Annotated in this window: 103 protein-coding genes, 1 tRNA gene, 1 other RNA gene, 1 pseudogene and 1 riboswitch (2 of these 107 only partly in view); of the genes and pseudogenes, 94 read left to right on the top strand and 12 right to left on the bottom strand. The window is 40.5% G+C overall.

Going from position 1 to position 115343, the window contains the following annotated elements:
- The 22 genes and pseudogenes from DWX65_RS03605 to gatB all read left to right on the top strand — a co-directional run.
- A protein-coding gene (locus DWX65_RS03605) for an ATP-dependent helicase (protein WP_118172809.1) crosses the window boundary here: on the top strand, positions 1–1155 show its 3' portion. The gene continues 867 nt to the left of window position 1, outside the view; 1155 of the gene's 2022 nt are visible here — the last part of the coding sequence; its start codon lies beyond the left edge, outside the window; it ends in the stop codon at positions 1153–1155.
- A 151-nt stretch (positions 1156–1306) separates the two neighbouring features.
- On the top strand, positions 1307–1612 hold the full coding sequence (locus DWX65_RS03600; RefSeq protein WP_158564692.1) for a hypothetical protein: 306 nt from the start codon (positions 1307–1309) through the stop codon (positions 1610–1612).
- A 144-nt stretch (positions 1613–1756) separates the two neighbouring features.
- Positions 1757–2818: a Fic family protein gene (locus tag DWX65_RS03595; RefSeq protein WP_118172807.1), complete on the top strand. Its 1062-nt coding sequence runs from the start codon at positions 1757–1759 to the stop codon at positions 2816–2818.
- Between the two features lie 3 nt (positions 2819–2821).
- Complete coding sequence (locus DWX65_RS03590; protein ID WP_118172806.1) at positions 2822–4324, top strand: class I SAM-dependent DNA methyltransferase; 1503 nt, start codon at positions 2822–2824, stop codon at positions 4322–4324.
- Positions 4325–4328: 4 nt separating this feature from the next.
- The gene (locus DWX65_RS03585) at positions 4329–5231 is read left to right on the top strand and encodes an AbiJ-NTD4 domain-containing protein (RefSeq protein WP_118172805.1); all 903 of its coding nucleotides are present in this window, start codon (positions 4329–4331) and stop codon (positions 5229–5231) included.
- Between the two features lie 45 nt (positions 5232–5276).
- Positions 5277–6416, top strand: coding sequence for a restriction endonuclease subunit S (locus tag DWX65_RS03580; RefSeq protein WP_118172804.1), 1140 nt, complete (start codon positions 5277–5279; stop codon positions 6414–6416).
- Between the two features lie 25 nt (positions 6417–6441).
- Positions 6442–6939: a hypothetical protein gene (locus DWX65_RS03575; RefSeq protein ID WP_118172803.1), complete on the top strand. Its 498-nt coding sequence runs from the start codon at positions 6442–6444 to the stop codon at positions 6937–6939.
- Positions 6940–7060: 121 nt separating this feature from the next.
- Positions 7061–7432, top strand: a complete 372-nt coding sequence (locus DWX65_RS03570) for a hypothetical protein (protein ID WP_199535029.1) — start codon at positions 7061–7063, stop codon at positions 7430–7432.
- A 45-nt stretch (positions 7433–7477) separates the two neighbouring features.
- Positions 7478–8446, top strand: a complete 969-nt coding sequence (xerA, locus tag DWX65_RS03565) for a site-specific tyrosine recombinase/integron integrase (protein WP_118172802.1) — start codon at positions 7478–7480, stop codon at positions 8444–8446.
- A gap of 37 nt (positions 8447–8483) precedes the next feature.
- Positions 8484–9593 carry a restriction endonuclease subunit S gene (locus DWX65_RS03560; RefSeq protein WP_118172801.1) on the top strand — a complete coding sequence of 370 codons (1110 nt, stop codon included), beginning with the start codon at positions 8484–8486 and terminating at the stop codon, positions 9591–9593.
- Between the two features lie 97 nt (positions 9594–9690).
- Positions 9691–13035, top strand: a complete 3345-nt coding sequence (locus DWX65_RS03555; RefSeq protein WP_118172800.1) for a DEAD/DEAH box helicase family protein — start codon at positions 9691–9693, stop codon at positions 13033–13035.
- 245 nt (positions 13036–13280) lie between these two features.
- On the top strand, positions 13281–13568 hold the full coding sequence (locus DWX65_RS03550) for a type II toxin-antitoxin system RelB/DinJ family antitoxin (RefSeq protein WP_118172915.1): 288 nt from the start codon (positions 13281–13283) through the stop codon (positions 13566–13568).
- Positions 13558–13872, top strand: a complete 315-nt coding sequence (locus DWX65_RS03545) for a type II toxin-antitoxin system RelE/ParE family toxin (RefSeq protein ID WP_118172799.1) — start codon at positions 13558–13560, stop codon at positions 13870–13872. The genes DWX65_RS03550 and DWX65_RS03545 overlap by 11 nt, the downstream gene beginning before the upstream one ends.
- A gap of 114 nt (positions 13873–13986) precedes the next feature.
- Positions 13987–14511 (top strand): annotated as a pseudogene (locus DWX65_RS15665) (tyrosine-type recombinase/integrase); the annotation flags it as partial.
- 104 nt (positions 14512–14615) lie between these two features.
- On the top strand, positions 14616–15995 hold the full coding sequence (locus DWX65_RS03535; RefSeq protein WP_118638829.1) for a hypothetical protein: 1380 nt from the start codon (positions 14616–14618) through the stop codon (positions 15993–15995).
- A gap of 156 nt (positions 15996–16151) precedes the next feature.
- Positions 16152–16643 carry a low molecular weight protein-tyrosine-phosphatase gene (locus tag DWX65_RS03530; RefSeq protein ID WP_118172797.1) on the top strand — a complete coding sequence of 164 codons (492 nt, stop codon included), beginning with the start codon at positions 16152–16154 and terminating at the stop codon, positions 16641–16643.
- Complete coding sequence (locus DWX65_RS03525) at positions 16644–17540, top strand: DUF3658 domain-containing protein (protein WP_118172796.1); 897 nt, start codon at positions 16644–16646, stop codon at positions 17538–17540.
- A gap of 3 nt (positions 17541–17543) precedes the next feature.
- The gene (locus DWX65_RS03520) at positions 17544–18065 is read left to right on the top strand and encodes a nitroreductase (RefSeq protein WP_118172795.1); all 522 of its coding nucleotides are present in this window, start codon (positions 17544–17546) and stop codon (positions 18063–18065) included.
- Between the two features lie 405 nt (positions 18066–18470).
- Positions 18471–20216: an aspartate--tRNA ligase gene (aspS, locus tag DWX65_RS03515; RefSeq protein ID WP_199535024.1), complete on the top strand. Its 1746-nt coding sequence runs from the start codon at positions 18471–18473 to the stop codon at positions 20214–20216.
- A gap of 12 nt (positions 20217–20228) precedes the next feature.
- Positions 20229–20525: an Asp-tRNA(Asn)/Glu-tRNA(Gln) amidotransferase subunit GatC gene (gene gatC, locus DWX65_RS15130; protein ID WP_199535023.1), complete on the top strand. Its 297-nt coding sequence runs from the start codon at positions 20229–20231 to the stop codon at positions 20523–20525.
- A 15-nt stretch (positions 20526–20540) separates the two neighbouring features.
- Complete coding sequence (gene gatA, locus DWX65_RS03510; protein WP_118172794.1) at positions 20541–22004, top strand: Asp-tRNA(Asn)/Glu-tRNA(Gln) amidotransferase subunit GatA; 1464 nt, start codon at positions 20541–20543, stop codon at positions 22002–22004.
- Between the two features lie 12 nt (positions 22005–22016).
- A complete protein-coding gene (gatB, locus tag DWX65_RS03505) occupies positions 22017–23447 on the top strand; it encodes an Asp-tRNA(Asn)/Glu-tRNA(Gln) amidotransferase subunit GatB (protein ID WP_118172793.1) in 1431 nt (476 codons plus the stop codon).
- Positions 23448–23592: 145 nt separating this feature from the next.
- Here gatB and DWX65_RS03500 read toward each other — a convergent pair whose 3' ends face one another.
- Both DWX65_RS03500 and DWX65_RS03495 read right to left on the bottom strand, forming a co-directional pair.
- Positions 23593–24360, bottom strand: coding sequence for a prolipoprotein diacylglyceryl transferase (locus tag DWX65_RS03500; RefSeq protein ID WP_118172792.1), 768 nt, complete (start codon positions 24358–24360; stop codon positions 23593–23595).
- Between the two features lie 32 nt (positions 24361–24392).
- Complete coding sequence (locus DWX65_RS03495; protein ID WP_117699110.1) at positions 24393–24638, bottom strand: hypothetical protein; 246 nt, start codon at positions 24636–24638, stop codon at positions 24393–24395.
- A 242-nt stretch (positions 24639–24880) separates the two neighbouring features.
- On the opposite strand from DWX65_RS03495, the gene clpX reads away from it, so the two are divergent.
- From clpX to DWX65_RS03475, 4 genes are all read left to right on the top strand, one after another.
- Entirely contained in the window at positions 24881–26323 is a 1443-nt protein-coding gene (gene clpX / locus DWX65_RS03490; RefSeq protein ID WP_118172791.1) for an ATP-dependent Clp protease ATP-binding subunit ClpX, read from the top strand.
- A gap of 29 nt (positions 26324–26352) precedes the next feature.
- Entirely contained in the window at positions 26353–28041 is a 1689-nt protein-coding gene (locus DWX65_RS03485; RefSeq protein WP_117698945.1) for a S8 family peptidase, read from the top strand.
- Positions 28042–28113: 72 nt separating this feature from the next.
- Positions 28114–29073, top strand: coding sequence for an L-lactate dehydrogenase (locus DWX65_RS03480; protein ID WP_117698944.1), 960 nt, complete (start codon positions 28114–28116; stop codon positions 29071–29073).
- A 72-nt stretch (positions 29074–29145) separates the two neighbouring features.
- Positions 29146–29592, top strand: coding sequence for a signal peptidase II (locus DWX65_RS03475; protein ID WP_118172790.1), 447 nt, complete (start codon positions 29146–29148; stop codon positions 29590–29592).
- 159 nt (positions 29593–29751) lie between these two features.
- On the opposite strand, the gene DWX65_RS03470 is transcribed toward DWX65_RS03475, so the two are convergent.
- Both DWX65_RS03470 and DWX65_RS03465 read right to left on the bottom strand, forming a co-directional pair.
- The gene (locus tag DWX65_RS03470; RefSeq protein WP_022242668.1) at positions 29752–29952 is read right to left on the bottom strand and encodes a cold-shock protein; all 201 of its coding nucleotides are present in this window, start codon (positions 29950–29952) and stop codon (positions 29752–29754) included.
- 77 nt (positions 29953–30029) lie between these two features.
- Positions 30030–30536 (bottom strand): DUF5721 family protein, encoded by a 507-nt coding sequence (locus DWX65_RS03465; protein ID WP_117698942.1) that lies wholly within the window; start codon positions 30534–30536, stop codon positions 30030–30032.
- 101 nt (positions 30537–30637) lie between these two features.
- Here DWX65_RS03465 and DWX65_RS03460 point away from each other — a divergent pair, with 101 nt between their 5' ends.
- The 4 genes from DWX65_RS03460 to DWX65_RS03445 all read left to right on the top strand — a co-directional run bounded on the left by DWX65_RS03460 (position 30638) and on the right by DWX65_RS03445 (position 34330).
- Positions 30638–31783: a transglutaminase domain-containing protein gene (locus tag DWX65_RS03460; protein ID WP_158564691.1), complete on the top strand. Its 1146-nt coding sequence runs from the start codon at positions 30638–30640 to the stop codon at positions 31781–31783.
- Positions 31784–31958: 175 nt separating this feature from the next.
- Positions 31959–32798: a DegV family protein gene (locus DWX65_RS03455; protein WP_118172788.1), complete on the top strand. Its 840-nt coding sequence runs from the start codon at positions 31959–31961 to the stop codon at positions 32796–32798.
- A 139-nt stretch (positions 32799–32937) separates the two neighbouring features.
- On the top strand, positions 32938–33741 hold the full coding sequence (locus tag DWX65_RS03450) for a hypothetical protein (protein ID WP_158552119.1): 804 nt from the start codon (positions 32938–32940) through the stop codon (positions 33739–33741).
- The gene (locus tag DWX65_RS03445; protein WP_118172787.1) at positions 33728–34330 is read left to right on the top strand and encodes a dipicolinate synthase subunit B; all 603 of its coding nucleotides are present in this window, start codon (positions 33728–33730) and stop codon (positions 34328–34330) included. The genes DWX65_RS03450 and DWX65_RS03445 overlap by 14 nt, the downstream gene beginning before the upstream one ends.
- Here the strand turns inward: DWX65_RS03445 and asnB are convergent.
- On the bottom strand, positions 34321–36174 hold the full coding sequence (asnB, locus tag DWX65_RS03440) for an asparagine synthase (glutamine-hydrolyzing) (RefSeq protein WP_118172786.1): 1854 nt from the start codon (positions 36172–36174) through the stop codon (positions 34321–34323). The two genes, DWX65_RS03445 and asnB, sit on opposite strands and share 10 nt — an antisense overlap.
- A gap of 258 nt (positions 36175–36432) precedes the next feature.
- On the opposite strand from asnB, the gene DWX65_RS03435 reads away from it, so the two are divergent.
- Both DWX65_RS03435 and DWX65_RS03430 read left to right on the top strand, forming a co-directional pair.
- The gene (locus DWX65_RS03435) at positions 36433–36918 is read left to right on the top strand and encodes a sigma-70 family RNA polymerase sigma factor (RefSeq protein WP_117698937.1); all 486 of its coding nucleotides are present in this window, start codon (positions 36433–36435) and stop codon (positions 36916–36918) included.
- A complete protein-coding gene (locus tag DWX65_RS03430; RefSeq protein WP_117698936.1) occupies positions 36915–37820 on the top strand; it encodes an RsiV family protein in 906 nt (301 codons plus the stop codon). Before DWX65_RS03435 ends, DWX65_RS03430 begins: the two co-directional genes overlap by 4 nt.
- Positions 37821–37930: 110 nt before the next feature.
- On the opposite strand, the gene typA is transcribed toward DWX65_RS03430, so the two are convergent.
- Positions 37931–39760 (bottom strand): translational GTPase TypA, encoded by a 1830-nt coding sequence (gene typA / locus DWX65_RS03425; protein WP_117698935.1) that lies wholly within the window; start codon positions 39758–39760, stop codon positions 37931–37933.
- Between the two features lie 388 nt (positions 39761–40148).
- On the opposite strand from typA, the gene DWX65_RS03420 reads away from it, so the two are divergent.
- From DWX65_RS03420 to dapB, 4 genes are all read left to right on the top strand, one after another.
- Positions 40149–40775: a single-stranded DNA-binding protein gene (locus DWX65_RS03420; protein ID WP_022242678.1), complete on the top strand. Its 627-nt coding sequence runs from the start codon at positions 40149–40151 to the stop codon at positions 40773–40775.
- Between the two features lie 127 nt (positions 40776–40902).
- On the top strand, positions 40903–41388 hold the full coding sequence (locus tag DWX65_RS03415) for a cob(I)yrinic acid a,c-diamide adenosyltransferase (protein WP_118172785.1): 486 nt from the start codon (positions 40903–40905) through the stop codon (positions 41386–41388).
- A 78-nt stretch (positions 41389–41466) separates the two neighbouring features.
- Positions 41467–41645: riboswitch (Lysine riboswitch) on the top strand.
- 130 nt (positions 41646–41775) lie between these two features.
- On the top strand, positions 41776–42666 hold the full coding sequence (dapA, locus tag DWX65_RS03410) for a 4-hydroxy-tetrahydrodipicolinate synthase (protein ID WP_118172784.1): 891 nt from the start codon (positions 41776–41778) through the stop codon (positions 42664–42666).
- Between the two features lie 19 nt (positions 42667–42685).
- A complete protein-coding gene (dapB, locus tag DWX65_RS03405; RefSeq protein ID WP_022242681.1) occupies positions 42686–43447 on the top strand; it encodes a 4-hydroxy-tetrahydrodipicolinate reductase in 762 nt (253 codons plus the stop codon).
- Between the two features lie 96 nt (positions 43448–43543).
- On the opposite strand, the gene asnA is transcribed toward dapB, so the two are convergent.
- Both asnA and DWX65_RS03395 read right to left on the bottom strand, forming a co-directional pair.
- Positions 43544–44554 (bottom strand): aspartate--ammonia ligase, encoded by a 1011-nt coding sequence (asnA, locus tag DWX65_RS03400; RefSeq protein ID WP_117696745.1) that lies wholly within the window; start codon positions 44552–44554, stop codon positions 43544–43546.
- 63 nt (positions 44555–44617) lie between these two features.
- Positions 44618–45277, bottom strand: coding sequence for an alpha/beta fold hydrolase (locus DWX65_RS03395; RefSeq protein WP_022242683.1), 660 nt, complete (start codon positions 45275–45277; stop codon positions 44618–44620).
- Positions 45278–45377: 100 nt separating this feature from the next.
- On the opposite strand from DWX65_RS03395, the gene DWX65_RS03390 reads away from it, so the two are divergent.
- From DWX65_RS03390 to DWX65_RS03360, 7 genes are all read left to right on the top strand, one after another.
- Positions 45378–45866, top strand: a complete 489-nt coding sequence (locus DWX65_RS03390; protein ID WP_118172783.1) for a DNA-deoxyinosine glycosylase — start codon at positions 45378–45380, stop codon at positions 45864–45866.
- Between the two features lie 6 nt (positions 45867–45872).
- Positions 45873–47630 (top strand): BglG family transcription antiterminator, encoded by a 1758-nt coding sequence (locus DWX65_RS03385; protein WP_118172782.1) that lies wholly within the window; start codon positions 45873–45875, stop codon positions 47628–47630.
- Between the two features lie 112 nt (positions 47631–47742).
- Positions 47743–49143, top strand: coding sequence for a PTS transporter subunit EIIC (locus DWX65_RS03380; protein ID WP_158564690.1), 1401 nt, complete (start codon positions 47743–47745; stop codon positions 49141–49143).
- Positions 49143–49994, top strand: coding sequence for an MBL fold metallo-hydrolase (locus DWX65_RS03375; protein WP_117696761.1), 852 nt, complete (start codon positions 49143–49145; stop codon positions 49992–49994). The genes DWX65_RS03380 and DWX65_RS03375 overlap by 1 nt, the downstream gene beginning before the upstream one ends.
- Positions 49995–50005: 11 nt before the next feature.
- A complete protein-coding gene (locus tag DWX65_RS03370; RefSeq protein WP_118172781.1) occupies positions 50006–51463 on the top strand; it encodes a glycoside hydrolase family 1 protein in 1458 nt (485 codons plus the stop codon).
- 208 nt (positions 51464–51671) lie between these two features.
- Positions 51672–52151, top strand: coding sequence for an S-ribosylhomocysteine lyase (locus DWX65_RS03365; RefSeq protein ID WP_117696767.1), 480 nt, complete (start codon positions 51672–51674; stop codon positions 52149–52151).
- A 90-nt stretch (positions 52152–52241) separates the two neighbouring features.
- The gene (locus DWX65_RS03360) at positions 52242–52940 is read left to right on the top strand and encodes a 5'-methylthioadenosine/adenosylhomocysteine nucleosidase (RefSeq protein WP_117840768.1); all 699 of its coding nucleotides are present in this window, start codon (positions 52242–52244) and stop codon (positions 52938–52940) included.
- Between the two features lie 183 nt (positions 52941–53123).
- On the opposite strand, the gene DWX65_RS03355 is transcribed toward DWX65_RS03360, so the two are convergent.
- Positions 53124–53819, bottom strand: a complete 696-nt coding sequence (locus tag DWX65_RS03355; RefSeq protein WP_117696769.1) for a lytic transglycosylase domain-containing protein — start codon at positions 53817–53819, stop codon at positions 53124–53126.
- A 161-nt stretch (positions 53820–53980) separates the two neighbouring features.
- Here DWX65_RS03355 and DWX65_RS03350 point away from each other — a divergent pair, with 161 nt between their 5' ends.
- The 12 genes from DWX65_RS03350 (at position 53981) to DWX65_RS03290 (ending at position 66534) form a co-directional block, all read left to right on the top strand.
- Complete coding sequence (locus DWX65_RS03350; protein ID WP_022242692.1) at positions 53981–54697, top strand: AzlC family ABC transporter permease; 717 nt, start codon at positions 53981–53983, stop codon at positions 54695–54697.
- The gene (locus tag DWX65_RS03345; RefSeq protein ID WP_118172780.1) at positions 54687–55022 is read left to right on the top strand and encodes a branched-chain amino acid transporter permease; all 336 of its coding nucleotides are present in this window, start codon (positions 54687–54689) and stop codon (positions 55020–55022) included. Before DWX65_RS03350 ends, DWX65_RS03345 begins: the two co-directional genes overlap by 11 nt.
- Before the next feature lie 87 nt (positions 55023–55109).
- On the top strand, positions 55110–55808 hold the full coding sequence (locus DWX65_RS03340) for a response regulator transcription factor (RefSeq protein ID WP_022242694.1): 699 nt from the start codon (positions 55110–55112) through the stop codon (positions 55806–55808).
- On the top strand, positions 55805–57775 hold the full coding sequence (locus DWX65_RS03335; RefSeq protein WP_118172779.1) for a sensor histidine kinase: 1971 nt from the start codon (positions 55805–55807) through the stop codon (positions 57773–57775). The genes DWX65_RS03340 and DWX65_RS03335 overlap by 4 nt, the downstream gene beginning before the upstream one ends.
- A gap of 80 nt (positions 57776–57855) precedes the next feature.
- Entirely contained in the window at positions 57856–59136 is a 1281-nt protein-coding gene (locus tag DWX65_RS03330; RefSeq protein ID WP_117696774.1) for a diaminopimelate decarboxylase, read from the top strand.
- Positions 59137–59200: 64 nt separating this feature from the next.
- Positions 59201–59283 (top strand) — tRNA-Leu (locus DWX65_RS03325).
- Between the two features lie 199 nt (positions 59284–59482).
- Positions 59483–60853, top strand: a complete 1371-nt coding sequence (locus DWX65_RS03320) for an MATE family efflux transporter (RefSeq protein ID WP_118172778.1) — start codon at positions 59483–59485, stop codon at positions 60851–60853.
- 86 nt (positions 60854–60939) lie between these two features.
- On the top strand, positions 60940–61173 hold the full coding sequence (locus DWX65_RS03315) for a helix-turn-helix domain-containing protein (protein WP_022242419.1): 234 nt from the start codon (positions 60940–60942) through the stop codon (positions 61171–61173).
- A 19-nt stretch (positions 61174–61192) separates the two neighbouring features.
- Complete coding sequence (locus DWX65_RS03310) at positions 61193–61483, top strand: hypothetical protein (RefSeq protein WP_022242418.1); 291 nt, start codon at positions 61193–61195, stop codon at positions 61481–61483.
- A gap of 17 nt (positions 61484–61500) precedes the next feature.
- On the top strand, positions 61501–61899 hold the full coding sequence (locus tag DWX65_RS03305) for a hypothetical protein (RefSeq protein WP_022242417.1): 399 nt from the start codon (positions 61501–61503) through the stop codon (positions 61897–61899).
- Between the two features lie 704 nt (positions 61900–62603).
- Positions 62604–63305 (top strand): ABC transporter ATP-binding protein, encoded by a 702-nt coding sequence (locus DWX65_RS03295; RefSeq protein WP_117840773.1) that lies wholly within the window; start codon positions 62604–62606, stop codon positions 63303–63305.
- A gap of 37 nt (positions 63306–63342) precedes the next feature.
- On the top strand, positions 63343–66534 hold the full coding sequence (locus DWX65_RS03290; protein ID WP_117946855.1) for an ABC transporter permease: 3192 nt from the start codon (positions 63343–63345) through the stop codon (positions 66532–66534).
- Here DWX65_RS03290 and DWX65_RS03285 read toward each other — a convergent pair.
- The gene (locus DWX65_RS03285) at positions 66531–67853 is read right to left on the bottom strand and encodes a polysaccharide biosynthesis protein (protein WP_118172776.1); all 1323 of its coding nucleotides are present in this window, start codon (positions 67851–67853) and stop codon (positions 66531–66533) included. The genes DWX65_RS03290 and DWX65_RS03285 overlap by 4 nt on opposite strands.
- Positions 67854–67937: 84 nt before the next feature.
- Between DWX65_RS03285 and DWX65_RS03280 the strand changes: the two genes are divergently transcribed.
- The 7 genes from DWX65_RS03280 to DWX65_RS03250 all read left to right on the top strand — a co-directional run bounded on the left by DWX65_RS03280 (position 67938) and on the right by DWX65_RS03250 (position 77612).
- A complete protein-coding gene (locus DWX65_RS03280) occupies positions 67938–69104 on the top strand; it encodes a cysteine desulfurase family protein (RefSeq protein WP_118172775.1) in 1167 nt (388 codons plus the stop codon).
- 68 nt (positions 69105–69172) lie between these two features.
- The gene (gene mnmA / locus DWX65_RS03275) at positions 69173–70252 is read left to right on the top strand and encodes a tRNA 2-thiouridine(34) synthase MnmA (RefSeq protein ID WP_022242412.1); all 1080 of its coding nucleotides are present in this window, start codon (positions 69173–69175) and stop codon (positions 70250–70252) included.
- Positions 70253–70482: 230 nt separating this feature from the next.
- The gene (licT, locus tag DWX65_RS03270; protein ID WP_022242411.1) at positions 70483–71319 is read left to right on the top strand and encodes a BglG family transcription antiterminator LicT; all 837 of its coding nucleotides are present in this window, start codon (positions 70483–70485) and stop codon (positions 71317–71319) included.
- Between the two features lie 297 nt (positions 71320–71616).
- Positions 71617–73557 (top strand): beta-glucoside-specific PTS transporter subunit IIABC, encoded by a 1941-nt coding sequence (locus DWX65_RS03265; protein WP_118172774.1) that lies wholly within the window; start codon positions 71617–71619, stop codon positions 73555–73557.
- Between the two features lie 173 nt (positions 73558–73730).
- Complete coding sequence (locus tag DWX65_RS03260; RefSeq protein WP_022242409.1) at positions 73731–75167, top strand: glycoside hydrolase family 1 protein; 1437 nt, start codon at positions 73731–73733, stop codon at positions 75165–75167.
- Positions 75168–75186: 19 nt separating this feature from the next.
- Complete coding sequence (gene ptsP / locus DWX65_RS03255) at positions 75187–76800, top strand: phosphoenolpyruvate--protein phosphotransferase (protein ID WP_118172914.1); 1614 nt, start codon at positions 75187–75189, stop codon at positions 76798–76800.
- A complete protein-coding gene (locus DWX65_RS03250; protein ID WP_118056917.1) occupies positions 76800–77612 on the top strand; it encodes an HAD family hydrolase in 813 nt (270 codons plus the stop codon). Before ptsP ends, DWX65_RS03250 begins: the two co-directional genes overlap by 1 nt.
- A 217-nt stretch (positions 77613–77829) precedes the next feature.
- Here the strand turns inward: DWX65_RS03250 and DWX65_RS03245 are convergent, their stop codons facing one another.
- Positions 77830–78642, bottom strand: a complete 813-nt coding sequence (locus DWX65_RS03245; RefSeq protein WP_117840779.1) for a histidinol-phosphatase HisJ family protein — start codon at positions 78640–78642, stop codon at positions 77830–77832.
- An 850-nt stretch (positions 78643–79492) separates the two neighbouring features.
- Between DWX65_RS03245 and gap the strand changes: the two genes are divergently transcribed.
- From gap to DWX65_RS03115, 27 genes are all read left to right on the top strand, one after another.
- Positions 79493–80509, top strand: a complete 1017-nt coding sequence (gene gap, locus DWX65_RS03240) for a type I glyceraldehyde-3-phosphate dehydrogenase (protein WP_022242405.1) — start codon at positions 79493–79495, stop codon at positions 80507–80509.
- Between the two features lie 181 nt (positions 80510–80690).
- On the top strand, positions 80691–81902 hold the full coding sequence (locus tag DWX65_RS15310) for a phosphoglycerate kinase (protein WP_022242404.1): 1212 nt from the start codon (positions 80691–80693) through the stop codon (positions 81900–81902).
- 66 nt (positions 81903–81968) lie between these two features.
- Complete coding sequence (tpiA, locus tag DWX65_RS15305) at positions 81969–82721, top strand: triose-phosphate isomerase (RefSeq protein ID WP_118172913.1); 753 nt, start codon at positions 81969–81971, stop codon at positions 82719–82721.
- 196 nt (positions 82722–82917) lie between these two features.
- Positions 82918–83358, top strand: a complete 441-nt coding sequence (locus tag DWX65_RS03225; protein ID WP_117696912.1) for an RrF2 family transcriptional regulator — start codon at positions 82918–82920, stop codon at positions 83356–83358.
- 17 nt (positions 83359–83375) lie between these two features.
- Positions 83376–84119 (top strand): Fe-S cluster assembly ATPase SufC, encoded by a 744-nt coding sequence (gene sufC / locus DWX65_RS03220; RefSeq protein WP_117840780.1) that lies wholly within the window; start codon positions 83376–83378, stop codon positions 84117–84119.
- Positions 84120–84131: 12 nt separating this feature from the next.
- Entirely contained in the window at positions 84132–85538 is a 1407-nt protein-coding gene (gene sufB, locus DWX65_RS03215; protein WP_118056913.1) for a Fe-S cluster assembly protein SufB, read from the top strand.
- 21 nt (positions 85539–85559) lie between these two features.
- Positions 85560–86636 carry a SufB/SufD family protein gene (locus DWX65_RS03210; protein ID WP_118056912.1) on the top strand — a complete coding sequence of 359 codons (1077 nt, stop codon included), beginning with the start codon at positions 85560–85562 and terminating at the stop codon, positions 86634–86636.
- Position 86637: 1 nt separating this feature from the next.
- Positions 86638–87849 carry an aminotransferase class V-fold PLP-dependent enzyme gene (locus tag DWX65_RS03205; protein ID WP_117946744.1) on the top strand — a complete coding sequence of 404 codons (1212 nt, stop codon included), beginning with the start codon at positions 86638–86640 and terminating at the stop codon, positions 87847–87849.
- On the top strand, positions 87839–88267 hold the full coding sequence (sufU, locus tag DWX65_RS03200; protein ID WP_022242397.1) for a Fe-S cluster assembly sulfur transfer protein SufU: 429 nt from the start codon (positions 87839–87841) through the stop codon (positions 88265–88267). The genes DWX65_RS03205 and sufU overlap by 11 nt, the downstream gene beginning before the upstream one ends.
- Before the next feature lie 358 nt (positions 88268–88625).
- Positions 88626–90068, top strand: a complete 1443-nt coding sequence (locus tag DWX65_RS03195) for a CapA family protein (RefSeq protein ID WP_118056911.1) — start codon at positions 88626–88628, stop codon at positions 90066–90068.
- A gap of 40 nt (positions 90069–90108) precedes the next feature.
- Positions 90109–91650 (top strand): 2,3-bisphosphoglycerate-independent phosphoglycerate mutase, encoded by a 1542-nt coding sequence (gene gpmI, locus DWX65_RS03190; protein ID WP_117696935.1) that lies wholly within the window; start codon positions 90109–90111, stop codon positions 91648–91650.
- 379 nt (positions 91651–92029) lie between these two features.
- Positions 92030–92902, top strand: coding sequence for a phosphoribosylaminoimidazolesuccinocarboxamide synthase (locus DWX65_RS03185; RefSeq protein ID WP_117696937.1), 873 nt, complete (start codon positions 92030–92032; stop codon positions 92900–92902).
- Between the two features lie 21 nt (positions 92903–92923).
- Positions 92924–94369, top strand: coding sequence for an amidophosphoribosyltransferase (gene purF / locus DWX65_RS03180; protein WP_117840787.1), 1446 nt, complete (start codon positions 92924–92926; stop codon positions 94367–94369).
- A gap of 198 nt (positions 94370–94567) precedes the next feature.
- Complete coding sequence (gene purB / locus DWX65_RS03175) at positions 94568–96001, top strand: adenylosuccinate lyase (RefSeq protein ID WP_022242392.1); 1434 nt, start codon at positions 94568–94570, stop codon at positions 95999–96001.
- 84 nt (positions 96002–96085) lie between these two features.
- Complete coding sequence (gene eno / locus DWX65_RS03170) at positions 96086–97351, top strand: phosphopyruvate hydratase (protein ID WP_118172773.1); 1266 nt, start codon at positions 96086–96088, stop codon at positions 97349–97351.
- 126 nt (positions 97352–97477) lie between these two features.
- A complete protein-coding gene (gene secG, locus DWX65_RS03165) occupies positions 97478–97717 on the top strand; it encodes a preprotein translocase subunit SecG (RefSeq protein ID WP_117696942.1) in 240 nt (79 codons plus the stop codon).
- A gap of 197 nt (positions 97718–97914) precedes the next feature.
- Positions 97915–100080, top strand: coding sequence for a ribonuclease R (gene rnr, locus DWX65_RS03160; RefSeq protein WP_118172772.1), 2166 nt, complete (start codon positions 97915–97917; stop codon positions 100078–100080).
- Entirely contained in the window at positions 100061–100528 is a 468-nt protein-coding gene (gene smpB, locus DWX65_RS03155; protein ID WP_022242388.1) for an SsrA-binding protein SmpB, read from the top strand. Before rnr ends, smpB begins: the two co-directional genes overlap by 20 nt.
- 102 nt (positions 100529–100630) lie before the next feature.
- Positions 100631–100974, top strand: a transfer-messenger RNA (tmRNA) gene (gene ssrA / locus DWX65_RS03150).
- 177 nt (positions 100975–101151) lie between these two features.
- Positions 101152–101808, top strand: coding sequence for a hypothetical protein (locus DWX65_RS03145; protein ID WP_118172771.1), 657 nt, complete (start codon positions 101152–101154; stop codon positions 101806–101808).
- Positions 101809–101932: 124 nt separating this feature from the next.
- Positions 101933–102679 (top strand): alpha/beta hydrolase, encoded by a 747-nt coding sequence (locus DWX65_RS03140; protein ID WP_005342006.1) that lies wholly within the window; start codon positions 101933–101935, stop codon positions 102677–102679.
- A 140-nt stretch (positions 102680–102819) separates the two neighbouring features.
- Positions 102820–103344, top strand: a complete 525-nt coding sequence (locus DWX65_RS03135) for a flavodoxin family protein (protein WP_117840792.1) — start codon at positions 102820–102822, stop codon at positions 103342–103344.
- Positions 103345–103566: 222 nt separating this feature from the next.
- A complete protein-coding gene (locus DWX65_RS03130) occupies positions 103567–103977 on the top strand; it encodes an L-2-amino-thiazoline-4-carboxylic acid hydrolase (protein WP_118056898.1) in 411 nt (136 codons plus the stop codon).
- A gap of 109 nt (positions 103978–104086) precedes the next feature.
- On the top strand, positions 104087–104227 hold the full coding sequence (locus tag DWX65_RS14935) for a hypothetical protein (protein ID WP_156454685.1): 141 nt from the start codon (positions 104087–104089) through the stop codon (positions 104225–104227).
- On the top strand, positions 104224–105126 hold the full coding sequence (locus DWX65_RS03125) for a CAP domain-containing protein (RefSeq protein WP_118172770.1): 903 nt from the start codon (positions 104224–104226) through the stop codon (positions 105124–105126). Before DWX65_RS14935 ends, DWX65_RS03125 begins: the two co-directional genes overlap by 4 nt.
- A 114-nt stretch (positions 105127–105240) precedes the next feature.
- Complete coding sequence (locus tag DWX65_RS03120) at positions 105241–106566, top strand: RNA polymerase sigma factor (RefSeq protein WP_118172769.1); 1326 nt, start codon at positions 105241–105243, stop codon at positions 106564–106566.
- Between the two features lie 164 nt (positions 106567–106730).
- Positions 106731–107864 carry an LCP family protein gene (locus tag DWX65_RS03115; protein ID WP_242997791.1) on the top strand — a complete coding sequence of 378 codons (1134 nt, stop codon included), beginning with the start codon at positions 106731–106733 and terminating at the stop codon, positions 107862–107864.
- Between the two features lie 84 nt (positions 107865–107948).
- Here DWX65_RS03115 and DWX65_RS03110 read toward each other — a convergent pair whose 3' ends face one another.
- Entirely contained in the window at positions 107949–108260 is a 312-nt protein-coding gene (locus DWX65_RS03110; RefSeq protein ID WP_022242332.1) for a helix-turn-helix domain-containing protein, read from the bottom strand.
- A gap of 192 nt (positions 108261–108452) precedes the next feature.
- On the opposite strand from DWX65_RS03110, the gene DWX65_RS03105 reads away from it, so the two are divergent.
- The 5 genes from DWX65_RS03105 to nrdD form a co-directional block, all read left to right on the top strand.
- Positions 108453–108638: a hypothetical protein gene (locus DWX65_RS03105; RefSeq protein WP_147339129.1), complete on the top strand. Its 186-nt coding sequence runs from the start codon at positions 108453–108455 to the stop codon at positions 108636–108638.
- A gap of 117 nt (positions 108639–108755) precedes the next feature.
- The gene (locus tag DWX65_RS03100; protein WP_022242334.1) at positions 108756–109337 is read left to right on the top strand and encodes a hypothetical protein; all 582 of its coding nucleotides are present in this window, start codon (positions 108756–108758) and stop codon (positions 109335–109337) included.
- Positions 109338–109339: 2 nt separating this feature from the next.
- Positions 109340–111934 (top strand): hypothetical protein, encoded by a 2595-nt coding sequence (locus DWX65_RS03095; RefSeq protein WP_118172767.1) that lies wholly within the window; start codon positions 109340–109342, stop codon positions 111932–111934.
- 162 nt (positions 111935–112096) lie between these two features.
- Positions 112097–113314 carry an iron-containing alcohol dehydrogenase gene (locus DWX65_RS03090; RefSeq protein ID WP_118172766.1) on the top strand — a complete coding sequence of 406 codons (1218 nt, stop codon included), beginning with the start codon at positions 112097–112099 and terminating at the stop codon, positions 113312–113314.
- Positions 113315–113745: 431 nt separating this feature from the next.
- Positions 113746–115343 carry the 5' portion of an anaerobic ribonucleoside-triphosphate reductase gene (gene nrdD, locus DWX65_RS03085; RefSeq protein WP_117840798.1) on the top strand. It continues 565 nt past the right edge of the window, so the window shows 1598 of its 2163 coding nt (coding positions 1–1598); its start codon is at positions 113746–113748; its stop codon lies beyond the right edge, outside the window.

The raw sequence follows: 115343 nt of genomic DNA, 5'->3' as shown, positions 1-115343 counted from the left end.
CTTATTGATGAATGCCAAGATTTATCTGGGAATGAATTGGAGGTATTAAGACAGATACAAGAAAAGGGATGTTGTATACATTTAATTGGGGATTTGCATCAGAGCATTTATGATTTTAAAAGAGTAAATCCAGATATTATCGCAGAGTATATAAAAGATTTAAAAAAATATGAATTGAACAGCAATTTTAGAAGTTGCAAAGAAATAGTATCTTTTTCGGAAAAATTGATTGGCAAATCAAATAGTATTAGTGAAAACGTTGAAAGCAAATTTGGAAACCAGGCATTAGTATACGTTGAGTATAAAACGCCAGAAGAAGCTGTAGAAAAATATGCAAGTTTATTAGATAGAATGGGGTGTAAAACATATAAGAATAGGATATTGGTAAAACAAAATTCTTTGCGTAAACAATTAGAACGGTCTACTAAAAATGAGTTTGACACAAAAGAACCTCTTATTGTAGCAGTGCAGTTATGGAAAGAGAAAAATCAGAATAAGATGAGCTTAGCCTTAGAATTAGCAGGATTACAGGTTTCTAAGTGGTTTGGTGGTGGAAGAACAAAGAAAAATTACTATTGTCCGCAAGAAATAACTTCTGTTTTTGCTTGGCGTATCTATTTAATGAAAGTTTTGAATGATATTGAAAAATTGGAAATATTAATGGATTTTAACCAAACATATGGAAAATGGCATGAAAATGCAAGAAAAGAATTGAATAGAATTTTAGAAAGCCAATATGATATTATTGCAAATTATGATAAAGGAGATGCAAGAAAAATTGGAAATATAGTTAATGGGAATAATTTCAAGGTGAGTAGTGGCAATAAAGATGTGATAATCAATGACTTAGAAGGAAATTTTATTACTGACATTCCTATAATGACAATTCATGGAAGTAAGGGATGTACTTATGATACCACGTTAGTAATCTCTAGTGAGAATGCAAAAAGTGAAGGAGGACATTGGAAGTCTCATTGGATTGAAGGGAGTGGTGAGGAAAAGAGAATTGGTTATGTTGCTAGCACAAGGGCGAAATATCTTTTAGTGTGGGGAGTTCCTGAACTAAAGAAAAAAGATAGAGAACTTCTTGAAAATTATGGTTTTATATCTGTTGAAAAGGTAACATATAAGCTGGATGATCAGAAAAGTACTTAAGAGAATTCGATGGAACAGAGAACAATTACATTATCTACGATAATGATTTGATACAAAAATAAATAATATTGTAAACGGTAATAAAATTATTATAAAGAAGATATGTTTGGAAAAACGAAAATTTTGGCATAAAGACATTTGATGTGAAAATGTGACTGATAGGCTTACTGGGCGATGGATGCAGTTATTTCCACTACACGGTACTTATGATGTGATAGAAGCAGCTTTTGCAATGGCACTAGAAGATGATTTACTTCATAATAAGGCGGAATTTTCTAATGGCCTTGATTTACGGAATCGATATATTCATGATACGAATTCTCTAGATGAACAACAACAGCAGAATGACTACATTGTTTTATTAAAAATGTTCATAATTCTCGTAATCAAAATTAATGAAGAGTTTTGCCTACAGGATAAAATATCAAAGAATGGTGCTGACTTTTATGAAATATGATTACTTAGTCAAAATCAAGTTCAATTTAGTCATTTTTATACAAATGACTAAATTGAACTTGATTTTGACTAAGATTATATATATAATTCAATTAGGATATTTTTGTGAATGTGACGAAGTTGAACTTGAAATGAGGCAATTAAAATGAAACAATTCGATTATACGGAAAAATGGAAGAAATTGCTTACACCAGAAATTGTAAGTTATCTTACAACAATTCATGAGTACAAAGGTAAACAGTACTTGATTGCTGAACGTCACGCTGATGTGCTGGAAAATCTTGTTGAGATGGCAAAGATTCAAAGTACAGAGAGCTCTAATAAAATTGAAGGTATTTATACTTCTGAGGAACGTTTGAAAAAGATTGTTTTGGATAAGACAATGCCAAGGACAAGAAATGAGCGTGAGATAGCAGGATACAGGGATGTACTTAATACTATACACGAGAATTTTCAGCATATTCCGATTCGTGATACATTTATATTACAGCTTCATAGAGATTTATATAAATTTGAGAATGCTTCTAATGGAGGAAGATTCAAGACTTCTGATAATATTATTGAGGAAGAGGATGAAAAGGGTAATAAGTTTGTTAGATTCAGACCCTTACCTGCATGGGAAACTCCAGACGCAATTATAAATTTGTGTACAGCATATAATGAGGCAATTAACCAAGGCGAAGCAGACTCTCTTTTGTTAATATCGATGTTTATTATAGATTTCTTATGCATTCATCCATTTAATGATGGAAATGGAAGAATGAGTAGATTATTGACTTTATTATTGCTATATCAGAATGACTATATTGTTGGAAAATATATCAGCTTGGAAAAGCTAATAGAGCGAACAAAAGGCAGTTATTATGATGCTTTACAGGAAAGTTCGCAAGGATGGATGGAAGATGAGAACAATTACGAGCATTTTGTGAAATATATTTTGGGGATAATTACTGCGGCATATCGAGATTTTTTTGATAGAACCAAGATTGTTGAGGAAAAGAGAATACCTAAGCCAGATAGAATTGAAGAACTGATAAAGAATCACATAGGTACAATTACTAAGGCTGAGATTGTAAAAGTAGCGTCAGGAATAAGTACAACTACAGTACAGCGGACACTAACAGATTTGGTTAAGACAGGGAAGATAATAAAGATTGGAAATGGCCGCTATACAAAGTATAAGTGGAACTGGGATAAGGAGATTTAGAAAATGATTACAGGCGAATTAAAAAATAAAATAGACAGTTTATGGGAGATTTTCTGGACTGGAGGTCTAACAAATCCGTTAGATGTAATTGAGCAGATGACATATCTTATGTTCATTCACGATTTAGATGTGTCTGATAATACACATGCAAAAGAAAGTGCTCTGCTTGGTCTTCCATATGAAAGTGTATTTGCCGAGAAAGTAAAAATTGGTGAGAGGATTATTGATGGAACACAACTTAAGTGGTCTGTTTTCAGGGACTATCCGGCTGATAGAATGTATTCTGTAGTGCAGGAAATGGTATTCCCGTTTATTAAGAATCTGCATGCTAATAAAGATAGTGCCTTTTCAAAATATATGGATGATGCAATTTTTAAGCTTCCTACACCATTAATGCTTTCCAAGGTTGTAGATGCAATGGATGATTTATATACACAGATGGCAAAACTGAATGATTCAGATGCCAGAGGAGATGTATATGAGTACCTTCTTTCAAAGCTGGCTACAGCAGGGGTAAATGGTCAGTTTAGGACGCCTCGTCATATCATTAAAATGATGGTAGAACTCATGGATCCTAAAGCCGATGATGTAATCTGCGATCCGAGCTGCGGTACAGCAGGATTTCTGGTGGAAGCAGGAGAGTATCTGTGGGCTAATAAGAAAGATGAAATCTTCTATGATAAACAGAAAAAAGATCATTTTATGAATCATATGTTCCATGGTTATGATATGGATAGAACTATGCTTCGTATAGGAGCAATGAACATGATGAATCATAGAGTAGAAAGCCCATTTATTGAATACAGAGACAGTTTGTCCGATCAGAATCCAGATAAGGATAAATATTCGCTGATTCTTGCAAATCCACCTTTCAAGGGAAGCCTTGATGCAGACATTGTATCAGCAGATTTGTTAAAAGTGTGCAAAACAAAGAAAACAGAGCTTCTTTTTTTAGCATTGTTTGTTCGTATGCTTAAAGTTGGCGGTAGATGTGCCTGTATCGTTCCTGATGGAGTATTATTTGGTTCTTCCAAGGCTCATAAGGATATACGAAAAGAAATTGTGGAAAATCAGAGACTCGAAGCAGTTATCTCAATGCCTTCTGGTGTGTTCAAACCATATGCTGGAGTATCGACTGCCATTCTGATATTTACAAAGACAGAGCATGGTGGAACAGACAATGTATGGTTCTATGATATGCAGGCAGATGGATTTAGTCTGGATGACAAGCGGTCTTCAATTGCTGATAATGATATTCCGGATATTATTGAAAGATTCCGTAACCGTGATGCTGAGTTAGATAGAAAACGTACAGATAAGTCATTTATGGTGCCTAAGCAGGAAATCGTTGATAATGCGTATGACCTTAGTATTAACAAGTATAAAGAAGTGGAGTATGTACCTGTAGAGTATCCGCCTACATCTGAGATTATGGCTAATATTCGTGAGATTGAGATTGAGATTGGGAATGAGATGGAAGAGTTGGCAAGATTGTTAGGAGAATGAGATTATGGCGAAAGTAAGTAAACGAGGTGGATTTTCCGATAGAAATAAAATTAAACCGGAAAATACAGAGATTCAGTTAAAAGAGTTTGATAAGAGAACTAGAGTACAATTGCAAAATATGATTAGCCAGTTTTATAAGGAAATATATGGTGATGAATATTATGATGGAGAAAACATACAGGAATTTTTAAGATATGTTATCGGAACCATTTATTCGGAACCTGTGGATACTAGTCGGACTTATTATGAGAATGAAGTGTTTAAAATAATTAATAATACCATACAAGAGGATGATTATGATGACGTTTTGACTCTGATAGAAGCAATTATTCAGTATTGGGATTTGTATCTAAGAGATGTGAGAGGATATGACTATTATAATGCTTATGATAATAGTTATCGAAGCCGCTCTATTTATGAAATCGCCAATTCATATTTACAAAGAGAATATGTAGGATATAGATTCATAGATGAGCAACTTACACCAATAAGTGATGATTATGAGCTGGAAGCAGTAAAACAGGCATTGAATAATCCTTATTCGCCTGTATATGAGCATTTATCTAAAGCTAATAAGTTGCTTGGAGATAGAACAGCTCCTGATTATGAGAACTCTATCAAAGAAAGTATTAGTGCAGTTGAAGCGTTATGTGAAATACTTACTGGAATAACGGGGAAAGAGGCTTCATTGGGAAAGCTGTTAAAAAAATTAGAAGATAATGGTGTAGTAATTCATGCAGGAATGAAATCGGCTTTTAATATGCTCTATGGATATACATCGGATGCTAATGGAATAAGACATGCTGGCAATATTGGTGGACCATTATCAACATTTGAAGAAGCAAAATTTATGTTGGTGTCGTGTAGTGCTTTTGTGAATTATTTGATTGCAGTTAGTGCGAAATGATAGAATAGAAAGGAAGACAAATTCGGATTTGTTGGGATGATGTAGATGGCAAAATATAAACTGGGTGATGTTTGTGAGATTGTATCTGGCAGTACACCTAAAACAAATATAGAAGAATATTGGGATGGTGATATCAAGTGGATAACACCAGCAGAGATAAATGATGATACATACATCATTACGGATAGTATAAGAAAGATTACAGACTTAGGAGCTAAAAAAACAGGCTTATCTCTATTTCCAGAAGGAACAGTAATTCTTTCGTCAAGAGCTCCTATTGGGAAGGTTGCGATAGCTGGATGTGCAATGTGTTGTAATCAGGGCTTTAAGAACTTGATTTGTTCTGACAAAATATTAAATAAGTATTTGTATTGGTTCTTAAAAGGAAATACACCTTATCTTAATTCTCTTGGTAGGGGAGCGACGTTTAGGGAAATATCAAAATCTATTGTTGCACAGATAGAGATAAATGTCCCTGATATTGTGTATCAGAAAGAAGTAGTAGATATATTAGAAAAAATAAGTGAAGTAATAACTCGTAGAAAACGGGAATTATTTGCATTGGACAACCTCATCAAAGCCCGATTTGTCGAGATGTTTGGAAATTTGAAAATAACAACCACAGTAGCAAGATATATTGCAGAACTTAGGGGTGGTAAGAGTTTGGCTGGAAATGAAAAATGTAAGAATAAAGTATTGAAAACAGGTGCAGCAACATTCGGATGGTTTGATCCTGAACAGTATAAATATTTGCCAACGGATTATGAGCCACTGGCAGAACATAAGGTTGAAGCTGGCGATGTAATTATTAGTAGAATGAACACCCCGGAACTTGTGGGTGCCTGCTCGTATGTATTTGAAGCACCGGAAGATATGTATTATCCGGACAGACTTTGGAAAGTAATTGCAAAAGCAGATACCAATCCAATTTTCTTATGGCAACTGTTGTGGGATAGAGAAATCAGGCGCCAGATTAAAGAAAAATCTGGTGGAACAAGCGGTACGATGCACAATATTTCCAAATCGAAGCTATTAGAGATTAAATGCATTGATGCACCAATAGAATTACAAAATCAGTTCGCCGACTTCGTCAAACAAGTCGACAAATCAAAAGTTGCTGTGCAAAAAGCATTAGACGAAACACAAATGCTGTTTGACAGTTTGATGCAGAAATATTTTATGTAATACAAGTATTAGGAAGGTGAAGTAAATGAATATAATAAATGATTTTTTCAAAGGAGGTGGAACATACAATAAAGTTTCTTTTGCAATTGGAGTATTATCTTTGATATTTAGTGTTATCAGTTATTATTCGGCAAATAAAGCAAAGGCTAATGCATCGAATGCAGCTGACATGGCAAAGCAAGTATCAGGAAAATTAGATATACTTGAAAACCAATTAGCATATACCAATAAACTAAAAAATGAATATGAGCAGTTGCTTAAATCTGCTCAAAACTATATGGGAAATAGTAAAGATAAAATCAGTAAGTACATTTCATTACTAAATCGTATAAAAAATAGTCGAGCTTGTTTGATTAATAGAGATGAAATAGAAGAAGCAATTAGCAATTTAAATAAGTTGATGATGAAAGGTTCGATTATAAGTGGGGATGAATCGGCAATTGGTATTGCAAATGGACTAGTCGAATCTTTTATTGAATCACTGGGTTTCATAATAGTAGATGAAGATGTAAGTGAGATATAGCTTTTGCTTATTACAAATTTAGAAAATCAAAAAGTTGAAATGATAGGAGAATGCTATAAAAGAATAAGATTTATTTTTTACTTGCAGCCTAATCGAATATATTTCTTGAAAAACGAAAAATATTCGTGCTGATGTAGTGAATAAACTTGGAAAGACTAGAATTAGCAAGATTTATGAATTTTCTGATGTATATCATTGCGATAATATCGACAGCGTTAGTGATGAGTTTATTGCGGATGCAAATATTCGCATGGGAGAATTTGATAATGTGTCTGATTGTGGTTATGCATTGCCTTCATATTGGAATATAGGTAAGGTGTACAAACGCCTTATAAAAATGGTTGCAGATGATGAAAAAATTGAAATTGTTGATGCATTGATAAAAGTGTACAGTTCGTTTATCAGTTCGAAGATAGATGATTACAATAGCAGTGTTTATTATGAAAATCCAAATTACATTTTTGAATGCTATAAGGAAAATAAGATATTATAAAGAATATGGTTGTAGGATGTTGGTATCAGATGAGGAGAAACCAACATGGAAGAAAAAATTGTAACAGTATTGAATGAAATGTCAGAGTATTTATCAATTACTCAGATGAAAAAACTGCAAGAGGTTATTATTAAAACATTTGCCGAAAATGAAGCGTCAAAAGTGAATATAAAGAATGAAGACTTTTTGAATATGTTTTTATCAGCGAAGAGAATTGAAGGATGTTCAGAGAGAACGATTAATTATTATAGGGTAACAGTACTACATTTATTATCGTGTACTGAGAAAAATGTTCGAAAGATTACAACCGAGGAAATGCGGGAGTATTTATCAAATTATCAAAAGCGAAATAATTGTTCTAATGTTACGATTGATAATGTGCGTAGAAATATTTCAAGCTTCTTTTCATGGCTGGAAGAGGAAGATTATATCTTAAAAAGTCCAATGAAAAGAATACATAAAATCAAAACGAAAAAGATTGTTAAGAATACCATCTCGGATGAAGAAATTGAAAAACTGCGTGACAACTGTAAGGAAAAAAGAGATTTGGCTATGATTGATTTATTGTATTCGACCGGAATCAGGGTTGGAGAATTGGTCAATCTTAACATAGATGATATAAATTTTGAAGGTAGAGAATGTATTGTTTATGGAAAAGGTGATAAAGAGCGGCGAGTATATTTCGATGCAAAGACCAAAGTTCATTTAAAACAATATCTTGAAACTAGGCTTGATCATAATGAGGCTTTATTTGTGACTTTGGACGCCCCACATGAGAGATTAAAAATTAGCGGTGTTGAGATACGTTTACGAAACATTGGAAGAACTTTAAACCTTGAAAGAATTCATCCGCATAAGTTTCGAAGAACAATGGCAACCAGAGCAATTGATAAAGGAATGCCAATAGAACAGGTACAAAGACTGTTAGGTCATTCGCAAATAGATACTACCATGCAATATGCAATGGTGAATCAAAATAATGTTAAAACATCTCATCAAAAATATATAGCGTAATTTATAATATAAATTCGGATTTGTTGGGATGATGTAGATGGAAATGATGATGAGAGAACTTGGTGAGATTATTACTGGAAATACGCCAAGTAAAAATAATGAAGAGTTCTGGAATTCGGAAGACATATACTTTATTAAGCCAGATATTATTGCGGATGGTGAGGTAAATGAAATATGTGAAGCAAACGAGTATATTTCAGAAGAAGCAAGAAAAAAAGCGAGAATTGTTTCAAAAAATGCAATATTTATAACTTGCATTGGCAGTATTGGTAAGATTGGAATTGCTGTAGAGGGAGAATATGCGTTTAATCAACAGATAAATGTAATTATTCCAAATAAAAAAGTGCAACCAAAGTATTTGGCTTACAACTTGCTGTTTAACAAACCAAGACTAATTGCAGTAGCAAATGCACCTGTGGTACCAATAATTAACAAAAGTCAGTTTGCTAATTTCACTATAAATATAGATATGGACACTGATAGGCAGGCTGAGGTTGTAGAAGTGTTGGATAAATTAACAAATGTTATTAAATTACGTGAGCAAGAGCTACAGCTATTAGATAACCTCATAAAAGCCCGATTTGTCGAGATGTTTGGTGATCCAATTAAGAATACAAAAGGATGGGAAGTTGTTACTATTGGAGATATAGTTACAGAAGTAAGATATGGAACAAGTAAGCCTGCTGTTGAAGGTGGAAAGTATCCATATATAAGAATGAATAATCTTACTTCTGATGGACATTTGGATTTGAAAGATTTGAAATATATTGATATTCCGGATAATGAGATAGAAAAATGTGTTGTTAGAAAAGGTGATGTATTATTTAACAGGACTAATAGTATAGAACTAGTTGGAAAAACAGCAGTATTTGATTTGCCAGATGATATGGTTATTGGGGGATATATTATTCGTGTAAGACTAAATGAAAGAATATTGCCAGAAGTTCTTTCACAATATATGAATCTTGAAGCATTAAAAGATATATTGCGTTCTATGGCAAAGGGAGCTGTAAATCAAGCTAATATTAACGCACAGGAATTGCAGGATATTAAGGTTTATATACCTGACATGGGGGTGCAAACGGAATTTGTAGAAATTGTCAAACAAGTCGACAAATCAAAAGTTGCCGTGCTAAAAATATTTTAAAATTAGCACTTTAGTGATATTATATAGTAAATTAGAACAAGTAAATAAAATAATAAATATTTATAGGTCATGGAAAATTATGTTAGGGGGTAATAGTATGGTAACAAACTTTGATTATCTAAAAGCAGAACCTAAATTTTCAAGATTTGCGGATGTTGCTATTTCAGCTGAAAAAATTATTCTTATGGATCCAGAGGCAAGCATAATTAACAGTCGCCGTGCAATGGAATTTGCAATCAAGTGGATGTATTCTGTTGATTCTGAATTAGAGATGCCATATCAGGACAATTTACAAAGTTTGATGAATGCTGAAGAATATAGACAGATTGTTGGACCTGATTTGTGGAAACGTATGGATTATATTCGACGTTGTGGAAATAGTGTGGCTCATAGCAATAGAAAACTTGGAAGAGACGAGGCGATGCTTTGTCTTGAAAATCTCTTTATTTATCTTGATTATATTGCATATTGCTATTCTGATAAATATGAAGAGCATGCATTTAATAAAGCTATTATTGACTCAAGAGTTGAGAAAGCAAAAGAATCGAGAGAGGCTGTAAGTGCAACAAGAGAAAAATTAGCAAAAGAACAGGAGAAGGCTGCACAACAGGAACTGGATTTACAGAAACTAATTGCGGAAAACGCTTCATTGAAAGAAGAGTTGTCCGCTCGGAGACAGGAACAACAGCAGACATATGTTCCAAAGCCATTAGACTTATCTGAGTATAAAACAAGAAAACTTTATATCGATGCGATGCTTATGGATGCAGGCTGGAAGGAAGGTATAGACTGGATAAATGAGGTTGAACTTCCGGGAATGCCAAATAAATCAGAAATTGGTCGTGCAGATTATGTACTTTATGATGATGCTAGTCGTCCACTTGCTATTATAGAGGCAAAGCGAACTTGTGTAGATGTTTCAAAAGGAAGACAGCAGGCAAAATTATATGCAGATATTTTAGAAGAAAAGTATAAGAGAAGACCGGTGATTTTTCTGACAAATGGATTCGAGACGCATATTATTGATGGCCAGTATCCGGAAAGAAAATGTGCAGCAATATATTCAAAACGAGATTTGGAAAAGTGGTTTAATTTATTAACCATGCGGACAAGTCTTAAGCATGTGATGGTAGATAAAAAAATTGCGGGACGTTATTATCAGGAAGCGGCAATTAAAGCGGTATGTAATAGTTTTGATGAAAAAAATCGTAGAAAAGCGCTTCTTGTCATGGCAACAGGTTCGGGAAAGACAAGAACGGTAATAGCTTTATGCGATATTTTACTAAAGTCAGGATGGGTAAAAAATATTCTTTTCTTAGCGGATAGAAATTCACTTGTAACACAGGCAAAAAGAAGCTTTGTAAATATGCTTCCGAATTTGTCATGCACAAATTTAGTAGAAGAGAAAGATAATTATAATGCGCATTGCGTTTTCTCAACATATCAGACAATGATGAACTGCATTGATACGGTAAATGATAATATTGGAAAACTTTTTACCTGTGGACATTTTGATCTTGTTATATGTGACGAGGCGCATAGATCAATTTACAATAAATATAAAGATATTTTTGCGTATTTTGATGCTCCATTGGTTGGACTTACGGCAACACCTAAAGACGAAATTGATAAGAATACATATGGAGTGTTTGAATTGGAAAATGGTGTGCCTACATATGGATATGATTTGGCACAAGCGGTAAAAGATGGTTATCTAGTTGATTATATATCAGTCGAGTCAAAGCTTAAATTCATAGAGCAGGGAATAGTCTATGATGAATTGTCAGAGGAAGACAAGGAAGCCTATGAGGAAACTTTTGAGGACGAATATGGGGATATACCGGAGGCAATTGAATCATCGGCATTGAATACCTGGATATTTAATGAGGATACAATAAAGCAGGTACTGAATATTTTAATGACTGAAGGGATAAAAATTGATTATGGTCAAAGTCTTGGAAAGACTATTATTTTTGCAAAGAATCATAAACATGCAGAAAAAATATTAGAAGTATTCAATAAGGAATATCCACATCTTCCTAATTTCGCGAAAGTAATTGATAATTACATGACTTATGCACAGAGTGCGATTGATGAATTTGCAGACCCTAAAAAAATGCCTCAGATAGCAATTTCAGTGGACATGCTGGATACTGGTATTGATGTACCAGAAGTAGTGAATCTTGTGTTCTTTAAAAAGGTTATGAGTAAAGCAAAATTTTGGCAGATGATTGGGCGTGGCACAAGATTATGTCCGGGACTCATTGATGGAGAAGATAAACAGAAATTTTATATTTTTGATTTTTGTGGAAACTTTGAATTCTTTCGTATGAATAAGGGAAAGGCTTCTGCAAATATGATAGCACTTCAAGGAGCAATTTTTAATCTTAAATTTGAAATATCATATAAACTTCAGGATATTGCATTTCAAAATGAAAGATTAATAGCATATAGAAATGCTTTGGTTCAGCAGATGAGTGAAAAAGTGAAAGAATTACCGAGAGATAATTTTGCAGTCCGTCAACATTTAAAATATATTGATTTATATTCAACAGAAGCCAATTATCAGACGATTACATATGAAGATACATTGGTTGTACGTGAGGAGGTTGCGCCACTTATTTTACCGGATGGTGATGAGGTGAATGCAATTCGATTTGATGCACTTATGTATGGAATAGAACTTGCATATTTAGTAGGAAAGAAATATACAAAGGCTCGCAGTGATCTTTATAAAAAAGTAGCAGGAATTGCAAGCGTAGCAAATATTCCGGAAATTCAAGTACAAGCTGACTTTATTAATAAAATTTTAAATACGGATTATGTTGAGCAGGCAGGAATTGCTGAATTTGAAGAAATCCGAGAAAGACTTCGCAATTTGATAAAATATATTCCAAAGAATATTGTGCGTTATGACACAAATTTTGAGGATGATTTACTCTCAATAGAGTGGAAGGATTCTGAGCTGGAGAATGATGAACTGAAAAATTATAAAGCAAAAGCTGAATATTATATTAGACAACATCAAGACAATATTGCTATTGCAAAGCTTAAGACAAACCAGCCATTGACAGCAACTGATATTGAAACATTAGAAGAAATATTATGGCGAGAAGTAGGTACAAAGCAGGATTATGAGAATGAATTTGGCACAAAACCATTAGGCGAATTTGTTCGTGAAATTGTCGGACTTGACATGAATGCGGCAAAGGAAGCATTTTCAGAGTATTTAACAAATACCAGTCTTAATAGTAGACAAATTTATTTTGTAAATCAAATAGTAGAGTATATTGTTCACAATGGAATGCTGAAGGATTTTTCTGTTCTACAGGAATCACCATTTACCGACCAGGGAAGTGTAGTGGAAATATTCACTGACATATCAGTATGGTTGGGAATAAAGAAGGTTATTGATACTATAAATGCAAATGCAGTAGCGTAGAAGGGCGGTTACAGAGTGGATAAAATAATAATATATTAAAAAGGTAGTGAGTTGAAGGATGACAAATGAAGAAAAGGGAATATTAGGGGAAAATATGTTTCAAAAAAGATAAAAGAAGTAATTAGGATCCTTGGAAAAGATATTAAATTGTATGGACCGATATATGTAAAAACAATACAAATGCATTGAAATAGAAATGATTTAGCATTATAATGAAGAAAACAGATGGAAGCGAGGTGTTGAATATGGCTAGTACAATTCAGGTTAGAGTAGAAGATGAGTTAAAGAGTAAATCAGATGCACTATTTAAAGATTTGGGCACAGATACAACAACAGCAATTAGAATGTTTTTAACACAGGCTGTTGCGGCAAATGGATTTCCTTTTGAAATAAAAAGACAGGTAGAATCAAATCCATATGCACCGATGACTGAGAACGAGATGCTTGCAAAATTGAAAAAGTCCAGAGAACAGGGGGTATTCAGGGAAGCAGATTGTGTGATTTCTGATATGAGGTCAAAGTATGGATTATAAGATTGTTTTGATGAAGGATGCGGAGGAGGATCTTGATAGATTCATCACATATCTTTTGATTGAAAAGAAAAGTGAGCAGGCTGCAAGAAATTTATTAAATGATTTTGAAGCAACAAAAATAAGTCTGTCAAATGTTGCAGGGAGCCTGAAACTTTGTGATAATCTCAAACTAAGAGAATTAGGATATCGAAGAATCAATTTTTTATCGCATCGATATTTTATGCTTTATCGTATTGAAAACGATACTGTTTATGTGGACAATATTTTTCATGAATTGCAAGACTATGAAAATAAAATGAATTAAATGTTTGAATACAAAATCCTACCCATTGGGGTCGTCTCTTAATTTTGAACATGAGTTAGGAGATAGCTTGGATGGGTGGGATTTTTCTATGAGGAAAGTTATCTGTAAGAGTGATATATGTTGCAGAGAACATCGGATATGCGATATATCATAAAAACCACAAAAAGAGATGCCAGAACAAGAGTATTGCCAATCACAGAGGAGGTGGCACAGATGTTTCAGGCAATCATTGAGGACAGAAATGCACCGAAAGTAGAGAAATCCATAGACGGATATAGCGGATTCCTGTTTTATGATGATAATGGAATGCCACTTGTGGCAATGCATTGGCAATACCGATTCAATCATATGGTCGGCAGATACAATGATATCTACCGGGTGTAGATGCAAAATATCACGCCACATGTGTGACGACACACCTATTGTTCAAATATGGCAAAATCGGCAATGAATTCAAAGACGTTACAGTACTTCATGGGGCATTCGGATATATCGGTCATAATGAATTGGTACACACATATCGGATTCGATGATGCAGAGGAAGAATTGAAACGAATGGAAGAGTTTAGGAAGGTGCAGGCAGAGGTTGAGCAGAAGAAGGAAAAACCGATGTCACAGAAAATGTTCAAGGCAGTTTAATATGGAAGTGGGATGACGTTCTGGCTTAGGCCGGGGCGTTATTTTTGTGGAAAAAGTTGGTGATTGAAGTTATAATTATAAATTGGAAAGGATGTGACCTATTTATGGAAGTAAATATGATAATTCTTCCCAAGAATAATAGTGATATCAATTTGGGAATGAAAAAACAGATAAAACAGCTTTTTGAAAATTTGTTTAATAATGTAAATGATTCTTCTTTTGAGATAAATTTAGATAATAATGTGAAAATTGAATATAAGATATCTTCAAAAGAAAAAAATATGGTCTTTCTTAAATTGAGTTGTAATGAGACACCAGCTAGAGCCGCAAAATATCTTGATAGTGTAACTAATAGGCTTATTCAAGGTGAACATAGGAAAACATGGAATATTGTAATTTCATATGATGAGGTATCTCAGTTATACTGCTGTAAGTTAATGCCATTATTTGGTATATTTGAAAGACGAATACGAGAATTAGTTTATATAACAATAATCAAAATATTTGGGGTTGAGTGGTATGATAATTCTTTTAGTAAAAGTTTACAGGATGCAATGAAGGGAAAGGGAAACAAAACGAAAATGGTTGAAAGTGCTTTGAATGAGTTGACTTATGAACAACTTAAAGAGTATTTGTTTACGCCATTTTGTGGAAGAAATATTTCAGAAGTATTGGAACAAGAATTATCTGAGTCAAGCGTAGAAGACTTGTCAAAAGAAGAAATTTTAGATATTGTAAATCAATGCAGAAGCGAATCTTTATGGAATCGTTTCTTTTCGGAGTATAAACAGTTTAGGAATATTAAAGAAAAGATTGATGAGCTACAACCACATAGAAATACGGTAATGCATAATAAGAGAATGACGCAGAATGAATATGAAAAGGTAAGAAAATCACTGAAAAACATTAATAAATTATTAGTGGAAGCAATAAATGTTCTAGAGAAAGATATTTATACAGAAACAAAATTAGTAGATGTAGTATCTGCATTAGGAAATATGCTTGTTAAAGTGTTGGGTGAATCAATTCCAAGATGGATTGAAAAGATGAAACCAGCGTTATCAACCTTGGGAGAATTGGTTATTAAGTCAGCAGTTCCTAAAATTGATGTATCAAGTGTAATTCCTTCTTTGGAGATTGGAAATGCAATGAGTGCTCAGATGGAACAGATTAGAAAACAATATCAGGTTATGGGAAATATTGCAGGACAGGTGAATTTTGCAAAAAGACTTGAAAATGCAGGTAATCAAATGGCTATAGCGGCTGCAAAGCAAAGTGCAATATATAATAATTCTATGTTGTCCCAAATGGGTAATTTATCTCAAATAAGTAAAATAGCTTATACTCCGGCAATGGATGTAGCAAGAGAGTTATCTGAACGAAATCAACGATTTGCAAATTCGCTTGGTATAAACGGAATGTTAGGAGAGACGGTAGATACAGGTAAAGAAGACGATGACAAAGAAAAAGATAAAAATCCTTAGTAGTAAGAAATTCCCTTTTACTACTAACAGCTAGTAACAACTTGCTCAATTCTGCTCTGATTTACCACAATCCGTAATTTCAGAGCAAACTACACAAATCCCGGAAACCATCGCAAAACAGGGCATTCCAGGGCAAAACAAGGAGTAAACAAAACCATGATAAAAGTTCTTTTCATTTGTTTAGGCAACATCTGCCGTTCCCCCATGGCAGAATTCATCCTAAAGGACCTCGTCGCCAGACGAGGTCTCACCGACCGCTTCGAGATAGCCTCGGCTGCCACCAGCACCGAAGAAATCTGGAATGGCATTGGGAATCCGATTTACCCGCCGGCGCAGGCGGAGCTTAAGAAGCATGGAATCGGAGATACGCCGGAGACCGATTTTCGGGACAAGCGGGCGAGACAGTTGACAAAATCCGATTATGAGATTTATGATTACCTCATAGGGATGGACGAAAGCAACATCCGTGGAATCGAGCGGATAACCGGGCATCGTGGCGGCAAAATATCCATGCTGCTTTCCTTTGCCGGAGAGCAGGCAGCAATATCTGACCCATGGTACAGCGGCAGGTTCGATAAAACCTATGCGGATGTAACACGCGGATGCGAAGCATTCTTAGAATATCTCATAGAGCAGGGAGAAGTGTAGATGATAGAAATCCTATTTGGCGAGAGCGAAGGCGTAGCCATGAAGCTTGCAAAGAACTATCGGCAGCCGGATTATGAGGATGGACCAACCGCATGGCTTGGGGAAAAGCCGGACAAAGCCACCTTTGAAGACATGTTTGCAGGAGAAGCGGTTGGCGGAACTTCTGCGGAGGTCATTATACTGCCATTTATGTTGGACATTGGCAGCCTGAGGGAACCGCTGGATGGTACATACCGGAAGAAGATAATCATAGAGCAGCATGGTGTCTATTGGAATGAGGATGAGAAAGAGGAGTGGGAAGAATTAGAACAGGCAGTGGAAACCTATGTAAAAGAGCTGCAGCGGATGGAGCAGTTTGCAAAGCAGGGAGAATCTTTCCGTATCTGGTACAGCAACAAGCCTTATTCCCTGTGCGGACTCTGCCATGCAGTCAGTGTGCTGCGGAAATATGAATGCGCGATATCCGTGGTACGTCTGCCGGATTATGTAAGAGAAGAGGAAAATACGACGGTACGTTATTCTTCCTGGGGAGAAGTAGATGCCGGACAGTTTTATCGATTCCTCCCATTGGAAAAGGAACTTTCAGAGCATGAGCAGAAAGTATTTGCATCCAGATGGGACGAACTTAAAGAAGAGGATGCACCTCTTCGGGTTCTGATAAATGGCTGTCTGGTGGGCGTAAAAGAGGATTTTTATGATTTCCTGATTCGAAGAGAACTGCCGGAGGGCGAAATCATACAGGCAAGACTTATTGGAAATCTGTTGTTAAAATATCCCCTTGGAATCAGTGACAGTTGGTATATGAACCGCATCAAACATATGATTGAGACCGGAGAGATAGAAGTAGTAAAAGAGGCGGATGAAATTTTCCGCCGGAGCATCAGAAAGGAGCAGTAAGGAATGAACGAGATCATAAAAGCAATGGAGACAAGAAGAAGTATCAGAGGTTATAAGGAAGATATGGTGCCGGAAGAGCTGATTGCAGAAGTAGTGAAAGCCGGAACCTATGCGGCTACCGGAATGGGCAGGCAGTCACCGATTATACTTGTAGTTACCAATAAAGAAGTAAGAGACAGACTTTCCAAGGTAAATGCTGAGATTATGGGAACAACCGGCGATCCGTTTTATGGAGCACCGGTTGTATTGGTGGTGTTAGCAGATAAGAGCCGTCCTACCTATCTTTATGATGGAAGCCTCGTTATGGGCAATCTGATGCTGGCAGCACATTCCTTAGGCCTTGGAAGCTGCTGGATTCACCGTGCAAAAGAAACTTTTGAGCGGGAAGAAGGAAAAGCAATCTTAAAGGAACTTGGCATTGAAGGAGATTACGAAGGCATTGGAAACTGTGTCATCGGCTATGCAAAAGAACCGGCAAAAGACGCCGCTCCGAGAAAAACAGATTATGTTCATTATATAAAATAAAATTGGATAATATAAAGGACATAGTGAAAAAATAGCATCAGATTTGCAAAAAATACTTGCAAAACAAAAAAAGCAGTGCTATCATAGTCAACAACTAGGAGATATAGTTGCAAAAGCTGGGAAAGAGACTCTTACTTTTAGAGGCCGACAGGAATACAGCGTCACCGACTGAGAGCGCTGTTTGGAAGAGAAAGCAAAGGGAACACTCTGGAGCCGACTGGCTGAATTACAGTAGGTCAGTACGTAGTGCACGTTACGCACGAAGAGAGGGAAGATGAAGCATTCATTTTCCAATGCGGGTGGTACCGCGGATAAGAAGATTATTCGCCCCGGAATACGAGTCAGTATTCCGGGGTTATTTTTATACTCCGGGCTGACAATCATATCAGAAAAGGAGTAGATAAGATGAGCAACATTTACAGAGACGTAACCTTAAATCAGGTAAGCGAAAACGACATTGGAAAGACACTTCGGGTAGCAGGCTGGGTAGAAAATATCCGTGACCATGGCGGCGTATCCTTTATTGATTTAAGAGATATGTATGCAGTAATGCAGATTGTAATCCGGGATGGAAAACTGTTAGAGGGAATCCGCAAGGAGCAGGCAGTTTCCATAGAAGGTCTGATTGAAAAAAGAGATGAAGAGACCTACAATCCAAAGATTCCGACCGGAACCATTGAATTAGAGGCAAAGAGCGTAGATATTTTGGGAGAGGTTTATACACAGCTTCCATTTGAAGTAATGACCAGTAAGGAAGTCCGCGAGGATGTCCGGTTGAAATACCGTTATCTGGATTTGAGAAACCAGAAAGTAAAAGACAATATTATTTTCCGTTCCAAGGTAATTTCTTTCTTAAGAGAGAAAATGACAGAGATGGGATTCTTAGAGATTCAGACTCCGATTCTTTGTGCATCTTCTCCGGAGGGCGCAAGAGATTACATCGTGCCATCCAGAAAATACAAAGGAAAATTTTATGCATTGCCACAGGCACCACAGCAGTACAAACAGCTTCTGATGGTATCCGGATTTGATAAATATTTTCAGATTGCACCATGTTTCCGTGATGAGGATGCAAGAGCAGACCGTTCACCGGGAGAGTTCTATCAGCTTGACTTTGAAATGAGCTTTGCAACCCAGGAAGATGTATTTAAGATTGGTGAAGAAGTACTTTCTGCAACCTTTGAGAAATTCGCACCGGAAGGCAGTAAAGTAACGAAAGCACCGTATCCAATCATCAGTTATAAGCAGGCAATGTTAGAGTTCGGAAGTGACAAACCGGACCTTCGGAACCCACTTCGTATCATCGATGTGACAGAGTTCTTCCAGAGATGTACCTTTAAGCCATTTATCGGAAAGACCGTAAGAGCCATCCGTGTACATGCAGAGATGTCCAAAGGTTTCCATGAGAAACTTTTGAAATTTGCAACCGGAATCGGTATGGGCGGCTTAGGATATCTGGAAGTATTAGAAGATGGAAGCTATAAGGGACCGATTGATAAATTTATCCCGGATGACATGAAAGAAGAATTCAGAAAGCTGGCAGGCCTTGAAGTAGGAGATACCATTTTCTTCATGGCAGATAAAGAAGAGCGTGCCGCATATTATGCAGGCATGATTCGAAATGAATTAGGCGAGAAGTTGGATTTAATTGAGAAAGATGCATACCGTTTCTGTTATGTCAATGATTTCCCAATGTTCGAGCGTGACCCGGAGACCAAGAAAATCGGATTTACCCATAACCCATTCTCCATGCCACAGGGCGGCTTAGAGGCACTCAATACCATGAATCCGCTGGACATCTTAGCATACCAGTACGATATCGTCTGCAACGGTGTGGAGCTTTCCTCCGGTGCAGTCCGTAACCATGATATGCAGATTATGGAGAAAGCTTTTGAAATCGCAGGTTATGATAAAGAAGTGCTGAAAAATAAATTCGGAGCATTATACAATGCATTTCAGTTTGGAGCACCGCCACACGCAGGAATGGCTCCTGGCATTGACCGTATGATTATGTTACTGCGTAACGAGGATAACATCCGTGAAGTCATTGCTTATCCGATGAATGGAAATGCACAGGATTTGATGTGCGGAGCACCAAACGAAGTAACCGAGCAGCAGTTAAGAGAAGTTCATATCAAAGTACGTGATTAAGGAGGAAAAACAATGGCAAATGTGATTTCAGATGAAACCATGGAATACGTTGGAATCCTTGCAAAGCTTGAGCTTTCCGAAGAGGAAAAGGAAGCAGCAAAAAAAGACATGGAAAGCATGTTAGATTATATTGATAAATTAAACGAACTGGATACATCCGGTGTAGAACCGATGTCCCATGTATTTCCGGTGCATAATGTATTCCGGGAAGATGTAGTAACCAATGGTGACGGCGGCGAGGATACCCTTGCCAACGCGCCGGAGCGCAGAGACTGGGCATTTGTTGTACCAAAGACCGTAGATCAGTAAAGGAGGCGGCAGAAGATGAATTTATTATCACTGACAGCAGTAGAGCTTGGAAAGAAAATCAAAGCCCATGAAGTATCAGTAGAAGAAGCTACAAGAGCCGCCTTAGATGCCATTGCAGCAAAAGAGGATGCGGTACACAGTTTTGTTACCGTAGATGAAGAAGGTGCAATGAAGCATGCGGCAGAAGTGCAGAAGCTCATTGATGACGGCACATTGACAGGACCGCTGGCAGGAGTTCCGGTTGCAATCAAAGATAATATGTGCACAAAAGGAATGCTGACCACCTGCAGTTCTAAAATTTTATATAACTTTATTCCGACTTATACCGCAGAAGCAGTATTAAATCTGGAAAAAGCCGGGGCAGTAATTCTTGGAAAGACCAACATGGATGAGTTTGCCATGGGAAGTACCACAGAGACCTCTGCTTTTGGAGAGACCAAAAATCCATGGAATACCGAGCATGTACCGGGTGGTTCATCCGGTGGAAGCTGTGCGGCAGTAGCAGCAGAAGAATGCTTTTATGCATTGGGTTCTGATACCGGTGGATCCATCCGTCAGCCGAGTGCATTTTGTGGTGTCACAGGAATTAAGCCAACCTATGGAACCGTATCCCGATATGGACTGATTGCATATGGTTCTTCTTTAGACCAGATTGGACCGGTAGCAAAAGATGTAACAGACTGTGCTGCTATTTTAGAAGCAATTACTTCTTATGATGAGAAAGATTCCACTTCTATTAAGCGGGAAGAAACCGATTTTACCAGTGCACTGGTAGATGATGTAAAAGGAATGAAAATCGGTATTCCAAGAGATTATTTTGGAGAAGGACTGGATGCAGAAGTAAGGGATGCTATTTTAGCAGCAGCTAAGAAGTTAGAAGAAAAAGGTGCTATTGTAGAAGAATTTGATTTAAGTCTGGTAGAATATGCAATTCCTGCATATTATGTTATCGCAGATGCAGAAGCAAGTTCCAACCTTGCACGTTTTGATGGAGTAAAATACGGCTATCGTACGAAAGACTACGAAGGACTTCACAACATGTATAAGAAATCCCGTTCCGAAGGCTTCGGAGCAGAAGTAAAACGTCGTATCATGTTAGGCTCCTTTGTTTTAAGCTCCGGTTATTATGATGCATATTATCTGAAAGCGCTGCGTACGAAAGCGTTGATTAAGCAGGCATTTGATAAAGCATTTGCAAAATATGATGTTATCTTAGGACCGGCAGCACCGACCACCGCTCCGAAGTTGGGAGAGTCCTTAAGCGACCCGTTAAAAATGTATTTAGGCGATATCTATACCGTATCGGTGAACTTGGCAGGACTTCCGGGAATCAGCCTGCCATGCGGCATCGACAGCAAGGGGCTTCCGATTGGCATGCAGTTGATTGGAGACTGCTTCAAAGAGAAAAATATCATTCGTGCAGCCTATGCATTTGAACAGACAAGACCATATCAGCACAGCCCGTTAGCAGCAGATTAGGAGGAGAAGATTATGAGTAAACAGTATGAAACCGTCATCGGACTGGAAGTCCATGTGGAACTGGCAACTAAGACCAAAATCTTCTGTGGCTGTTCTACTGCATTCGGAAGTGCACCAAATACACACACCTGTCCGGTCTGTACCGGTATGCCGGGCTCTCTTCCGGTTTTAAATAAACAGGTGGTAGAATATGCCATGGCAGTAGGTGTTGCCATGAATTGTGAAATCAACCAGTATTGTAAATTTGACCGTAAGAATTATTTTTATCCGGATAACCCTCAGAATTATCAGATTTCCCAGCTTTATCTGCCAATCTGCCACGATGGTGGAATTGAGATTGAGACTTTCGAAGGAAAGAAAACTATTGGAATCCATGAGATTCATATGGAAGAGGATGCCGGAAAATTAGTACATGACGATTGGGAAGATGTATCTTTAGTAGACTATAACCGTTCCGGTGTACCTTTGATTGAGATTGTATCAGAGCCGGATATGCGTTCTGCAGAGGAAGTCATTGCTTATCTTGATAAATTGAGAATGATTGTGCAGTATCTTGGTGCATCCGACTGTAAGATGCAGGAAGGCTCCATGCGTGCAGATGTCAACTTATCTGTCCGTGAAGCAGGAGCAAAAGAATTTGGCACCCGTACCGAGATGAAAAATATCGGTTCCTTTAAAGCAATTGCAAGAGCCATTGAAGCAGAGACAGCAAGACAGATTGATTTGATTGAGTCTGGCGAAAAGGTGGTTCAGGAGACCAGACGATGGAATGATGACCAGGGATATTCCTATGCCATGCGTTCCAAAGAGGATGCACAGGATTACCGTTATTTTCCGGAACCGGATCTGGTACCGATCGTCATCAGTGATGAATGGTTACAACGCATAAAAGACAGCCAGCCGGAGCTTCGTGAAGCAAAACGTCAGCGTTATCAGGATGAATTCGGTCTGCCGGAATATGATGCCAACATTTTAACATCTGCAAAGAAAATGGCAGATGTTTTTGAGGCAACAACTGCAATCTGCAATAAGCCAAAGAAAGTATCCAACTGGCTGATGGGTGAGACCATGCGAATCTTAAAGGAGCAGAATAAAGACCCGGAGGATATCGCATTTTCACCGGAAAATCTGGCAAAATTAATCGAGCTTACTGATGTCGGAACCATCAATGGCAATGTAGCAAAAGAAGTATTTGAGCAGATTTTTGCAGAGGATATTGACCCGGATAAATATGTGGAAGAGCATGGATTAAAGACTGTAAATGACGAAGGTGCATTGCGTGATACCATTGCCAAAGTCATCGAAGAGAATCCACAGTCGGTAGAAGATTACCGCAATGGGAAAGAAAAGGCAATCGGCTTCTTAGTAGGTCAGACCATGAAAGCCATGAAGGGCAAAGCAAATCCTGGAATGGTAAATAAGATATTGAAAGAACTGTTATAAAGAAGTGTTATAAATAACAGGGAATGCATGCAAGCTTTTCCTTATATGTATAAAAAATCCTGCAGTATGAAGGTATCAGAAATACCTGTCATGTTGCAGGATTTTTATGTTTTTACTGTAGTCTGTCAATAAAGAGAAGCCAAACTTATGCCTTTTTTCTGGAAACAGAAGTTCTGATAAGATAGCATATGGTTCCAACTACAAATCCAATGCTGAGCCACTGGGAGGTGGATAAGGCAAAGAGATGACCGCGGACGGCATCATAGCGGACATATTCTAACAGAAACCGCAGAATACCATAGACAATAAAATATATGGCAATCGTGTGCGGATAAGATTTCTTTAAATCCAGTATTGCAAGTACGACAGCAAGAATCAGAAGACAGATTGCTTCCACCAGCTGAACTGGAAACAGCGTAGTATCAGATGGCGCAATGGAATGCTCCGGGAACTGTACTGCAAAAGGTCCATCGTATGGAATTCCATAACAGCAGCCGGCAAGAAAACATCCGATACGTCCGAAACCGTGAATCCATGGAATCAGATAAATCAGGTGAATGATAAAAGGCTTCCAGTCAATATGATGTATTTTTCCGGCCAGCAGAAAAAGAAGCAGTCCTCCAATCAGTCCGCCATAAAATACAAAGCCACTCTGCATAATGTAATTAAAATACTGGGGTTCTAACATACGGGACCAGTCAATGTCCCGGTAAGAAATGAATAGATACAAAAGCTTGGCGCCTAAGAAGGCGCCAAGTAATGTGTAAGCTTCTAATATAAGCATATCATCGAAGTTAAGCTTATATTTTCTGAGCGGATACAGGGCAAAAAGATTTGCCGTAATCACTCCAAGTGTGATCATAAATCCATAAGATGGGATATGAAATCCCAGAATATTCAGATAAAGTGCCATCTTTTTCCATGTATCCTTTCAAAAAACAAATATTAGAATGCGCTTGCAACAGATGCAACACATGCAACACATGCGATGTAAAGCAGTAAGCCTAATACTAATCCGATGATAGAGCATACAAGACCACCTGTAGCACATTTAGCCTGATTCTTATGTCCAACAGCGCCTAAGATAGTACCGATAAGACCTAAGATTGCTCCGATCCAGCCATAAACACCTACTGTAACTACGTCAACAACGATGGAAATAATTCCTAAAACTAATGCTGCGACACCCATTTTCATGTCCTCCTTGGTTTATAAAAATCTAATAAATTACATTGAAAGTTTAGCATTTAATAGGGAGACTGTCAAATATTGGTTGCAAATTTTGAAAAATAGTAAAAAATATCAGGTTCTGTCATATATGAAGATTTTATAAAATTATGGCTGCGAAGGTTGAGATTAAAACCGGCTTGAATTATAATAAAAGCAATGTTTTAGAATCTTAAAACAGATTTGAGAGAATAGGAGAATCAGATATGGCAGAGAATGAAGACAAGAAGGAACTTGAAAATATAGATACAGTAGAAGAGACCAGGGAAGATACAACAGAAGAGAAGAAAGATGAATACGAGGAAATCTGTTACATCTGCCGCAGACCGGAAAGTGTTGCCGGTAAGATGATAAAGATTCCGAATAATATCTGCATTTGTAAAGACTGTATGCAGAGAACCTTCGACAGCATGAATAACTCTGGATTTCCAATGGGTGATTTTATACCAAATGGTCAGATGCCCAATATCAGCATGATTAATCTTTCGGATTTGCAGGGCTTTATGCCGCAGAGCCAGAAGATTAAGAAAAAGAAAACCAAAGAGGAGAAAGCAGAAGCCCCGAAATTAGATATAAAGAAGATTCCGGCACCACATAAGATTAAAGCAAGCCTGGATGAATATGTGGTTGGACAGGAATATGCCAAGAAGGTAATGTCTGTGGCAGTTTACAATCACTATAAACGTGTGGCAACCGATACGATGGATGATATTGAAATCGAGAAATCCAATATGTTAATGATTGGACCGACCGGAAGTGGTAAGACTTATCTGGTGAAGACACTGGCAAGACTTCTGGATGTGCCGCTGGCAATTACAGATGCGACTTCCTTAACTGAGGCAGGTTATATCGGAGACGATATCGAAAGCGTTGTCAGTAAATTGCTTGCAGCTGCAGATAATGATGTAGAGCGGGCAGAGCATGGCATTATTTTCATTGATGAGATTGATAAAATTGCCAAGAAGAAGAACACCAACCAGCGTGATGTCAGCGGAGAATCCGTACAGCAGGGAATGTTAAAGCTTCTTGAAGGAGCAGAAGTGGAAGTGCCGGTGGGAGCCAGCAGCAAGAATGCCATGGTTCCGATGGTTACCGTTAACACTAAGAATATTCTTTTTATCTGTGGCGGAGCTTTCCCGGATATTGAAGAGATTATCAAAGAACGTCTCAATAAGCAGGCATCCATTGGATTCCAGGCAGATTTAAAGGATAAATATGATAATGATGAGAATCTGTTACAGAAAGTAACGGTAGAAGATGTAAAGAAGTTTGGAATGATACCGGAATTTATCGGAAGACTTCCGATTCTCTTTACCCTGGAATCACTTACTGTTGATATGCTGGTCCGTATTCTAAAGGAGCCGAAAAATGCTATCATCAGGCAGTATCAGAAGCTTCTGGCATTAGACGAAGTCAATCTGGTATTTGAAGAGGATGCACTGCGGGCAATTGCAGAGAAAGCAAAGGAGAAGAAGGTCGGAGCAAGAGCACTTCGTTCCATTATCGAAGAATTTATGTTAGATATCATGTATGAGATTCCAAAGGACGAAAACATCGGCCAGGTAACGATTACAAGAGATTATATTGAAAAAAAGGGCGGACCGCTTATTACTATGCGTGGAGTGGCAGCATTACCGGTAAACGAATAAAATAAAAGAAAATAAGTGCCGGAGCTTATATGGAAGATTGTAAAGACGCACCATACTCGGAAGAATATTACGACCTTCTGGTTTCCTATCTGAGCCTTGAAAATGAATATCTTCCGGGAGGCTGTATCCAGAATATTGATAAAGATTTTAATGTAGTCTATTTGCAGAGTGCAGGCTTGCCGAAGCTGGATATTGACCAGTATACCTATTCGGCAATTCCAAAATGTTTTACCACATTAGACGAAGAGGCATTGCAGGCAGGCGGAATCATAAGGGTACAGAGTCAGCCAAATCTTGCTTTGAGAGGGCAGGGTGTTCTGATTGGATTTGTGGATACCGGAATTGATTATCAGAATGAAGTATTCCGTAATTCCGATGGCAGCAGCCGTATATTAAGAATCTGGGATCAGAGCATTCGAAGTGAAGATACACCAGAGGGATTCCTCTATGGAACGGAATATACAAAAGAACAGATCGATATGGCATTGTTAACAGATGCACCTCTTCGGGTAGTACCTCACCGGGATGAAGAAGGTCATGGTACCTTTATGGCAGGTCTTGCGGCAGGAAGCGAAAAACTTTCGGAGAAATTTGCCGGAGTAGCACCCTATGCACAGATTGCCATGGTAAAGCTGAAGCCGGCAAAGAAATATTTAAGGCGTTTTTATTATATTCCGGAAGGTGCAAAGGCTTATCAGGAAAATGATATTATGGCGGGGGTGGCATATCTGACCAGACTGGCGGAACGATATCGCCGCCCTCTGGTGATTTATCTTGGGCTTGGAAGCAATTCCGGGGATCACAGTGGAAACAGTGTGATTTCGTATTATCTTAATTATGTTTCCTTCAAGCGGAATACGGCAGTTGTGGTAGCAGCAGGGAATGAAGCTACTGCCAGACATCATTATTACGGAGAAGTTGCATTCGGGCAGCAGAGTGATGTGGTAGAAGTAGATGTGGAAGATGCAGTGGCGGGTTTCCATATTGAAATGTGGGCAAAGGCTCCGGAGCTTTATTCGGTGCGGATTATATCGCCAACGGGAGAGCGGACGGCAGGTGTCCGGGTGCAGCAGGATGGCAGAGAGGTATACCGTTTTGTATTTGAAAATACACAGGTTATCATTGATTACCACATTGTTGGCACTGCCACAGGAGATCAGCTTATTTATATCCGGTTTGACCGGCCCACCAGAGGCATCTGGACGATTGAGGTAAATGGCGATTACAGTATAGAAGGAAGATATCACATGTGGCTTCCGATTACCGGACTGATTGCCGGTGATATTTCTTTTATTCGTTCTAATCCGGATACGACAATTACCATGCCGGGAAATGCAGCTGCACCGATGACAGTAGGTGGATACAATGCAGGAAATGACAGTATTTATCTGAATTCCAGCAGAGGATACACTGCATCGGGACTGGTAAAGCCGGATTTTGCAGCACCGGGTGTCAATGTGATTGGACCGGCACCGGGCAACCGGTTTGAGGCAAGAAGTGGTACCAGCATTGCAGCGGCAATTACTGCAGGAGCTGCAGCACTGTATCTGGAATGGGCAGTAGAGCGTGGTTATAATACTGATATTACAAATGCAGAAATTAAAAATGATTTTATCCGCGGTGCGGTGCGGTTAGAAAGCAGAGTTTATCCGAACCGGGAATGGGGATATGGAACCTTAAATCTCTATCAGACCTTCGAACAGTTGCGCCGGACATAGGAGGTTCTTGTTTGCATAGAATAACTGCTTCTGTGGGATTCTATATAGAAAACACGAAGCAGGAGGGTAAAGATGAAGCAGGAACATGCAATTGATTTACGAAAGGCAGCCATTATCGGATGTGGGTTTGTCGGCTCTGCCACTGCATTTACACTGATGCAGAGCAAGCTCTTTTCCGAACTGGTTCTAATTGATGTGGATAAAGCAAGAGCGGAAGGAGAGGCCATGGATATCAGCCATGGAATGCCATTTGCCGCACCGATGAAAATATATGCCGGCAGTTATGATGACATTGTGGATGCCGACATTATTATCATTACGGCAGGAGCAAACCAGAAACCGGGAGAAACAAGGCTTGAGCTGGTAAAGAAAAATGTAGCCATTTACAAAAATATTATCCCGGAAATTGCCAGCAGAAGGTGTCGTGGCATATTACTCATCGTATCAAATCCGGTGGATATACTGACACTGGCAGCATTGAAATTATCCGGTTTTCCGGAAAACCGGGTAATCGGTTCCGGAACAGTATTAGATACTGCCCGGTTAAAAAATATGCTGGGAAAACAGCTTGGCATCGACAATCGTGGTGTGCATGCATTTATTGTAGGAGAGCATGGAGATAGTGAGGTGGCGGTATTCAGTTCTGCCAATGTATCCGGCATTCCGTTGGAACAGATTTATAAGCTGCGTGGCTATGAGGAATATGAAAGTCATACGAAGCGTATATATGAAGAAGTAAAGAACAGTGCTTATGAAATTATAGAGCGTAAGCAGGCAACCTATTATGGAATTGCAATGGCGATTAAGCGGATTTGTGAATGTATTGTCCGGGATGAACATTCGGTGCTTCCGGTGTCCAGTCTGATGCATGGGCAATATGGCATTTCTGATATCGTGCTGAGCATGCCGGCAGTGGTGGATGCCGGTGGCGTGGAGCAGATTCTTCCTGTGTCATTAGACGAAGAAGAGCGGGCAAGGCTTCATGCGTCAGCAAAAGCACTGCGGGATGTGATTGCTGACATAGAATTATAGAGCAGGCGGAATAGAAAGAGAGAAAGAAAAGGGTAGAAGGAATCAGGCAGGACAAAAGAAGGAGGAGTTTCCATGAAATATTTATTACTGGTGGTATCCATTTTCGGGCTGGACGAAGGAATCAAGCAGCGGGTTGATAAGAAGGAGACGTTGGGAAAAGAAAAAAGAGTTCCAAAGCTTCCGGTTGTAATTGAAAAATATTATAACAATGGAGCTGCATTGAACTTTCTGGCGAAGAAACCGAAAATTATGCTGGGGTTACACAGTGCATGCATGGCAGGACTGATGGCCATATATGGGTTTGTATTAAGAAGAGGAAATACAGGACTGAAAACCGGTATGAGTATGATGGTTGGCGGCGGATTAAGCAATCTCTGGGACAGAATTCATAAGAAGCATGTGGTGGATTATATCCGCTTTGATACACCGTGGAAACGCTTTTCAAGAATTGTATTTAATATTTCTGATTTCTTTATTTTTATCGGAGCAGCAGTTTCTATGTTGTTTGCATACAGGTAAGAAAACGGGATTGCAGCCAACGGTAGTAATACCGAAGGGAGCAATCCCATTTTTCTTAATCAAATTCGTTCGTTATATCTTAATCAACATAAAAAATCATTATTAAAAATCAAATTCTATATCTGAGAAAGGTACATTGAAAAACCTTGATTATTGCAACTATTTAATTACTGTTACGTTAGTTGCCTGAGGACCTTTAGCGCCTTCTGTTACGTCAAATTCTACTGCTGCGCCTTCTTCTAAGGATTTGTAACCATCCATGTTAAGTCCTGAGTAGTGTACGAATACATCATTACCTTCTGCATCAGAGATGAATCCGTAACCTTTCTGGTTATTAAACCATTTAACTGTACCGTTCATTATAGTACCTCCACAAAAATTATCTAGCCATACGGCTATGCTTAGAATAGCATAATTTATTTTAAAAGTAAAGAAAATTAGTTGATATCAGTATAGGGGATATCATGCCCGGCAAAAAATTTGCGTATCAGCAGATCCCATTCCTGGTCGAAGGTGTGGTCTAAGGTAAAACTGCGGTAAGATACACCATTGGTACAGGAAAGAATACCATCCTGAAATTTGATGTTTAAGAAAACTCCATTCAAATCCTGGGTAGTCAGACCACTTTTGCTTACTTCCAGAGTATTTTTAAGATTCTTTGGAGAAAGCTGAAAGATAAAGCGGAAATAGGAGGGGGTATGTTTTCCCTTGATCAGGGCGAAGCAGTTTTCACGCAGCATGCCAAAAGGCAGGCAGCTTAAACCGGTTAGTTCCAGTTCATCCAGTTCTTCCGGACTGTAGAAATCCGGTACAAGATGTCCGTCGATTTCATAGGAACCTTTTCCACGGATGGTAGCTTCTGATAATAAGAAGTGGTCAAATAAATCCGTGCGAAGTAATTTATTCATAAAATCCTTTACCTGTAAAAGTTGTATTGCAATCATAGTATCCTCCTCATTTTTAAAGTGTAACACAAACCGGATAGAAAAAACAGAGAAAGTATTGTAGAATGTCTATGAAAAGAAGCAGATCGAAAGGAAATGATATGAGAAAACAAAGATTATTAACCGGTATTGCAGGAATACTTATGGCATTTCTGTTTACCGGCTGTAATACGTCATCCGTTGAAGAATGGGTAGATGAAGTAGTAGAAGACATCAATGGACAGATACCGGATAATACCTTGCTTCCGGTAGAGTCTGTTTCAGAGGAAAAATATGTATATGGCCAGCTTACGGAAGAAGAACAGCTTGTTTATGATGAGATGCTGGATGCTATTTTAAATCATCGGGAAGAGGTGACAGTTGCTACATTAGATAAAGACGTACTGGCAAAAATGTATGAAGCAATTATGGCAGACTATGGTGGACTCTTCTGGGTGGATGGCTATTCCTATACGGAATATTCCCGTGCGGGTGTACTGACCGGGCTTAAGTTTGCACCGAAGTATACAATGGATGAAGCTGCAAGACAGGAGATACAGGCGGCAATTGATGAAAAAGTCGATGTACTGCTTGGCGGCATTTCATCCGAGGACAGTGATTACCAGAAAGCGCGGTTTATATTTGATACGCTGGTGCGTACGGTAAATTATGACCTTAATGCAGAGAATAATCAGAATATCATCAGTGTATTTCTAGAGGGAAGAACGGTGTGCCAGGGCTATGCCTGTGCCACAAAATATCTGATGGATTTATTAGATATTCCATGTACGATAGTGACAGGAACTGCCAATGGAGAACCACATGCATGGAATCTCATCGAACTGGATGGAGCCTATTATTATATGGATACTACCTGGGGTAATCCAACTTCCAACAGTCCGGATGACTTCGGAGATGTAGCTGAAGTGGTAGATTATTGCTTTTTTACTGCAACTACAGAAGAGTTATTTCAGACCCACAGTCCCAATGTGAATTTTTCATTGCCAGAATGCAATTGCCTGGATGACAGTTATTTTGTGCAGGAAAATTGTTATTTTAAGGACTGGTATCCGGAAGATATCGGAGCATTATTTACAGAACTTGACAGCCACCCTGTACAGATGAAGTTTGAGGATGAGGCAGTTTATGGGCAGGCACAGCAGTTTTTCATTGAAGAAGGGCATATCGGGGATTATTATACCGGGGATAGTTCCTTATTTTATATGAAAAATGAGACAATGCGGGTACTTACTTTCCTGAAAAAATAAAATATTTATGAAATATTATAAAAATTTAAATATCCTCTTTTCAAAACGTAATATTTATGATAATATGACGTAGTAATGAAAACTACTTGTTATTACAAAGGAAAACATAATATATAATTTTAAACATTGCGTACATACTATAAGAGAGATGACCACGCAATCAGGAGGATAGAAAATGAGCTACAAAATCATAGTAGATAGCTGTGGAGAGTTATTTGATGATATGAAAGCAGATGGAAGATTCCAGTCTGTTCCGTTAGAGCTTGAGGTAGATGGATACCATGTGGTGGATGATGAATCCTTTGATCAACAGGAGTTTATTCGCAGGGTAAAGGAAAGCAGGCATAGCCCGAAGTCATCCTGCCCATCTCCGCAGAGATATGTGGAAGCATATTTAGGAGAAGCAGAGCATGTATATGTAGTAACACTTTCCGGTAAATTAAGCGGTTCTTATAACAGTGCAGAGCTGGCAAAGAAGCTTTATTTAGAAGAACATATGGCAAAACAGATTCATGTATTTGATTCCTGTTCCGCATCCATTGGAGAGACTCTGATTGCAGAAAAGATACAGGAATCAGAGGAAGCCGGAAAGAGCTTTGAAGAAGTGGTTGCTGAGACGGAAAAATATATTAAAGACCAGCAGACCTTCTTTGTATTAGAGACTTTAGATACTCTGCGTAAAAACGGCAGACTCAGTAACCTGAAAGCCTGGGTTGCCGGGGCATTAAATATCAAGCCGGTAATGGGGGCCACGCCCGAGGGTACAATCTGTCAGCTGGGACAGGCAAGAGGAATGACAAAGGCATTGGACTATATGGTTAATGAAATTGTAAAGAGAACGAAAGAGTGTGAAAAGAAGATTTTATCCATCGCACATTGCAATTGTCCGGAACGTGCAAAACAGGTAAAAGAAAAATTGGAAAAGCTGGCAAAATTTAAAGATATCAGAATTGTAGATACTGCAGGAGTCAGCACCATGTATGCCAATAGTGGCGGTGTTATTGTAGCAGTTTAAAAAATAGCAGATAAAAAGAAAAAAGATAAAAGGAAAACAGAATCGGTGCAAACCGGTTCTGTTTTCTTTTGCTGTCGGTAACAAAATGGAGCATCCGCATATAGTAATAACAGACGATTGCAAGGCAAGGAGGGATGAAATGCAAATCGCAATCATTGGAGCAGATGAAAGAACACCGGCATTGAAACGTTGTCTGACGGAATCAGGAATTGGAATCATAGAAATAACGGAGCAGAATATCCGGCGACTGATGCAGAGTCAGATTATTGTATTACCGTTGCGGGCACTGGAGGAGGATGGCAGAATCAGAGGAAGCAGGGTAAAAATAGGAATGGTATTATCCTATGCAGCGGAGAGAAGTGTTATTTATGGAGGTTGTTTCCCGGAGGTTCTGACACGAAGACCATCAGGGCGGCGGATACGGCTGGTTGATTATATGGAAGATGAAGTCTTTAGAAATGAGAATGCCGGACTGACAGCAGAAGGCTGCCTTGTAGAAGCAATGACAAAGAGCAGGTGCTGCGTGAAAGGAAGAAACTGTCTGGTGGCAGGTTTTGGTTATTGTGGAAGAGCCATGGCAAAGCTGCTTTTATCTTTGGAAGCGGAAGTAACTGTTTATGATATAAAGGAAGATTGCCAGCGGGTGGCAATGGAAATGGGGTGTAGCTTGTGGCAGGAGAATGCAGAGGAGCAGAACTTTGAGTGGATTTTTCATATGGCAGATAAACCATGCCCAATAGACACAGTCTTAAAATGGTGCGATGAGAAAACATATCTATGGGATATTACAACTGGTGGCGGACTTCCGGCAGAGGAGTTAGAAGAAAAAGGTATTCATGTGGAACATCTTACTGCCGTTCCTGGAAGAATACTGACAGAAAGTGCAGGAATCATTCTTGCACGGATGATAGAAAGAGGAGCAGCAGATTATGGAAGAGTATAAGCTTACATTAGGACTTGGAATTACCGGCTCTTTCTGTACTTTTGGGAAGATACTCCGGACGACAGAAGCACTGGTGCAAAAAGGAATAAAAGTTATTCCGGTATACTCCAGACATGCAGGAACTTTGGATACCAGATTTATGACAGCGGAAGTATTTCAAAACAGAATGCAGGAGATTACAGGAGAAAGGGGAATTCAAAGCATCGTGCAGGCAGAACCCATCGGTCCGTCAGGACTTTTTGATGTGATGGCAATTGCACCATGTACCGGAAATACCATGGCAAAGCTGCAGCAGGGCATTGTAGATACCACAGTGCTTATGGCAGCCAAAGCGCATCTTAGAAATGAAAAGCCGTTGGTGCTGGCAATTTCTACCAATGATGCTTTGTCCATGAATCTTAGAAATATCGGACTGCTGATGAATATGAAGCATATCTATTTTGTGCCTTTCCGGCAGGATGATTATCAGAAGAAACCCCATTCTCTGGTGGCGGATTTTAACCGGTTAGAGGAGACTATTGCTGCAGCCATGAAAGAAAAACAGCTGCAGCCGGTGGTGCTGTCTCCAATGCCGGTAGATTATAAATGAAGGTCAATCTTATATTCACTGAGCCAGTAATGAATCTGCAGGAGATAAGCAATCATCTGAGGACCTGCCATAAGCTGGCCATACCATGGTTTGCCATAGTCTCCTTCCTGATTTAAGAATTGCATAGTCTTTTCTTTATCAATCAGTGCAAGAAGGGGACTTTCCCCGGTGGTCAGCAGTGCACTCAGACGCTGCCGCAGGAGCTGTTCATAGTAAGGATGGTAAGTCTTAGGATAAGGACTTTTCTTGCGGAAAGTAATGGTGTCCGGAAGATAGTCTTTCGCACACTGCCGCAAAAGGTTTTTCACAAGACCATCTTTGGCTTTCATTTCCCATGGCACATTAAAGACATAAGAAATCAGGTTTTTATCTGCAAAAGGAACGCGGGCTTCCAGACCGGAGAACATACTGGTGCGGTCCATGCGGTTTAGCAGAGTCTGCATAAAGTAGCGGATGTTAAGATAGGAAATACGCCGGCGGCTGCATTCCGTATCATTGTCCGATGGCAGAATATCGACCTCTGCAATGGCATTTTCATAAGAACTTTGCACATAGGAATCTAAGGACAGTGCATCTGCAATTTCGTCTTTTAAGAAGGACTTGCGGAAAGACAAATCCGGTGTCCATGGAAACGTGTTGCAGGAAAGAAAATTCTTCCGGTGAAACCACGGATAGCCGCCGAAAACTTCATCGGCACATTCTCCGGTCAGGACTACCTTATGCTGCTTACTGACTTCCCGGCAGAAGAAGAGCAGGGATGAGTCAACGTCAGCCATACATGGAAGGTCATGGGCTTTCATGGAAGCAAAGAGTAAGTCAGCCTGGGAGCGGTTGTCACAGGTCAGATATTGATGCTCACTCTTAAGATAGTTTTTCATAATATCCACAAAGGGACGGTCTTCGGAGGGCTGAAAATCATTTGCCTTAAAGTAACGGGAATTATCTGTAAAGTCAAAGGAATAGGTAGAAAGAGTCTGCCCTTCTTTTCTTAATTCTTCCGCACAGACTGAAGAGACGAGACTGGAATCCAACCCGCCGGAAAGAAAGGTGCAGATAGGAACATCGGAAACCATCTGCCGGCGGATGGACTGTAACAGCAGCTCTTTTGTGTGGACAACGGTTTCTTCATAGCTGTCTGTATGTGGATGGCTTTCTAATCGGAAGTAACAGTAATCTTTCAGTCCGGAAGCACTGAAAGTGAGGTAATGTCCCGGCAGACATTCTGCCATATGCTCATAAACTGCGTTGCCGGAGTTCCTGGCAGGACCAAGACCAAAGATTTCGGAGAGTCCTGTTTTATTTACCGAAGGGATGCAGCCGGGATAACAGAAGATTCCCTTCGGCTCGGAAGAAAAGATAAGTGTATCATGAAAAAGCCGGTAAAAGAGCGGCTTTACACCAAAGGCATCCCGGAAGAGATAGAGAAGCTGATGAGCCTCATCATAAATGGCAAAAGCGAAAATACCATTCATTTTCCGGACAAAGGACGGTCCTTCAAAAAGAAATCCATTTAAAATGACTTCTGTATCGGAATGAGTACGAAAGGTCATGCCATGGGAAACCAGTTCCTCACGGAGTTCTTTCGTATTATAAAGTTCTCCATTATAGACGATGGTGAAGTCTGCGTCACAATAATGTCTGGTCATAGGCTGAAGTCCACCATGAGGATCAATAATGGCAAGCCGGGTGTGGGAAAACCCTGTATGAGAGGTTAAATAAATACCATGGGAGTCCGGCCCGCGGTGATAAAGTGCGTCACTCATATCAGATAGAATGTTACGATAATAAGGCTCCCTTTCTAAAAAATCAGTATGTAAATTACAAAAACCGGAAATACCGCACATAGCAATTCTCAATTCATTTTTGTAGTAATCTATGCATTTCCCTAAATAAAAAGTACAAAAAGAAGAGAGATTTATGAAAGAGAGGAAGCATTTTCTGGGTGCAAAGCACAGGTAAGGAGTTGCCGGCAGTAAGTTGTGCGGGTTATAATAAAAAAGATGAAACTATTTTTCCGGCTGGAACGTCTAATTTACAGAAAGCAAAGGTTGAAAGGCTTTCTGTGCATATGCAGGTTTTCGGAAAGAGAAGAGGAAACAGGAATGAAGAAAAGAGGAATCGCAAAAGCGGTGGAGCAGGAAATCCTTGCATCCTATGAGCAGCTTTACCGGCTGGCAATTACCTATGTAAAGAACGAACAGGACGCAATGGATGTAGTGCAGGAAAGTGCATATAAGGCAATGAAAAATGCCGGTCAGGTGAAGGAAGAAACCTATATTAAGACCTGGCTCTGGCGGATTGTTATAAATACGTCACTGGATATGTGCAAGAAACAGAAGCGTATCGTAAGTGGAGTATTTATCCCGGAAGAAGCAAAAGAAGATGTATACAAAGACTGGGATATGCTGGCAGCGTTGGAAGAATTAGAAGAACGGGAAAGAACCATTGTGATATTAAAATATTTTGAAGAATGGAAAATAGATGATATTGCAGATCTTCTGAAAGAAAATCCAAACACCGTAAAATCAATCCTGTATCGCAGCTTAAAGAAATTAAAGATAAAGATGTCCAGGGAGGAAATAGCATGAACCATGAGAAAATAGACAGGATGAAGCAGGAATATGAGCAGATAGAAGTCCCGGAAGCATTGAAAACGCAGGTGGAAGCCGGAATCAGAAAAGGAAAGAGGGATACCACGAAAGGCAGTATCCGCTTTTTAAAAGGAGCAGCAACGGTAGCGGCAGCTATGGTTGCACTGGTGATTTCGGTAAATGTAAGCCCGACAATAGCCCATGCCATGGAAGAGGTTCCATTACTTGGCACAATTGTAAAGGTAGTGAACTTTTCTACATATTCTGATGTACAGGATGATAAGAATATGGAAGCAAATGTAGACATTCCCCAGGTGGCAGTGACAAATCAGGATGGGGAAGTATTATCGGATGAGACGGACGAGCTGAATCAGGAAGTGAAAAAGTATGCCGGTGGTATTATTAAGTCTTATCAGTCTGATGTAGCTTCCATTGAAGATGGTGAGAATGGTAATGAGGCAGTGAATTCGTCTTATCAGGTAGTGACAGATAACGACCGGCTGTTTGCTTTAAGAATTGATACTTCCATTGTAATGGCAGGATCGAACCAGTATACGAAAATCTATAATATAGATAAGAAAACCGGAAATACCATTACATTAAATGATTTATTTCAGAAGGATTCCGATTATCTGGACCGGATTTCAGAGGAAATAGAAAAGCAGATGAAGGAAAATATGGAAAAAGACAGTAACCTGCAATACTTCTTAGACAAGGATGTAGATGGCTACAGCTTTGATGGAATTAAGAATGATGTAAATTTCTATGTCAACAAAGAAGGAGAGCTGACCATTGTTTTTGATAAATATGAAGTAGCACCGGGTTATATGGGAATTGTAGAATTTACGATTCCGACCAGTGTGGTTTCTGATATTATAAAGGACGGATATCTGCAATAATATGACAAAGATGGTGCGTACTAGGCATTTATAGTAATCGAAAACTCCCCCGGATATTGGAAGAAATTTCAATATCCGGGGGAGTTCTTATGCTATATCATGAGATACTTTTATTTTTTGAAGTTAGCTCTCTTTCTTAAGGTCGGGTCAAGAATACGTTTACGGATACGTAAGGATTCCGGAGTAACCTCTAAGAGCTCGTCAACATCGATAAAGTCTAATGCCTGCTCTAAGGAAAGTATCTTTGGTGGAACAAGGGTCAGCGCTTCGTCTGCGGAAGAAGAACGTGTATTGGTTAAGTGTTTCTTCTTACATACGTTTAATTCAATGTCTTCCGGTTTAGAGGAAGAACCGATAACCATACCGGAGTAAACCTTTACACCGGCTCCGATGAAGAGAGTACCACGCTCCTGAGCGGAGAACAGACCGTAAGTTACGGATTCGCCGGATTCGAAAGCAATCAGGGAACCAAGTTTACGATAAGCAATATCTCCCTTGTATGGAGCATAGCCATTGAAAATGGTATTGATGATACCATTTCCTTTGGTGTCGGTTAAGAAGTCTCCACGGTAACCGATAAGACCACGGGATGGAATGTTAAATTCCATACGGGTATAGCCGCCGCTGATTGGACGCATATCAACCATTTCACCTTTACGCTGGCTTAATTTATCAATAACAGTACCGGTGAATTCATCCGGAACGTCAACATAAGCTAATTCCATAGGCTCTAATTTCTTGCCGTTTTCATCAGTGTGGTAAAGAACTTCAGCCTTGCTGACTGCAAATTCATAACCTTCACGACGCATATTTTCGATTAATACGGAAAGATGTAACTCACCACGTCCGGAAACCTTGAAGCAGTCTGCACTGTCGGTTTCTTCTACACGAAGGCTGACATCGGTATTTAACTCACGGAACAGTCTGTCTCTTAAGTGACGGGAAGTAATGAATTTACCTTCCTGTCCTGCAAGCGGGCTGTCGTTGACCATGAAATTCATGGAAAGCGTAGGCTCGGAAATCTTTTGGAAAGGAATGGCAACCGGGTTGTCTGTTGCACAGATGGTATCACCGATATGGATGTCTGCAATACCGGAAATAGCAACGATGGAACCGATTTTTGCTTCCTTTACTTCTACTTTATTCAGACCATCAAATTCGTATAATTTGCTGATTTTGACTTTTTTCTGTTTATCAGGCTCGTGGTGGTTTACAACGATAGCATCTTGGTTTACCTTTAAGACACCGTTGTCTACTTTACCAACACCGATTCGTCCAACGTATTCATTATAATCAATGGTACTGATAAGAACCTGGGTGTTTGCATCCGGGTCACCGGTAGGAGCCGGGATGTAGTCGATAATGGTTTCGAATAAAGGAGTCATATCCTTGCGCTCATCGTTTAAATCTCTCATGGCGTAACCATCTCTTGCAGAAGCGAAGATGAAGGGGCAGTCTAACTGTTCTTCAGAAGCGTCTAAATCCATGAAAAGCTCTAATACTTCATCAATAACTTCTTCTGGTCTTGCTTCCGGACGGTCAATTTTATTGATACATACGATAACCGGCAGATTCAGTTCCAGTGCTTTCATAAGAACGAATTTGGTCTGTGGCATAGCACCTTCAAATGCATCTACTACAAGAATAACACCGTTTACCATTTTCAGAACTCGCTCAACCTCACCACCGAAGTCGGCGTGGCCAGGAGTATCAATGATATTAATTTTTACATCTTTGTAGAATACAGCGGTATTCTTAGAAAGAATGGTAATACCACGTTCACGCTCAATATCGTTGGAATCCATGACACGTTCCTGGACTTCCTGATTGGCACGGAATACACCACTCTGTTTCAACAGCTCGTCGACCAGAGTAGTTTTACCGTGGTCAACGTGGGCGATGATAGCTATGTTTCTAATATCGTCTCTTGTTGTTTTCATATAAAATCCTTCCTTCTATCAGTGCATAAAATTCAGTTTCTTCTTATATATAATGCCTGTCTGTAAATGACCGGCGTTCTTATTCTACCACATATTGAAAAATACGCAAGTATTTCTTTCTTTACAGGAAATTGCTTTCCTGTAAAGTAAAAACGCTCCGCGAGGATGCGCACTGCGGCGTATAAGGTAGATGTCGCAAGCGACCGCCGCAGGCGCGAGAATGTGCCAAGGCACATTCTTTGTTTAAGGACACAGCGCATATGCAGGGAAAAGCGGCTTTATGCATAATATATCCAAAAGGTTATCGACAGATTTTGATGAGTTTCATCCCGTTGGAATGGTACTGTAAAACCGTTCGAAAACACACTAAATAAAGGAGAAAAAATTCATGGCAGATAAGATTTTAGAAAACAACCAGGTATCCATTGTAGGGGAGATTATTTCCGATTTCCAATACAGTCATGAAGTGTATGGGGAAGGCTTTTATATGGTAGAGGTAGCGGTCAGCAGATTAAGTAATTTTTCCGACTACATTCCATTGATGATTTCAGAGCGTCTGATTGACACTTCGCAGAGTTACATAGGACAGAAGGTATATGTGACCGGACAGTTCCGTTCCTATAACAGACATGAGGAACTTAAGAACCGGCTGGTTCTCTCCGTATTCGTTCGGGAGATTGAGTTTATTGAAGAAGAGACAGAGGAGATGAAGAGCAACCAGATTCTTCTTGATGGCTATATCTGTAAAGACCCGATTTACCGTAAGACTCCTCTTGGAAGAGAGATTGCAGACTTGCTGGTGGCGGTAAACCGTTCCTATGGGAAATCGGACTATATCCCATGCATCTGCTGGGGAAGAAATGCAAGATTTGCCGCAAGATTTGAGGTGGGTGTACATGTGCAGATCTGGGGCAGAATCCAGAGCAGGGAGTATGTCAAACGCTTAAATGAGGATGAGGTAGAGAAGCGTACCGCCTATGAAGTATCCGTGAGCAAAATTGAATATATGGAATAAAATAGTAGAAATAAAGAATAATTGAGAAAGCATGAAACATACAGACATTGCTTTTTATTGGAAATTGTGGTATCGTAAGTAAATCTGGGATAAAGAGTCCCTGTAAGAATTGGCATGGAGGTTTGTCATGGAAAAGGGTTCCGTACAGATTTATTATGGTGCAGGTCGTGGAAAGACCAATGCTGCACTGGGCAATGCGTTGCGGGCAGCCGGAGAGAATAAGAGTGTAATTATTATCCAGTTTTTAAAAGGAAAAACAGATGATCAGATTGCTTATATGAAGCAGTTAGAGCCGGAAATCAAGGTATTCCGTTTTGAAAAATCAGAAGAGAATTATGATGAACTGCCAGAAGAAAGACAGGCAGAAGAGAAACTCAATATGAAAAACGGACTGAATTTTGCCAAGAAAGTGCTGGTTACCGGTGAATGCAATGTACTGATTCTGGATGAAGTTCTGGGTCTTATTGATGCCGGAGTAATTTCGTCGGAAGAATTAGAAGCTGTTTTAAAAGCAAAGATGGATGAAACAGAGATTATTATGACCGGAAGGGTATTAGAAGAATCCATTCGCAGCTATGCAGATGAGATTTATAAGATTACTGCGGAAAAATAAGAAAGAAAATGTAAAATGTCTGCATAGGACGTTGACAGATAGTAGCAGCGGTGCTATATTGAGGTAAGAAATTTAATATATGAAGGTAGAGGTTGCGTGAGACAAGAGTACTTGGTCGGATATGGCAGACATAGAAGAAGACATAAGGAAAGGGGAACACGCCGAAAGGTTATTTTTCCTGCAAAGAATAATCTTGGGCATGGATTGAAGAAGTTCATGACTGTCATCTTGTAATAAGATGGGGCGCTATCGGTATGATCCATAATAATTTAAGTGGAATATCAACCGGCTCCCTGTGAGCCGGTTTTTTTATGCTGGTAATAAAAGCAAAACAAACGATATCTTCATACAATAAATAAGATACTTATAAAGTGGAGGAAAAAGAACATGTCTATTTACAAAGGTTCCGGAGTTGCAATTGTAACCCCAATGAAAGCAAATGAAGAAGTTAACTATGACAAATTAGCAGAATTAATTGAAGAACAGATTTCTGAAAGTACAGACTGTATCGTAATTGCAGGAACAACAGGAGAGAGTTCTACCTTATCCATGGAAGAACATCACAAAGTAATCTGTGCAGCAGTAGAATTTGCAAAACACAGAGTTCCGGTAGTAGCAGGAACCGGTTCTAACTCAACGGAGACAGCAATCCAGTTGACCAAAGAAGCAGAAGAAGCAGGAGCAGACGGAGCACTTATCGTAACTCCATATTATAATAAGGCAACACAGAAAGGTTTAATCGGACATTATTCTAAGATTGCACAGGAAACCAAGCTTCCGATTATTATGTATAATGTACCGGGAAGAACCGGATGTAACCTTCTGCCGGAGACAGTTGCAGAATTATTCCGCACCCAGGAAAATATCGTTGGATTAAAAGAAGCAACCGGTAACCTTGCACAGGCATCTAAGACCATGTACTTAACAGATGGAAAGCTTGATTTATATTCCGGAGAAGACGGACTGGTTGTACCGCTTATGTCCATTGGTGGAATCGGAGTAATTTCCGTGTGGGCAAACCTTGCTCCGACAAAAGTGCATAATATGTGTGAAAGCTTCTTCAAAGGAGACCTTGCAACAGCAAATCAGTTACAGAGAGAAGCCCTTCCATTGATTGATGCATTATTCTGTGAAGTAAACCCGATTCCGGTAAAAGAAGCATTAAATCTTATGGGCAAGAACGTCGGACCGCTTCGTTCCCCGCTTTGCGAGATGGAGCCAGCCAATAAAGAGAGACTGATTCAGGCAATGCGTACATATGGATTAAAATTAGTATAAGAAACTGGAGATGATAGAGATGACAAAAGTAATCATGCATGGCTGTAATGGAAAAATGGGTCAGGTAATAACCGGCCTGATTGCGCAGGACGAAGATGTGAAAATTGTAGCCGGAATTGATACCTATGATGAAAAGAAAAATGATTATCCGGTATATAAGACCATCCGGGAATGCCAGATTGCAGCAGATGTTGTGATTGATTTTTCAAATGCGAAGGCAGTAGATGAACTGTTAAATTACTGTGGCGAGAAGAAGCTTCCGCTGGTACTTTGCACCACTGGTTTATCCGAAGACCAGCTGGCGAAAGTTACTGAGACCAGCAAAGAGACTGCAATTTTAAAATCTGCCAATATGTCACTTGGAATCAATACCTTAATGGATTTATTGCAGACTGCTATAAAGAAGCTTGCACCTGCCGGCTTTGATGTGGAAATCGTAGAGAAACATCATAACCAGAAGCTGGATGCGCCGAGTGGAACTGCTCTTGCATTAGCAGATGCCATGAATGAAGCTATGGACAATACCTATTCCTATAAATTAGACAGGAGCAGTGAGCGGAAGAAGAGAGATGCAAAAGAAATCGGTATTCAGGCAGTCCGTGGAGGAAGCATTGTTGGTGAACATGAAGTAATCTTCGCAGGAACTGATGAAGTGATTGAATTTAAGCATACGGCATATTCTAAGGCAATCTTTGGGAAAGGAGCTGTAGAAGCAGCAAAGTTCTTAAAGGGAAAACCTGCCGGAATGTATGATATGCATGATGTAATCCGTGCAGAGTAGAGTTGGGCACGCATATAATTACAAAATAAGAAATCCCCGGTATCGTATCCGAAAAAGATATGATACCGGGGATTTAATATTTACGCATAGTTCGTTTTACAATAACTGGATACCTGCATCTGCTGCAGCCTTGCACATGTCTTCCGGCCAGAGAGAAGACTGGACTTCTCCGATATGGGCCTTACGAAGGAAGAACATACAGATACGGGACTGTCCGATTCCTCCACCGATGGTATATGGAAGTTTGCCATCAATGATTGCTTTCTGGAAAGGAAGCTTAGCACGTTCCGGGCAGCCTGCTTTATCAAGCTGTGAGAGCAGTGCAACCTTGTCTACACGGATTCCCATGGAAGATAATTCCAGTGCAATATCAAGGACAGGATAGTATACTAAGATGTCGGCATTTAAAGACCAGTCATCGTAGTCCGGGGCACGTCCGTCATGACGCTCGCCGGATTCTAAGACATCACCAATCTGTAAGATGCAGACAGCACCCTTTGCCTTGGTTATGTAATATTCACGCTCCTTTGGAGTGTTTTCAGGGAACATATCCTCTAATTCCTGAGTGGTAATGAAGAAGATATCATGCGGAAGAATCTCTTCAATATAATCGTACTGGATAGCCATGTATTTTTCTGTTTTACGAAGACATTTGTATACAGTACGGACAGTATCTTTTAAAGTTTCCATGCTGCGGTCTTTCTTTGCAATGACTTTTTCCCAGTCCCACTGGTCTACGAAGATAGAGTGGATATTATCTGCGATTTCATCGCGGCGGATAGCATTCATATCGGTGTAAAGACCTTCGCCCTCTTTGAAATCATAATGCTTTAAGGCATAACGTTTCCATTTAGCAAGAGAGTGAACAACTTCTGCTTTGCGCTCATTCTGTTCTTTGATGGTGAACGTAACTGGACGCTCCACACCATTTAAGTTATCATTTAATCCGGAATCAGGGTCAACGAAAAGTGGTGCTGAAACACGGGAAAGGTTTAAACGCAGGGAAAGCAGATTCTGGAAGAAATCTTTCACTGTTTTAATCGCAATCTGTGTATCATGCAGGTTAAGTTGAGACTGATAATTTTTTGGTATAATCAGATGTTCCATAATAGCTCCTTTTTCATTTTAGTCTGCAATTATTATAGCACAGCAATCCGAGTTTGCAATGGATTATTTGTTTAAAAAAGAGTACAGAAGCGGATATAATTTATCACTGTGTTCAATATAACTTCCATGACCTTCTCCCGGAACAATAACCAGAGTGGCATGCTCAATATTTTCTGCAATCTTTTTTGTAACCTTTTTTTTGATTAAATCTTTTTCACCGGCTAAGACAAGGGTTGGAATCTTGATTTTATGTAAGTCCACCGGCTGGATATCTGGCTCATTGAGCATCATTGTGGAAAAAGGATTCGGATTCTTTTTGCATTCCCTGCGGATGCGGCGGTAGTCTCTTCCTTTGATGTCCTTTGGCGTCAGGTTTGCACCGCTGATCATAAGCTTGGAGAGCTTATCCGGGTATTTCGAAGCTAAGAGAAGTCCGACGATACCGCCGTCACTGAAACCATAAAAGAGAGGGGCTTTTAATTCTAAGGCATCAATAAAAGCTGCCATGTCGTCTGCCATATCCATGTAATGAAGTTCTTTTGGAGAAGCAGAAAGACCATGACCTCTGGAATCGATGGCATAAACGGTGTAATGTTCGGCAAGCTCCGGAATCAGTACATCAAAAATTTCGTGGGTTTCGCCATTTCCATGCACCAGCAGGAAAGGCTGCCCTTCGCCATATTTTTCATAATAGAGAATCTGACCATTTAATTGAATATACATAATGATTATCGTCCTTTAAAATTGATTATTTTGTCATTCTATTTTATAGTAAAGGTAATTCAACTTTTTTAGTGTAGCATTTTATAAAGGAGAAAACAAGATGGAGACAGAACATGTTATGCATACTTTTGCCCCGGTATACGATAAAAAATCCAGAGTATTAATCTTAGGCACGTTCCCGTCGGTCAAGTCAAGAGAGAAGCGGTTTTACTACGGCCATCCGAGAAACCGCTTCTGGAAAGTAACGGCGGCAGTATGCGGCTGTGAGGTCCCGGAGACGATAGAAGAAAAGAAGGCATTTCTTCTTGAAAATCATATTGCTATCTGGGATGTTATTGCATCCTGCGACATAGCAGGATCTTCAGACAGCAGCATAACAAATGTTGTGGCAAATGATATTGAACGGCTGTTAACGGAGGCTCCCATCGAGGCTGTTTTCCTAAATGGCGCAAAAGCATACGAATTATTTATGAAATACTGTTCCTGTAAGGATAAGGCAGAAATCTGCAAGCTGCCGTCCACCAGTCCTGCCAATGCTGCATGGAGTCTGGAGCGGCTGATAGAAGAATGGAAGAAAATCAGGAGATAGGATGAAATGTATACAGACAGACAGTTAAAGATTATAGCGATCTTAAAAAGCGCAGATGACTGGATGAGCGGTTCCCTTCTGCGGGAAAATATCGGGGTGAGCAGCAGGACACTGCAGATGGATATTAGGGCAATCAATGAGAAACAGTCAGGAGAGCCCCTGATACAGTCTAATAATCGGCTGGGGTATCTTTTGAAAAATAAGATTGCATTAGAGCAGGAACAGAAAAGTTACGGACAGGAGAACTATGTGCATTCCAAGCAGATTATTACTTTGCTGCTGTTTGAAAAGGAGTATACCAGTATTGGAACGATTTCTGAGCGATTATTCCTTTCCCGGTCATCTGTAACTTCTGACCTGCCGCAGGTAAAGCGGATTATAAGCCGCACGCCGGGGGTAAATCTTTTGGTATCCGGACAATATGGACTTAAGATTCAGGCATCGGAGAATGTAAAGAGAATCATGTGCATGAAGACCATGCAGAGCAGACAGGATTATCATATGTTGTTTTCGGAAGAAGAGATGGAGCAGTTTGCAGAAAATCAGAAAAAGTTACAGGCTGTTCTGGCAGAAGTATTTACCAGAAACCAGTTTATCGTATCGGGAGAAGCCTATCATGATTTTGCACGTTATCTGGCAGTATGCATGATGCGAAGCCAGATGGGATTTCCGGTAACAGAGGAAGAGGATGGCACAACTGAAATGCCTGGCAGACTTTCTACTGAGCTGGTAGATGAAATCGAAAAGGTGTGCACCTATCGGTTTAAGGAGAAGGAAAAGCAGAATGTAGAGGCACGGTTAAAGGAATTGAATATGGTCTGTAAGGAGACGGACATTCAACTGGATATGCTGCAGAAATTAGAAGTATTTATCCAGCGGGTGCAGGAGGAAACCGGACTTAAATTGCAGGTGGAGCGGGACCTTTTAGAGGTTTTATCAGACCATGTGTCAAGAATGGAACTCCGGATTCAGAATGGACGTAATAATATCGGTAATCATACCAAAGAAATGGCAAAGCGGTATCCGCTGGAAATGCATCTTTTAAGAACCTGTTTAAGTCCTGTTTTAAATACAGAGATTCCGGATGCGGAAATGGGCTATCTGGTGCTTTATTTTGCATCTGCAATTGAACGTAACAGAAGAAAGCCGGATATTTTATTTATCAGTGACCAGAGTGCCAGCAGCATTTATAATGTACAGAATAAATTAAAAGGCTTCTTAGGGGAGCGAATCAGTGAGATAACAGTTATCCCGGAATATTTATTTGAACAGAGAAAGGAGTGGTATTGCCGGAATTACCAGCTTCGGATTACATCGGAAAAGGAGCTGGTATTAAAGGATGCTTCCTTTACTTATCTCGACCTCTTTGCAGACAATGAGCAGATTATGCGGCTGGGGAGAAATGTTGATAAGCTTGAAAATAACTACTGGAAGGAAAAGGAAGAAAAGCTCCGGAAAAAATATGGCACAAAGGACAGTCTGTATCTGATAGAAGAAGTGGCAGACTTTGATGATTTAAAGAAAAGAATCGGTTATGAATATCAGGAACAGAAGGTGTCGAAGGAGACCATCGGAAGCAACCGTCTTTCTATGATTGACCATGAGCAGGATGGCAGAAATAAGATTTATCACATTTATCTTAAAAAGCCATTTTCTTATGGCGGTAAGCAGATTACAGAAGTTATTGCAGCACATTATGGCGGAGAAGGGGATATGATAGAATTCTTTGACTATGTAAAAGAGCTGTTAGGTGGACAGAGCTAGGCAGAGGATTTCGCTATTAGTGACGCAAAAGTATAAATTTCCTGAAACATAAAAGCACGGTATAATAAGCTTAACAAAATAAATGCGGGTCATTTATGAAAGGAGAATGTTTATGGGAAAAAATTATGAGAAACTGGGAGATGAAATTATTACCCGGCTGGGAGGAGAACAAAATATTACCAAGCTGTTTCACTGTGCTACAAGACTTCGTTTTCAGCTTGCAGATATGTCTAAGGCAGACCTGGAAGGAATCAAGAAGCTGCCGGATGTCATGGGCGTAGTAGAAAGTGTTGGCGGTGTTCAGGTTATCATTGGAAATGATGTAGCATCCGCTTATGCTGCAATTGTAGCAAAGCATAAGATTGAAAACAGCGGTGATGGCAAGATGGTTGAAAAAGCAGATGCAGCACCGGAGAAAAATGGAATTGTATCAAAAATTCTCAATGTGCTTTCTGCCATTTTAGGACCGGCAATTCCACTGATTATGTGTAGTGGATTGATTTCAGCATTACTGATTATTTTAACCAAGTGCGGACTGAGTACAGAAGGCACAACCTATACCATCATCAGCATGGTTGGAAATGCAGCATTATATTTCCTGCCGGTATTACTGGCATATACTTCTGCCAAGAAATTCGGCTGTGATATTATGACCAGTGTTTTCCTTGGCGCAATTATGATTAGTCCGACATTGATTGGATTAACGGAGCAGGGAAGCTTTGTATCACTTTTCGGACTGCCGGTGAAAACAGTAAATTACAGCTCTACCGTAATTCCGATTATTTTAACTATCTGGATCTTCAGCTATGTAGAGAAGCTGGTAGTTAAAATTGTTCCAGCAGCAGTTAAATTTGTATTTAAACCGTTACTGTCTGTTATTATCATGATTCCAGTTATGTTATGTATTACCGGACCAATCGGAAGCTATTGTGGAGACCTTTTATGCAAAGCACTGACCGCAATCAATAACGTAGCACCTTGGTCTTCTGTATTAATTGTTGGCTGTCTTGCACCACTTTTAGTATTAACCGGAATGCATCTTGCATTGATTCCGCTTGTAATGTCCATGTTTGCAACAGCAGGATATGATAATATGTTATTCGTTGCATTTATCGGAATGAACTTCTCACAGTTCGGTGTAGCATTAGCTTGTATGTTAAAAACTAAAAATAAAAACCTTCGTACACTGGCATCTTCCTGTGCAATTACAGCATTCCTGGCAGGAGTTACAGAGCCTACCCTTTATGGAATCTGTGTACGAATGAAGAAACCTTTGATTGCTACCTGGATTGCATGTATCGTAAACGCAATCTTCTGTGCAATCTTCAGCGTAAGAGTATACAGCTTCGGCGCTCCATCCTTCTTTACAATGCCGATTTTCTTAAATCCGGATGGAACGATGAGTAACTTCTATTTTGCAATTGCTGCAGCAGCAATTACCATTGTAGTAAGCTTTGTATCAACCTGGGTGTTAGGATTTGATGACAGCATTTATGGAGAGGAAGCAGCTTAATGGAAAAAAGTCTGAATGTAGTGGAAAAAATATCGGATCAGCTTTATGTGATTACGGAGACAGAGAGTGTGCATTGTTATCTTGTTATAGGAAGTGATAAGGCAATGCTCTTTGACATCGGCTATGGCTATGAAAATATCATGCCACTGGTTCGTACAATTACAGATTTGCCGGTTATGCTGGTGTTAAGCCACGGTGACCCGGATCATGGTCTTGGAAGCAAATGGTTTGATGAAGTGTGGATACATCCGCTGGACTGGGGAAAGCTTCTTTGGAATGACACTACAGAGATGCGTAAAAAAGCAATGGATTACAGGGTAAATAAAATGCCCTGGACAAAAGAACTGATACCGGAAGAGTTCCCGGAGTGGAGAATCAGCAGTAAGACGAAACCTCATTTTCTCTGTCATGGAGACAAGATTTCGCTGGGAGATATTGAATTTACGGTATTACATACGCCGGGACATAGCTATGGACATATTATGCTTCTGGAAGAGGAGAAAAAATGGCTCTTTTCCGGAGACCAGATATCTGCACACAACATCTGGCATTTTCAGGGAAATGATGTGCAGGCTCCCTTCCGGAGTACACTTCACAGCTTGAAGGAGCTGGCATTAAAAGTAACAGAGGATTATAAAATTTATCCGGCACATGACATTATTCCGATTCAGAAAAATTATCTGACAGATTTGATAGACTGTTTCGAATGGGAACTGCAGGAGAATTATAAAAAGGATGCACCATTCCATTCTTTTGCAGGAGACGGCTATCAGCATTTTTATCAGACTGTAAATCTCATATATTCTGATGAGCGGCTGGGTGAATTCCTCGGAAGGAAAATAGAGCGATAGGGGGAGTGTAAGTGGAATTTAAAGAAAATTTCTTATGGGGCGTAGCCACTGCTGCGAACCAGTGCGAAGGAGGATATTTAGAAGGAGGAAAAGGACTTACCATACAGGACTATATAAAAGGTGGTGGAATCGGAAAGCCACGGATGTTTCGCAGTACCATGGAAGAAGGAGCATTCTATCCGAGCCATGATGCGGTAGACCATTATCATCATTATGAGGAAGATATCCGCCTTTTGGCGGAGATGGGCTGCAAATGTTATCGCATGAGTATCAGCTGGGCAAGAATTTTTCCAACCGGATGCGAAGAGGAGCCAAATCAGGAAGGACTTTCTTTTTATAAAAACATCTTTACCCTGTGCAAATCCCATGGCATAGAGCCGGTGGTGACCTTAAGCCACTTTGAAATGCCATGGTATCTGGTAAAAGAAAAGGGCGGTTTTGCAAACCGGGAAGTAATTGATGATTTTGTTCGTTATGCCTGTTGTGTAATGAATTATTTTAAAGAGGAGGTACATTACTGGCTTTTATTTAACGAGATTAACTTTGGCGTAATGCCAATGGGTGCTTATAAGTCGCTGGGGCTGCTTGATGGAAAATATCTCGGCGGGGAAGCATTTATTTCTCTTAAATCCATGACCGTAGACGAAAAAGTAAGATTCCAGGCATTACATCACCAGTTTGTTGCCGGAGCAAAAACGGTGATAGAAGCAAGGAAAATCAGCCCGGAAATAAAAGTGGGCTGTATGATTGGACACATTACGCAGTATCCGCTGACCTGCCGGCCGGAAGATATGTTAGAGTGCCAGCACAAAGACCGGCTATTAAATAAATTTGCCGGAGATGTAGCCGTGTTCGGCAGTTATCCGTCTTATATGAACCGTTATTTTAAAGAACATCAAATTACGCTTCAGAAGGAGCCGGAGGATGATGCAATATTAAAAGCCGGCTGCGTGGACTTCTACACCTTCAGTTATTACATGACAAACTGTGCTACGATAGATGATGCAGCAGAGCAGACCGATGGAAATCTTTTGGAGGGAGCCAGGAATCCGTATCTGACCGCCAGTGAGTGGGGCTGGCAGATAGACCCGAAGGGACTGCGCTATACATTAAATGAACTTTGGGACCGCTATCATCTTCCAATGATGGTGGTGGAAAATGGATTTGGTGCACCGGATGAAGTCGATGCAGATGGAAGCATCCACGATGATTACCGTATTTCCTATCTCAATGACCATATCGCAGCAATGGGCGAGGCAATCGAGGACGGTGTAGACCTGTTCGGCTATACCATCTGGTCAGCCATGGATATTGTCAGTGCCGGAACCGGCGAAATGAAGAAACGTTACGGGCTCATTTATGTGGACAGACATGATGACGGCAGCGGAGATTTTAAGAGAATCCCAAAAGACAGTTATTACTGGTATGCAAAGTGCATTCAGGAAAATGGAAAAAATATTACCGCATAAAGGATTGTGGAGATAAAAAGTAAGATGCGTACAGCGGGTATTGGGTATGCATCTTACTTTTTTACGCTGCAACGCATCCGTAAGAAGCTGCCGGTGGCAGGTTCTGCAGGTGAGTAGCGAGAAATCTGGGGGGACTGTTAGAAAATTTGACACAACAGAAAATGCATGATAAATTTACTCTGAAAAAAGAGAAAGAAGGAAGAAGCACATGGAGAAAATCGCAAGCTTTACAATTGACCATATTAAACTGCAGCCGGGTGTCTATGTATCAAGAAAGGATGCAGTAGGAGACAGTACAGTAACAACTTTTGATTTAAGAATGACATCACCAAATGATGAACCGGTTATGAATACCGCAGAGGTGCATACCATAGAACATCTTGGTGCAACCTTTTTAAGAAATGACGCAGAGTATGCCAGAAAGACCGTGTATTTTGGACCAATGGGCTGCCGGACAGGCTTTTATTTATTGCTGGCGGGAGACTATACATCCAAAGATATCGTGCCACTGATGATTCGCATGTTTGAGTTCATCCGTGACTTTAAAGGTGAGGTACCGGGCGCAAGTCCAAAAGACTGCGGCAACTATCTTGATATGAACCTTGGTATGGCAAACTATCTGGCAGACCGCTATTTAAATAATGTGCTCTATCATATTGATGATGCACACCTGAATTATCCGGCGTAGAGGATACTTGGAAAATTTGCTTTAAAGCAGATATGAAAAATGTATTGCGTAATGCATAAGTAGGAAATTAGCAGAAAGAGGAAAGAAAACATGAGTAAAATCGGAATTATCGGTGCTATGGAATTAGAAGTAGCAACATTAAAGAAAAATATGGATACAGACCAGATTACAAAGAAAGCCGGCATGGAATTTCATGAGGGTAATTTAAAAGGAATGCCGGTAGTAGTGGTACAGTGCGGTGTAGGAAAAGTAAATGCAGCAATGTGCGTGCAGATTCTTGCAGATTTATATGATGTAACACATATTATCAATACCGGTGTAGCAGGCTCTTTGAATTCTGTATTAGATATCGGAGATATTTTAGTATCTAAGGATGCTATTCAACATGACATGGATGTGACACCATTAGGCTATGCAAAAGGACAGATTCCGGGATTAGAGCAGCTTGCTTTTGTGGCAGATGAAAAGTTGTGTAAGACTGCCGTAGAGGTATGTAAAAAAGTAAATCCGGATATTCATGTAACAGAAGGCCGCGTAGTAAGTGGAGACCAGTTTATTTCCAGCAAAGAGATAAAGGATGCATTAATTGCAGAATTTCATCCGGACTGTACGGAGATGGAGGGAGCTTCCATCGCGCAGGCAGCAACTTTAAATAACATCCCATATGTAGTCATTCGCGCAATTTCAGATAAAGCAGATGGCTCTGCACAGGAGGATTATCCAACTTTTGAAAAGAAAGCAGCAGAGCATTGTGCAAAGTTAGTACAGGAAATGATGAAGGAGCTGTAGGAATCTTTGAATTGGGTAAAAAACCGCAGAAATGCCAGCCTTTTACCCTGACGAGAGTCAGCGAAGCCAGAATTCCCAGCTCCTCCAGGAATCCGCAAAAAAAACAACCCGGATATTTGTAATGCCCCTAAAACTATGCTTTTAGGAAGCAACAAATATCCGGGTTGCATTTTTGCAGTCATCTTACATAAATTTCATAAACATATTCAAAAACCGTAAATAGTCATCATAATTAAAGAAGCGGTCAAGAATATCCTGCAGGGCATTCTGCTCAAGGGAATCCCACTGGTCAACAGAAAGGGAATTATCTGCAGTGCCTGCATTGTAGGCAGCATTGCTGTTTGCACTTGCAGCAACGGCTGTTCCGTCCGGAAGAGTGACACCTTCCTGCATATAGCCGGTGATTTTGGCTACATAATTCTGGGTTTCTTTAAATGGAGGAATTCCACCGTATTTTGCTACGTTTCCGCTGCCTGCATTGTAGGCAGCAAGAGCAAGGGAGGTATCTCCGTTGTATTTATTTAAAAGCTCGCTGATATATTTGGCACCTGCCATGATATTTTGTTCCGGGTCATAAGGGTCAGTACAGCCAAAATAAGAAGCAGTGGAAGGCATTAGCTGCATGATGCCCATGGCTCCTGATTTGGAAGTGGCATTTGCCTGAAAATTGGATTCCTGCTTTGCCATGGCGGTCAGAAGAGAAACAGAGACACCATAGGTATCGGAGGCTTTTTGAAAGATAGATGCAAGGGAATTGTTGCCTGCATTATTTAAATAGGATTCAAAATTATTTACACCGTTTACAGAGGTTGTGGAAGCAGCGGTACTTCCAAGCGCAGCGGTAATCGGATCAATCTGCATGGATAGAACTCCTTTCATAATCTGAAATTCTTCTTTCTCATTAAGATGCGAATTCCAGGCTGTGTATTAAAATTACAATTTATTCTAATATAGCATAAAAAACTTGTTTTTTGAAGTCTCATATTGTAGAGTTATTGTGTTTGATGTAGAAAGGGCGGATTAGAAAGAAGGATTACAGAATGAAACAAAATGGCTATGTCAAAGCAGTGAAAGCAGCATTTCCGTATACGATACCGGTATTGACAGGTTATCTTTTTATAGGAATTGCATTTGGCGTGATGTATCAGGAAAAAGGCTACAATTTTCTTTGGGCAATCCTGATGAGTATCTTGGTGTACGCCGGAAGCGGACAGTATCTGGCGGTTAATTTCTTTGCACCGGGAGTCAGTTTCCTGCAGATTATATTCTTAGAATTTATGGTAAATATCCGGCATGTCTTTTATGGACTGTCTTTAATAGAAAAATTCCGTGATATGGGAAAAAAGAAATTATATATGATTTTTTCCCTGACAGATGAGACCTATTCCTTATTCTTTATTACAAAAGTGCCGGAGGGCGTGGATGAGCACAAATTCCTATTTTCCATTGCGTTGTTAGACCAGCTTTACTGGATTATTGGTTCTGCCATCGGAGCCATTGCCGGAACGCTGATTCCGTTTGACACAACGGGTATTGATTTTGCCATGACAGCATTGTTTGTCGTAATTTTTGTGGAGCAGTGGCTGACCAGCAGGAATCATTTGCCGGCGCTGACCGGAATTGCAGCATCTCTTATCTGCCTGCTTATCTTTGGCAGTGATAATTTCATTCTGCCATCCATGATTTGTATTATGATAATTCTGTTATCCGGTCGTAAGGTGATGGAAGAAAAGGAGGTAGCGGAAAATGCCGATTAGTGTGGAACGGTCATTATTAATTATTGTGGTTTGTGGATTGGTTGTATTTACAACAAGGGCAATTCCGTTTGTATTATTCAGCGGGAAAAAAGAAATTCCGGAAATCGTAAAATATCTTGGAAAAGTGCTGCCGCCTGCAGTTGTGGGAATGCTTGTTATTTACTGCTTAAAGGCAGTAAATGTAGTGAAGTTTCCCTTTGGTCTGCCGGAATTTATTGCAATTTTCGTAGTAGTTGTTTTACATGTGTGGAAAAGAAATAATTTACTGAGCATCGGTGTGGGAACCGTGCTTTATATGGTGTTGATACAGACAGTATTTGCGTGATGTTAAAGAAATCTTAAAGACTTGGTGCCTTGGTTCTTAAAGGTTCATTCGATACAATAATGGTGTACTTGGAAAGGGGAAAAGAAAATGTATAACATATTGATATGTGATGATGAACCGGATATCGTGTCCGCGTTAAAAATCTATCTTGCATCGGATGGCTATGGAATTTACGAGGCTTATAACGGTCGGGAAGCAATTGAAATGATGCAGAAAACAGAGATACATCTTGTGCTCATGGATATTATGATGCCGGAAATGGACGGCATCCAGACCATGGTGAAGATTCGTGAGAACAGCAATGTCCCTGTGATTTTCCTAACTGCAAAAAGTGAAGACAACGATAAGGTTTTAGGACTTATGGTGGGAGCAGATGATTATATTACCAAGCCATTTAATCCGGTGGAGGTCCAGGCAAGAGTAAAATCCCAGCTGCGCCGTTATATGCAGCTGGGAGGTGGAAACATGACAAAGAAGAATCTTGCCATCGGTGGCATTGAATTAGATGACAGTGCCAAGGTTGTGACGCTGGACGGAGATGCGGTGAGTCTTACCCCTACAGAGTATGATATTTTGAAACTGTTTATGGAACAGCCCGGAGTTGTATTTTCTCCAAAGGATATCTATCGCAAAGTATGGAAAGATGCGCCGTTTGGCTCAGAAAGTACAGTGGCAGTGCATATTCGCCATCTTCGGGAAAAATTAGAGTATGACCCTGCAAATCCACGATATTTAAAAGTGGTGTGGGGACAGGGCTATAAGATGGAAAGAGGAAACACACCATGAAAAAGAAAAAAAGAAGCATCAGAAGAGCAAGCGCAGTCATTGCATTTATTTTACTGACTTCAATTGCATTTTTATCTGCAGTATTTACGCTGGAAATGATAGACAGCCAGATCTATCGAAACAGCCAGGAGGAAACAGCGGCAGACTTTCAGGAGCAGATTGGTTCCTATCTGGCAGCAGAAATTTTTTCAGACTTTGTAAATTATGATATAGAGGATGCGCGGTCTTGTGCATACAGCCTGGCTGATGAGACGAACTTTAATTTTTATGTATTTAAAAAGAGTGTAGATACTTCCGTGGAACGAATCTGTACCATAGAAAACGGAAGTCTGGCAAGCGTCATTCCGGAATACATGGCAATCGTGGGAAATTATGACAGTTATTGTTATCCGGGAATTTCCATAGATGTTTTAAACAGTCCGGAGCAGATATTTACGGAAGTAGAAGAACAGGATGCAAATCTTTCAAGAGGTGATATTTATGCAGTGGCATTCTTCCCGCTGGGGGATTTGACTTATCATGATGATTTGTATTTTAAAATGAAATATATTGATTTTGCATATAAGACCCGCTATGCAATCTTTGCGGTACTTGCAGTAAGTACAATTGGAGCAGTTATTTTACTGGTTACGCTGGTACGGACTGCCGGAAAGAAGGATGAAGAGGGCAGAATACAGAGAAGTTTTATCGATAAGATTCCGCTGGAACTCTATGGACTGATGCTTTATATCGTTGCAGCCTGTGTGGCAGGATTTTTTGGAAACATATGGGGATTTTACGGAACGGACATAGGCTCCTTTGCTGCCATTGTGATACTGGCAGTATTGACAGCAACCCTGCTTTTAGTATTTCTCATGAGCTGCTCAGTAAGGCATAAGACAAAGACGCTGTGGAGCAACACGCTGTTATGCCGGTTTGTAAAATGGCTGAAACAGGCATTGTCTTATATTAAAAAGCATATGCCGTTTATTTATAAAGGTGTAGTGATTGCACTGGGCATTACTTTCATAGAATTTATCGGTGTTCTGATGCTGGAAGACAGTTACAACTGGGAGTGGATTTTTCTGGTATTTCTGGTAGAAAAGGCAGCACTTTTCCTGATATTCTGCATCATACTGGCAAATCTCAATCAGTTGAAGCAGGGTGGTGAGAAGATTGCAGAGGGTGACTATGATTATCAGATGGACACCAGCCATATGCGTGGAGAATTTAAAAATTATGCAGAGCATCTGAATCAGATTGGAAGCGGAATGCAGACAGCACTGGATGAGCGGATGAAGAGCGAGCATTTTAAAACAGAGCTGATTACCAATGTATCCCATGACATTAAAACACCGCTTACTTCTATTATTAATTATGTGGATTTGCTGACCAAAGAGGATGTGGAAAATCCGAAGGTGCAGGAATACTTAGAAGTGCTGACACGACAGTCTGCCCGCCTGAAGAAATTGATTGAAGATCTGATTGAGGCATCCAAAGCTTCATCCGGAGTGCTGAAGGTGAACTGGGAGAAATGTGTACCGGAGGTATTGCTGACACAGGCAGCAGGCGAATATGAAGAACGGCTGGAACAAAAGAATCTGGAACTGGTGATTCATCATCCGCAGGAAGAGCTTGTTGTTCTGGCAGATGGAAGACATCTGTGGAGAGTTTTTGATAATCTGCTGAGCAATATTTATAAATATGCACAGCCGGGAACCAGAGTATATCTTGACCTGGAGCAGGATGAGAGAAATGTTGCCATCGTATTTCGAAATATTTCAAAGAGTCCTTTGCATATGACGGGAGAGGAACTGCAGGAACGCTTTGTCCGGGGAGACAGCTCCAGAAATACGGAAGGAAGCGGACTTGGATTATCTATCGCACGGAGCCTGACAGAACTTATGAATGGAACGTTCGGGCTGCTTATCGATGGGGATTTCTTTAAAGTGACGCTGACATTTCCGCGCAACACAGAAAATGCATAAAAATTACTTTGACGGGTTGACAAGTCACAGTGGGAATTTTAGAATACTACTTAGCTGAGGCGTGAAGGAGACTAACTATTATGAAGAAAGAACCATTTGTGACAAAAGAACAGATTGAAGAAATTGTAAAGACATATCCAACCCCGTTTCACCTTTATGATGAAAAAGGCATCCGTGAAAATGCAAAGGCAGTAAAAGAGGCGTTTGCATGGAATCCGGGATTCCGTGAGTATTTTGCTGTAAAGGCAACCCCGAACCCATTTATCTTAGATATTTTAAAAGAGTATGACTGCGGCTGCGACTGTGCATCCCAGACAGAGCTGATGTTAGCTGATTCCCAGGGCTTTGACGGAAAGCATATTATGTTTTCTTCCAATGATACTCCTGCATATGAATATAAATTTGCAGACAAGATTGGCGCAATCATCAACCTGGATGATTTTACCCATATCGACTTCTTAGAGAAGACAATCGGTAAGATTCCGGAGACCATCAGCTGCAGATATAATCCGGGCGGAGTGTTCAAAATGAGCAACGGTATCATGGATAACCCGGGAGATGCAAAATACGGATTTACAACAGAGCAGTTATTTGAAGGCTTTAAGATTTTAAAAGAAAAAGGTGCAAAGAATTTTGGTATTCATGCATTCTTAGCAAGCAATACCGTAACCAACGAGTATTATCCGATGCTTGCAAAACAGCTTTTTGAAGTAGCTGTTAAATTAAAAGAAGAAGTAGGCTGCCATATCAGCTTTATCAACCTTTCCGGTGGAGTTGGTGTGAACTATACACCAGACCAGGAACCAAACGACATCCGTGTTATCGGCGAAGGCGTACACAAGGTTTATGATGAAATTTTAGTTCCGGCAGGTATGGGTGATGTAGCTATCTATACTGAGATGGGCCGTTTTATGTTAGCACCTTATGGATGCCTTGTGACGCAGGCAATTCATGAGAAACATACACACAAGGAATACATTGGTGTGGATGCCTGTGCAGTAAACCTGATGCGTCCTGCAATGTATGGTGCATATCATCACATTACCGTGCTGGGCAAGGACAACAGCGTATGCGACCACAAATATGATGTAACCGGTTCTCTTTGTGAGAACAATGATAAATTTGCCGTGGATCGTATGTTGCCGAAGATTGACATGGGCGATTATCTGGTAATTCATGATACCGGAGCACATGGTTATTCCATGGGTTATAACTACAATGGTAAATTAAAATCCGCTGAGTTACTTTTGAAGGAAGATGGTTCCGTACAGCTTATCCGTCGTGCAGAGACACCGAAGGATTATTTTGCAACATTTGACTGCTTTGATATTTTGAAAAATATGAAAGACCCGGAAAAATAAACTTGCAATCTATTAGAAAATATGATAAACTTTCATTTGTTCGGTTCGACGGAACCGAATAAATGCCGGCGTGTCGGAATGGCAGACGAGGCAGACTCAAAATCTGTTGTGGGCAACCACGTGCGGGTTCAAGTCCCGCTGCCGGCATTAATATTTTGGAAAAGAATCGACCACTGGTCGGTTCTTTTTTTACGCGAGTAGCGAGAAAAATCTGGGAGAAAAGAAGGAGCCAAGCTCGCTTTGGCGAACTTCTTTTCTGTTCAGATTTGGCGAGCACCGCGATAACTTGAGAAACTCGCTAAGCGTGTTTCCCGTAGTTACGCGAGTAGAAGGTAAGGAGAATTACATGGAACAGACCAATGACAGAACATTTTTAGAAACAGAACCGGTAGGAAAGCTGTTATTAAAACTGGCATTGCCTACCGTTGCAGCCCAGTTGATTAATATGATGTATAACATAGTAGACCGTATGTACATCGGCCATATTCCGGGGGATGGTGCAATGGCACTGACCGGAGTTGGTGTATGCATGCCGCTTATTATGGTAGTATCTGCGTTTGCAGCACTGATTAGCAATGGTGGTGCTCCACGGGCAACCATATTTATGGGAAAAGGAGAGAAGGACAAGGCGGAAAAAACGCTGGGGAACTGTTTTTGCACTCAGATTATTGTATCGCTGATACTGACTGCATTTCTGCTGGCTGGAAACAGAGGCTTTCTTCTGGCATTTGGAGCCAGCGAAAATACGATTTCTTTTGCTGCTGATTATATGAATATTTATGCTATAGGAACGATTTTTGTGCAGTTGACCCTGGGGATGAATGCATTTATTACAGCGCAGGGATTTGCCAGAACCAGTATGCTGTCGGTACTGATTGGTGCAGTGATTAACATTGTGCTGGATCCGGTATTTATCTTTGGATTTGGAATGGGTGTAAAAGGAGCAGCGCTGGCAACGGTTCTTTCCCAGGCATGTTCCTGTATCTGGGTGCTGGCTTTCTTATGCGGAAAGAAAACGCATCTTCGCCTGAAAGGAAAAAATATGGTTTTGCAGGTAAATATTATTTGGCCGAGTATTGCACTTGGAACAGCAATGTTTATTATGCAGGCAAGCGAGAGCGTGATTTCAGTCTGCTTTAATTCTTCGTTATTACGATATGGCGGAGATATGGCAGTAGGAGCCATGACCATATTAACCAGTGTCATGCAGTTTGCACTACTTCCGTTACAGGGATTGGGTCAGGGAGCGCAGCCGATTATCAGCTATAATTATGGAGCCAAAAGAGCAGACAGGGTAAAAGAAGCCTATTTCTTATTATTGAAAATTGATGTTGGATTTTCCTTTGTTTTATGGGCATTGGTGATGGCATTTCCAAGAGCATTTGCAGCCATGTTTACCTCGGATGCGGCACTGATTGCATATACAGGAAATGCACTCCGGATTTATCTTATGGCAATTATGATATTCGGAATCCAGATGGCGTGTCAGATGGCATTTACATCACTGGGAAAAGCAGTATCTTCCATTATTGTAGCGGTCATGCGTAAATTCGTATTATTACTGCCACTTATTTATATTATGCCACACATTTTTACCGGCAATCAGGCAATGGCAGTTTATATGGCAGAGCCGGTAGCGGATGTGCTGGCGGTAAGCTTTACGTCTGTACTGTTCTATTTCCAGTTCCGCAAGGTGCTGCATCAGATAGAAGAATAGTTCAAAAAGAGCCTTTTTTGAGGCTCTTTTTCGTTGACAATAAGTTATCATATATGATAACATAGAGACAGTTGTTGAGGTGAGAAATGGAGAAGAATAAGAGCAGGGAGCAGTCGACGCGTTCGGATGTGGTGCGTCAGTTGAAGGCGGTGCGCAAGGAACAGCATATTACCCAGGAAGTGCTTGCAGAGCGGGCAGGCACGAAGAAATCCAATATTTCCAGATTGGAGAGCGGAAGATATAATCCAAGTCTGGATTTTCTGGTGAAGGTAGCAGGCTGTCTGGGGAAGACCGTAGAGATTCAGATTATGGACAAATAGAAGGAGACAGGGTATTCTTATGAAGAAGAACAAACCGAAGACCATGGGGAAAAATATTGACCGGGATGTGGAATTATGCAGAACTACCAATGCCAGAGTCAGCAGTCAGATGATGCGGACACTGGTAAGCCATGAGATTCCATTTACACAGAACTGGGTGAGAGTTCCATTTTATAAGAGAGTTGCTTATAATGGGGCGAAGGAAGTCTGCGTTATCAGCACACATTATAACCAGTATCAGCGGGCGAGAAGAGTATTAGACCATATGGAAGTGGTATATCGGGAACGCATGATTTTGCATGCGGTATAAGACAGGAGGAAAAAGAGATGGAGAGCTTAACAAAGCAGTTTCCGGATAAGGAGACCTTTGACAAATTCTTTGTAGAGAATTTCAAGACCATGACTTACGAAGATGTAAAAGAAGGCTTAGAGGAATTAGTCAAGGCAGAAGGATTAAATATATTTCAGGATGATTATGTGAAAAATGTACGGAAAGAGGATTTTAAAGAGCATCTTTCCAAGGGCGCACGATTTGAATTTGAAAATGCCATGACAGAAGCATTTTACGATAAGAATCCGGAAGTATATGAGGCGGCATTTGGACTTTACGAAGAAGTACCAAAGCAGGCAATGGCAATTACTGAAACTTTTCACCGCACGTATCAGGAGATATATGAAGAGAGTTTAAATTGTATGTTTGATGCAGTGATAGCTCCGTTGTTATAAGAAAAAATTTTTCGGATATTTGAATGTATAATCCACTTTTTTAGAATAGCAGATTCTGACTGTGATTCTAAGAAAGTGGATTTTTTGACTTTAGAAAAATTTAATTTCAAAAAGTGAAAAGATTGTGCTACCATTACAATAAGCAGGTAACAGGTGGTTATGAAGGAGATAGATTTTGGTCTGAAAATATTACGGGATGCACAGAGGAATTATCTTTATTCGGTATGAAATGCCAATCGTTCTTAGAATGCGTGTTTTCTTGTTTGTAAACTGTCTTTCCGGTTGCTTTGGCGGAATAGCTGCACTGTCCGTCGAAGGCAGATGCCACATAATGCCTGCAAGGGACACTGGGAATTTCGATATTATATGTAATCGCATCTGGCAACCGGCACAAATTCACATCCTTGTTCAGTTGTGCCTCGCTGGTGCATCCGTGCACCAGCGTTGCCTGTTGCCAGACGAAATTCCAAGTGTCCCTAAACAGCCCTTATCAGGCATCTGTATTTCGACGAACCGTGTAGCTCTTCTGACAAACATTGGAAAGACGGTTTTTATAACAACAAGGAAAACACGTATTTTAGAACCATGGCATTTCATAGCGGAAGATAATCCCCTGCGTATCAGCGTAATATAATTGGAACAAAGTTCGCTATCCCGTTTGCACAATCACCTGAATAACCAGAATAAAAGGAGGAAGCTATCAAATGGCATTTGTATCCTTTCAGAATGTAAGTAAAGTATATAAAACCGGAGAAGTTACGATAGAAGCATTACATGATGTGAATTTTGAGATAGAAAAGGGAGAATTCTGCGTTATCGTAGGAGCGTCCGGAGCGGGAAAGACAACAATATTAAATATATTGGGAGGAATGGATTATCTGACCACCGGAAAAGTATATCTGGATGGAGAAGAAGTCTCAGCATATAATAAGCGGCAGCTTACCAGTTACCGGAGATATGATGTGGGATTTGTATTCCAGTTTTATAATCTGGTGCAGAATCTTACAGCATTGGAAAATGTTGAACTTGCAGCACAGATTTGCAAGGAACCGTTAGATGCAGCAACAGTTTTAGATGAGGTGGGCTTAAGTGAACGGAAAGCCAATTTCCCGGCACAGCTATCCGGTGGAGAACAGCAGAGAGTGGCAATTGCGAGAGCACTGGCAAAGAATCCGAAGGTGCTGCTTTGTGATGAACCGACAGGGGCACTGGATTATAATACCGGAAAAGCCGTTTTAAAACTGCTGCAGAACACCTGCAGAAAACAGGGCAAAACCGTCATTGTAATTACACATAATCAGGCACTGACTGCAATGGCAGACCGTGTCATTACCGTAAAGAGCGGAACCATTCAAAAGATAGAGAAAAATGAACATATCGTGGATGTCGATGAGATTGAATGGTAGTCCATGTGGAAAAGAAAGGGTTTGAAATATGAAATCCATGATGAAGAGAAATACATTTCGTGAGATAAAGAAAAGCTTTGGAAGATATTTTGCTATCCTTGCCATTATTGCACTGGGTGTTGCATTTTTTTCCGGCCTTAAAATTACCCAGTCGGTCATGGTGCATTCTGCGGATGTCTATTTAAAGGATTTGCAATTCTATGATTATCGTCTGGTATCCACACTTGGCTTTACAGAAGAAAATGTAGAAGCACTGGCAGAAAAAGAAGATGTCCGGGCGGCAGAGGGTGCCATATCGGCAGAGGTTCTTTATAAGGATGCCGGAGAAAATGAGCGCGTTATCAAGATGCATTCCATCACAGAGAAGGTCAATAAACTGAAGCTGATTGCCGGAGAAATGCCGCAGTCCGCTGATGAATGTGTGGTAGATTCCGCACTTTTTTCAGAGGATGCCATTGGAAGCAAGCTGGTTCTTTCGGAAAATAATACAACAGATGATTTAGATAAATTTGCATACAAAGAATATACGATTACCGGACTGGTACAGTCACCGTGCTATATCCAGTTTGAACGTGGCAATACATCCATTGGAAATGGCAGAATCAGCGGATTTGCCTATATATTAAAAGATGGATTTGCAGTAGATTATGACACAGAAATCTATATTAAATTTGATGAAGATTATGACATCTATTCCGATGAGTATGATTCCTATATGGACGCAAAGGAAGCAGACTGGGAGGCCTATACAAAGGAACAGGCAGATATCCGTTATGAAAAGATTGTAAAAGACGCACAGGACGAACTGGATGAGAAGAAGGAAGAGTTAGAGGAAAAGCGGGCAGAAGCGGAAGCGGAATTAGAATCGGCAAAGCAGCAGCTTACGGATGGAGAAACAGAGATCTCCGATGGAAAAAATCAGATTGCTTCTGCAAAGACCGAGCTTTCTGCTAAAGCATCGGAGCTGCAGTCCGGGAAGGATGCATTGTCTTCTAAGGCGGCAGAATTAGAGAGCGCATCGCAGCAGATTTCCGGGCAGGAAAGTGCACTGGCAGCAAAAAAGGCAGAGTATGAGCAGGGATTGAATGCTTATTTGGCAGCAAAGCAGCAGGTGACGGATCAGAGAAACAGCCTAGAGGCTGCAAAAGCGCAGTTGACGGAAAATACTCCGGGCTATGAAGAGATGCTGGCACAGATTGAAGCCGGTTTAACGGAGGTTGCCGGTGCAGAAGCAGAATTAAATGCAAAGAATGCGGAATTAGAAGCAGCCGCAGGTCAGCTTTCTTCTGCGGAAAGCCAGCTGGCAGCCGCAAAGCAGCAGATAGAAGATGGAAAAAATGCACTGGCAGCTGCCGAGGCAGAGCTTACGGATGGGGAGAAGCAGCTTGCGGCAGCAAAAGAACAGATAGAAGAAAAAGAAGATCAGCTTGAGGCTGCAGAAACAGAGCTGGCAGACGGCTTATTGCAGTATCAGGAGAATCAGAGTGAATTTGATGAGCAGATGCAGGATGCGGATGACCAGATAGCAGATGCACAGAGTAAGATAGATGAAATCGAGAAACCAGAGACTTATGTACTGGACCGGAATACCAATGTGGGTTATGTGTGCCTGAAAAATGATTCCGGTGTAGTAAAAGGAATTGCCAATGTATTTCCGGTATTCTTCTTTCTGGTGGCAGCGTTAATCTGCATGACGACCATGAATCGTATGGTGGAAGAACAGCGGACACAGATTGGAGTATTAAAGGCACTGGGTTTTAGTGAAGGAAAGATAATGGGAAAATATCTTTTCTATTCCGGCTCTGCAGCCATCAGCGGAACGTTAATCGGCTATGTGCTGGGAATCCATTTCTTCCCGTTAGTCATCATAACAGCCTATGGAATTGTCTATAAAATGGGTGGGATTTATTATGTGTCTGACCTGCCACTGGCACTGGTTTCACTTACCGTTGCAGTACTTTGCTCCGCTGGGACGACCTGGCTGTCCTGCCATAAAGAGTTAAAAGAAGTGGCGGCAGATTTGATGCGGCCGAAAGCACCAAAAGCCGGAAAACGTGTATTCTTAGAGCATGTACCATTTATCTGGAAGAGACTTAAATTCTTGCAGAAGGTATCCGTAAGAAATATTGTCCGCTATAAGAAGCGTTTCTTTATGATGGTAATCGGAATCAGCGGCTGTACGGCATTGCTGGTGATGGGCTTTGGTGTAAGGGATTCTGTAGTGGCAGTGGCAGACCAGCAGTATGAAGAAATCCAGCTTTACGACATCGGAGTTACATTAAAAGCTGGAAAGATGCCGGGAGAGGCCGACCTTAAATCTTTAGATTCTGTATTGGAAAAGGAAAATGCAGCAGGCATGTATGCCATGGAAAAGACCATTGACCTGGTGACAGATAAAGGAACTAAGTCGATTCATATGGTGGCAGTGGAAAATCCGGATGAAGTAGGAGACTTTATTTCGCTGCATACAAAGAAACAGGAGCCGATTGCTTATCCAAAAGAAGGAGAAGCAGTACTTTCGAAGAAAGTGGCAGAAACCTATGCAGTCAAAAAAGGCGATACGATTCTGCTGCGTGACAGTGACAACAATGAGATGCACTTAAAAGTCACCGGAATCTGTGAGAATCATATTTATAATTATGTATACATTGCACCGGAATCCTATGAAAAACAGATTGGGGATGTGGTATTTAAAAACGTGTATGTGAGACTGCCGGATGCGTCAGATATTCATGAAGTGAGTGCGGCACTGATGAAAGCAGATGGTGTGACGGCAGTAACCGTTAATTCCGATATGTTAAGCCGGATTTCACAGATGATGTCCTGTATGAATTATATTGTCATTATCATTATTATCTGTGCCGGAGCACTGGCATTTATCGTATTATATAATCTTAATAATATCAATATTACGGAACGGGTGAGGGAGATAGCTACCATTAAAGTATTAGGCTTTTATCCAAAGGAAACAGCATCTTATGTGTTTCGTGAGAATATGGTCTTAACTGCTATCGGCTGCGGACTGGGACTGATTTTAGGAAAATGGTTCCATCGTTTTGTAATGGGTGAGATACAGATTGATATGGTATCCTTTAATGTACAGATTAATGCAGTAAGTTATCTCTTTAGTGTTTTGCTGACGATGGGCTTTGCATGGATTGTAAACTGTATGATGACAGGCAAATTAGAACGTATCAACATGGCAGAATCCTTAAAATCAATAGACTAAAGCAGACTGTTTTTTTGCGATTTTTTTCTGGCAAACCGAAGGAGCGCAAGAAAGGATAAAAAAGTAGTCAGCAGTTCGCCTGCAAGCATGCCATAGAGGTAGCAGCGGATGCCATATGTTGGAATCAGTGCATAGATAAAGAAAATGCGTAAAGCGCAGCCGCTCATATTAATGTAGAACGCACGCCCCGGTTTTCCTAGACCGTGAAGAACGGAAGTAAGGGTGGTGGACAGATAGAGGAAAGGGCAGATCCAGCTTAATATGAGTATGAAACTGCCGGCTAATGTGTTCTGGAAAATGAATTGTCCAATCCATTTTCCGGTCAGAAGAAAACCGAAGGTACAGGAAAAGCCAAGAAGCAGACAATAAAACACCGTTTTTTTAATAGTAAGGCGGATTAAGTGAAAATCCTTTCTTGCATAGGCTTCTGAAATAGCAGGCATCAGCAGCACCGAGACAGAATTTACAAGGACATTGGGAAAAAGAATCATTGGCATTGCCATTCCGGTAAAGATGCCGAAGACACTCAAGGCATCCTGATTGCTGTAGCCATATTTTTTTAAGCAGATGGGAATCAGAATGGCTTCGATACTGGAAAATAAGTGATATGCTACATGATTGGTGGTAAGGGGCAGCGCAAAGAGGGAAAGTTCCTTAAAAATTCTTTTTATATGCCTGCTGCACTTTTTGAAATGAAGGCAGCTTACGGAAAAGAGTGAAGAAGCCAGTTCACCGCAGACAACACCCCAGACAGCAATGGATGGTGTGATGGGATAACTTTTTTCCAGGCAGATAAGATAAAGTGTATAGACACTTAAGACCCGGACAACCTGCTCCATAAGCTGGCTTACGGATGGTACCAGAGTTTTCTTCTTCCCATAATAATAACCATTGATACAGGCATGGACACTGGCAGGAATCAGGCAGTAGGAAAGAATAACAAGGAGTGGAGCACAACGGGCTTCATCTAAAATATGAATGGCAATAAAATCAGAATAAGAAATCAGAATAACAGTAAGTGAGAGTGCAATTCCCACAGAAAGAACCAGACCGGCATAGAGGTAACTCATGCCGGTATTTTTATGGTCGGCTGCAGCAACAAAGCGGGAGACAGCGGTCTGGATGCCTGAGGAACTGAAGGCAATACAGAGGGCAAAAACCGGAAAAATAAGCTGATAAATTCCAAGACCTTCTGCACCAATTATGCGGGAGAGGAATATTCTATAGAAGAAACCGATTACTCTGCTGGAAAGTCCGGTCACAGTAAGCAGGAGAGTACCGGCAATCAGTGGATTTGAAATGGATTTCAACGGTTTCAATTGGAGCCTCCATGAAAAAGCAGATTTGTCAAAAGTATATGATAAATCAGAGGCAGAAAGAACTATTCTCAGAGGGAAAGAAGCATGAAGAAAATGATTTATCTTGATAATGCAGCAACAACACCGACAGCACCGGAAGTAATCGAAGCAATGCTGCCCTTTTATGAGCGCCGTTATGGAAACCCATCTGCCCTGTATGATCTGGGGCAAAAAAGTCATGATGCCATAGAAGAAAGCCGGCAGATCATTGCGCAGAGCATCGGGGCGCAGCCGGAGGAAATATATTTCACAGCCGGAGGAAGTGAATCTGATAACTGGGCATTGAAATGTACCGCAGAAAGTATGGTTATGCGTGGCCGGCATATCATTACCACGAAAATAGAGCATCATGCCATTTTAAGAACCTGCGGATATCTGGAACAGAATGGTTATGAGATTACTTACCTTCCGGTAGATGACAAGGGAACGGTTTCCTTGGAGCAGGTGCGGCGGGCAATCCGGCCGGATACCATATTGATTTCTGTTATGATGGCAAATAATGAGATTGGTACCATAGAACCTATAGCAGGAATCGGTATGCTTGCCAGGAGATATGGAATCTGTTTTCATACGGATGCCGTACAGGCATATGGACATATTCCCATTGAGGTCAACAGAATGAATATTGATATGATGAGTGCCAGCGCACATAAATTCAACGGACCTAAGGGAACCGGATTTTTATATGTGCGAAAGAAAAAGAGGATACCTCCTTTTATCCATGGAGGAGGCCAGGAAAGCGGTGTCCGGGCGGGAACTGAGAATGTGCCGGGAATTGTAGGCATGGGAAAAGCGGCAGCCATGGCAATGGAAAGCTTAAAAGAGCGGATGGAAATCGAGACAAGGATGCGGGATTACTTGATTTATTCAGTATTAAAGCAGGTGCCGAAGGTAAGGCTGAATGGGGAATGGAACAACCGCCTTCCGAATAATGTGGACTTTTGTTTTGATGAGTTAGAAGGTGGGAATCTTTTGGTTATGCTGGATATGGATGGAATCTGTGCATCGGCAGGTTCAGCGTGTTCTTCCGGAGAACATGAGCCATCCCATGTGTTAACAGCCATCGGTGTACCGCCGGAAATTGCAAGGGGAGCATTGCGGCTTACTTTAAATGAAAAAATTACGGCAGAGCAGATTGATTATGTGACTGCCTGCATCAAAAAGAATGTCACAATCCTAAGGGGACAGAAGGAAACCGTAAAATTCACTTGACGGATGCTGACAGTGTGGGTAAACTGTGAGTGCAGCTAAAAATTTGCCTGTAGGATAGGATTAAATATATGAAGGAAAAAGTAGTAGTTGGAATGTCCGGCGGAGTGGATTCTTCCGTTGCGGCATATCTTTTAAAGGAACAGGGCTATGATGTGATTGGTGTAACCATGCAGATCTGGCAGGATGAGGAAGAGACACAGCAGCAGGAAAATGGTGGCTGCTGTGGCCTAAGTGCCGTGGATGATGCCAGAAGAGTGGCTGACCGGTTGGAAATACCATATTATGTGATGAACTTTAAACAGGAATTTAAACAGTATGTAATGGATTATTTTGTGGCAGAATATTTGGCAGGAAGAACGCCGAATCCATGCATTGCCTGTAACCGTTATGTGAAATGGGAGTCACTTCTTGCCAGAAGCTTAAGCATCGGAGCAGATTATATTGCAACCGGACATTATGCAAGAATTGCAAAATGTGACAACGGACGTTTCGCAGTGGCAAAATCTGTAACAGCAGCCAAGGATCAGACCTATGCATTATATAACCTGACACAGGAGCAGTTATCCCATACATTGATGCCGGTAGGTGCTTATCATAAAGATGAAATCCGCAAAATCGCAGAAGAGGTGGGACTTCCGGTGGCTCATAAGAGAGACAGTCAGGAAATCTGCTTTATCCCGGATAATGACTATGCAGGTTTTATTGACCGTGAGGTTGGAGATGCAGTTCCGGGAGAGGGAAACTTTGTGACAAAAGATGGTGAAATTATCGGACGGCACAAAGGAATTACCCACTATACCGTAGGACAGCGCCGTGGCTTGAATATACCATATGGCAAACGGATTTTTGTAACAGAGATCAGACCGGAAACCAATGAAGTAGTGGTAGGTTCGCCAGAGGATGTATTTACGGATACACTGGTTGCAGACCATGTCAATTATATGGGACTTACCGATTTTGATGGCAGACGTCTCTTAGGTAAAATCCGTTATGGACATGCAGGAGCCATGTGTACCGTGGAAAATATCGGAGAGGGCAGGATCCGCTGTCATTTTGAAGAACCGGTCCGTGCTGTGACACCGGGTCAGGCGGTGGTATTTTATGATGGGGAATTTGTCGCAGGCGGTGGAATCATTATAGGAAAATAGTGAATTGTGCACAAAAATGAAATGATAAAATTATATATTATATACGAAGTTTACATTCCGGACTTGACGTTTCTGATAAAATATAGTACATTTGTAATGTAATAAGCAGGGACGCAAACCGGATTGTTACTAGAGATAGGCAAGACTGGATTGCACTTTAAGATAATTGTTAGGTCGGATTATTTAGAGTGTAATGCAGCTTTTTTTATATCATAAACAGGTGAAACGTAATGCAGATTATCAAAGTAATTAACAATAATGTAATCAGTTCCGAGGACGATAAAGGTAAAGAAATCATCGTTATGGGAAAGGGCATAGGCTTCGGAAAGAAAGCCGGAGAAGAAATAGATGAGACAAAGATAGAAAAAGTATTCTCCCTTCCGGACGAAAGTACCAGCCAGTTCATGCAGGTGGTAAAGGACATGCCGTATGAATATATCCGGACAGCCGAGCTGGTTATCGCATATGCCAGAGAAACATTAGGTTATCATTTAAGTAAAAATATTTATGTGACATTAACAGACCACTTGGGATACGCCATAGAGAGAAAGCAGCAGGGCATCGTTGTTGCGAATGAGCTTTCCTGGGAGATGAAGAAATTCTACAATGCAGAATTTCAGGTGGGATTGAAAGCCTTAGATATTGTAAAACAGGAACTAGACGTGGAGCTGCCGGAGGATGAAGCTGGATTTATTGCGATGCATCTGGTAAATGCACAGATGGGCGGTCAGATGAATCAGTCCAGGAACATGCCGGCAATGATAAAGGATATACTCAATATAGTCAGATATACCTTTCAGGTGGAATTGGATGAAAAGAGCCTGTCCTATGAGCGTTTTGTAACGCATTTAAGATTCTTTGTACAGCGGGTAATCAGTCGGGAAGACAGTGAACGTAATGATGAAGAATTTGACCAGTTGATTGCGGATCGTTTCCCGCGTTCCTACGAATGTGCACAGAAGATAAAGAGTTACATGAAGAAGAAGCTTGATTATGAAGTCTCGGATGTAGAGATTTCCTATCTGGCAGTACACATTCATCGTGTGATTCACAGTATGAATAAGTAAATACCCTTTCGGCAAGGGATTGTTACGTTAAGACGGCAAAACCCAGACGAATAAGACTCATAGGAAGAGTTTTATTTGTTTGGGCTTTTTTAATTTACAGGAAATTGCTTTCCTGTAAATTAAAAAACGCTCCGCGAGGATGCACACTGCGGCGTATAAGGTAGATGTCGCAAGCGACCGCCGCAGGCGCGAGAATGTGCCAAGGCACATTCGTTGTTTTTAACAAAATGAATAAAACACAAGAGTGTTTTAGATAAAAATGAACATGCTATAAAAAATAAAAATGGAGGGATTGTTATGGCAAGTAAGTATGATGGACTGGCAAGAATTATTATCCAGAACGTAGGCGGCAGGGAGAATATCATAAGCCTTGCGCACTGTGTTACCAGACTTCGTTTTAAATTAAAAGACGAGTCCAAGGCTAACACCGAAGTATTAAAAGCAACGGAAGGAATTGTGACAGTAATGAAATCTGGCGGACAGTATCAGATAGTAATCGGAAATCATGTACCGGATGTCTATGATGTGGTTTGTGAACATGCACATCTGGCCGGAAACGGAGCTGTTTTCGAGGATGCAGAAGACAGCGGAGAGAAGATGGGGCTTGGTGCAAGACTCATTGATTTGATTTCCGGTGTATTCCAGCCATTCCTTGGTGTGCTTTGTGCAGCAGGTATTATCAAAGGTCTTTTGGCGCTGTGGTCTTTTATCGCAAGTCAGTCAGGAATTGATGTTACCACAAGCGGAGCATATCAGCTCTGGTATTCCATTGGAGACGGATTCTTCTATTTCCTGCCGATTATCTTAGGATATACTGCAGCAAAGAAATTTAAGATGAATGAATTTATCGGAATGGCACTTGGTATATCACTTACCTATCCGGCACTGGTTAATCTGACTTCAGGAGAACTGATAGGTTCCCTGTTTGCAGGAACTTCCTTTGAAATGAATTATTATACAACCTTTTTTGGAATTCCTGTTATTATGCCATCCAGTGGTTATACTTCTTCAGTAGTACCAATTGTTATTGCAGTGGCTTGTGCTGCCTGGCTGGAAAAGAGATTAAAGAAAGTAATTCCGGACGTTATTAAAACATTTATCGTTCCGGTTGTAACTTTGGCAGTAATGGTTCCACTTACCTATCTGGTAATCGGACCGGTATCTACTTTCCTTTGCAACATTATCGGTATTATTTTCGGAGCAATCTATAACCTTCCGGTTGTAGGAGGTCTTGTAGCAGGTATCTTAGTCGGAGCATTCTGGCAGGTACTGGTAATCTTCGGATTACATTGGGGACTTGTTCCACTGGCAATGATTAATTATGGAACTTTAGGATATGACTTCATCCTTTCTCCATATTTCGCAGCATCTTTTGCGCAGTCCATGGTTGTACTGGCAATTGTATTAAAGACAAAAGATAAGAAACTTAGAAATATTGCATTACCGGCGTTTATCTCAGGACTCTTTGGTGTAACAGAGCCATGTATTTATGGTATTACACTTCCAAAGAAAAAACCATTCGTAATTTCCTGTATTGCATCCGCTATTGGTGGTGGAATCATAGGATTTGCCGGAGTTAAAACTTATATGATGGGGGGTCTTGGATTCTTCGGACTTCCGGCATTCATCGATGGTGAGTCAAAGAGCGTTTACAGTTTGATCTGGGTATTAATCGGTATGGCAGTAGCTATGGTAGTTGCATTCGTAGCAACTTACATTACCTATCATGATGATGCTCCACAGAATGATGAAGCAAAAATAGAAAAGAAAGGCACAAAAACCGCAGCAAACCAGGTAATTGCATCTCCTCTTACCGGAGAAGTAAAAGCCTTGGAAGAAGTAGAAGATGAAGCATTTTCAAGCGGAGCATTAGGTCAGGGTGTTGCTATTCTCCCGTCCGAAGGCAAATTATATGCACCATGTGATGGCGAAGTAGTAACCTTCTTCCCAACCGGTCATGCCATTGGAATAGTATCCGATGGCGGAGCAGAAATCCTGATTCATGTGGGCATGGATACCGTGAAATTAGATGGAGAAGGATTTACACCGAAGGTAGCACAGGGAGCCAAAGTAAAGAAAGGTGACCTTTTATTGGAATTTGATATTGCAAAGATTACAGGAGCAGGATATTCCGTTCTGACTCCGGTTATCATCAGCAACACAGCAGATTACGCAGATGTAGTTCCGACAGATGCAAAGAAAGTTGCAGCGTTGGACGCATTGATTACCGTTTTATAAATTAGTTTTCCATAGTTTTTTATACCTAAGGGTGCGGGCTCTGATAAAGGGCTCGTGCTCTATCCAACAAAATCAGAAGCCTTATTGCAGGGCAGAATGAGAAAAGAAAAATATAAAAACAGAAATTATAAATTTTCACAAATAAAAATAATAAGAAGCAGGAGGAAAAAGCAATGAAGACATTTCGTAAAGATTTTCTCTGGGGCGGTGCAACCGCAGCCAATCAGTTTGAGGGAGCATGGGATGTAGATGGAAAAGGAGCATCTGTTTCTGATATGTGTACGAATGGTTCCCATACCGAGCCGAAAAAGGTAACAAGAACCATTCATCCGGAATATCTCTATCCGAGCCACGAAGCAATTGATTTCTATCATCATTACAAAGAGGATATTGCATTATTTGCAGAAATGGGATTTAAAGTATTCCGTTTATCCATTGCATGGACAAGAATTTTCCCGACCGGAATGGAGAATGAACCAAACGAAGCAGGACTGGCATTCTACGATAAAGTATTTGATGAATGTTTAAAATATGGCATTGAGCCGCTGGTAACCATTTCCCATTATGAAATGCCATATGCACTGATTGAAAAATACAATGGCTGGGAAGCCAGAGAATGTATTGATTATTTCTTGAATTACTGCAAGGCAATTTTCGAAAGATATCAGGGCAAAGTAAAATACTGGCTGACCTTCAATGAAATCAATGGCGGAACCACACCGCTTGGCAACCTGCTTTCCCTTGGAACTGTAAAAGGCTATGAGGGAAAAATTACAGAGATTCCGGATGACCCGAAGGTTCGTTTCCAGGCATTGCATCATCAGTTTGTTGCCAGCGCAAAAGCAGTAAAATTAGCACATGAAAAATATCCGGAATATCTTATCGGTGATATGAATGTCTTTATGACCAAGTATCCATTTACCTGCAATCCGGAGGATGTATTAGCAACACAGAAGGAAATGCGGATTATGAACTGGTTCTGTTCCGATGTGCAGGTAAGAGGAGAATATCCGGCGTATATGGAGCGGTATTTTGAAGAAAATAATATTCATGTTAAAATGGAACCGGGCGATGAAGAAATTCTGCGGGAAGGCTGTGTGGATTTCTATACCCTCAGCTATTATATGAGCAGTTGTGTATCAAAAGATCCAAATGGCGAGCAGACGGATGGAAACCTGATTGCCGGTCTTAAGAATCCATATCTTAAGGCAAGTGACTGGGGCTGGCAGATTGACCCACAGGGCTTACATTATTCCTTAAATGAAATTTATGACCGTTATCAGATTCCGGTTATGGTAGTAGAAAATGGCCTTGGTGCTTATGACAAATTAGAAGAAGATGGAAGCATTCAGGATGATTACCGTATCGACTATCTGCGGGATCATATCAAAGAGATGAAAGAAGCGGTAAAAGATGGCGTTGACCTGATGGGATATACACCATGGGGCTGCATTGATTTAGTAAGTGCATCCACCGGAGAAATGGCAAAGAGATATGGCTTCATCTATGTAGAAAAATATGATGATGGAACTGGAACTCTTGCAAGAAGAAAGAAAAAATCCTTCGACTGGTATAAAGAAGTAATTGCTTCAAATGGAGAAAACTTATAAAAGAAAGAAGGTATGGACTATGGAAAAGTTTAATGGAAAAAAGGTATTCAGCGGTATTGCAATTGGAAAGGTAAAACTCCTTTTAAAAGCTGAAAATCAGGTGGTAAGAAAGAGAATAGAAGACCCGGCAGCAGAGATTGCCCGCTATGAAGCAGCAAAGCAGACTGCAATTGAACAGCTCCACAAGCTTTACAAGAAAGCATTAAAAGAAGTGGGTGAAGTAAATGCACAGATTTTTGATGTGCATGCCATGATGTTAGAGGATGGAGATTATAATGATTCCGTTCACAATCTTATTGAGAGCCAGAGCGTAAATGCAGAGTATGCGGTAGGTGTTACCGGAGATAACTTTGCAGAAGTATTTGCAAATATGGATGACGAGTATTTCAAAGCCCGTTCCATTGATATGAAGGATATTTCTGAGCGTGTCATCAATGTATTATGTGGAAATGATATGGGAAGCGACCTTGGAGATGAGCCGGTTATTATCGTAGCAAAGGATTTAGCTCCGAGTGAAACCGTACAGATGGATAAAAGTAAGCTGCTGGCATTTGTAACACAGCTGGGCTCTACGAATTCACATACTGCAATTTTAGCAAGAACTATGGGCATCCCGGCACTGATTGGTGTGGAAATCAAGGAAGAGTGGAACGGAAAACAGGCAATTGTGGATGGCTATACCGGAACTCTTATCATTGAACCGGATGAAGCAGCTTTGGCAGAATATAAGAAAAAAGCAGAAGAGGATGCAAAACAGAAGGAATTACTGCTGACTTTAAAGGGAAAGGAAAATGTGACAAAGAGTGGTCAGAAAATCAATCTTTATGCCAACATCGGAAATGTCTCTGACTTAGCGGCAGTACTTAAAAATGATGCCGGTGGAATCGGACTTTTCCGTAGTGAATTTCTTTATCTTGAAAAAGATACCTTCCCAACAGAAGAAGAACAGTTTGTAGCTTATAAGCAGGTCGCAGAGACCATGGCAGGAAAGAAGATTATTATCCGAACCCTGGATATCGGAGCCGATAAGCAGGTGGACTATTTTAACCTCGACAAAGAAGACAATCCGGCAATGGGATATCGTGCCATCCGGATCTGCCTGACCCAGCCGGAAATTTTTAAGACCCAGCTTCGTGCTTTATTCCGCGCAAGCAATTACGGAAATATTGCAATTATGTATCCGATGATTATTTCGGTAGATGAAGTGCGTAAGATTAAAGCAATTTCAGAAGAAGTGAAAGAAGAACTTACAAAGGAAGGGATTCCTTTTGGAAATGTGGAGCAGGGTATCATGATTGAAACTCCTGCAGCAGCAGTAATGAGTGATGAACTGGCAAAAGAGGTTGATTTCTTCAGTATCGGAACCAACGACCTGACCCAGTATACACTGGCAATTGACCGTCAGAATGCAAAGCTTGACAGCTTCTATAATCCGCATCATGAAGCAGTGCTCCGGCTGATTCAGATGACCGTGGAAAATGCACACAAGGCGGGCATCTGGGCAGGAATATGTGGAGAACTTGGGGCAGATACAACTCTGACCCAGCGTTTCTTAGAGATGGGGGTAGATGAATTATCTGTTTCTCCTGGCTGTGTTCTTCCGGTTCGAAAAGCGATTCGGGATGCAGAATAATGAGCCGTAAACTGATTTTTTTGGATGTAGACGGAACCCTGGTGGATTTCACCATGCACATGCCGGAATCTGCCAGGGAAGCATTAAGCATGGCCAGAAAGCGGGGACATCTGATTTCGTTATGTACCGGAAGAACTGTAACGAATGTGTATCCATGGCTTTTAGAGTTTGGATTTGATGCCATTGTGGCTTCGGCAGGTGCTTATGTGTCTGCAAATGATAAGGTGATTTACCATAGCGTTCTGGCAAATGATAAGGTGCAGGATATGGTAGAGGTGCTGAAGGAGCACGGTGCATGCTTTATGCTGCAGGGAATCAACGGACGTTATGTGGATGAAGAGAATGCAAAGAAAATGAGAGAACGCTGTATGCGGCTTGGACTTGATATTGACGGTGCTCTAAACGGATTGACGCTTGTTGAACATCCGGAACAGATGCCGGCTCTTGAAAGTGGAATGTATTTTGATGCCGATATTCCGGTGGATGTGATGCAGAAGGAAGTCGGAAATTATATCAAGATAACCGGAGCAAGCTTTGGCAAGGATCGTCAGATGTCCGGTGAAATGACGAAGATGGGAGTCAACAAGGCAACCGGAATGCAGCGGCTTATGGATGAGTTAAAGATAGGCAGGGAAGATACCATTGCTTTTGGTGATGGACCAAATGATGTGGAAATGCTGCAATTTGCAGGAACAGGAGTGGCAATGGGAAATGCGATTCCGGCAGTAAAACAGTATGCGGATATGGTTACAGATAAGATTGATGAAGACGGACTGTATCATGCATTCGAACGGCTGCATCTGCTGGGGTAGGATTTGAAGTAAAAACAATTTTCTTATGATAGAAAAAGGCGGCGTGGTTCGTCAACTTAGGAGACATGATAAGTGCCCTTTACTGTATTTATGTTGTTTCCGCAGTTGACGAACCGCGCCGTTACTTTTGCATACACAGGAAAAATCGCATGCCTGCATACAGATTTGGTGAACACCGCAATAAGAAGAGAAATTCGTAAAGCGTGATTCCCATAGTTTACAACGGAAGAAAAGCCGGTTTTCTCTTTTCGAATACGGTAAAATACTGAAAGCCTGCGGCCTTTAAAATATCCGGTACTTTTGCAAAATCAAATGCAACATGCTCCGGTTTGTGGGCATCGGCACCGATGGTAATGATTTCACCGCCTAGTTCGTGATAACGTTTTATAATATCTTCTGTTGGATTCGGATGTCCCAGACCATATTTGAAACCACCGGTATTGATTTCAATTCCTTTTCCCATATCAATGAGCTTTTCTAAAATCGCATCAATGACATCGGCATATTTCTGATAAGAATATTTAAGGTTCCGGTTTGGACCGTAGCGTACCACATAATCGATATGTCCATATACATCAAAATTATCAAATACCGCAAGATTTTCCAGGATAGATTCAAAATATTCCTGGTAAGCCTGCTGTTCGGTTTTTCCTTCAAAAAAGCGGGAGTAGTAAGGGTCTTTGCCGTGGATTACATGGGAAGAGCCGATGACAAAATCAAAGTCATATCGGCTTATCAGTTCCTGATGTTTCGCTGCAAGATGAGGCTGCAATCCAAGCTCAATGCCGGTCAGCACTTTTATTTTATCTTTGTATTGCTGGCCCAGCTTCTGGATAGTTGGGAAGTAGACCGGAGTGTCTAAGATAAATTCCGGTTCATCCTCCGGATGTTCTTTTGGATAATCATAATCCATATGGTCGGTAATGCAGATTCCGCCAAGTCCCAGTTCGATAGAGGCTTTAATCATGGATTCCGGTGAGGTCTCACTGTCGGTAGAAAAAGCAGTGTGCATATGTGTGTCCCAAAGCATAGTGTGTTCCTTTCTGTGGGTGGTGTATGGCGGGTAAGGTTGTGCAGGCGGGGAACTGGATGAGAAAGCTTCTTCCCAAAAGCACCGGAACGTTTGTATGTAAGAAGCCGGCACTTCAACCTGCAGTATTTTTCTTTCTTTTATAATAAGCAGTCTTTCCAATGTTTGACAGTATACTGCATTTTGTCTGCCGGCGTGCGGATACCGTGAACAGCGTCTGTTAGGGACTCGTAGAATTCCTTTTGCAACCCGGCAACGCTGGTACATGGATGTACCAGCGAGGCACAATCTGAATATGGATATGAATTTGTGCCGGTTGCCGCAAATCAAATATCTTTGCAGGAATTCTTAGAGTCCCTTCAGACAAAGTGTGGTATCCGCTGCTGGCAGACAAAAGCAGTATCCGGTCAAAGCAGCCGGAAAGACAGCCTAATTTCAAGAAAAATACTGCCCGTGAAGTGCTGCGGATTCTCACATCATAACCGCTCCAGTGTTTTCGGGGAGAAGCTTTCCCATTCCTTTCGCCTACATATTGCACAAACCTTACCCGGTGTTTACACATTTCTACTAAGAAAAATGTTACATTTTCACAAGTATAGTAAAATCTTTGTATATAATACACAGAATACTATAATAGAAATTTGACAATCTGTCAAAAGACAGTATGAAAAATGGAAAAGCTATTGTAACATTTGTTTGAAAATGAGAAAGAAGAAATAAAAATAGTGAAAAAATTAACAAAGTGATGGGAACTACTTGAACTTTCGACAAAAATTGGTTAGAATAATACCAGATTGGGTACAATCCCAAATAAAGATATTTTATATTAAATTTCTAGGAGGAATTAATAATGGCAGTAAGAGTAGCAATTAATGGATTCGGCCGTATTGGTCGTCTGGCATTCAGACAGATGTTTGGTGCTGAAGGATACGAAGTAGTAGCAATCAACGATTTAACAAGCCCTAAAATGTTAGCACACTTGTTAAAATATGATTCTTCTCAGGGTAAATATGAGCATGCTGATGAAGTATCCTGCACAGATGATTCTATCATCGTATGTGGAAAAGAAATCAAAATCTATGCATTCCCAGATGCAAACAACTGCCCATGGGGTGAATTAAAAGTTGACGTTGTATTAGAGTGTTCAGGTTTCTATACAAGCAAAGAGAAAGCACAGGCACACATCAATGCAGGTGCTCGTAAAGTTGTTATTTCTGCTCCAGCAGGTAATGACCTTCCTACAATCGTATACAACACAAACCATGAGACATTAAAAGCATCTGATACAATCATTTCAGCAGCTTCTTGTACAACAAACTGCTTAGCACCTATGGCTGATGCATTAAATAAATATGCTCCAATCCAGTCTGGTATCATGGTAACAATCCATGCTTACACAGGTGATCAGATGACTCTTGATGGACCACAGAGAAAAGGTGATTTAAGAAGATCTCGTGCAGCAGCAGTTAACATCGTTCCAAACAGCACTGGTGCAGCAAAAGCTATCGGACTTGTTATCCCAGAACTGAACGGAAAATTAATCGGATCTGCTCAGCGTGTTCCAACCCCTACAGGATCTACAACAATCTTAACAGCAGTTGTTAAGAAAGCTGGCGTTACAAAAGAAGATATCAATGCAGCTATGAAAGCAGCAGCTAACGAGTCCTTCGGATACAATGAAGACGAAATCGTATCTTCTGATATCGTTGGAATGAGATTCGGTTCTCTGTTCGATGCAACACAGACCATGGTTAACCAGGTATCTGATGATCTGTACGAAGTACAGGTTGTTTCTTGGTATGATAACGAGAACAGCTACACATCTCAGATGGTTCGTACAATCAAATACTTCAGCGAGTTAGCATAATTTACGAGAGAAACCCGCAAAGCGTGTTTCCCGTAGTTTAACGAACAATCACTGCACGGTAGACTACTTTTTTAAGCGACAGGCTGCCAGAGTGCAGATAAGACTCAGGAAAAGGGTCCGGTCTTTTGGGACCGGGCTCTTTCTTGCTATTAGAAATAAAATTTAAAGGAGACTACTTAATATGTCATTAAATAAAAAATCTATAGATGATATTAATGTAAAAGGACTTCGCGTTCTTTGCAGATGTGATTTCAACGTACCATTAAAAGAAGGAAAGATTACAGACGAGAACCGTCTGGTTGCAGCACTTCCTACAATCAAGAAATTAATCGCTGATGGTGGAAAGGTTATCCTTTGCTCCCATTTAGGAAAAGTAAAAACAGAAGAAGACAAACAGACCAAAACTCTTGCACCAGTAGCAGCAAGACTTACAGAGTTATTAGGACAGGAAGTTAAATTCGTTGTTGACCCTGAAGTTGTTGGTGAGAACGTAAGAGCAGCAGTAGCAGCTATGAACGATGGCGATGTTATCTTACTTGAGAATACACGTTTCAGACCAGAAGAGACAAAGAACGGAGAAGCTTTCTCTAAAGACCTTGCTTCTATCTGTGATGTATTTGTAAATGATGCATTCGGAACAGCTCACAGAGCACATTGTTCTAACGTAGGTGTTGCACAGTTAGTTGACACTGCAGTAGTTGGATACTTAATGCAGAAAGAAATCGACTTCCTTGGAAATGCAGTAGAGAATCCGGTAAGACCATTCGTTGCAATTCTTGGTGGTGCAAAAGTTGCTGATAAATTAAATGTAATCAACAACTTACTTGAGAAATGTGATACCTTAATCATCGGTGGTGGTATGGCTTACACATTCTTAAAAGCAAAAGGATATGAAATCGGAATCTCTTTAGTAGATGATACTAAGATCGATTATTGTAAAGAAATGATGGCAAAGGCAGAGAAACTTGGAAAGAAACTTCTTCTTCCGGTAGATGCTGTAACAATCAAAGATTTCCCAAATCCTATCGATGCTCCAGTTGAAGTAGAAACTTATGATGCAGACAAGATGCCGGCAGACAGAGAAGGCTGTGATATCGGACCTAAGACACAGACACTTTTCGCAGATGCTGTTAAGACTGCTAAGACTGTTGTTTGGAACGGACCTATGGGTGTATTCGAGAACCCAACTCTTGCAGCAGGTACTATTGCTGTAGCAAAAGCTTTAGCTGATACAGATGCAACAACCATCATCGGTGGTGGAGATTCTGCAGCAGCAGTTAACCAGCTTGGATTCGGTGACAAAATGAGCCATATCTCAACAGGTGGTGGAGCATCCTTAGAGTTCTTAGAGGGTAAAGAGCTTCCAGGCGTTGCAGCAGCAAATGATAAATAAGTAATCAAAGCACATGCCTGTATGCAGGCAAACACTTATATATTTAAGAAAGAAGGACATTTTAAAATGGCAAGAAAAAAAATTATTGCCGGCAACTGGAAAATGAACAAAACTCCTAGCGAGGCAGTTGCGCTGGTAAATGAATTAAAACCATTAGTAGCAAACGAAGACGTAGATGTAGTATTCTGCGTACCAGCAATTGATATTATTCCAGCAATGGAAGCAGCAAAAGGTTCTAACATCTGCATCGGTGCAGAAAACATGTATTTTGAAGAGAGCGGAGCATACACAGGAGAAATCTCTCCGGCAATGCTTACAGACGCTGGCGTAAAATACGTTGTATTAGGACATTCTGAGAGAAGAGAATACTTCGCAGAGACAGATGAGACTGTAAATAAGAAAGTATTAAAAGCTTTCGAACATGGTATTACACCAATCATCTGCTGTGGAGAGACTTTAACACAGAGAAAACAGGGTATCTACCTTGACTGGATCCGTATGCAGATTAAGATTGCATTCCAGAACGTAACAGCAGAGCAGGCTGCAACAGCAGTTATTGCTTACGAGCCAATCTGGGCAATCGGAACCGGTGAAACAGCTACTTCTGAGCAGGCAGAAGAAGTTTGTGGCGCAATCCGTGCCTGCATCCGTGAAGTATATGATGAAGCAACAGCTGAGTCTATCCGTATCCAGTACGGTGGATCTGTAAATGCAGGAAATGCAGCAGAGCTGTTCGCAAAAGCTGATATCGATGGTGGTCTGGTAGGAGGAGCTTCCTTAAAGGCTGACTTCGGAAAGATTGTAAACTACAATAAATAAGCTTTTCGGAAAATAGAATATTTTCATAAGAAACGTCACGAAATGCATTATGACATTGGTAGTATTTACCGGTGAAATGCATTTGGTGGCGTTTTTTTGTTCCCCGAAAAGAACAAACGAAAACTGATTCACCCATTGACATAGTAGGCGAATGGGTATATGATGCGAATGAACCAGAAAAGGAGGAATGCAGAGCATGATTTCAACTAAAGGAAGGTATGCATTAAAGGTTATGGTCGAGCTGGCGGAGCATGATGCGGAAGAATATATTCCGTTAAAAGGAATTGCCGAGAAACTGAATATTTCCCAGAAATATTTAGAGAGTATTTCGGCCATTCTTTCCAAGGGACATATGATAGAAGGAGTCAGCGGCAAGAAGGGCGGTTATCGTCTGAAGCGGAAACCGGAAGAATACAGGGTTGGTGATATCCTGCGGCTGACAGAAGGAACGCTAGCACCGGTATCCTGCTTAAGAGAAGACCAGGAGCCATGTGAAAAATCAGATTCCTGCTGTACACTTCCAATCTGGAAGGGACTGGCAGATTTGATAGATAAATATTTTGATGAAATGACGCTGGCGGATGTTCTGCAGTCGAAGCAGGAAGCGGAGAAGAAAGCAGCGAAGAAGAAACAATAGATGCAGGAGGAAGAAAAATGAGCAAAGAATTACTTTTAGAGGTTAAAAATCTGAATGTCAGTGTAGAAGAAAAACATATTTTACATGACGTAAATCTTGAAATAGGAAGACATGAGACACACGTACTGATGGGACCAAACGGAACCGGTAAATCTACACTGGGTTATACACTGGTTGGTAATCCACGTTATCAGGTAGAGAGCGGAGAAATCTTTTTCCAGGGAAAAAATATTACCGGAGAGCCGGTGAATGAACGCGCAAAGAGCGGCATGTTCTTATCTTTCCAGAACCCACTGGAAGTACCGGGCGTTACCTTAAGTTCCTTTATCCGTAGTGCATTGGAACAGAAGACTGGAAAGAGAGTCCGTTTCTATGATTTTAAGAAAGAACTGGCAGAGAAAATGGAACTTTTACAGATGGATCCGTCTTATGCAGAACGTGATTTGAATGTAGGATTTTCCGGCGGCGAAAAAAAGAAAGCTGAAATTTTACAGATGTTGATGTTAAAGCCGGAGCTTGCGATTCTGGATGAAACCGATTCCGGACTGGATGTAGATGCAGTAAGAACCGTATCAAAGGGAATCGAAGAATACCAGAAGAGCAGTAAGGGAAGCCTTTTGATTATTACACACAGCACCAAGATTTTAGAGGCATTACACGTAGATTTCACGCACATCATGGTGGAAGGACACATTGTTAAGACCGCAGATGCATCCCTGATTGATGAAGTAAACGAGAATGGTTTTGCAAAATACGAGTAAGGAGTGTAAGGAATGGAAGAGAAAAGCTATGTAGAAGATATCGACAGAAGCATATATGATATCCGGGATGATGAGAAGGATGCTTATAAGCTGAAAGAAGGTCTTACTCCTGAAATCGTAGAGCAGATATCAAAAGAGAAAAATGACCCCGTCTGGATGCAGAATTTCCGTTTACAGTCGTTACAGATTTACAATGAAATGGGAGTGCCAGACTGGGGACCATCGATTGAAGGACTGGATATGGAGCATATCGTAACCTATGTCCGCCCAAACACAAGGATGAAGGGAAAATGGTCTGAGGTGCCAAAGGACATTAAAGATACCTTTGAACGTCTTGGAATTCCACAGGCAGAGAGAAAGTCACTGGCAGGTGTTGGCGCACAGTATGATTCCGAACTGGTTTATCATAATGTAAGAGAAGAAGTTGCCGCACAGGGCGTTATTTATACGGATTTGGAAAGTGCAATGCATGGTGAATATGCAGATATGATACAGAAGCACTTTATGAAGCTGGTAAAACCAAATGACCACAAATTTGCAGCATTGCACGGTGCAGTCTGGTCCGGTGGTTCTTTCGTTTATGTGCCAAAGGGTGTGGACGTAGAGATTCCGCTGCAGTCCTATTTCAGACTGAATGCTAAGGGTGCCGGACAGTTTGAACACACACTGATTATCGTAGATGAGGGAGCATCCCTTCATTTCATCGAAGGATGTTCCGCACCAAAATATAACGTAGCCAATCTGCATGCAGGATGCGTGGAATTGTATGTTGGCAAGAATGCAAAACTTCGTTATTCCACCATCGAGAACTGGTCAAAGAATATGTATAACTTAAATACCAAGCGGGCACTGGTAGAAGAGGGCGGAACCATTGAATGGGTATCCGGTTCCTTCGGTTCCCATGTATCTTATCTGTATCCGATGAGTGTCTTAAAAGGAAAGGGCGCCCGCATGGAATTTACCGGTGTAACTTTTGCAGGAAAAGGACAGAACCTTGATACCGGAGCCAAAGTGGTACACTGCGCACCGGACACCAGCTCCTATATGAATACCCGTTCCATTTCCAAGGATGGTGGTATCAGTACTTTCCGTAGTTCCGTTGTGGTAACGAAGGAAGCGAAAGGCACGAAGTCAGCAGTATCCTGTCAGTCTCTGATGTTAGATTCTGAGTCCCGTTCCGATACCATTCCGGCAATGGACATCCGTACCAAGGATGCTAATGTGGGACATGAAGCCCAGATTGGAAGCATCAGTGATGAAGCAATTTTTTATCTGATGTCAAGAGGCATGAGCGAAGAGGACGCAAGAGCCTGCATCGTCAGCGGATTTGCGGATAATGTTTCCAAGGAACTGCCTTTAGAGTACGCATTGGAAATGAACAATTTGATTCGCCTTGAGATGAAGGGCAGCATAGGATAGCAGAAGGGATGTGGAAAGAGCATGGAACAAAATGTAAGTATGAAAATCAATGAATTGCCTTCTCCTACCTGGAACTGGCTGAAGGTAAATGAAACTCCAATAAAATGGAGCAATAAGATAGAACCTTGTGAGATTGCAGCAGAGGGAGATGCAGTAGCTACTGAAACAGAGCAGCTTTCGGACATTGAAACCGGTGCCGGAAGAGAAGCAGATGCAATCTTTGCAACAGAAAATACTGCAAAATATCAGATTCTTGCAGATAATGCAGGACAGGATAAAACCGTAAGACTGCACATTTCCGGCAAAAAAGATGCACATACGGCAGGCTGTGTAGAGATAGTTGCAAAAGAAAACAGTACACTTACTGTTGTGATGGACAGCCGTGTGGCTCCGGATGCCACAAAAGAGGAAGAAAGTACCGCAGAAGCATCTCTGGCAGTCCGTGTCAGAATGAAAGTCGAGAGCGGTGCATCTGTAAGATTAATTCAGGTTCAGATGCCGCAGGAACATGAGACTTTATTAAGTGACATAGGCGGAGACCTGATTGGCGAGGGAGCAAAGGTGGAATATATCCAGTTGTTCCTTGGAAAAGGGAATCTCTATTCTGGATGCCGCGTGGATTTGAATGGAAAAGAAAGTAATTTTGCCACAGAGACCGGATATCTTGGTCAGGCACAGCAGATTTTAGACTATAATATGGTAGCCAATCATTTTGGCGAGAAAACCATGAGCTATATTAATTCTGACGGAGCTCTTCGCGGACAGGCACATAAGGTTTTCCGCGGAACCATTGATTTCAAACGTGGTTCCTCCGGCGCAGAAGGACAGGAAGAGGAAAGCGTACTTCTGCTGGGTGATGATGTGGAAAATAAGACCATTCCGCTGATTTTATGTGCACAGGAAGACGTAAAGGGAAATCACGGAGCAACCATTGGAGAATTAGATGAAGATACCATGTTCTATTTTGGAGCAAGAGGTATTGATAAGGAAGCTGCAGAACGTATTGTGACAGGTGCAAAATTGGAGCATATCTGTGATTTGATGAAGGATGAAGCAGCAGAAAAAATTGCGAAGGAAGCGCTGGAAGAGGTGATTTAGGATGTACAATTTTAAGAAGGATTTTCCTCTTTTTAAAGACCGGGATGTTATCTATCTTGACAATGCAGCAACCGCACAGAAGCCGGCATGCGTCATTGAAGCGGAAAAGGAATTTTATGAAAAACATAATGCCAATCCGATGCGTGGATTCTATCCTTTGAGCCTGGAAGCAACCGATGCCTATGAGGCAGCGAGAAAAACAGTTCAGCAGTTTATCCATGCTGCATCTGAGACAGAAATTATATTTACCAGAAATACCACAGAGGGCCTGAATTTAGTAGCGTACAGCTATGGCTTAAATAATCTTTGTCCGGAGGACGAAATTGTGGTTTCCATTATGGAACATCACAGCAATATGCTGCCGTGGCAGATGGTGGCAAGACAGACCGGCGCAAAGCTTATTTATCTGGAATGTGAAAAGGACGGTAGTTTAAGCGAAGCAAAGTTAGACGAAGCTTTTTCTGATAAAACAAGACTGGTAGCAATCACACAGGTGTCCAATGTGCTGGGACGTCCGACTCCGGTAGAGGAAATTGTGCGAAGAGCAAGAAAGAGCAATGCGGTAGTCGTGCTGGATGCCGCCCAGAGCTCCCCACATATGCCGATTGATGTGCAGAAGCTGGATGTGGATTTTCTGGCATTTTCCGGTCACAAGTTAATGGGACCGATGGGAATCGGTGTCTTATATGGAAAGAAAAAACTTTTAAAGGCAATGCCACCATTCCTTACCGGCGGAGAAATGATAGATTCTGTAACAAGAGACGGTGCAAAATATGCAGAGCTTCCGCATAAGTTTGAGGCAGGAACCGTCAATGCAGCAGGCGCAGTGGGACTGGCTGCCGCCATTGATTATATTAACAAAATCGGTTTTGAAACCATGCAGGAGCGGGAACTTACACTTACGAAAAGAGCCTTGGAAGGACTGAAAGCAATTCCAAAGGTTCATGTGCTGGGCTCTGAACTGGCAGAAGAGCATACCGGAATCCTGACATTTACTATTGAAGACGTGCATCCGCATGATGTCAGTGCGGTATTGGAATCCGACGGTGTGGCTGTCCGTGCAGGTCATCATTGTGCACAGCCGCTGTTAGAGTATCTGGGCGTCCGCTCCGCTACAAGAGCAAGCCTGATGTTTTACAATACAGAAGAAGAAGTCGATGCACTGGTAAAAAGCGTGGCAGGAGTCAGAAGGAGAATGGGATATGGAGAGTAGAAGTTTTTATAATGAAATCCTTACCGAACACAATATTCACCCGGAGTTCAAGCATGACCTTCCGGATGCCGATCTGGTGTTGGAAGGCGTGAATCCAAACTGCGGAGATGATATCTTTTTAAAATTAAAATTAGATGGTGATGAAATCGTAGACGGTGCATTTGTAGGAGATGGCTGTGCTATTTCCCAGGCATCTGCCGATATTATGCTGGGCATGATTGTCGGAAAGAAGAAAGAGGAAGCGCTGCATTTAGGAGAATTATTCTTAAAAATGATAAAAGGAGAAGCTTCGGATGAAGAGATTGACGAGCTGGAAGAAGCTTCGGCATTAAAGGATATTTCCCATATGCCTGCCCGGGTAAAATGCGCTGTATTAGGCTGGCATACCTTAGAAGAAATGTTAAATGATGAGGTTTGATATAAAAGAAGTGTGATTCTGATATACGGTAAACTATCTGTGCAGGTCATTCGCCGGCAAGCCTTGTAAGGGCTGTTAGGGGTACTTGGAATTTCCTATATAAAGTTAGCAACGCAGGCACAGGGATGTGTCTGCGAGGTGCATTTGAGCATGGATGTGAATATGCACCGGTTGCGGGAAGAAAAGGCGTATAGTGGAAATTCCCAGTACCCCTTTCTGCCCTTATGTGGTCTTGCCGACGAATGATTCGCACGGATAGTTTATCCGATAACAGAATACGCTATTTGCCTAAAATAAGGATTGTTAGAAAAAGAAAGATAGTGTATAATGTTATCGGCAATAAAGCAGGACACAAGAGATGAAAGAGGAGTTGAGCGAGGATACCGATTTGAGAAGAAAAGCTTTGCAGATGGCAGGGATAGGAATATTGTTGTTTGGAATGGTTTGCAGTGGATGTGACAGGAAAGCGCAGGTAAATGCAGAACCGGAAAGCAGCGAGAAAATAGAATATGCAGTGACGGAAACGGAAGAAGTCTCTACAGAGACGAAGAAGCTGGTGATAGAAGATTTGGATGATGCATACGAAGCACTGCTGGATTCCTGCAGCAAAGAATTTATCGGGGATTATCGGATTGACGAAAGTTTCTTAAACTGGGTTTATGCCAATTACGGAAAAGAAGCAGTATTAAATATTGCACAGGAGTCTCAGGAAGACCAGAATGTAAATGTCTGGTACGAAGAGACCGGAAATTCCATACATGTGCTGTGGCTTCTTTATTGTCAGGACACCGGCATGAATGAAGAGGATTTGCAGCAGGTTTACTGGAAGACATGCAGCTCTGAGGATGAGATTGTGCTGGATTTTACCGGCGATATTAATTTTGCAGAAGGCTGGGGCACAACGGAACACATGGATGGACAGCCAAATGGAATCAATGACTGCTTTTCCAAAGATTTATTGCAGGAAATGAATAATGCAGACATTATGATGATAAACAATGAGTTCACCTACAGTACAAGAGGGGAACCTTTAGCTGGCAAGGATTATACTTTCCGGGCAGATCCAAAGCGTGTCTACTTGTTAGAAACATTTGGAACAGATATTGTCAGTCTTGCCAATAATCATGTCTATGACTATGGCGAAGCTGCATTGATTGATACCATAGATACACTGGAAGAGGCAGGAATTCCGTATGTAGGAGCAGGAAAAGATTTAAAGGATGCCATGCGTCCGGTATATTTTGTGGCAAATGGAAAGAAAATAGCAATTGTATCAGCTACACAGATTGAACGCTCTTTAAATTATACGAAGGAAGCAACTGAGACGACACCGGGCGTGTTAAAGACCTTAAATCCGGACAAGTTTCTGAAAGTAATAGAAGAAGCAAGAGACAACAGCGATTATGTGATTGCTTTTGTACACTGGGGAACAGAAGGAAATAACTATTTTGGTTCCGACCAGGTGGCTCTTGCAAAACAGTTTGTGGAAGCCGGTGTGGATGTCATTATCGGCGGACATACCCATTGCCTGCAGGGCATGGAATATATGGATGGCGTGCCGATTATCTACAGTCTTGGCAATTTCTGGTTTTCGGCGTCAACATTAGATACCGGCTTATCCCAGGTAATCATCCGGGATGAAGGAACTATTGATTTTCGGTTTCTGCCGTGTATACAGAAGAATTACAAGACCTCACTGGTGACAGATGAAAGTGAGAAAAGACGTATTTTTGATTTTATGGAATCCCTTTCCGTGGGAATTACCATAGATGATGATGGTTATGTGACAGCAACGGAGTAATCCGTTTCAATAGAAGATTTTAAAGAAAAGAGGAAAAAACATGAGTAAAAAACCAACCGTATTGATGATTTTAGATGGTTTTGGTCTGAATGACAAAACTGAGGGTAATGCAGTAGCCCAGGCAAACAAGCCAAACATTGATGCACTGATGAAAGATTATCCATGGGTAAAGGGAAATGCCAGCGGACTTGCCGTAGGACTTCCGGATGGACAGATGGGTAACTCCGAAGTAGGACATATGAACATGGGTGCAGGAAGAATTGTATACCAGGAATTAACCAGAATTACCAAAGAAATCGAAGATGGAGATTTCTTTAAAAACGAAGTATTGCTTGCCGGCATGAAAAATGTAAAAGACAACGGTTCTGCACTTCATTTATATGGATTATTATCCGATGGTGGAGTTCACAGCCACATTACACATTTGTTTGGACTTCTGGAAATGGCAAAAAAAGAAGGCTTAGACAAAGTATATGTACACTGCTTCTTAGACGGCCGTGATACCGCACCTACTTCCGGAAAAGGATTTATCGAAGAGCTGGAAGCAAAAATGAAAGAAATCGGTGTTGGTGAAATCGCAACCATCAACGGACGTTACTATGCAATGGACCGTGACAACCGTTGGGATCGTGTAGAAAAAGCATATAAAGCAATTACAGAAGGTGTTGGCGAGACAGCAGACAGCGCTGTTGCAGCAATTGATGCATCTTATGCAAAAGATGTAACAGACGAGTTCGTAGTTCCGACTGTAATTATGAAAAATGGTGCTCCAACTGCAACCGTACAGGATAACGATACCATTATCTTCTTTAACTTCCGCCCTGACCGTGCAAGAGAGATTACCAGAGCATTCTGTGCAGATGAGTTCGACGGATTTGACAGAGGCGCAAGAAAGAACGTAACTTATGTATGTTTCACAGAATACGATGGAACCATTCCAAACAAAACCGTTGCATTCCACAAGGTAGAACTTACCAATACATTTGGACAGTTCCTTGCAGACAATGGCAAGACTCAGGCAAGAATCGCTGAGACTGAGAAATATGCTCATGTAACCTTCTTCTTCAACGGCGGTGTAGAGGAGCCAAACAAAGGTGAAGAAAGAATTCTGGTAAAATCTCCAAAGGTAGCAACCTATGATTTGAAACCGGAAATGAGTGCATACGAAGTATGTGATAAATTAGTAGATGCCATCAAATCTGAAAAATATGATGTAATCATAATCAACTTTGCTAACCCGGATATGGTTGGACATACCGGAGTTCAGGCTGCAGCAATCAAGGCAGTAGAAGCAGTTGATGAGTGCGTAGGCAAAGCTGTTGCAGCATTAAAAGAGGTTGACGGACAGATGTTCATCTGCGCAGACCACGGAAATGCAGAGCAGTTAATCGATTATGAAACAGGCGAACCATTTACAGCACATACTACCAATCCGGTACCATTCATTCTGGTAAATGCAGACCCTGCATACGGTTTAAGAGAGGGTGGATGTCTTGCAGATATCGCTCCTACATTAATCGAGCTGATGGGAATGGAACAGCCAAAAGAAATGACAGGGAAATCTTTGTTAATCAAAAAATAAGACCGTAAGGGCGAAATACTAACTACGAGAAACACGCTTTGCGAGTTTCTCAAGTTATCGCAGTGCTTGGCAAATCTGCATGCAAGCATGTAATTTATCTCGCTGCTCGCGTAAATAAAAAGATTCTGTATCTCAAGTGTAAGGTACAGAATCTTTTGCTATAGATAAGTATTTTCCGGCACATATATTAATAATACTTATAAATAGAAAATATTAGACAAAAAAACTAATAAATTTCGCTCATTTTTCTATATGGGGCAAAAGGCGCACTTCGCCCAAATTCATTGACTTTCTAAAAGGCACTGTATTATAATTTTCCAGTAGTGTTTTTTATCACAACAAAAATTTGCGAAAGCATAAAATGGAGGACAAAAGCAGTATGCAGGAATTTAAACCATTTAAAGAAGGAAAAGTAAGAGAAGTATATGATAATGGAGAAAGCCTTATCATTGTTGCAACAGACAGAATTTCAGCGTTTGACCATATTTTAAAGAACAAGGTTACCAATAAGGGCGCAATTCTGACACAGATGTCCAGATTCTGGTTCGATTTTACAAAGGATATCGTGCCAAACCATATGCTTTCCGTTGATGTAAAAGATATGCCGGAATTTTTCCAGAATGAGAAATATGATGGCAACAGCATGATGTGCAAGAAACTGGAAATGATTCCAATCGAATGTATTGTTCGTGGATATATTACCGGAAGTGGCTGGGCAAGCTACAAAGAGAACGGAACCGTCTGCGGAATCAAATTACCGGAAGGACTTGTAGAATCCGATAAATTACCTGAGCCGATTTACACACCAAGTACCAAAGCTGAGATTGGTGACCATGACGAGAATATTTCTTTTGAACAGAGTATTGACGTATTAGAGAAAGCATTCCCGGGCAAGGGTGCTGAGTACGCAGAAAAGATTAAAGAATATACCATCGCACTTTACAAGAAATGTGCGGAATATGCATTAAGCAAAGGAATCATCATTGCAGATACCAAGTTTGAATTTGGTCTCGATGAGAATGGAAATGTAGTTTTAGGTGATGAGATGCTGACACCGGACAGCTCCCGTTTCTGGCCATTAGAAGGATATAAACCGGGACAGGGACAGCCTTCTTATGACAAACAGTTTGTAAGAGACTGGTTAAAAGCAAATCCAGACAGTGATTATCTCCTTCCGGATGAAGTAATCGAGAAGACAATTGAGAAATACGAAGAAGCATTTGAATTACTGACCGGTAAGAAATTTGCTTAAAAATATAGTCAGGAGAACCCTATGAATAACAATGAATTAAAGGAAAGCCCATGGGACGGACTGCATGAAGAATGTGGCGTCTTCGGCATGTATGATTTTGACGGAAATGATGTGGCTTCCAGTATTTATTATGGTCTGTTTGCATTACAGCACAGAGGACAGGAGAGCTGTGGTATTGCAGTAAGTGAGACAAACGGACCGAAGGGAAAAGTTACTTCCTATAAAGATATGGGACTGGTAAACGAAGTATTTACCGGAAAACAGTTAGAAGCAATGAAAGGTGATATCGGAGTCGGTCATGTCCGCTATTCCACCGCAGGTTCCTCCACCCGTGAGAATGCACAGCCGCTGGTATTGAATTATGTAAAAGGTACGCTGGCATTGGCACACAACGGAAACCTCATCAATGCGAAGGAGCTTCGCAAAGATTTGGAATATACCGGAGCAATTTTCCAGACCACCATTGATTCTGAGGTAATTGCTTACCACATTGCAAGAGAGCGTCTGAATTCCAAGACAGCCGAGGAAGCAGTACGCAGAGCCTGCCAGAAGTTAAAAGGAGCTTATGCTCTGGTTGTAGCCAGCCCTCGTAAGCTGATTGGCGCAAGAGATCCATATGGTTTTAAACCCCTTGTAATCGGAAAACGTGACAATGCTTATATCATTACTTCTGAGACCTGTGCCTTGGAGACCATTGATGCGGAGTATGTCAGAGACGTATTGCCGGGAGAAGTGGTAACAATTTCACCGGAAGGCGGCATTCAGTCTGATATGACTATGTGTCTTCCAAAAGAACAGGAAGCACGTTGTATTTTTGAATACATATATTTTGCGAGACCGGACAGCCATATTGACGGGGTCAGCGTTTATGCATCCCGTATCCAGGCAGGACGTTTCCTTGCAATGGATTCACCGGTAGATGCAGACCTGGTAGTAGGAGTACCGGAGTCAGGAAATGCAGCAGCTCAGGGTTATGCCCTGCAGTCCGGAATTCCATATGGAACTGCTTTTGTAAAAAATGGTTATGTGGGACGAACCTTCATCAAACCGAAGCAGAGCAGCAGAGAATCCAGCGTAAGAGTAAAATTAAATGTACTGGCAGAATCAGTCCGTGGCAAGCGTGTTATTATGATTGACGATTCCATCGTGCGTGGAACCACATCTGACCGTATTGTAAATATGTTAAAAGAAGCCGGTGCCACAGAAGTGCATGTAAGAATCAGTTCTCCTCCATTCTTATGGCCATGTTATTTTGGAACCGATATTCCGGAGAGGGAGCAGTTGATTGCCTATAACAGAACCATCGAAGATATCCGGAAAATAATAGGTGCAGATTCTTTGGGATACTTAAAAATAGAGCGTCTGGAACAGCTGGTAGGAGGACTTCCAATCTGTAAAGGATGCTTTACCGGAAAATATCCGATGGAGCCGCCAAAAGAGGATATCCGTGGCGAATATGAGCGATAAGCAGACTGACACAGCGGCTAATCCTTATAACCGTACCGGCTGTCATGCTTGCATGAACCAGCCGGTATGGTTGTAAGGATTGTACGGTGCACGAAGGTGCAACGGACAACGAGGAAGCGAAGCTTCCGAGTGGAGCGAAACTTTTGAGTGGAGCTGAGTCTGCAATTATGAATATAAAAAATAAAAAGGAGCACACATATGAGTACCGATAGATATAACAGCCCATTATCAGAGCGTTATGCCAGCAAAGAAATGCAGTACATCTTTTCCCCAGATATGAAATTCCGTACCTGGAGAAGACTTTGGATTGCACTGGCAGAAACCGAGAAAGAACTTGGACTTGATATTACACAGGAACAGATTGACGAATTAAAGGCACACAAGGATGACATCAACTATGATGTGGCAAAGGCAAGAGAAAAAGAAGTCCGTCATGATGTTATGTCCCATGTATATGCTTACGGCGTACAGTGTCCGAAAGCAAAAGGAATCATCCATTTAGGAGCAACCTCCTGCTACGTTGGAGATAATACCGATATCATCATTATGTCAGAGGCATTAAAACTGGTTCGTAAGAAATTAGTAAATGTCATTGCAGAACTGGCAAAATTTGCAGATAAATATAAGAATCAGCCGACACTGGCATTTACCCATTTCCAGCCGGCACAGCCAACTACCGTTGGAAAACGTGCAACACTGTGGTGCCAGGAATTTATTATGGATTTGGAAGACTTAGATTATGTATTAGGCAGCCTGAAACTTTTAGGTTCCAAGGGAACCACAGGAACACAGGCAAGCTTTCAGGAGCTTTTTGACGGAGATCAGGAAACCATCGATAAGATTGATCCGATGATTGCACAGAAAATGGGCTTCAAGGAGTGCTATGCAGTATCCGGACAGACTTATTCCAGAAAAGTAGATACCAGAGTTGCCAACATTTTAGCAGGCATCGCAGCAAGTGCACATAAGATGTCCAATGACATCCGTCTTCTGCAGCACCTGAAAGAAGTGGAAGAACCGTTTGAGAAGAGCCAGATTGGTTCCTCTGCAATGGCATATAAGAGAAATCCAATGCGTAGTGAACGTATTGCATCCCTTTCCCGCTATGTCATGATTGATGCATTAAACCCGGCAATTACATCCGCAACCCAGTGGTTTGAGAGAACTCTTGATGACTCTGCAAACAAGCGTCTTTCCATTCCGGAAGGCTTCCTTGCAATCGACGGAATCTTAGACCTTTGCTTAAATGTAGTAGACGGACTTGTTGTATATGAAAAAGTTATTTACAAACATATGATGAGCGAGCTTCCATTTATGGCAACCGAAAATATTATGATGGATGCTGTAAAAGCTGGTGGTGACCGTCAGGAATTACATGAGAAGATTCGTGTACTTTCCATGGAAGCAGGCAAAAATGTAAAACAGGAGGGTAAAGAGAACAACCTTCTTGAGCTGATTGCAGCAGAACCTGCATTCCATACAACCTTAGAAGAGCTGAAGCAGAATATGGACCCTGCAAAATATGTAGGAAGAGCACCAATTCAGGTAGATGCCTTCTTAAAGAATGTGGTACAGCCGATTTTGGATGACAACAAAGAGATTCTTGGTATGACAGCCGAGATTAACGTATAATCGAATTATTTCGAAAGAATAAAAAATCTTCTTTTGGAGATACTGAACTATTAATTCAGAATATTTTCAAAAGGAGATTTTTTTATGGCTGTAAAAATGACGATTACACGAATTCATGCAAGAGAAATATTAGATTCCAGAGGAAATCCCACAATAGAAACAGAAGTAACTGTGGAGACGGAGACAACCGGAAAGAAGTCGACTGCCCGGGCGGCAGCACCTTCCGGAGCCAGCACCGGAGAATTTGAAGCCATTGAATTAAGAGACGGCGGCGAGCGTTATGGTGGAAATGGTGTGCAGCAGGCGGTAGAAAATGTAAATACAAGAATTGCAAAAGCACTGATAGGCAGAAACGTATTGCGGCAGGAAAATTTAGATGCGCTGATGCTGGAGCTGGATGGAACAGAAAATAAAGGAAAGCTTGGTGCCAATGCAATCTTAAGTGTGTCCTTAGCTTGTGCCAAAGCAGCAGCAAAAGCATTGCAGATGCCGCTTTACCGCTATGTGGGCGGCGTAAATGCAGTAACAATTCCGGTGCCGATGATGAATATTTTAAATGGCGGTGCACATTCCGATAACAATCTGGATGTTCAGGAATTTATGATACTTCCAATTGGTGCTGACAGCATTACCGAAGGAATCCGATGGTGTGCAGAAGTCTATCATCATTTGAAAGAATTATTAAAGAACCGTGGGTTGTCTGTGGCAGTGGGAGATGAAGGCGGTTTTGCCCCAAACATTGCAAATGAGGAAGAAGCCATCCAGCTTATCATGGAAGCCATTACCAAAGCAGGGTACAGCTGTGGCAGAGGCAAACAGTTTATGATTTCTCTGGATGCGGCTGCCAGCGAATGGAAAGGTAATGCACCGGGAGAATATTATCTGCCAAAATCCGGCAAGCGTTATACCACGGATGAACTGATTGTGCACTGGGAAAAGATGATTCGCCGTTTCCCGATTTATTCCATTGAAGACCCGCTGGACGAAGAGGATTGGGATGGCTGGAAACGTCTGACAGAAAAAGTGGGAGATAAAGTGATTCTGGTAGGCGATGATTTATTTGTCACGAATCCGGTGCGCCTGAATAAAGGAATTTCCATGGGATGCGGTAATGCGATTCTGATTAAGCCAAACCAGATTGGAACGCTCTCAGAAACTATGGAAGCCATCCGCATGGCAAAAGAACATGGTTATGAGACCATCATGTCCCACCGGAGTGGCGAGACCGAGGATACGACCATAGCGGATTTGTCGGTAGGACTAGGCAGTGACCTGATTAAAACCGGAGCACCGTGCCGTGGCGAGCGGACGGCAAAATATAATCGTCTGATTCGGATTGAAGAATCGTAACAGATTTTAGCAAAATTACCTACCCAAAATTTCAATACAAATACAAAATAAGTGGTTGTAATTTATCCCGGTGTATGATATACTGTCAAAGTTACGAGTATTATAAATCCACAGGAGGTGTCATTCGTGGCAGTTTTAAAAACGGTTTTAACAGTTGTATTTATTATTATATCTATCGCATTGACAGTAATTATTCTTCTTCAGGAAGGTAAGTCCGCAGGACTTGGAGCAATCAGCGGAGCAGCTGATACTTATTGGGGCAAGAATAAAGGTCGTTCTATGGAAGGAATGTTGGTAAAGGTAACCAGAGTACTGGTAATCTTATTCCTGTTAATTTCCATCGTACTGAATATTGGAAGTTTCTAAGAACCAAAGAGCTGTCGTGTGAACGACAGCTTTTTTTACTTTACAGGAATTGCTTTCCTGTAAAGTAAAAAAAGCTCCGCGAGGATGCACACTGCGGTGTATAAGGTAGATGCCGCAAGCGACCGCCGCAGGCACGAGAATGTGACAAGGCACATTCTTTGTTTCATGAGCAGCGAGAAAAAATAGGAAAGAAAAGAATGGATAGAGAAGCACTGGAAAAAAGAAAGAAAATTGTATATGAGTTTATCTGTGATGACTTATATGTCCCGATGAAAACCAAAGAGATTGCAATGATTCTGCAGGTATCCAAAGAGCAGCGGGAAGAGCTGCATGAGGTTTTGGATGCTTTGCTGGAAGAAGGCAAGGTAGAGCTGACCCAGAAGGGCAAATATGTAAAGGCTTCCGGAAGATTCTTGACCGGTGTTTATACCGGAAACAGCAGAGGCTTTGGCTTTGTGACGGTAGAGGGTGAAGAGGAAGATATCTATATCCCGGAGGAGAATACCAACGGAGCCATGCATATGGACACTGTATCTGTTGCAGTAAATCCGCAGAAGACCGGAAAACGCCGGGAAGGCAGAATTATAAAAATTATATCCAGAGGTCTGCATCAGATTGTCGGAACTTATCAGAGCAGTAAGAACTTCGGATTTGTGGTGCCGGATAATCAGAAGCTGGCGCAGGATATTTTTATTCCAATCGAACGCTCCAAAGGAGCAGTAGATGGACACAAAGTTGTCGTTGAGATTACTGATTATGGTAAAAACGGTAAGAAACCGGAAGGAAAAATTGTTGAAATACTTGGTCATATCAATGACCCGGGAACAGATATTTTATCCATTGTAAGAGGCTTTGACCTGCCGACAGAATTTGCACCGAAGATTATGAAACAGGTGGAAAATGTAGCTAAAGAAGTCAGTGAGGCTGATATGGCAGGCAGGGAAGATTTGCGGGACTGGCAGATGGCGACAATCGACGGAGAAGACTCCAAAGATTTGGATGATGCGGTATCCCTTACTATGGATGGAGAAAATTATATTCTGGGCGTTCACATTGCAGATGTGTCCAATTATGTGCAGGAGCACAGCGCACTGGATGTGGAGGCATTGAACCGCGGAACCAGTGTATATCTCGTTGACCGCGTGATTCCGATGCTGCCCCATGCATTGTCCAATGGAATCTGTTCCTTGAATGCAGGAGAGAACCGGCTGGCATTGAGCTGCATCATGACCATTAACCCCAAGGGCAAAGTCATTGACCATAAAATTGTAGAGTCTGTGGTAAAAATTGACCGCAGAATGACTTATACAGCAGTAAAAGAAATTTTAGAAGACCATAACGAAGAAACAATTGCAGAGTATCGGGAACTGGTTCCGATGTTTGAGAAAATGGGAGAGCTGGCAGCACTGCTTCGTAAGAATCGTATGAAACGCGGCTCGATTGATTTTGATTTCCCGGAAACGAAAATTCTTCTGGATAAAAATGGAAGACCATTGGAAATCAAGCCATATGACAGAAATACAGCTACGAAATTAATTGAAGATTTCATGTTGATTGCCAATGAGACAGTGGCACAGGAATTTTTCTGGCAGGAAATTCCATTTCTGTACCGGACACATGAGACACCGGATGAAGAGAAGATTCGAAAGCTTGCAACATTAATCAGCAATTTTGGTTATACACTGCATATCAGTCAGGAAGAAGTTCATCCGAAGGAATTGCAGAAGCTGTTAGGAAAAATCGAAGGAACACCGGAGGAAGCATTAATCAGCCGGCTGACCCTCCGTTCCATGAAACAGGCAAAATATACCACAGAAAACACCGGACATTTCGGACTGGCAGCAAGCTGCTATTGTCATTTTACTTCACCAATCCGTCGTTATCCGGATTTGCAGATACACCGCATTATCAAAGAAACCTTGCGGGGCAGGATGAATCATAAGCGGATGACACATTACGAAACGATTCTGCCGGAAGTAGCCAAACATTCCAGCGAAACAGAACGCCGGGCAGATGAGGCAGAGCGCGAGACGGAGAAACTGAAAAAAGCACAGTATATGGCAGAGCATATTGGAGAAGTTTATGAAGGCGTTATTTCCGGTGTGGCATCTTATGGCATGTATGTCGAGCTGCCAAATACGGTAGAGGGTCTTGTGCATGTAACCAGTCTTACCGATGATTACTATCAGTATTTTGAAGACACTTTTGAACTGGTTGGCGAAGTAACGAACCGCCATTATAAGCTGGGACAGAAAGTATATATCCGGGTAATCGGTGTGGATGAAATTGTAAGAACCATCGATTTTGAATTGGCAGAGGCAACAGGAACAGGAGAAATGAAGAATGGGAAAAGAATCGATTAAGATGATTGCCAATAATAAGAAGGCAAGACATGATTATTTCTTGGAAGAACTTTATGAGGCAGGAATCAGCCTGCATGGAACAGAAGTAAAATCACTCCGTATGGGAAAATGCAGTATCAAGGAGTCTTTCATACACATTGAACATGGGGAAGTCATCATATATGGTATGCATATCAGCCCATATGAAAAGGGAAACATTTTTAACCGTGATCCGCTTCGTCCGAAGAAGCTTCTGATGCACAAAAACGAGATTCGTAAATTAGAGCAGAAGATTAAGGAAAAAGGTTATACCATTGTTCCGGTGGAAGTATATTTCAAGGGAAGTCTGGTAAAAGTCCAGATTGCGCTTGCAAAAGGTAAGAAGCTTTATGATAAGCGGAATGATATTGCAAAGAAAGATATGCGCCGTGAAGCAGAGCGGGATTTCAAAGTAAGAAATCTTGGTTAATAGGCGGATAAAAATTGTCAGTTAATGGCAATATAAACAGTGGTTCTATCTTTGCCTCTTGCAGGAATAGCGGAGGCAGGTTATAATAGAATAAATATATAAGGGCTAGTAAAGGTTTCGACAGGGATTATGAAGCTGGAGAAGCGAGCCGCAGGGTGATGCGTTAAATTCCAAACTTAAAATTAAACGCTAACGATAATAAATTAGCTTACGCTGCCTAATGGCAGCAGTCTGACCTAGAGCACTCACACTTTAGGACCCAGGCTTCGACTATGTGAGAAACGACACGGGCAAAGCTTTGAACCCGTGGGCGTATGATGAAGCTACTGAAACAGTTACGGTGTTCATACCGGAATTGCAGAGGGAATGTCAAATTATGAACTACGCTCGTAGAAGGACAGGGGATTGGTTTTTGGACACGGGTTCGACTCCCGTCTAGTCCACTAAAACTGAGTCGAACCCTGTATATGATATTTATCGTATACAGGAATATGTTTGGTTTGGTGCATTAAAGAAAATAAAAGTAACGGCATTGTATGGTTGCGAAAGTGATATACAGTGTCGTTATTTTTATGATATAATTCGGATATGAATTTGAAAAATCGGGATTTGTGAGGGTAATTATGATAAAGTTTTTGAATGATATCAGGAATGCAGAAAAACCAATATCTAATAATAGAAAAATTATAAATACTATAGCTGTATTGTTCCTTGGAATAGCTTTGGGGACTTTTTCAAAATTTTTGGATTTTCGTCAAGCTGAACTTCCCAGTGTGCTTATGGCAATAGATGGAGCATTAGATGTTCATAATTTCCTTGGACGTTTTGCAATCTGGGTATTGATTGCACTGTGTATTTCTATTTATAGCAATTCTGCAATAAGAGCAAGCATTAATGTTTTTGCATTCTTTATTGGTATGGTTGCAAGTTACTATTTGTATTCAAACTATATTGCAGGATTTTTTCCAAGAAGTTATGCGGTGATTTGGTTTGGATTTACAGCTGTTTCTCCATTATTGTCTTTTGCCTGCTGGTATGCAAGGGGGAAAAGCAAACTGGCACTTATACTATCGGCGCTGATTTTGGCAGTATTGTTCAATATGTGCTTTGTATATGGATGCTGGTATTTTAATGCAAAATCTGTTTTGGAAGTGATAGTCTTTATTATTGGACTTATTGTTTTGAGGAGAGACACATTGAGGAGTTCTGCGCTAATGGGAACGATTAGTATAGTTCTTGCAGTTTTACTTGATATGGTTATTCCATTTCATTTTGGATAAACAACTTCAAGTTGCAGAACTGACTCAAAAGAGCTCGAAGGAGCTCTTTTTCCTTTTTTATAATAGTATCATTATGGTATAATAGAAACATTAGAATCGGAAGTTTACAGCGAGGTGAAAGAGGTTGAATTATGTAGAATATGGAAAAGAAAACAGCGATGTAATTATCCTCTTACACGGAGGCGGTTTATCATGGTGGAATTACAAAGAGGTTGCTGAAAGACTTCAAACAGATTATCATGTGGTTTTGCCTATATTAGATGGTCATGCAGGATGTGATAAGCAGTTTACAACGATAGAGAATAATGCTTTGGATATTATAGAATTTGTAAATAGCAAATTGGGCGGTTCTGTTTTAATGATGGGAGGACTATCGCTTGGAGGGCAGATTTTGCTTGAAATTTTATCTCAACGCAAAGATATATGTAAGTATGCAATAGTGGAAAGTGTACTTGTGATACCTTCAAAATTTACATATTCTATGATTAAACCGGCGTTTGGAAGTTGCTATGGCTTAATAAAGTATAAGTGGTTTTCAAAATTGCAATTCAAATCACTACGAATAAAGTCGAATTTGTTTGATGAATATTACAAAGATACTTGTGCTATTAGAAAGAGTGATATGATTGCCTTTTTACAGGAAAACTCAGTATATTCACTAAAAGATGGCATTGGAGAGTGTGAAGCAACCGTTCAAATTTATGTTGGAGAAAAAGAAAAGCAATCAATGAAAAAATCTGCTAAAATCATTCATGAAAAATTGCAGGATAGTTTTATACAAGTTCTTCCTAATATGTATCATGGAGAGTTTTCAATAAACCACGCAGATGATTATGTGAGAAAACTATTAGAAATAGTAAAGCGAAGGTAACTTTCAGTCTTCAGCAGAGGCTGAAAGCAATAGAAGATTTGAATTGACCGAGCTCTTTGAGCGGGGGATACTTCTTGTCCGAAGGGCAAGAAGGTGGAACTGAGAAGAATTAAAACAATTGGAAGTTGGAGGATACACGTATGAAAATTGTAATCATTAATGGAAGTGCCAGAAAAGGAAACACGCTGACAGCAATCAATGCATTTATAAAAGGAGCATCAGAAAAGAATGAAATTGAAATCATTGAACCTGACAAACTCAACATTGCACCATGCAAGGGATGTGGTGTCTGTCAATGCTCTAAGGGATGTGTCGATAAGGATGATACAAATCCTACAATTGATAAAATTGCTGCCGCAGATATGATTCTTTTTGCTACACCAGTTTATTGGTGGGGAATGTCAGCACAATTGAAACTTATCATTGATAAGTGCTACTGTCGTGGATTGCAGTTAAAAAATAAAAAAGTTGGCACGATTATTGTAGGCGGTTCTCCCGTAGACAGTATCCAGTATGAGCTGATTGATAAGCAGTTTGACTGTATGGCAAAATATCTTTCATGGGATATGCTTTTCAAAAAATCATATTACGCAACAGCCAGAGATGAACTTGAAAAAAACAAGGATTCCATGAACGAACTTGAGGGGATCGGAAAAAATTTATAAAGCACGTTCCAGATTCGGATTTGCAGAGATAGAGAATTTGTGCTGAGAAGTGTTAATTTATAATGTGTTAAGGAAAGCTAATATTAGATGAGAATTCTGTCGGTATATTCGACAAATGTACAAGTAGAAATATTTGCAGAATACGAAAGCGTATTCGCAATATCCGGATTGTGAGAAATCATCATCGGTGCTGGAAAAGTGGAGGGCGAATTAATATGAAGTATGCCGGAACTGCCGGAGGTTGAATCTGCAACGGAATATTACAAGCAATCCATGATGACGGGATTTATGCAGTGGTTTTGCCGGACAGGTGGAAAGAAAAAATTCTCAGAATCAGATATCGAAGCAAAGAAAGAGATTGCAAAATTCAAAGCAGGTGACAGAAATCCTTATTCCTGGAATATGGAATTTTATGAGTATGAGGATGGCAGCGGATACGAAGCGAGATTTACAACTTGTGGAATCTGCACACTGATGAATGAACTGGGACTGACTAAGCTGATACCTGCAATGTGCCGCCTTGACTATACAATGAGTGAAGCAGATTGTGTCAGTAATTTTGCCAAGGAATATACAATCGCTTCGGGTGGACCGTATTGCGACTGCGGTTATACGAAAAGAAGTGCAAAATAAAATGTTATAGAAATAAGAGTAGTTTCACAGACTGCTCTTATTTTTTTGAAAAATTTAAATCTTTTTTCCAATCCCTCCTGTCTTACTTAATAGAAGGGAGGAAGGACAGATGAAAAATATAATAAAATGGTTTGTGCTGCTGATGCATAAGGACATGCAGAATTTTGAAATGAACGAGGATACGGATTGCTCGGTTCGCAAACAGATTATGAACAGAACAAATCGCAAAAAGGAAGGTGAAAGATTATGATGAAAATGAGAAAACCTGGATATATTGCACTTGCTGTCCTGATGGTAGCAACAATCGCTTTAACAGGATGTAGCAATGTAACAGAAGCAAAGGGAAGTCCGACTACGGAAAAAGAAAAAGTAGCAGAGAAAACACCACAGAAGAGGGTGAAAGTTATAGTAGAAAATGCTGCAGAAACAGCTATTGAAACAGTCAGATTGGCGCAGAAAACAGAAGGAACTGAAAATTTAGAACCGGAACCTGGGGCAGAAGAAGATACAGCGGGAGAAAATACAGAGGGAGAAAATGAGACGGGAACAAAGCAAGGAAAGACAGAGGAGACAGACCAGTCAGATAAAAATAAAAGCGGTAAGAAAAAGAATACAACAGTAGCAGATACAACCGATTCAAATAAGCCGCCACATGACGGAATGATATATGATGTCAATGAAGGAACATGGATTGATATGCCGGAGGTTCATCCGGATGGTTTTGACAGAAGTGCGGCCGAAGAGGTGTGGTCTTATGTGAATGCAGAGAGAACAGCAGCAGGCCTCAATGCACTTACCTGGGATGAGGACATATACAATTTTGCATGCCAGAGAGCACAGGCAATTGTATCAGATTTTTCCCATAATGGTTGTGGCAATTATGGAGAAAACATAGCATTAAATTCTGCGGGAAGCGCATATAGAATCCACATGCAGTGGTTTTACTCAACCGGTCATCACAATAACTATATGTTATCTTCCTATGTAAAAGGTGCCTGTGCCATATATGTATATCAGGGTGTCTGGTATGCAGTGGAAAATTTTGCACTGGAAGAAAGTGAACACAGCGATGGAACGTTATCCTGCAATGCCTATGGACCGGAGGCAGAAGCAGCTTTAAATGAGTATATTGACAGTCATGACTGGTGAGAATAGAAGATGGAAATGTGCTTTCGGTGGAAGAGCTGTTTCTGTTAAAATTTTAAGAAATCAGGCATTATAGGAAAAACACATGAGAAATAAGGAAGAAAGAAGGAAAAGAAAATGACATATACACAGGCAGTTGAAAAAGCATGTAATGGAGATTCGATGGGATTTGAATTTCTTTATGATACAACAAAAAATAATAAATATTATCTGGCTTTAAAATATGTGAAAGATGAAGAGGCAGCAAAAGATATTCTGCAGGAAGCATACATACGGGCGTGGAAAAATCTGGATAAACTAAAAGAACCGGAAAAATTTGATTCCTGGTTAGCACAGATTGTGGTAAATACAGCAAAAAATGAACTGGAAAAACGCAATCATACACCGCTTGATTTACGCATGGAAAGTGGTGAGGAAGAAGATGCAGAAATCATGGACCAGGCAGTAAGCGTCTGGGAAAATGAGCCGGAATTAGAATATACGAAAGAAGAGACCAGACAGCTGGTGCATGAGCTAATCGATGCATTGTCTGACGAGCAGCGTCTGGTGGTAATTGCCTTTGAATTAGAGGGACTTACCACAAAAGAAATTGCAGAACAGCTGGGCTGCCCGGAAGCTACAGTGAAATCAAGACTGCGTTATGGCAGGAATAATATCAAGACAAAGGCAGAGGAACTGCAGAAGAGGGGATACAAGCTTTACAGTGTTGCACCAATGCCGTTACTGCTGTATCTGTTGAAAAAGGAAATGGTTGTATCTGCGGCAGAGCCATCCACCCAGCTTTTATTAAGTGAATGTAGAAAAAGTATAGCAAAGAGTACATATGGTGCAGGAAAAACTGCAGCCTCAACAGCGGTAAAAGCCGCAGGCACAGCAAGAAAGATATCATTTTTGTCAACTGCAGCTGGAAAAGCGGTAATTGGAATCGTGGCAACGGCATCTATAGCAAGTGCAGTGACAGTTGGTGTCATCAGCTACAATAAATCAAATGATAAAAATACGACCGTACAGGAAAATGTTCCGGCAGTAGAAGAAGTTCCGGTAAATGCAGACCAGCCAATAGATGGCGTGGTTGAGGATACAGAGACAACGGATGCACCAGAGGATGAAAATGGAAGTGAAAAATATGCTGATATTCCGGAAGCTGTGCTTCCAAGTTCCGTGCGTAATGATAAAGACTATTTTGAATTCTGGGACGAGCCGGTAAAGGCAACCTGCTGGATTGACGGTGTCAGGGGAACGATTTATGCAGACTGGGATATGACACAGATTATCAAAGAAGTTACCTATGATGTAGATGGCTATGAGGATGAGCTTCTTATTATTGGCTGTACACTGGATGGCGGTACCCATGCCATTGCAATTTATAACGGACAGTATGTTGTGGTAAATGATGCAATGTGGGATCATTGGTATAATGGAAAGAGTTCTGCCTTCGATTAATACGAAAACTTAAGATTTCGTTAAATTTGTGGAACTGATTCTTAAGGTTGTCTGTGGGACATTGACCAACCAATTCCAGTAAGATATATTTGAATTAATGGACTGTGGAAAAACAGTCCGGATTAAGGAGTATAAGTATATCAAAGTAAGGAGGAACTATGGGCATGGAAAAGCAGAAGGCGAAGACAGGTCCGAAAAAGAAGGTTGGAAAAAAGCAGAGAAGAAAGAGAAAACTGATACTGTTTATTGTAGAAGTATTAGTGATACTCATTTTGCTGGTAGTATTTTATGTAATGAGTAAGCTGAATAAAATCAATAATACCGGTTCCTTAGACGCGAAGAAGCTGAATATTAATATAGACAGCGAGACCCAGGAAGTGTTAGATAATTATACCAATATAGCTATCTTTGGAATTGACAACCGGAGCAGTGGAAATTATGAAAGCGGAAACAGCGACTGTATCATGATTGCCAGTATCAACGATGATACCAAGGAAGTGAAGCTTGTATCCGTATACCGGGATTCCTTTCTGGCAGTAGATGATAAAGACAGCCTGCGGAAACTGAATGCAGCTTATGCCAAGGGAGGACCGACCGGTGCAGTAGCGGCGTTAAATAAGAATCTGGATTTGAATATTACCGAATATGTATCCGTAGACTTCAATGCGGTAATGGAAGTTGTGGATGCATTAGGTGGAATAGAGTTGGATATTACCAAGGAAGAAGCCAGCAATATGCACATCTGGATTGATGAAATGAATGAAGTCATGGGAACCCATGGCAAGCCGGTTTCCGGACCGGGCGTGCAGCAGGTCAATGGAATACAGGCACTTGCCTATTGCCGTGATCGAATGAGCGGCGGAGACGATTTCCGCCGGACCGAGCGCCAGCGTATTGTAGTAGGAAAGATTGTAGAAAAAGCAAAGCAGGCAGACATCCTTACTTTAAATGATTTGGTAGACAAGCTGTTTCCGGACATTTCTACCAGCCTTTCTACCACAGAAATATTGGGACTTGCAGCCCATGTCAAAGAGTATGAGCTTGCAGATACCCAGGGCTGGCCATTCCAGTTAGACACCAAGATGATGGAAAAATCCATCGGAGCAGTAGTTGTACCAACGGATTTGGAGACTAATGTAGATTTGCTGCACCGCTATTTATTTGATGTAGAGGATTATGAAACGACAGATAAGGTGAAAGAAATCAGCAAGGCAGTAAGCAACAGGACAGGAAAGACGGCAGCAGATACCACCCGGGATACGAATCCGCTGGTGCAGGATACAGTAATAGAAGATTAGGGTTATAAAAAAGTTGGCAATATGTAGCACCCTCCAAAAGTTAGAACTAAAAATCTAACGGTTGGAGGGTGTTTTTTTATGATATTACTTCCTTTGGCTTTTTAAAAAATTGGCAAATGTGCTTATTTCTTTTAATTCTTCTTGAGTATATTCTGAATTAGAAAAGGATATAGAATTATTTTGAAAATCATTAAGAACAGAATCGTCAGCTAAGAAATCTAATGAACACTCAAAGTAAGTACAAAGCTTTTTGAGAGTAGATAGTTTAGCATTTTCAGTTCCCTTTTTATAGAAACCATCTATAGTTGTATAAGGAACACCAGAAGCTCTTGCAAGTTCGGCTTTATTTATATTTTTATTTTTCATCAATAAGTCTAGTTTATCAGTAAGTCCCATTATATTACCTCCACAACAAATTAATTGTACTACTAAGAAAGTATAATGTAAATGTATTATTACCCTGTATGGTAAAACTAGAAACGTTTTAACTTGACAATTACGATACAGGGTATATACTTAAGATGTTGATTACGTTACAGGGTAATTTCAGAAGGGGATGAGAAGTTGTTCTATAATTTGAAAGCTGAAATGGCAAGAGAGAAAATTACAATTAAGTTATTGGCAGAGAGGACAGGAATTTCATATAAAAGCCTTAAGAGAAAAATATCTGGAGATACAGAATTTAAGAAAAGTGAAATAGTATTAATAAAACGAGAATTTCCACAATATAGTTTAGATTATTTGTTTGCATCAAAAGATGAAGTAGGTAAATAGTTTTTTATGAAAGAAAAGAAAAATTTATATTAGTACAGAAACTAAATAATAGGTAACGTGCTATCTTCCATAATAGTATGCTGCCTATTATTTTTATAAAAATAAAGGAGAAGCATCATGAAAAAGAAAAAAGTGGCAATAATATCTGTTTTAGTATTTTTAATGTGTGGTATCACGGGTTCTTGTGGAAAAGAATCAGCACTTGAAAAGGAGGCAAAAAAGGTAGCGGATTATGTCAATAATGGAGAAGTGGATGATTTGGAGAAAGTATTATTTAATTATGGTGAATTAAAAGATGATACGGAATTACAAGATTTTTGGCAGGCAGATACAGAAAATTTGGAGCAAAATGATGGAATTATCGCGCATATAATTGCTCAAGACAATGTGAAGATGAAAGAGATACAAGATAATGTAATATTGTATGAAATTGAATCACCAGATCTTTCGAGCATCTTTCAGGATGCAATGAAAGAAAATTTTGAGAATGATGAAGAAGCAGAAGCATTTTTATATAAATATATAGAAAATGCTTCAAAGAATAAAATTGTAGTTCAAATACCGTACACATATGAAAATAATGTATTTGCAGCAGACTATTCTGGTGATGAATTTGTGGAAGCAATTACCGGAAACATGATAGAAAGTTATCAGAATTTAATACAAGAGATGATACAAGAGAATACAGTGGAGGATTAAGGGTGAAAAAGTTTATAGGGATAATTTTGTGTATAATAATATTGATTTCAGATAGTACTAATTTCTATTCAGCAGAAATGAGTGATTATTTATATAAAACATTAGAAGTAGAGTATTCGGATTCTTTAGGAAGTATAGATACTTTGGAAATAATGACTAAAGATGGTAATGTATATGCTAATGCAGAAAGTTTGGGAAAGAGATTGGGATATAAAGTAAATATTTCTGATAAATATGTTTCTATTTATAATGATGAAGAGTCAGAAAATGTACCGTATGGTATAACTACTTTTTATTATGGAGAAACAACTATTAAGCATATGCTTTTTAATAAAATGATTGATTATGAGGGGGCATTTGATACTATTAAGAATGAAAAAGGGGTATGGATACCATTAGAACAATCGCTGCTTATTTTAAATTGCAGTATGCTAATAGTGGACAATAAGGTTTTGATAGAAGTGCCACATAAAAATACTGTAGATATATTTATGGATGTAATGAAGAAAAATAATAATTATCTGTTTGAATGGGGAAAAGATTTTGGATATACAGAGTCTGATTGGCGGATAATTGGAAAAGCTAGCCATATGGTAAATATTTTAAATGGCTTACTTGAATTAGATGGTATGTCTTGGGTGCAATTTGTACAGCTATTTGCAATGAGAAGTGATGCATATGATGAAAAATATGGAGAAGCATTAGCAAGATTATTCTGTACATATTCTGACGATGAGTTTAATAGAGAAATAAAGAATGTTAAGAATGCAATGGGACATTTTGATGGTAGTGGAACGTTTGGAAAAACATTAGAAGCATTAGAGAAAAGCACTCCGGATGATGATGAAATAGGAAAATTGCAGGAGACTTGCCAGACATTTAAAGACAATTTAGACGGTACAAATGATAGTGTAGCAAAATATAATCAATCCTATCAAGAATTAGAAAAAGCTGTTAATGAGGCTACAATGTTTGAAAATACGGCAGGAAAAATAATTGACATTCAAAAAGGAGTGGCTAATGTAGTAGGAATAGTAAATAAGGTATCTGCAATTGTTGAAGCCATAAACTATATGGAAGAATTTAAAAATCAGGATGATTATACAGTCAATGCATTGTTATATTTTACTTCAAATACAAATTCATCTAGCATGATGTCAAATACAATGAAGAGCAGTATAAATAGTTATGGAAATTCATTGAAAACGGATATATTAACTTATTCGGCAATGGAATATTTAAAAAATAATTATGATAATTTAACTATGCAAGCAATGAATTTGAGTGAAGTATTAGGTTCGGAAGCATCGCTTGAACTTATCGCTTGGAATTTGGCAAAGAGTGTTAATATATTAAATATTGGCGATAAAATTGATGCAGCAGATCAATTTGAATTAGCAACTTATGGAACTGTATTTCAGGCAGATGCATTTAGCTGTTATCAGAGACAGCGTAATGACTTGTTTAATGAAAGTGACAAAATTACAGCTGAAAATTTATACTCGATTTCCCAGTTGTGTTATATCTATTTAAAAAGTTGTTATATAACAAGAGAGGCTGCAATAGCGTCTTTAAAGGGAAAAACATCGGAAACACAAGAAAAAATTAAACCTTTAATAGAATATCAAAATAGTATTAATGACGAAATTGCTGGGTATCTTATTGACCTTAAAAATGCGGATGAAAGTAATGATAACCTTTGTTATGGATTTTTGCCTGTAAATAATCAGGAATATTTAGAAAATTATAATGCAGATAATTTGAAAAAAGCTATAAGTTCAATGGACTATAAGCAGGCATATAAAGATTTTATTTCAGAATATGAGGAGGCTGCTTCAATAAGTGAGGAGGAGTGGTTTAATAATCAAGATGAATATCGGAATAAATATGGAAATTTAAATTTTGATTTATTGAATGAGTATCATAAGGGAGAGCATTATGATGAAATGTTAGATGGGGATGTTCAAGAGGTATTACTATATGCGGAATATGACATAGATGGTAATGGTATTTCTGAATTGATTATAGCACTAGGAGTAACTGAAATTTCAATTTGCGATATTTATTCATTTGATGGAGAAAAGGTGGTAAATGTATTTGGCAATAGCAATTTTGAAAATAGATATTCGATTAATACAAATAATGTAATAGAACAATATCGAGCAGATGGTTACAGTCTGTATAGGTTATCTGGAATTGAATGCGTGGAATTACCAGAGAGTGAAAAAAATAGAATTCAAATAGACGATCAATGGGATTATACAGGAGATGAGTGGACAATATTTGCAGAAGATGTTCCTGCTGAGGTAGAAAATCTTAATTTGACAGAAGAATTTATATATGAGAAATTGGTAGAATATTATAGCAAAGGAACAGAGGATGATTCAGGAGAAGACATGATAGTAATGGAGGGAGATATGTATGAGGCAGATGATGGAAATATGCACTATTTTACTATGATAAGATGTGGTGTTCCTGGAAATGATGAAGCAACACAGGTATTATATGAAGTAGATGTGAATGCAGCAAATGGTAGAGTAAGACAGACAAGAGTTTTGACTGATAATAAGTTGACTATATTTAATATTATGGATTAGTAGTTTGTAATAAGACAGCAGTATGTGATATTTGGAAAATCCAACCAATTTTTATAAAAATTTCACAAAAAATAAGAAAAATCCAGTTACCTTTTGTATATTATTGTGTTATGATAAAAATATATCAGTAAACATACAATGATTATCAAGGAGGTATTACGAATGCAGAGATTTACATTACCAAGAGATTTATACCACGGCAAAGGTGCATTGGAGGCACTGAAGAACTTCGAAGGAAAGCGCGCAATGATCTGTGTTGGTGGAGGCTCCATGAAACGGTTTGGTTTCCTGGATAAAGCAGAGGCATATCTGAAAGAAGCAGGTATGGAAGTGGAACTGTTTGAAGGAATTGAACCGGATCCATCTGTTGAGACCGTGATGAAGGGTGCTGCCGCTATGGAGAAGTTCAAGCCGGACTGGATTGTAGCAATCGGTGGTGGTTCACCAATTGATGCTGCAAAAGCAATGTGGATTAAATATGAATATCCGGATATTACCTTTGAAGACATGTGTAAGGTATTTGGAATTCCGAAATTAAGAAAGAAAGCACATTTCTGTGCAATTTCTTCTACCTCAGGAACAGCAACAGAAGTAACTGCATTTTCCATTATTACGGATTATGAGAGGGGAATCAAATATCCGATTGCGGATTTTGAAATTACACCGGACGTAGCAATCGTTGACCCGGAACTGGCAGAGACCATGCCGCAGAAGCTGGTAGCCCACACCGGAATGGATGCGATGACACATGCCATTGAAGCGTATGTTTCAACTGCCAACAGTGATTTTACAGACCCGCTGGCACTCCATGCTATCGAAATGATTCAGCATGATCTGATTGATTCCTATAACGGAGATATGGCAAAACGTGATTCCATGCACAATGCCCAGTGTTTGGCTGGAATGGCATTTTCCAATGCACTGCTTGGAATCGTACATTCTATGGCACATAAGACCGGTGCCGCATTTGCCGACTACGGTGCACATATTATTCATGGCGCAGCTAATGCCATGTATCTGCCGAAGGTTATTGCATTTAATGCAAAGGATGAGACTGCAAAGAAACGTTATGGCGTGATTGCAGATTTTATGAAGCTTGGCGGAGAGACACTGGACGAGAAAGTCGCACTTTTAATCCAGTACCTGCGTAAGATGAATGATGACTTGAATATTCCGCACTGTATTAAGAACTACGGACTGGACAGCTATCCGGCTGAGCAGGGCTTTGTACCGGAAGAAGTATTCTTAGAGAGACTGCCTGAGATTGCAGCCAATGCAATTTTGGATGCCTGCACCGGCTCCAACCCAAGACAGCCAAGTCAGGAAGAAATGGAAAAACTGCTGAAATGCTGTTACTATGACACGGAAGTAGATTTCTAAAAAATAGATTAAAAAATAAAACCTCGTTTCGATATCGCATTGATATTTGAGACGGGGTTTTTACAGTCTGAAAAATGGTTTTACAAAGGTAATACCCCCACAGCACTGCGGGGGTACAAAGGGGAGTTATGAAAATTTATGAAAAAAGTTTTATCAAATAGAGAGACAAGACATTGGGGGATGAACCTGTTCTCTATTGATATTTGTAGTATACCCGGATTTTGTGAAAAATAATTGTCCAGATTATGAAAAAAGCGTTAAATTCTAAAAAAATTTTTCTGAAAAAAATTCACGAATCTTGTATATTTCCCTTGCGTAAAACACAAGATATGGTATACTGTATATGCGTTGAAGAGATTCGACACAAAATCTAGTACAGTTTTGTGCCGATTTTATGCGAATAGACTATTTTTTTATGGGAGAGGATTTCGATGAAAATCATTAAAAGAAGCGGCGCAGAGGCTGTTTTTGACATTTCAAAAATTATTATTGCAATCAATAAAGCGAACCATGAGGTGGTGGAAGCGGAACGATTGACTGCAGACCAGATTAAGGAGATTGCACAATATATAGAGGATTCCTGTAAGGATGCCAACCATGCCCTGAATGTAGAAGATATTCAGGACTTAGTGGAGGATCAGTTAATGGACAAGAGGGCTTTTTCTGTTGCCCGGAAATACATTACTTACCGCTATAAACGTGCCCTGGTACGTAAATCCAACTCTACGGATGAACAGATTTTAAGTCTGATTGAATGTAATAATGAAGAAGTAAAACAGGAGAATTCCAATAAGGATTCAACCGTAAACAGCGTGCAGCGTGACTATATGGCTGGTGAGGTGAGTAAGGATATTACCAGAAGATTCCTTCTTCCGGAGGATATTGTAGAGGCACATGAACAGGGAATTATCCATTTCCATGATGCAGATTATTTTGCACAGCATATGCATAACTGTGATCTGGTAAATTTAGAGGATATGTTACAGAACGGAACCGTTATCAGCGGAACCAGAATTGACAAGCCACATTCTTTCTCTACAGCATGTAATATTGCAACCCAGATTATTGCTCAGGTGGCAAGCTCCCAGTATGGCGGGCAGAGTATTTCACTGGCACATTTAGTACCATTTGTCCAGATCAGCCGTGAGAAAATTCATGCAGAGCTGCTGCAGACATTAAAAGAGAGCGGTGTGGAGCTGAGCGAAGAGAAGATTAACAGCATTGTGGAAAGAAGACTTCATGCGGAAATCGAACGGGGCGTACAGGTTATTCAGTATCAGGTGGTAACGCTGATGACTACCAACGGACAGTCCCCATTCGTAACCGTGTTCATGTATCTGAACGAAGCAAAGAATGAGCAGGAGAAAAAAGACCTTGCCATGATTATAGAGGAAGTGTTGGACCAGCGTTATCAGGGAGTTAAGAATGAGGATGGCGTATGGATTACACCGGCATTTCCAAAGCTGATTTATGTATTGGAAGAGGATAATATCCATGAGGATTCGGAATACTATTATCTGACGAAGAAAGCAGCAAAATGTACTGCAAAGCGTATGGTTCCGGATTATATTTCTGAGAAGAAAATGAAGGAATTAAAAGATGGCAACTGCTATACCTGTATGGGCTGCCGTTCCTTCCTTACCGTATATCATGATGAAGATGGCAAGCCAAAGTTCTACGGTCGTTTCAATCAAGGCGTGGTAACCTTGAATCTGGTAGATCTGGCATGCTCTTCCGGCGGAGATTTTGAAAAATTCTGGAAGCTATTTGATGAGCGTTTGGACCTTTGCTACCGTGCATTGATGGCGCGTCATAACCGCCTGAAGGGAACACCTTCTGATGTGGCACCGATTCTCTGGCAGTACGGAGCACTTGCCCGTCTGAAAAAAGGCGAGACCATAGACAAGCTTTTATATGGTGGATATTCTACTATTTCACTGGGTTATGCAGGACTTTGCGAATGTACCAGATATATGACTGGAAAACCACATACCGACCCGGCAGCAACACCATTTGCCTTAAAGGTAAT

The organism is Roseburia sp. AF20-18LB, assembly GCF_003461185.1.
GTDB lineage: Bacteria > Bacillota > Clostridia > Lachnospirales > Lachnospiraceae > Roseburia_C > Roseburia_C amylophila.
This window is presented reverse-complemented; position numbering and strand designations above follow the sequence as displayed.

Bases quoted from the DNA above. Each gene is read 5' to 3' on its own strand.
- DWX65_RS03595 (WP_118172807.1), top strand. From the start codon at position 1,757: ATGAAACAATTCGATTATACGGAAAAATGGAAGAAATTGCTTACACCA.
- DWX65_RS03590 (WP_118172806.1), top strand. From the start codon at position 2,822: ATGATTACAGGCGAATTAAAAAATAAAATAGACAGTTTATGGGAGATT.
- DWX65_RS03585 (WP_118172805.1), top strand. From the start codon at position 4,329: ATGGCGAAAGTAAGTAAACGAGGTGGATTTTCCGATAGAAATAAAATT.
- DWX65_RS03580 (WP_118172804.1), top strand. From the start codon at position 5,277: ATGGCAAAATATAAACTGGGTGATGTTTGTGAGATTGTATCTGGCAGT.
- DWX65_RS03575 (WP_118172803.1), top strand. From the start codon at position 6,442: ATGAATATAATAAATGATTTTTTCAAAGGAGGTGGAACATACAATAAA.
- xerA (WP_118172802.1), top strand. From the start codon at position 7,478: ATGGAAGAAAAAATTGTAACAGTATTGAATGAAATGTCAGAGTATTTA.
- DWX65_RS03560 (WP_118172801.1), top strand. From the start codon at position 8,484: ATGGAAATGATGATGAGAGAACTTGGTGAGATTATTACTGGAAATACG.
- DWX65_RS03555 (WP_118172800.1), top strand. From the start codon at position 9,691: ATGGTAACAAACTTTGATTATCTAAAAGCAGAACCTAAATTTTCAAGA.
- DWX65_RS03550 (WP_118172915.1), top strand. From the start codon at position 13,281: ATGGCTAGTACAATTCAGGTTAGAGTAGAAGATGAGTTAAAGAGTAAA.
- DWX65_RS03545 (WP_118172799.1), top strand. From the start codon at position 13,558: ATGGATTATAAGATTGTTTTGATGAAGGATGCGGAGGAGGATCTTGAT.
- DWX65_RS03535 (WP_118638829.1), top strand. From the start codon at position 14,616: ATGGAAGTAAATATGATAATTCTTCCCAAGAATAATAGTGATATCAAT.
- DWX65_RS03530 (WP_118172797.1), top strand. From the start codon at position 16,152: ATGATAAAAGTTCTTTTCATTTGTTTAGGCAACATCTGCCGTTCCCCC.
- DWX65_RS03525 (WP_118172796.1), top strand. From the start codon at position 16,644: ATGATAGAAATCCTATTTGGCGAGAGCGAAGGCGTAGCCATGAAGCTT.
- DWX65_RS03520 (WP_118172795.1), top strand. From the start codon at position 17,544: ATGAACGAGATCATAAAAGCAATGGAGACAAGAAGAAGTATCAGAGGT.
- aspS (WP_199535024.1), top strand. From the start codon at position 18,471: ATGAGCAACATTTACAGAGACGTAACCTTAAATCAGGTAAGCGAAAAC.
- gatC (WP_199535023.1), top strand. From the start codon at position 20,229: ATGGCAAATGTGATTTCAGATGAAACCATGGAATACGTTGGAATCCTT.
- gatA (WP_118172794.1), top strand. From the start codon at position 20,541: ATGAATTTATTATCACTGACAGCAGTAGAGCTTGGAAAGAAAATCAAA.
- gatB (WP_118172793.1), top strand. From the start codon at position 22,017: ATGAGTAAACAGTATGAAACCGTCATCGGACTGGAAGTCCATGTGGAA.
- DWX65_RS03500 (WP_118172792.1), bottom strand. From the start codon at position 24,360: ATGGCACTTTATCTGAATATTCTGGGATTTCATATCCCATCTTATGGA.
- DWX65_RS03495 (WP_117699110.1), bottom strand. From the start codon at position 24,638: ATGGGTGTCGCAGCATTAGTTTTAGGAATTATTTCCATCGTTGTTGAC.
- clpX (WP_118172791.1), top strand. From the start codon at position 24,881: ATGGCAGAGAATGAAGACAAGAAGGAACTTGAAAATATAGATACAGTA.
- DWX65_RS03485 (WP_117698945.1), top strand. From the start codon at position 26,353: ATGGAAGATTGTAAAGACGCACCATACTCGGAAGAATATTACGACCTT.
- DWX65_RS03480 (WP_117698944.1), top strand. From the start codon at position 28,114: ATGAAGCAGGAACATGCAATTGATTTACGAAAGGCAGCCATTATCGGA.
- DWX65_RS03475 (WP_118172790.1), top strand. From the start codon at position 29,146: ATGAAATATTTATTACTGGTGGTATCCATTTTCGGGCTGGACGAAGGA.
- DWX65_RS03470 (WP_022242668.1), bottom strand. From the start codon at position 29,952: ATGAACGGTACAGTTAAATGGTTTAATAACCAGAAAGGTTACGGATTC.
- DWX65_RS03465 (WP_117698942.1), bottom strand. From the start codon at position 30,536: ATGATTGCAATACAACTTTTACAGGTAAAGGATTTTATGAATAAATTA.
- DWX65_RS03460 (WP_158564691.1), top strand. From the start codon at position 30,638: ATGAGAAAACAAAGATTATTAACCGGTATTGCAGGAATACTTATGGCA.
- DWX65_RS03455 (WP_118172788.1), top strand. From the start codon at position 31,959: ATGAGCTACAAAATCATAGTAGATAGCTGTGGAGAGTTATTTGATGAT.
- DWX65_RS03450 (WP_158552119.1), top strand. From the start codon at position 32,938: ATGCAAATCGCAATCATTGGAGCAGATGAAAGAACACCGGCATTGAAA.
- DWX65_RS03445 (WP_118172787.1), top strand. From the start codon at position 33,728: ATGGAAGAGTATAAGCTTACATTAGGACTTGGAATTACCGGCTCTTTC.
- asnB (WP_118172786.1), bottom strand. From the start codon at position 36,174: ATGTGCGGTATTTCCGGTTTTTGTAATTTACATACTGATTTTTTAGAA.
- DWX65_RS03435 (WP_117698937.1), top strand. From the start codon at position 36,433: ATGAAGAAAAGAGGAATCGCAAAAGCGGTGGAGCAGGAAATCCTTGCA.
- DWX65_RS03430 (WP_117698936.1), top strand. From the start codon at position 36,915: ATGAACCATGAGAAAATAGACAGGATGAAGCAGGAATATGAGCAGATA.
- typA (WP_117698935.1), bottom strand. From the start codon at position 39,760: ATGAAAACAACAAGAGACGATATTAGAAACATAGCTATCATCGCCCAC.
- DWX65_RS03420 (WP_022242678.1), top strand. From the start codon at position 40,149: ATGGCAGATAAGATTTTAGAAAACAACCAGGTATCCATTGTAGGGGAG.
- DWX65_RS03415 (WP_118172785.1), top strand. From the start codon at position 40,903: ATGGAAAAGGGTTCCGTACAGATTTATTATGGTGCAGGTCGTGGAAAG.
- dapA (WP_118172784.1), top strand. From the start codon at position 41,776: ATGTCTATTTACAAAGGTTCCGGAGTTGCAATTGTAACCCCAATGAAA.
- dapB (WP_022242681.1), top strand. From the start codon at position 42,686: ATGACAAAAGTAATCATGCATGGCTGTAATGGAAAAATGGGTCAGGTA.
- asnA (WP_117696745.1), bottom strand. From the start codon at position 44,554: ATGGAACATCTGATTATACCAAAAAATTATCAGTCTCAACTTAACCTG.
- DWX65_RS03395 (WP_022242683.1), bottom strand. From the start codon at position 45,277: ATGTATATTCAATTAAATGGTCAGATTCTCTATTATGAAAAATATGGC.
- DWX65_RS03390 (WP_118172783.1), top strand. From the start codon at position 45,378: ATGGAGACAGAACATGTTATGCATACTTTTGCCCCGGTATACGATAAA.
- DWX65_RS03385 (WP_118172782.1), top strand. From the start codon at position 45,873: ATGTATACAGACAGACAGTTAAAGATTATAGCGATCTTAAAAAGCGCA.
- DWX65_RS03380 (WP_158564690.1), top strand. From the start codon at position 47,743: ATGGGAAAAAATTATGAGAAACTGGGAGATGAAATTATTACCCGGCTG.
- DWX65_RS03375 (WP_117696761.1), top strand. From the start codon at position 49,143: ATGGAAAAAAGTCTGAATGTAGTGGAAAAAATATCGGATCAGCTTTAT.
- DWX65_RS03365 (WP_117696767.1), top strand. From the start codon at position 51,672: ATGGAGAAAATCGCAAGCTTTACAATTGACCATATTAAACTGCAGCCG.
- DWX65_RS03360 (WP_117840768.1), top strand. From the start codon at position 52,242: ATGAGTAAAATCGGAATTATCGGTGCTATGGAATTAGAAGTAGCAACA.
- DWX65_RS03355 (WP_117696769.1), bottom strand. From the start codon at position 53,819: ATGAAAGGAGTTCTATCCATGCAGATTGATCCGATTACCGCTGCGCTT.
- DWX65_RS03350 (WP_022242692.1), top strand. From the start codon at position 53,981: ATGAAACAAAATGGCTATGTCAAAGCAGTGAAAGCAGCATTTCCGTAT.
- DWX65_RS03345 (WP_118172780.1), top strand. From the start codon at position 54,687: ATGCCGATTAGTGTGGAACGGTCATTATTAATTATTGTGGTTTGTGGA.
- DWX65_RS03340 (WP_022242694.1), top strand. From the start codon at position 55,110: ATGTATAACATATTGATATGTGATGATGAACCGGATATCGTGTCCGCG.
- DWX65_RS03335 (WP_118172779.1), top strand. From the start codon at position 55,805: ATGAAAAAGAAAAAAAGAAGCATCAGAAGAGCAAGCGCAGTCATTGCA.
- DWX65_RS03330 (WP_117696774.1), top strand. From the start codon at position 57,856: ATGAAGAAAGAACCATTTGTGACAAAAGAACAGATTGAAGAAATTGTA.
- DWX65_RS03320 (WP_118172778.1), top strand. From the start codon at position 59,483: ATGGAACAGACCAATGACAGAACATTTTTAGAAACAGAACCGGTAGGA.
- DWX65_RS03315 (WP_022242419.1), top strand. From the start codon at position 60,940: ATGGAGAAGAATAAGAGCAGGGAGCAGTCGACGCGTTCGGATGTGGTG.
- DWX65_RS03310 (WP_022242418.1), top strand. From the start codon at position 61,193: ATGAAGAAGAACAAACCGAAGACCATGGGGAAAAATATTGACCGGGAT.
- DWX65_RS03305 (WP_022242417.1), top strand. From the start codon at position 61,501: ATGGAGAGCTTAACAAAGCAGTTTCCGGATAAGGAGACCTTTGACAAA.
- DWX65_RS03295 (WP_117840773.1), top strand. From the start codon at position 62,604: ATGGCATTTGTATCCTTTCAGAATGTAAGTAAAGTATATAAAACCGGA.
- DWX65_RS03290 (WP_117946855.1), top strand. From the start codon at position 63,343: ATGATGAAGAGAAATACATTTCGTGAGATAAAGAAAAGCTTTGGAAGA.
- DWX65_RS03280 (WP_118172775.1), top strand. From the start codon at position 67,938: ATGAAGAAAATGATTTATCTTGATAATGCAGCAACAACACCGACAGCA.
- mnmA (WP_022242412.1), top strand. From the start codon at position 69,173: ATGAAGGAAAAAGTAGTAGTTGGAATGTCCGGCGGAGTGGATTCTTCC.
- licT (WP_022242411.1), top strand. From the start codon at position 70,483: ATGCAGATTATCAAAGTAATTAACAATAATGTAATCAGTTCCGAGGAC.
- DWX65_RS03265 (WP_118172774.1), top strand. From the start codon at position 71,617: ATGGCAAGTAAGTATGATGGACTGGCAAGAATTATTATCCAGAACGTA.
- DWX65_RS03260 (WP_022242409.1), top strand. From the start codon at position 73,731: ATGAAGACATTTCGTAAAGATTTTCTCTGGGGCGGTGCAACCGCAGCC.
- ptsP (WP_118172914.1), top strand. From the start codon at position 75,187: ATGGAAAAGTTTAATGGAAAAAAGGTATTCAGCGGTATTGCAATTGGA.
- DWX65_RS03250 (WP_118056917.1), top strand. From the start codon at position 76,800: ATGAGCCGTAAACTGATTTTTTTGGATGTAGACGGAACCCTGGTGGAT.
- DWX65_RS03245 (WP_117840779.1), bottom strand. From the start codon at position 78,642: ATGCTTTGGGACACACATATGCACACTGCTTTTTCTACCGACAGTGAG.
- gap (WP_022242405.1), top strand. From the start codon at position 79,493: ATGGCAGTAAGAGTAGCAATTAATGGATTCGGCCGTATTGGTCGTCTG.
- DWX65_RS15310 (WP_022242404.1), top strand. From the start codon at position 80,691: ATGTCATTAAATAAAAAATCTATAGATGATATTAATGTAAAAGGACTT.
- tpiA (WP_118172913.1), top strand. From the start codon at position 81,969: ATGGCAAGAAAAAAAATTATTGCCGGCAACTGGAAAATGAACAAAACT.
- DWX65_RS03225 (WP_117696912.1), top strand. From the start codon at position 82,918: ATGATTTCAACTAAAGGAAGGTATGCATTAAAGGTTATGGTCGAGCTG.
- sufC (WP_117840780.1), top strand. From the start codon at position 83,376: ATGAGCAAAGAATTACTTTTAGAGGTTAAAAATCTGAATGTCAGTGTA.
- sufB (WP_118056913.1), top strand. From the start codon at position 84,132: ATGGAAGAGAAAAGCTATGTAGAAGATATCGACAGAAGCATATATGAT.
- DWX65_RS03210 (WP_118056912.1), top strand. From the start codon at position 85,560: ATGGAACAAAATGTAAGTATGAAAATCAATGAATTGCCTTCTCCTACC.
- DWX65_RS03205 (WP_117946744.1), top strand. From the start codon at position 86,638: ATGTACAATTTTAAGAAGGATTTTCCTCTTTTTAAAGACCGGGATGTT.
- sufU (WP_022242397.1), top strand. From the start codon at position 87,839: ATGGAGAGTAGAAGTTTTTATAATGAAATCCTTACCGAACACAATATT.
- DWX65_RS03195 (WP_118056911.1), top strand. From the start codon at position 88,626: ATGAAAGAGGAGTTGAGCGAGGATACCGATTTGAGAAGAAAAGCTTTG.
- gpmI (WP_117696935.1), top strand. From the start codon at position 90,109: ATGAGTAAAAAACCAACCGTATTGATGATTTTAGATGGTTTTGGTCTG.
- DWX65_RS03185 (WP_117696937.1), top strand. From the start codon at position 92,030: ATGCAGGAATTTAAACCATTTAAAGAAGGAAAAGTAAGAGAAGTATAT.
- purF (WP_117840787.1), top strand. From the start codon at position 92,924: ATGAATAACAATGAATTAAAGGAAAGCCCATGGGACGGACTGCATGAA.
- purB (WP_022242392.1), top strand. From the start codon at position 94,568: ATGAGTACCGATAGATATAACAGCCCATTATCAGAGCGTTATGCCAGC.
- eno (WP_118172773.1), top strand. From the start codon at position 96,086: ATGGCTGTAAAAATGACGATTACACGAATTCATGCAAGAGAAATATTA.
- rnr (WP_118172772.1), top strand. From the start codon at position 97,915: ATGGATAGAGAAGCACTGGAAAAAAGAAAGAAAATTGTATATGAGTTT.
- smpB (WP_022242388.1), top strand. From the start codon at position 100,061: ATGGGAAAAGAATCGATTAAGATGATTGCCAATAATAAGAAGGCAAGA.
- DWX65_RS03145 (WP_118172771.1), top strand. From the start codon at position 101,152: ATGATAAAGTTTTTGAATGATATCAGGAATGCAGAAAAACCAATATCT.
- DWX65_RS03135 (WP_117840792.1), top strand. From the start codon at position 102,820: ATGAAAATTGTAATCATTAATGGAAGTGCCAGAAAAGGAAACACGCTG.
- DWX65_RS03130 (WP_118056898.1), top strand. From the start codon at position 103,567: ATGCCGGAACTGCCGGAGGTTGAATCTGCAACGGAATATTACAAGCAA.
- DWX65_RS14935 (WP_156454685.1), top strand. From the start codon at position 104,087: ATGAAAAATATAATAAAATGGTTTGTGCTGCTGATGCATAAGGACATG.
- DWX65_RS03125 (WP_118172770.1), top strand. From the start codon at position 104,224: ATGATGAAAATGAGAAAACCTGGATATATTGCACTTGCTGTCCTGATG.
- DWX65_RS03120 (WP_118172769.1), top strand. From the start codon at position 105,241: ATGACATATACACAGGCAGTTGAAAAAGCATGTAATGGAGATTCGATG.
- DWX65_RS03115 (WP_242997791.1), top strand. From the start codon at position 106,731: ATGGAAAAGCAGAAGGCGAAGACAGGTCCGAAAAAGAAGGTTGGAAAA.
- DWX65_RS03110 (WP_022242332.1), bottom strand. From the start codon at position 108,260: ATGGGACTTACTGATAAACTAGACTTATTGATGAAAAATAAAAATATA.
- DWX65_RS03105 (WP_147339129.1), top strand. From the start codon at position 108,453: ATGGCAAGAGAGAAAATTACAATTAAGTTATTGGCAGAGAGGACAGGA.
- DWX65_RS03100 (WP_022242334.1), top strand. From the start codon at position 108,756: ATGAAAAAGAAAAAAGTGGCAATAATATCTGTTTTAGTATTTTTAATG.
- DWX65_RS03090 (WP_118172766.1), top strand. From the start codon at position 112,097: ATGCAGAGATTTACATTACCAAGAGATTTATACCACGGCAAAGGTGCA.